At 45.7% G+C, this 93,496-nt stretch carries 90 protein-coding genes, 2 tRNA genes and 1 other RNA gene; 27 read left to right on the forward strand and 66 right to left on the reverse strand.

Annotation, left to right across the window (positions count from 1 at the left end; genetic code table 11):
• Nucleotides 1-1,019: 1,019 nt before the first annotated feature.
• The 3 genes from SGI98_05395 to SGI98_05405 all read right to left on the reverse strand — a co-directional run bounded on the left by SGI98_05395 (nucleotide 1,020) and on the right by SGI98_05405 (nucleotide 3,440).
• Nucleotides 1,020-1,094, reverse strand: a tRNA-Asn gene (locus SGI98_05395).
• A gap of 67 nt (nucleotides 1,095-1,161) precedes the next feature.
• On the reverse strand, nucleotides 1,162-1,611 hold the full coding sequence (locus tag SGI98_05400) for a metallophosphoesterase family protein (protein ID MDZ4742838.1): 450 nt from the start codon (nucleotides 1,609-1,611) through the stop codon (nucleotides 1,162-1,164).
• A complete protein-coding gene (locus SGI98_05405) occupies nucleotides 1,608-3,440 on the reverse strand; it encodes a serine/threonine-protein kinase (protein ID MDZ4742839.1) in 1,833 nt (610 codons plus the stop codon). The genes SGI98_05400 and SGI98_05405 overlap by 4 nt, the downstream gene beginning before the upstream one ends.
• Before the next feature lie 328 nt (nucleotides 3,441-3,768).
• On the opposite strand from SGI98_05405, the gene SGI98_05410 reads away from it, so the two are divergent.
• Entirely contained in the window at nucleotides 3,769-4,236 is a 468-nt protein-coding gene (locus tag SGI98_05410) for an NYN domain-containing protein (GenBank protein ID MDZ4742840.1), read from the forward strand.
• Nucleotides 4,233-4,739 (forward strand): NUDIX domain-containing protein, encoded by a 507-nt coding sequence (locus SGI98_05415; GenBank protein MDZ4742841.1) that lies wholly within the window; start codon nucleotides 4,233-4,235, stop codon nucleotides 4,737-4,739. Before SGI98_05410 ends, SGI98_05415 begins: the two co-directional genes overlap by 4 nt.
• Nucleotides 4,740-4,766: 27 nt before the next feature.
• On the opposite strand, the gene SGI98_05420 is transcribed toward SGI98_05415, so the two are convergent.
• Nucleotides 4,767-5,852 (reverse strand): uroporphyrinogen decarboxylase family protein, encoded by a 1,086-nt coding sequence (locus tag SGI98_05420; protein ID MDZ4742842.1) that lies wholly within the window; start codon nucleotides 5,850-5,852, stop codon nucleotides 4,767-4,769.
• A 65-nt stretch (nucleotides 5,853-5,917) separates the two neighbouring features.
• Entirely contained in the window at nucleotides 5,918-6,727 is an 810-nt protein-coding gene (locus SGI98_05425) for a phytanoyl-CoA dioxygenase family protein (GenBank protein ID MDZ4742843.1), read from the reverse strand.
• 72 nt (nucleotides 6,728-6,799) lie between these two features.
• On the opposite strand from SGI98_05425, the gene SGI98_05430 reads away from it, so the two are divergent.
• Complete coding sequence (locus SGI98_05430; protein ID MDZ4742844.1) at nucleotides 6,800-7,654, forward strand: AraC family transcriptional regulator; 855 nt, start codon at nucleotides 6,800-6,802, stop codon at nucleotides 7,652-7,654.
• Between the two features lie 7 nt (nucleotides 7,655-7,661).
• Here SGI98_05430 and gpmI read toward each other — a convergent pair whose 3' ends face one another.
• Nucleotides 7,662-9,215 (reverse strand): 2,3-bisphosphoglycerate-independent phosphoglycerate mutase, encoded by a 1,554-nt coding sequence (gene gpmI / locus SGI98_05435; GenBank protein ID MDZ4742845.1) that lies wholly within the window; start codon nucleotides 9,213-9,215, stop codon nucleotides 7,662-7,664.
• 119 nt (nucleotides 9,216-9,334) lie between these two features.
• Between gpmI and bamD the strand changes: the two genes are divergently transcribed.
• Together bamD and SGI98_05445 are read left to right on the forward strand one after the other, a co-directional pair.
• Entirely contained in the window at nucleotides 9,335-10,603 is a 1,269-nt protein-coding gene (gene bamD / locus SGI98_05440; GenBank protein ID MDZ4742846.1) for an outer membrane protein assembly factor BamD, read from the forward strand.
• Between the two features lie 7 nt (nucleotides 10,604-10,610).
• Entirely contained in the window at nucleotides 10,611-11,108 is a 498-nt protein-coding gene (locus SGI98_05445; protein ID MDZ4742847.1) for an LptE family protein, read from the forward strand.
• Between the two features lie 8 nt (nucleotides 11,109-11,116).
• Here the strand turns inward: SGI98_05445 and SGI98_05450 are convergent, their stop codons facing one another.
• Together SGI98_05450 and thrS are read right to left on the reverse strand one after the other, a co-directional pair.
• Nucleotides 11,117-11,572: a hypothetical protein gene (locus tag SGI98_05450; GenBank protein MDZ4742848.1), complete on the reverse strand. Its 456-nt coding sequence runs from the start codon at nucleotides 11,570-11,572 to the stop codon at nucleotides 11,117-11,119.
• A 69-nt stretch (nucleotides 11,573-11,641) separates the two neighbouring features.
• Nucleotides 11,642-13,435 carry a threonine--tRNA ligase gene (thrS, locus tag SGI98_05455; GenBank protein MDZ4742849.1) on the reverse strand — a complete coding sequence of 598 codons (1,794 nt, stop codon included), beginning with the start codon at nucleotides 13,433-13,435 and terminating at the stop codon, nucleotides 11,642-11,644.
• A gap of 201 nt (nucleotides 13,436-13,636) precedes the next feature.
• On the opposite strand from thrS, the gene SGI98_05460 reads away from it, so the two are divergent.
• Nucleotides 13,637-15,010 carry a TolC family protein gene (locus SGI98_05460; GenBank protein MDZ4742850.1) on the forward strand — a complete coding sequence of 458 codons (1,374 nt, stop codon included), beginning with the start codon at nucleotides 13,637-13,639 and terminating at the stop codon, nucleotides 15,008-15,010.
• Entirely contained in the window at nucleotides 15,007-18,093 is a 3,087-nt protein-coding gene (locus SGI98_05465; GenBank protein MDZ4742851.1) for an efflux RND transporter permease subunit, read from the forward strand. Before SGI98_05460 ends, SGI98_05465 begins: the two co-directional genes overlap by 4 nt.
• A 9-nt stretch (nucleotides 18,094-18,102) precedes the next feature.
• On the opposite strand, the gene SGI98_05470 is transcribed toward SGI98_05465, so the two are convergent.
• From SGI98_05470 to SGI98_05620, 31 genes are all read right to left on the reverse strand, one after another.
• A complete protein-coding gene (locus SGI98_05470) occupies nucleotides 18,103-18,936 on the reverse strand; it encodes a hypothetical protein (protein MDZ4742852.1) in 834 nt (277 codons plus the stop codon).
• 9 nt (nucleotides 18,937-18,945) lie between these two features.
• Nucleotides 18,946-20,013, reverse strand: coding sequence for a hypothetical protein (locus tag SGI98_05475; protein ID MDZ4742853.1), 1,068 nt, complete (start codon nucleotides 20,011-20,013; stop codon nucleotides 18,946-18,948).
• On the reverse strand, nucleotides 20,010-21,128 hold the full coding sequence (locus tag SGI98_05480; protein MDZ4742854.1) for a glycosyltransferase family 4 protein: 1,119 nt from the start codon (nucleotides 21,126-21,128) through the stop codon (nucleotides 20,010-20,012). The genes SGI98_05475 and SGI98_05480 overlap by 4 nt, the downstream gene beginning before the upstream one ends.
• 23 nt (nucleotides 21,129-21,151) lie before the next feature.
• On the reverse strand, nucleotides 21,152-22,183 hold the full coding sequence (locus SGI98_05485) for an exosortase/archaeosortase family protein (GenBank protein ID MDZ4742855.1): 1,032 nt from the start codon (nucleotides 22,181-22,183) through the stop codon (nucleotides 21,152-21,154).
• Nucleotides 22,183-24,390: a polysaccharide biosynthesis tyrosine autokinase gene (locus SGI98_05490; GenBank protein MDZ4742856.1), complete on the reverse strand. Its 2,208-nt coding sequence runs from the start codon at nucleotides 24,388-24,390 to the stop codon at nucleotides 22,183-22,185. Before SGI98_05490 ends, SGI98_05485 begins: the two co-directional genes overlap by 1 nt.
• 41 nt (nucleotides 24,391-24,431) lie before the next feature.
• A complete protein-coding gene (locus SGI98_05495; GenBank protein ID MDZ4742857.1) occupies nucleotides 24,432-25,181 on the reverse strand; it encodes a polysaccharide biosynthesis/export family protein in 750 nt (249 codons plus the stop codon).
• Nucleotides 25,182-25,212: 31 nt separating this feature from the next.
• Entirely contained in the window at nucleotides 25,213-26,577 is a 1,365-nt protein-coding gene (locus tag SGI98_05500) for an outer membrane beta-barrel protein (GenBank protein ID MDZ4742858.1), read from the reverse strand.
• Between the two features lie 170 nt (nucleotides 26,578-26,747).
• A complete protein-coding gene (locus tag SGI98_05505; GenBank protein MDZ4742859.1) occupies nucleotides 26,748-27,404 on the reverse strand; it encodes a hypothetical protein in 657 nt (218 codons plus the stop codon).
• Nucleotides 27,405-27,449: 45 nt separating this feature from the next.
• A complete protein-coding gene (pheS, locus tag SGI98_05510) occupies nucleotides 27,450-28,475 on the reverse strand; it encodes a phenylalanine--tRNA ligase subunit alpha (GenBank protein ID MDZ4742860.1) in 1,026 nt (341 codons plus the stop codon).
• A 122-nt stretch (nucleotides 28,476-28,597) separates the two neighbouring features.
• Complete coding sequence (rplT, locus tag SGI98_05515) at nucleotides 28,598-28,969, reverse strand: 50S ribosomal protein L20 (GenBank protein MDZ4742861.1); 372 nt, start codon at nucleotides 28,967-28,969, stop codon at nucleotides 28,598-28,600.
• Between the two features lie 54 nt (nucleotides 28,970-29,023).
• Nucleotides 29,024-29,221: a 50S ribosomal protein L35 gene (gene rpmI / locus SGI98_05520; protein ID MDZ4742862.1), complete on the reverse strand. Its 198-nt coding sequence runs from the start codon at nucleotides 29,219-29,221 to the stop codon at nucleotides 29,024-29,026.
• A 44-nt stretch (nucleotides 29,222-29,265) separates the two neighbouring features.
• Nucleotides 29,266-30,039: a translation initiation factor IF-3 gene (infC, locus tag SGI98_05525; GenBank protein MDZ4742863.1), complete on the reverse strand. Its 774-nt coding sequence runs from the start codon at nucleotides 30,037-30,039 to the stop codon at nucleotides 29,266-29,268.
• A 99-nt stretch (nucleotides 30,040-30,138) separates the two neighbouring features.
• A complete protein-coding gene (locus SGI98_05530) occupies nucleotides 30,139-30,936 on the reverse strand; it encodes a zinc-dependent peptidase (GenBank protein ID MDZ4742864.1) in 798 nt (265 codons plus the stop codon).
• The gene (locus SGI98_05535; GenBank protein MDZ4742865.1) at nucleotides 30,933-31,958 is read right to left on the reverse strand and encodes a quinone-dependent dihydroorotate dehydrogenase; all 1,026 of its coding nucleotides are present in this window, start codon (nucleotides 31,956-31,958) and stop codon (nucleotides 30,933-30,935) included. The genes SGI98_05530 and SGI98_05535 overlap by 4 nt, the downstream gene beginning before the upstream one ends.
• 41 nt (nucleotides 31,959-31,999) lie before the next feature.
• Entirely contained in the window at nucleotides 32,000-32,767 is a 768-nt protein-coding gene (locus SGI98_05540; protein ID MDZ4742866.1) for a class I SAM-dependent methyltransferase, read from the reverse strand.
• 45 nt (nucleotides 32,768-32,812) lie between these two features.
• Nucleotides 32,813-34,099 (reverse strand): hypothetical protein, encoded by a 1,287-nt coding sequence (locus SGI98_05545; protein ID MDZ4742867.1) that lies wholly within the window; start codon nucleotides 34,097-34,099, stop codon nucleotides 32,813-32,815.
• Nucleotides 34,100-34,115: 16 nt separating this feature from the next.
• The gene (locus SGI98_05550; GenBank protein MDZ4742868.1) at nucleotides 34,116-34,559 is read right to left on the reverse strand and encodes a hypothetical protein; all 444 of its coding nucleotides are present in this window, start codon (nucleotides 34,557-34,559) and stop codon (nucleotides 34,116-34,118) included.
• A gap of 26 nt (nucleotides 34,560-34,585) precedes the next feature.
• Nucleotides 34,586-35,518, reverse strand: a complete 933-nt coding sequence (locus SGI98_05555) for a lactate/malate dehydrogenase family protein (GenBank protein MDZ4742869.1) — start codon at nucleotides 35,516-35,518, stop codon at nucleotides 34,586-34,588.
• Between the two features lie 78 nt (nucleotides 35,519-35,596).
• A complete protein-coding gene (locus tag SGI98_05560; GenBank protein ID MDZ4742870.1) occupies nucleotides 35,597-36,643 on the reverse strand; it encodes a class II aldolase/adducin family protein in 1,047 nt (348 codons plus the stop codon).
• 6 nt (nucleotides 36,644-36,649) lie between these two features.
• On the reverse strand, nucleotides 36,650-36,946 hold the full coding sequence (locus SGI98_05565) for a EutN/CcmL family microcompartment protein (GenBank protein MDZ4742871.1): 297 nt from the start codon (nucleotides 36,944-36,946) through the stop codon (nucleotides 36,650-36,652).
• Nucleotides 36,943-37,218 carry a EutN/CcmL family microcompartment protein gene (locus SGI98_05570; protein ID MDZ4742872.1) on the reverse strand — a complete coding sequence of 92 codons (276 nt, stop codon included), beginning with the start codon at nucleotides 37,216-37,218 and terminating at the stop codon, nucleotides 36,943-36,945. Before SGI98_05570 ends, SGI98_05565 begins: the two co-directional genes overlap by 4 nt.
• A 7-nt stretch (nucleotides 37,219-37,225) precedes the next feature.
• Nucleotides 37,226-38,686 (reverse strand): aldehyde dehydrogenase family protein, encoded by a 1,461-nt coding sequence (locus SGI98_05575; protein MDZ4742873.1) that lies wholly within the window; start codon nucleotides 38,684-38,686, stop codon nucleotides 37,226-37,228.
• Nucleotides 38,687-38,722: 36 nt separating this feature from the next.
• Entirely contained in the window at nucleotides 38,723-39,031 is a 309-nt protein-coding gene (locus SGI98_05580; GenBank protein MDZ4742874.1) for a EutN/CcmL family microcompartment protein, read from the reverse strand.
• Between the two features lie 101 nt (nucleotides 39,032-39,132).
• Nucleotides 39,133-39,414 carry a BMC domain-containing protein gene (locus SGI98_05585; GenBank protein ID MDZ4742875.1) on the reverse strand — a complete coding sequence of 94 codons (282 nt, stop codon included), beginning with the start codon at nucleotides 39,412-39,414 and terminating at the stop codon, nucleotides 39,133-39,135.
• Nucleotides 39,415-39,465: 51 nt separating this feature from the next.
• Complete coding sequence (locus tag SGI98_05590; protein MDZ4742876.1) at nucleotides 39,466-40,677, reverse strand: acetate/propionate family kinase; 1,212 nt, start codon at nucleotides 40,675-40,677, stop codon at nucleotides 39,466-39,468.
• 78 nt (nucleotides 40,678-40,755) lie between these two features.
• Nucleotides 40,756-41,049 (reverse strand): BMC domain-containing protein, encoded by a 294-nt coding sequence (locus SGI98_05595; GenBank protein ID MDZ4742877.1) that lies wholly within the window; start codon nucleotides 41,047-41,049, stop codon nucleotides 40,756-40,758.
• Between the two features lie 26 nt (nucleotides 41,050-41,075).
• On the reverse strand, nucleotides 41,076-41,345 hold the full coding sequence (locus SGI98_05600) for a BMC domain-containing protein (GenBank protein ID MDZ4742878.1): 270 nt from the start codon (nucleotides 41,343-41,345) through the stop codon (nucleotides 41,076-41,078).
• Between the two features lie 61 nt (nucleotides 41,346-41,406).
• On the reverse strand, nucleotides 41,407-42,084 hold the full coding sequence (gene pduL, locus SGI98_05605; GenBank protein MDZ4742879.1) for a phosphate propanoyltransferase: 678 nt from the start codon (nucleotides 42,082-42,084) through the stop codon (nucleotides 41,407-41,409).
• Entirely contained in the window at nucleotides 42,081-42,884 is an 804-nt protein-coding gene (locus tag SGI98_05610; GenBank protein MDZ4742880.1) for a DeoR/GlpR family DNA-binding transcription regulator, read from the reverse strand. Before SGI98_05610 ends, pduL begins: the two co-directional genes overlap by 4 nt.
• Before the next feature lie 94 nt (nucleotides 42,885-42,978).
• Nucleotides 42,979-46,461, reverse strand: a complete 3,483-nt coding sequence (locus tag SGI98_05615; protein MDZ4742881.1) for a PAS domain S-box protein — start codon at nucleotides 46,459-46,461, stop codon at nucleotides 42,979-42,981.
• Nucleotides 46,462-46,523: 62 nt separating this feature from the next.
• Entirely contained in the window at nucleotides 46,524-47,510 is a 987-nt protein-coding gene (locus SGI98_05620; GenBank protein ID MDZ4742882.1) for an AEC family transporter, read from the reverse strand.
• 164 nt (nucleotides 47,511-47,674) lie between these two features.
• Here SGI98_05620 and SGI98_05625 point away from each other — a divergent pair, with 164 nt between their 5' ends.
• The gene (locus SGI98_05625; GenBank protein MDZ4742883.1) at nucleotides 47,675-48,631 is read left to right on the forward strand and encodes a DUF6786 family protein; all 957 of its coding nucleotides are present in this window, start codon (nucleotides 47,675-47,677) and stop codon (nucleotides 48,629-48,631) included.
• A gap of 107 nt (nucleotides 48,632-48,738) precedes the next feature.
• Here SGI98_05625 and SGI98_05630 read toward each other — a convergent pair whose 3' ends face one another.
• Complete coding sequence (locus SGI98_05630; protein ID MDZ4742884.1) at nucleotides 48,739-49,323, reverse strand: dihydrofolate reductase family protein; 585 nt, start codon at nucleotides 49,321-49,323, stop codon at nucleotides 48,739-48,741.
• Between the two features lie 184 nt (nucleotides 49,324-49,507).
• Nucleotides 49,508-51,442 carry a lipase maturation factor family protein gene (locus SGI98_05635; GenBank protein ID MDZ4742885.1) on the reverse strand — a complete coding sequence of 645 codons (1,935 nt, stop codon included), beginning with the start codon at nucleotides 51,440-51,442 and terminating at the stop codon, nucleotides 49,508-49,510.
• 128 nt (nucleotides 51,443-51,570) lie between these two features.
• Here SGI98_05635 and SGI98_05640 point away from each other — a divergent pair, with 128 nt between their 5' ends.
• Nucleotides 51,571-51,876: a hypothetical protein gene (locus SGI98_05640; GenBank protein ID MDZ4742886.1), complete on the forward strand. Its 306-nt coding sequence runs from the start codon at nucleotides 51,571-51,573 to the stop codon at nucleotides 51,874-51,876.
• Nucleotides 51,877-51,949: 73 nt separating this feature from the next.
• Here SGI98_05640 and SGI98_05645 read toward each other — a convergent pair whose 3' ends face one another.
• The 4 genes from SGI98_05645 to msrB all read right to left on the reverse strand — a co-directional run bounded on the left by SGI98_05645 (nucleotide 51,950) and on the right by msrB (nucleotide 57,224).
• A complete protein-coding gene (locus SGI98_05645) occupies nucleotides 51,950-53,371 on the reverse strand; it encodes an NAD-dependent malic enzyme (protein MDZ4742887.1) in 1,422 nt (473 codons plus the stop codon).
• Between the two features lie 161 nt (nucleotides 53,372-53,532).
• Nucleotides 53,533-54,969 carry a leucyl aminopeptidase gene (locus SGI98_05650; protein MDZ4742888.1) on the reverse strand — a complete coding sequence of 479 codons (1,437 nt, stop codon included), beginning with the start codon at nucleotides 54,967-54,969 and terminating at the stop codon, nucleotides 53,533-53,535.
• A gap of 144 nt (nucleotides 54,970-55,113) precedes the next feature.
• Complete coding sequence (locus SGI98_05655; GenBank protein MDZ4742889.1) at nucleotides 55,114-56,541, reverse strand: hypothetical protein; 1,428 nt, start codon at nucleotides 56,539-56,541, stop codon at nucleotides 55,114-55,116.
• Between the two features lie 200 nt (nucleotides 56,542-56,741).
• The gene (gene msrB, locus SGI98_05660; GenBank protein MDZ4742890.1) at nucleotides 56,742-57,224 is read right to left on the reverse strand and encodes a peptide-methionine (R)-S-oxide reductase MsrB; all 483 of its coding nucleotides are present in this window, start codon (nucleotides 57,222-57,224) and stop codon (nucleotides 56,742-56,744) included.
• Nucleotides 57,225-57,551: 327 nt separating this feature from the next.
• On the opposite strand from msrB, the gene SGI98_05665 reads away from it, so the two are divergent.
• From SGI98_05665 to SGI98_05685, 5 genes are all read left to right on the forward strand, one after another.
• Entirely contained in the window at nucleotides 57,552-57,821 is a 270-nt protein-coding gene (locus SGI98_05665; protein ID MDZ4742891.1) for a hypothetical protein, read from the forward strand.
• Nucleotides 57,822-57,943: 122 nt separating this feature from the next.
• Nucleotides 57,944-58,234 carry a hypothetical protein gene (locus tag SGI98_05670; GenBank protein MDZ4742892.1) on the forward strand — a complete coding sequence of 97 codons (291 nt, stop codon included), beginning with the start codon at nucleotides 57,944-57,946 and terminating at the stop codon, nucleotides 58,232-58,234.
• A gap of 24 nt (nucleotides 58,235-58,258) precedes the next feature.
• A complete protein-coding gene (locus SGI98_05675) occupies nucleotides 58,259-58,930 on the forward strand; it encodes a DUF2490 domain-containing protein (protein ID MDZ4742893.1) in 672 nt (223 codons plus the stop codon).
• Nucleotides 58,931-58,972: 42 nt separating this feature from the next.
• Entirely contained in the window at nucleotides 58,973-60,268 is a 1,296-nt protein-coding gene (locus SGI98_05680) for an efflux RND transporter periplasmic adaptor subunit (GenBank protein MDZ4742894.1), read from the forward strand.
• 5 nt (nucleotides 60,269-60,273) lie between these two features.
• A complete protein-coding gene (locus tag SGI98_05685) occupies nucleotides 60,274-63,447 on the forward strand; it encodes a CusA/CzcA family heavy metal efflux RND transporter (GenBank protein MDZ4742895.1) in 3,174 nt (1,057 codons plus the stop codon).
• 9 nt (nucleotides 63,448-63,456) lie between these two features.
• On the opposite strand, the gene SGI98_05690 is transcribed toward SGI98_05685, so the two are convergent.
• Nucleotides 63,457-64,575 carry an ATP-binding protein gene (locus tag SGI98_05690; protein MDZ4742896.1) on the reverse strand — a complete coding sequence of 373 codons (1,119 nt, stop codon included), beginning with the start codon at nucleotides 64,573-64,575 and terminating at the stop codon, nucleotides 63,457-63,459.
• Between the two features lie 386 nt (nucleotides 64,576-64,961).
• Between SGI98_05690 and SGI98_05695 the strand changes: the two genes are divergently transcribed.
• Both SGI98_05695 and SGI98_05700 read left to right on the forward strand, forming a co-directional pair.
• Nucleotides 64,962-65,126, forward strand: coding sequence for a hypothetical protein (locus tag SGI98_05695; GenBank protein ID MDZ4742897.1), 165 nt, complete (start codon nucleotides 64,962-64,964; stop codon nucleotides 65,124-65,126).
• A 278-nt stretch (nucleotides 65,127-65,404) separates the two neighbouring features.
• The gene (locus SGI98_05700) at nucleotides 65,405-66,790 is read left to right on the forward strand and encodes a carbohydrate porin (protein MDZ4742898.1); all 1,386 of its coding nucleotides are present in this window, start codon (nucleotides 65,405-65,407) and stop codon (nucleotides 66,788-66,790) included.
• Between the two features lie 73 nt (nucleotides 66,791-66,863).
• Here the strand turns inward: SGI98_05700 and bluB are convergent, their stop codons facing one another.
• Both bluB and SGI98_05710 read right to left on the reverse strand, forming a co-directional pair.
• Complete coding sequence (gene bluB / locus SGI98_05705; protein MDZ4742899.1) at nucleotides 66,864-67,517, reverse strand: 5,6-dimethylbenzimidazole synthase; 654 nt, start codon at nucleotides 67,515-67,517, stop codon at nucleotides 66,864-66,866.
• Between the two features lie 56 nt (nucleotides 67,518-67,573).
• Nucleotides 67,574-68,698, reverse strand: coding sequence for a hypothetical protein (locus SGI98_05710; protein MDZ4742900.1), 1,125 nt, complete (start codon nucleotides 68,696-68,698; stop codon nucleotides 67,574-67,576).
• A 178-nt stretch (nucleotides 68,699-68,876) separates the two neighbouring features.
• Between SGI98_05710 and SGI98_05715 the strand changes: the two genes are divergently transcribed.
• Both SGI98_05715 and SGI98_05720 read left to right on the forward strand, forming a co-directional pair.
• Nucleotides 68,877-71,279 carry a glycoside hydrolase family 31 protein gene (locus SGI98_05715; protein MDZ4742901.1) on the forward strand — a complete coding sequence of 801 codons (2,403 nt, stop codon included), beginning with the start codon at nucleotides 68,877-68,879 and terminating at the stop codon, nucleotides 71,277-71,279.
• 85 nt (nucleotides 71,280-71,364) lie between these two features.
• Nucleotides 71,365-71,601 (forward strand): ferredoxin, encoded by a 237-nt coding sequence (locus tag SGI98_05720; protein MDZ4742902.1) that lies wholly within the window; start codon nucleotides 71,365-71,367, stop codon nucleotides 71,599-71,601.
• Nucleotides 71,602-71,646: 45 nt separating this feature from the next.
• On the opposite strand, the gene SGI98_05725 is transcribed toward SGI98_05720, so the two are convergent.
• From SGI98_05725 to SGI98_05750, 6 genes are all read right to left on the reverse strand, one after another.
• A complete protein-coding gene (locus SGI98_05725) occupies nucleotides 71,647-71,883 on the reverse strand; it encodes a CDGSH iron-sulfur domain-containing protein (protein MDZ4742903.1) in 237 nt (78 codons plus the stop codon).
• 14 nt (nucleotides 71,884-71,897) lie between these two features.
• A complete protein-coding gene (locus SGI98_05730; GenBank protein ID MDZ4742904.1) occupies nucleotides 71,898-73,136 on the reverse strand; it encodes an argininosuccinate synthase in 1,239 nt (412 codons plus the stop codon).
• Nucleotides 73,137-73,485: 349 nt separating this feature from the next.
• Nucleotides 73,486-73,935, reverse strand: a complete 450-nt coding sequence (locus SGI98_05735) for a protease inhibitor I42 family protein (GenBank protein MDZ4742905.1) — start codon at nucleotides 73,933-73,935, stop codon at nucleotides 73,486-73,488.
• A 50-nt stretch (nucleotides 73,936-73,985) separates the two neighbouring features.
• Nucleotides 73,986-74,438: a hypothetical protein gene (locus SGI98_05740; GenBank protein ID MDZ4742906.1), complete on the reverse strand. Its 453-nt coding sequence runs from the start codon at nucleotides 74,436-74,438 to the stop codon at nucleotides 73,986-73,988.
• A gap of 244 nt (nucleotides 74,439-74,682) precedes the next feature.
• A complete protein-coding gene (locus tag SGI98_05745) occupies nucleotides 74,683-75,267 on the reverse strand; it encodes an HdeD family acid-resistance protein (GenBank protein MDZ4742907.1) in 585 nt (194 codons plus the stop codon).
• 69 nt (nucleotides 75,268-75,336) lie between these two features.
• Complete coding sequence (locus SGI98_05750) at nucleotides 75,337-76,089, reverse strand: class I SAM-dependent methyltransferase (GenBank protein MDZ4742908.1); 753 nt, start codon at nucleotides 76,087-76,089, stop codon at nucleotides 75,337-75,339.
• A gap of 79 nt (nucleotides 76,090-76,168) precedes the next feature.
• Between SGI98_05750 and SGI98_05755 the strand changes: the two genes are divergently transcribed.
• Nucleotides 76,169-76,242: transfer RNA gene (locus SGI98_05755), tRNA-Gly, on the forward strand.
• Nucleotides 76,243-76,275: 33 nt separating this feature from the next.
• Nucleotides 76,276-76,800 carry a CYTH domain-containing protein gene (locus SGI98_05760; protein ID MDZ4742909.1) on the forward strand — a complete coding sequence of 175 codons (525 nt, stop codon included), beginning with the start codon at nucleotides 76,276-76,278 and terminating at the stop codon, nucleotides 76,798-76,800.
• Here SGI98_05760 and SGI98_05765 read toward each other — a convergent pair.
• The 7 genes from SGI98_05765 to thrB form a co-directional block, all read right to left on the reverse strand.
• Entirely contained in the window at nucleotides 76,765-77,778 is a 1,014-nt protein-coding gene (locus tag SGI98_05765; GenBank protein MDZ4742910.1) for a LacI family DNA-binding transcriptional regulator, read from the reverse strand. The genes SGI98_05760 and SGI98_05765 overlap by 36 nt on opposite strands.
• A gap of 23 nt (nucleotides 77,779-77,801) precedes the next feature.
• Nucleotides 77,802-78,263, reverse strand: a complete 462-nt coding sequence (locus SGI98_05770; protein MDZ4742911.1) for a PTS sugar transporter subunit IIA — start codon at nucleotides 78,261-78,263, stop codon at nucleotides 77,802-77,804.
• Entirely contained in the window at nucleotides 78,260-79,141 is an 882-nt protein-coding gene (locus SGI98_05775; GenBank protein MDZ4742912.1) for an NAD(+)/NADH kinase, read from the reverse strand. The genes SGI98_05770 and SGI98_05775 overlap by 4 nt, the downstream gene beginning before the upstream one ends.
• Nucleotides 79,138-79,875, reverse strand: a complete 738-nt coding sequence (locus SGI98_05780; protein ID MDZ4742913.1) for a TlyA family RNA methyltransferase — start codon at nucleotides 79,873-79,875, stop codon at nucleotides 79,138-79,140. The genes SGI98_05775 and SGI98_05780 overlap by 4 nt, the downstream gene beginning before the upstream one ends.
• A gap of 12 nt (nucleotides 79,876-79,887) precedes the next feature.
• Nucleotides 79,888-81,825: a 1-deoxy-D-xylulose-5-phosphate synthase gene (gene dxs / locus SGI98_05785; protein MDZ4742914.1), complete on the reverse strand. Its 1,938-nt coding sequence runs from the start codon at nucleotides 81,823-81,825 to the stop codon at nucleotides 79,888-79,890.
• Nucleotides 81,826-81,881: 56 nt separating this feature from the next.
• Entirely contained in the window at nucleotides 81,882-82,187 is a 306-nt protein-coding gene (gene xseB / locus SGI98_05790) for an exodeoxyribonuclease VII small subunit (protein MDZ4742915.1), read from the reverse strand.
• Between the two features lie 191 nt (nucleotides 82,188-82,378).
• Nucleotides 82,379-83,287, reverse strand: a complete 909-nt coding sequence (gene thrB, locus SGI98_05795) for a homoserine kinase (GenBank protein ID MDZ4742916.1) — start codon at nucleotides 83,285-83,287, stop codon at nucleotides 82,379-82,381.
• A gap of 190 nt (nucleotides 83,288-83,477) precedes the next feature.
• On the opposite strand from thrB, the gene SGI98_05800 reads away from it, so the two are divergent.
• Nucleotides 83,478-84,278, forward strand: a complete 801-nt coding sequence (locus SGI98_05800; GenBank protein MDZ4742917.1) for a hypothetical protein — start codon at nucleotides 83,478-83,480, stop codon at nucleotides 84,276-84,278.
• Nucleotides 84,279-84,391: 113 nt separating this feature from the next.
• The gene (locus SGI98_05805) at nucleotides 84,392-85,219 is read left to right on the forward strand and encodes a hypothetical protein (protein MDZ4742918.1); all 828 of its coding nucleotides are present in this window, start codon (nucleotides 84,392-84,394) and stop codon (nucleotides 85,217-85,219) included.
• A 6-nt stretch (nucleotides 85,220-85,225) separates the two neighbouring features.
• On the opposite strand, the gene ubiE is transcribed toward SGI98_05805, so the two are convergent.
• Nucleotides 85,226-85,906, reverse strand: coding sequence for a bifunctional demethylmenaquinone methyltransferase/2-methoxy-6-polyprenyl-1,4-benzoquinol methylase UbiE (ubiE, locus tag SGI98_05810; protein MDZ4742919.1), 681 nt, complete (start codon nucleotides 85,904-85,906; stop codon nucleotides 85,226-85,228).
• A gap of 111 nt (nucleotides 85,907-86,017) precedes the next feature.
• Between ubiE and SGI98_05815 the strand changes: the two genes are divergently transcribed.
• Together SGI98_05815 and rnpB are read left to right on the forward strand one after the other, a co-directional pair.
• On the forward strand, nucleotides 86,018-86,725 hold the full coding sequence (locus tag SGI98_05815) for a C4-type zinc ribbon domain-containing protein (GenBank protein MDZ4742920.1): 708 nt from the start codon (nucleotides 86,018-86,020) through the stop codon (nucleotides 86,723-86,725).
• A gap of 116 nt (nucleotides 86,726-86,841) precedes the next feature.
• An RNA gene (rnpB, locus tag SGI98_05820) (RNase P RNA component class A) lies at nucleotides 86,842-87,222 on the forward strand.
• A gap of 129 nt (nucleotides 87,223-87,351) precedes the next feature.
• Here the strand turns inward: rnpB and SGI98_05825 are convergent.
• A complete protein-coding gene (locus SGI98_05825) occupies nucleotides 87,352-87,747 on the reverse strand; it encodes a secondary thiamine-phosphate synthase enzyme YjbQ (protein ID MDZ4742921.1) in 396 nt (131 codons plus the stop codon).
• Between the two features lie 97 nt (nucleotides 87,748-87,844).
• Between SGI98_05825 and cobT the strand changes: the two genes are divergently transcribed.
• From cobT to cobC, 3 genes are read left to right on the forward strand one after another with little or no spacing between them, the layout of a single operon-like run.
• Entirely contained in the window at nucleotides 87,845-88,966 is a 1,122-nt protein-coding gene (cobT, locus tag SGI98_05830) for a nicotinate-nucleotide--dimethylbenzimidazole phosphoribosyltransferase (protein MDZ4742922.1), read from the forward strand.
• Nucleotides 88,963-89,712, forward strand: coding sequence for an adenosylcobinamide-GDP ribazoletransferase (locus SGI98_05835; protein MDZ4742923.1), 750 nt, complete (start codon nucleotides 88,963-88,965; stop codon nucleotides 89,710-89,712). Before cobT ends, SGI98_05835 begins: the two co-directional genes overlap by 4 nt.
• The gene (gene cobC / locus SGI98_05840; protein MDZ4742924.1) at nucleotides 89,709-90,275 is read left to right on the forward strand and encodes an alpha-ribazole phosphatase family protein; all 567 of its coding nucleotides are present in this window, start codon (nucleotides 89,709-89,711) and stop codon (nucleotides 90,273-90,275) included. Before SGI98_05835 ends, cobC begins: the two co-directional genes overlap by 4 nt.
• Nucleotides 90,276-90,311: 36 nt before the next feature.
• On the opposite strand, the gene SGI98_05845 is transcribed toward cobC, so the two are convergent.
• From SGI98_05845 to SGI98_05855, 3 genes are all read right to left on the reverse strand, one after another.
• A complete protein-coding gene (locus SGI98_05845; protein ID MDZ4742925.1) occupies nucleotides 90,312-91,244 on the reverse strand; it encodes a hypothetical protein in 933 nt (310 codons plus the stop codon).
• 5 nt (nucleotides 91,245-91,249) lie between these two features.
• Nucleotides 91,250-92,818 (reverse strand): DEAD/DEAH box helicase, encoded by a 1,569-nt coding sequence (locus tag SGI98_05850; GenBank protein MDZ4742926.1) that lies wholly within the window; start codon nucleotides 92,816-92,818, stop codon nucleotides 91,250-91,252.
• 146 nt (nucleotides 92,819-92,964) lie between these two features.
• A complete protein-coding gene (locus SGI98_05855; GenBank protein ID MDZ4742927.1) occupies nucleotides 92,965-93,399 on the reverse strand; it encodes a hypothetical protein in 435 nt (144 codons plus the stop codon).
• Nucleotides 93,400-93,496 lie beyond the last annotated feature (97 nt).

The raw sequence follows: 93,496 nt of genomic DNA on the forward strand, positions 1-93,496 counted from the left end.
ACTACTAAATGTAACATTGGCTCCTGAGGAAGGAACCGCATTGCCCGACCAGTTTGTCCCCGTATTCCACAGGGATGTACCTGCATCATTATCCCATGTCTGTGAATAAGCAAGACCTCCAGCACACAGCAATATTGCTGTCACTGAAGAAATCAGAAACTTTTTAGAGGGTAATATGTTCATTTATGATTGTGACCGTATTGTGACGATCTGATATCTGAATTTGAGGGTATTTTCACCTCAATAATTCCTATATATATATTCGATTAATTAATAGCAATTTATGACGTATTACCGATATGGTCAATCCTTTTTTATATGATACAATAAAAATTATTGACCCCCGTGGTGTAAATAATAATTTATGGTTGACGTTTTGTGCACTGATTAGTTTACTGATAATTAACATCTTAATCTTCTGCCCTTTTACCTTGATGGCCTAAAAAGCCGGTGAGAGTGTCGATTTAATCTGAAAAGCATGGAAAATTACTCATTTTCTCGTCAGGCGGGGGTCGTCAGTATATTTAGCCACATGAGATGACGCTTTTCAGGGGGCGAATAAATGCAAAGTGCAAATAAGGATGGTCGTCTTCATGGCCCCTTCCACTGCCACTAGGATGGTATTCGATAGGCATTAAAAGGGGTTTGCCAAGTCCATCAGGATGGTGGAGAGCTTTTCTTGCGAGTGTCCCTTCCCCCCCCCTACCACACTAAACCTAAAAAGGAAAATGGTATGTATCATCCGTTGACAGCAGGTCCAGAGAGCATATCCTGACTCAAAAACATTCCTAAACGGGGTGATTTCAATGGTTTTATTGTCTAATAAGCAGCCGACTGACTGTATAGTAATCTGTATAGTAAATTCAGTCCGCGAGGGTTAAATTGGGGCTTTTCGAGTTAATGAGTGTCCACTTGGGATATTCGTCAACGAAGAACAAAAACATGCGTAATAGGCTTGATTTCATTGATTATTATTAATGTCTGACCGTGTGAGTAACGGTCTGTCCACTTAAAGAAAATGGCTGCCCAAGTAGGGCTCGAACCTACAACAAGCGCATTAACAGTGCGCTGCTCTACCATTGAGCTATTGGGCAGTTAAAAAGAGTTTGTAATAATAAATGAATTTCATGAAAAGATGCAACGAGAAAAACAAAAAAATATTTAAAGGGTAAAAAACTCCAGATTTTGGATTGTTTTGCCCAGCTCAAGAACGGCGACACTTCTCAATGCCCCTTGCCGGCCCCGAAAGACACTCCCGGGGTTTATAAACCTGATCCCGTTAACTTTTTCGTCTCTGGGAACATGTGTATGACCATAGATAACAATATCCGGTTTTGACTCAGCAATCTGGATTTTAGCTAAATGAGAATCAAGAATGTGGATCACCAAAAAGCGAATCCCGCAAAAAACCGGTACAGAATATTGTGGTGCCTTCAAATAATCATCATTATTTCCTAAAACAACCGTCGTAGGAGCAATAACTCCTAGTTCCTCAATAATGTCCGAGTCACAAACATCCCCTGCATGGATAATATGATCTACTCTCTGGAAAATCTCATGAATCCGCTGATCCATCCGGTCATGGGTATCTGAAATTAACCCGATCTTCATAACGTTGGTGCGACTGCAGGACTATCCGTGGGTAAACTCTCTGGTGGTGGTGTAGTGGGTTCGACTGGAGCCGGTGGAGGAACATCTTGAGGTGGTTGTTGATCGGGAGATTGATTAACGGGAGGTTGTGGCTGTGGTTGTGGAGCGGGTTCACTCGGTGGGGGAGATGGCAGAGGGGATGTTTGATTTTGGGGAGTAACGGGATTTGTAATCACTGGCTGAACGGGCGCGGCGGGGGTCGGGGTCGGAGAGACTGGTTTAGGAGCAGGAGGATTTTGTGATGAGTGCTGCGAGTCAGATTGGATTTTATGTAATGGCTCCAATCCAAGATTTACAGTTCTTTCCGACCCTTGGCTCAAGGCAGATAGATCAATCCTCATATCTTTGGTTTCATACCCATCCCGCATGACGATGATCCTCAAAAAATCAGCATTGAAGGGGCCAAGGCGGGTATTCGAATCACCTATCTTCTTTGTTTCGACGATGCCAATCTGGGCATCAGTAGGAGTGGCCATAACCCTGATAAAACGTTTTTTCACATCTCCATCCTCTTTTTTAAAAGGATTAGGAATCAGGGGTTGTTCGACTTCGATAGCCTGTTGCAGTAAAAGGGTCGTCACCTTGCGGGTGAGCTCATTTGCCCGGGCAGGATCCTGCTTTTGGGATTTCGCTATCTCGACACGGAGATTATCGACTTTGTCCTTAACCGCTTGAGCAGTTTTTTCCGGCCGCACTTTAACCCAGTAATAGCCAGCGTACCCCAAAGCCGCTATTCCTCCGAGCACAGCCAGTAAAATGACTATTTTTGTCAACATCCCCAATACCGAACCTGTGGCTTCTGAAACCTCATTTTTGACCTTCCGGGCGCGCGCTTCTTTTTTAATTTTACGCACGGATCTTTCAAACTCTGTATGATAGGTTCCTAAAATCAATGCTTGATTGGATTCAATACCCTCTTTCATTTCTTTAGCAGACTGGAAACGCAACTTCGGATTTTTCGAGAGTGCCTTTAATATAACCGTTTCAAACTCACGGCCAATCTGGGCATTATTCACTTTCCGAGGGGGATTAGGCTCCTGATTGACCTGTTTTTCTGCCACATCATCACCTGAAAAGATCGCAGAACCCGTCACTGCCTCATACATCATACAACCCACTGAATAGATATCACTGCGTACATCCGTTTTTTCCCCCATGCAATGTTCCGGACTCATGTATTGTAGTGTCCCGCTAAAACAACGGTTTTGATTCAGGCGGTCGAGAACGGATGCTCCCCTTGAAATACCGAAATCCACAAGCTTTATTGAATATTGGTCCGGCCTGACATAATTTGGGTGGTGTTTAAGATTCTGCAGAGCCGTCATATTATTAGGATCCGAGGCCAAAAGGACATTAGCAGGCTTGATATCGCGGTGAATAACCCCTTCCGCATGGGCATAATCAAGGGCATCACAGAGCTGAACGATAATATGTTTAACCTCACGTTCACCCAGTTTGCCCACCGAATAAATGCGTTCGTGCATTGAAATGCCTTCAATAAACTCCATTTCAATCACCGCTCCCGATTCAGAAATATCAAAGTGATTTAGGCGGACAATATTCCTGTGACTGAGCTTTTTGGCGCTCAGGAACTCCGTCTGCATGTCCAAAATAGCATTCTCATCCCAGAGATTGTCGAAAGGGAGAAGCTTTAATGCCACCGGACTATTATGGAGCTTAGTATCATAACAAAGGTACACCTCACCCCTTCCTCCTTGTCCTAACATGCGAACAATCTGGTACCGGTCGAAAAGTATTACGCCTGGTTGTCTGGGTGCCGGATTATCCATAGTTCTATGTCCACATTTAATAGCCCATAAAATCCTTAGGCAACAAATAAAAATACTTAAATTTCAATATTTGAGATTTTAAGCTTGTGAGTCATCTAAAATTCCGCTCTATTCTTTTCTCTAAATATATGGGACAGCAATTAAATAAAAAAATCAAGCAGGCACGTCGTAAGGCGTATTTAAAACGTAAAAATAAAATCGCTAAGCAGCCCGGTAAAGTAGCCGCTAAAGCATAACCTCCTTTTCACAGGACTACTTCCTGTCGGGTAAATAGTGGTGAGTTTAAGGCGTTAAACAAGGGCTCGCTACAGGCAACAGCCTCAAATCAGTGAGCCATCATCTTTATCACCTGATAATAGACGCCTATAGCGTAATCTACGCTTGGGAAGACCTACGCAAATTGCACTTGGGCAATTTGCGTAAAGCACAGGATGAATTAATCAGGAGGCTCATCCCCCTTCATGACTTTAGCGAATACCGGGTCACCATCGTCTTTGACGGACAGAGTCCATCAAAACCAGAGATAAACAAATTGCCCGGTGATCTGCACATTATTTATTCAAGGCAGAACCAGTCTGCTGATGCGGTCATTGAGCAGCTTGTCGCTTCATTTGCCCATCCTGAAAAAATTTTCGTCGTGACAGACGACAATCAGGAACGCTCCACCATTGAGAGCTTTGGGGCATCCTCCTTCTCTACAGAATCCCTGAAGGGCATGCTCGAATATGCCAACAATGAATTCCGCGAAACCCTTTCGAAGGTAAAATCAACCGTCAAAAAAAACCTCCGGCAATGATCCCCTCCCCTGACCTTCCCCATAAAATCACGACCTTGCTTTACGTTTTTAATCAGCAAGATGAGGTTCTCTTACTCGAAAGAACCCGCCCGCCAAATCAAGGGCTCTGGAGTCCTCCGGGTGGAAAAGTCAAAATCTCAGAGGGTGAATCTCCCTATCAATGTGCCGTCCGCGAGGCACATGAGGAAATCGGGATAAACCTCAATGTCACAGATTTGAGGTTGGCCGGAATCGTAGCCGAAAAAGCTTATGAGGCAAAAAGCCACTGGCTTATGTTTATGTTTGAAGTCAAACCGCGCCTAGACAGGTTACCACCTCCCCATGATGAGGGTCGATTTGCATTTATTCCTCGAGAGCAAATTGCACAGATGGACATACCCAAGACCGACAGAGAGAAACTCTGGGATTATTTCTGGAAATACCGTACTGGTTTTTTCAGCCTAAGCTGTGAATGCCTGCCTAGTGGGGGAAATTCATGGGTTGATGAAGAGATAAAAGAGTGACTTTTATCCCTCTATCAAATCTCGGATTTAATAGACGCATTCCTTAGCTGCATCAGAATAAGCCTGCAAGTTTTCCGTGGACATATGAAAGAAATGGTCACTCGGACTCATCATATAACCACCATTAGGACCATAAGCCGCAAAAGTCTCTTTGACGTGATCAAAGATTTCTTTTCTTCCTGAGCGCTCTAAAACAGAATTCTGGTCCAGTCCCCCGATCAAACAAACCTTATCCCCTATTTTCGCCTTTAACTCCCGGGGACGGGCATCTCCACCCATGGATGGAGGGGTCAATGTCTCGGAGGCATCACAATGATTTTCAACCACCATATCCAGAATCGGCATCATCCCCCCACAAGTATGGTACACCACCTTGTGCCCCACCTCATGGAGTGCATCATGGAGCTCGGTATCATAAGGGATGCAAAACTCTTTGAAGAACTTTGGGGAAATAACGGTAGAGCTCGCCGCACCACCCCCGGTCTCAATCAAATCGAACTTGGCCCCTTTGAGTTCATTATGGATGAATTCTAATTTCTTATCACAAAGAATCCTGAGGAACTCGTGAACCCATTCAGGGTTGTCAGCACATTCGTAAATCATCTCTTGGGTGCCCATCATACAAGTTGCCTGTTGCCAACACCCGCCTTGATCCCCAAAGATGAACCCCCTCACGATCCCATCATCTCCCACTTGATCGTAAGCTTCAGATATATTCTGGTGGTCGAGTATTGGAGGTTTCAGATACTTCCTGAGGAGTTCGATATCCTCATGTTTTTTAATGAAATGGGTGATATTCCAGCATGTATAATCATTTGACCCCATCAGCTTCTCAAGCTTACCCTCAGGGGTTATGACGGTGTGTCTATAACGCCGCTCATCCTCTGGAGAATCCATCTCTTCAATCGTCTCGATCCATTCAGAATCTTCACTAAAATGAGGAAAAAACACAGAAATGGCCGCGTCCAAACTGAATTTCTTGAACGCCTCTAAGTCAGTCATTCCATTCAGGTATTTCTTCAGGTGAAAACCCTGCCACTGGTGTGCCGTGGCCGGTACGCGATCAGGTTTCTCACGGTTCAGTGCCCGGAGCATTCTTTCTTTGGATGTCATATCATTATTCCTCTTGGATTTCGAGGGTCGTCAGGGGAATAGGTAAATTTTAAAAATGTCTAGTGTTAATGGCCACCCCGTGAATTCGTCTGCCGCCAATGAGCGATGTCTGAATAGGATTTTGTGGGATCACCTAACAGGTTATTGGCAAGGTTACGGCCACGAGCTAGATAAATCTTATGGTTTGAATATTTATCACTATCGAACTTACAAGCGGCACTCATATAACGCATGGTATATCCGCAACGACGTTTCTGGCTTTTATTGGCAGGGCCACCGTGAATAATCTTGGCATGGTGCAAACTGGCTTGATTAGGTTTAAGGATACAAGGAATGGCCTTTTCTTCAAATCGTTGTGGTTTGACAATTTCATTTGGGAATACTGATGTTTCCTTGTCAGGAACATCCTCATAAGTCGAAAACCCGTTATTATGGGAACCGGGCACAAGGTACATACACCCATTTTCTGGACTGGACTCGTCTATCGCGAGCCAAACAGTAACCACCTCCATCGGTGAAATAATCTTACCCCAATAAGAACTATCTTCATGAAAAGGAACCCTCTTCCCATCACCTTGCGGTTTGCAGATAAAATGACTCGACCAAAGGCAAATGTCGGGCCCGATCAATTGCTCAACGAGATCGAGGACCTCATCGGCAAAAAGCCACTCGAAAAGTTTAGTGTCCAGGAAGTGAGGAACGTCCATGGCCTCAGGGCGGAAACCTTCAGGCAGATTTTTTAATTCTGTTTCAAAATGTTCTTTGAGGGCATTGAATTTTGACTCAGGAAAGATAGGCTCATGATAAATGATATATCCTTCTTTTTTATATTGGGCAATTTGCTCTGTCGAGAGTCGGTTTAGGGATGTTTGCATGTTTCAAATAAAGCACACTTATTTGATATAATCTTGCATTATAAGAGCTTTTTATTACGTTTTATTGATATTATGGCAAAATCAATCCCAAAACTCCTCCTCCAGGATTACACGACTGCTGAAAAACAGGGGCATTTTGCACGGACAATCATGAATTACGAGAATAACCATGACCTACATACCCATGATTTCTATGAGGTCTTATGGATTGAAAAGGGGGAAGGCTGGCATCATATCAATCATCAGAAGATTGAACTGCAATCCGGCTCACTCTGCTTTATCCGTCCTTCCGATGTCCACGGGTTCAATAGTAAAACCGGCTCCCGTCTAATCGTTGCCAATATAGCCTTTCCGGAAGAGACCAAAAAATACTTTATTGGTCGCTACAAGGAATCCCTCCCCTATTTTGATCACAAGGGATCCCTTCCTTATTCTTTTGACTTGGATCAAAGCAAATTGCTTGAACTATCACGAAACTCCCAATTCCTTGGGGAAGGCCCCCAGCAGTTATTCAGAACAGAAGGTTTTTTATTGGGGTTATTGTCTTTATTAATCCCCCAAGACACATCATCAGAGTATAATGACTTACCGGAATGGCTAAAATATGCCTGCCAGAGGATCGAACATAACAAGGCCTTCCAAGAAGGCACTCATGCATTAGTTAAATTGGCGGGAAGGAGCCCAGAACATGTCGCTCGAACCCTGCGTAAATTGCGGGGGGCGACTCCGACTGATATCATCAATCAAGTGCGTATGAGATTCTGCTCCAATGCACTTGCATCGACCGATGACAAAATCGCGCAAATTGCTCTGGATGCAGGGTTCCAGAACCTCGGCCATTTTTATCAGGTTTTCCGCAAAACTTACCATCTAAGCCCCCGGCAATACCGCCTTCAACAACGCTCGATATTCCGGGGAAAACCCTAACAGACCATTATTTATGGTGAACTAGATTATGACCAGTCATTTCTGGGGGTTGAGGAACTTCCAGCATGGCCAAGAGTGTGGGTGCGACATCAGCGAGGATACCATTTGCCACCGTATAATTCTGCGCATCCTTAGATATATAAACAACATGAACAAGATTAGTCGTATGTGCAGTATGGGGTGATTTATCAGGATTCATCATCTTCTCACAATTACCATGATCAGCCAAAATCAGGAGTTGTCCCCTTAGACTCAAGACCCGATCCACTATTTTACCCACGCATTCATCCACCGTTTCGACAGCTTTGATTGCCGCTTTGAGCAAACCCGTGTGGCCAACCATGTCAGGATTAGCAAAATTCAGTATCACAACATCAGGGGCTGTCGCCTTGAAGCGCAATTTGCTCAACAGCTGGTCAGTGACTTCATAAGCGCTCATTTCAGGTTGCAGGTCATAAGTCGCGACTTTCGGCGATGAAACCAAAATGCGTTCCTCCTTCTCAAAAGGTTTCTCCAATCCTCCATTAAAAAAGAATGTAACATGGGGATATTTTTCGGTTTCCGCAACGCGGACTTGGCTCAATCCTGCATCACTAACGACTTGGCCAAAGATATTATTCATGGAACTCGGGGCATAGAGGTTTGGGAAAGGATATGTCTCATCGTATTGGGTCATCGTAAAATAATTAACCTTAGGACGATAGGACCGGTCAAACCCTTTAAAATCATCAAACATCAACGCCTGTGTCATCTGGCGGCCACGGTCAGAGCGGAAATTAAAGAACAGGACTGTATCCCCATCTTCAATGAGGGGTTTCCGGTCTTGAATCACTACGATCGGCAAAATAAATTCATCACTGATTTCTTTGGCATATGAATCCTTGAGGGCCTGAACGGGATCGTTGGTCGGCTCACCTTTGCCTTCTACAATACATTCATAAGCTTTTTGGACACGTTCCCAACGTTTATCACGATCCATGGCGTAATATCGACCCACGACGGTAGCGATCTGCCCCACACCGATTTCTTTAATTTTTGCCTGTAAATTTGAAATATAAGATACGCCTCCTCTCGGAGATGTATCACGTCCATCCGTAAAGACGTGAAGTAACACTGAAGTTAATCCTGCATTCTTCGCTGCTTTTAAAAGTGCGTAAATATGAGTGATCTGGCTATGAACCCCCCCATCAGAGACTAGGCCCATTAAATGGAGTGTTTTCTCTGATGATTTAACCAATTCAAGCATTTCCTGGAGTTTTGGATTATTTTCAAATGATTCCTCCCTAATATCCTTATCAATACGGGTAAGATCCTGATAAACAATGCGTCCTGCTCCTAAATTCAGGTGTCCGACCTCGCTATTACCCATTTGTCCGGCGGGTAATCCGACATCCTCCCCGCTGGCACTCAACATCGATCCTGGATAATTCTGGTAAATCCGGTCATGAACAGGGGTTCTTGCCAAAAGAGGGGCATTTCCCTCATCATTAGCGCCTTTGAGTCCGGTGGGGCTAATCCCCCAACCATCACGAATAATAAGTACAACTGGCTTTCTAGACATGGCTGTGGACAATAAACAGCGCAACAGGGCGAATCAAGCGAACTCCACGAAAAAACTCAAAATTCAGCTTATGAACAGGACAACTTGACTCCAAAAGAATTGTTACATAGTCTTGTCCGATGTTTTCACGGTTAAAGACATACCTTTTATTTTGCCTAATAGCATTTGTCCTCGCAGACAAATGCCCTGCTGCTATTACATGGACCCCCGACGGAGGATTTGAATCCGAAGGGGCATTAGATGCTGGGAGTGCTCGTGATACATTGGAATTAGCAAAAAAACTGGAGTTACAGAAAAAATATGGGGAAGCCCTCAAAGCCTACCGGACCGGAGCCCGCAAATACCCAAACTCTTTTTCTGCAGCTGAACTCTATTACGGGTGGGGCCGAATGGTTGAGATCGAAAATGATTTTACCCGCGCCTTCAAAACTTATCAGGTGATTGTCGAAAGATATCCGAATAGTGAATATTATGACAAAGCCTTAGAGCGCCAGTTTCAAATAGGCAACCTTTATCTTGCTGGTGAAAGGGAGCGCCTCTGGAAAATACCCACGCTACCTTCAATGCAAAAGACGGTCCAGTATTTCGAGCAAATCGTCAAATCAGCGCCCTATAGCCGCTGGGCTCCGGAAGCACAGTTCAAAATCGGAGTCGCCTTGGAAAAACAGAAAAAATATGCCGAGGCTGTAAAAGCATACCAAAAAGTTATTAATAAATATCCTAATCTTGACATAGCTGCATTAGCACAATACCAGATTGGTTATGCTTGGATGGGTGCGAGTTCCACTCCTGAATATGATCAAAGCGCCGCAACAAAAGCCATTGAAGCATTTGAAGATTTCATGACCCGCTATCCTAATAATGAAAAAGTCGCCCAAGCCGAACAAAACATTACCAAACTTAAAGGCAATCAAAACCAGGGTTCAATGAATATTGCGAAATTTTATGATAAAGCAGGCGATATGCGTGCAGCCATCATTTATTATAACGAAGTCATTCAAGAAAACCCCGATTCCGAAAATGCACGTTTAGCATCCAAAAGGATAGACGAATTAAATAAGAAGCTCGGGAAGAACAAAGTAAACCTCGAGGAAATCAATAACCCCCTAGCATTACCTGTCGGCGACCTCCCCACGGATACTGAGACACAAGCACAGAAAAATGCAGTTCAAGACGCACTCGGCCTGTCAGAACATCATGGTTCACAGGCGGATTCACAATCTGCCCTCCCCCAGCCAGACAATCAATCCTTACCTAGTCCGGATAATTCACCCCTTCCTGACCAATCAACACCGAATACCTCCCCCTCCCAAGCACCAGCACCGATCAATCCTCTGCCATCAAACGCCAACGGCCCCCCCACACCTGCCAATCTCCCTGAACAATAGAACTGCTATGCGATTACTTTTTCTGACACTCTGCCTTTTGGTTGTCTCTGGTTGTGGATACAGGGTAGGCCCGACTGTCAGGTCCGCCTATGCCGATGTGAAAAAGATTGATGTCCCGACAGTCATCAATAAAACCTTTGAGCCAAATGTTCAGTCATTGATTACGGATACGATCATTAATCGGTTTAATAATGATGGTACCTTTGAAATTACCGGGCAAGCCCAGGCAGATGCCACATTATCTATTACGATCAATGAAATAGACCGGACTCCGTTGCGTTTTGCCACGAGTAATTCCTTGGTAACACAAGAATACCAGCTAACTATCAGGGCTACGTATGAGCTCAAAAGCAAAAGCGGCAAAATGTTAAACTCATTCTCTGCCCAAGGGATAACAACATTCTTTGTCAGTAATGATTTGATCGCTTCCCAACGTCAGGCAATACCTTTGGCCGCGGAAAGTCTTGCCAATGATATCGTATCTCAAATATCTGAGGCTTGGTAATCAATATTTTACTGGGAAGGCATATCAGAGGTTCCCTCTGCAACAACCTCTATTTGCTCCATTAATTCCACTTCAATTTCCGGCTGTCCCTTATATTCTTTTATTGTTCCTGATACCCTGACTTTCTGTCCGGATAAACTCTTCAAGAACCCACTCCAAGTCACCGGATCCTGTTGGATCGTTTTTTCAAAGACAACAACATGAAAATTCTTAATAGACGGATTATAAGGGAAAAAATTTATAAAAGTAGCTTTACCGGATTTACCCTCAGACACTTCAAGGACCGTCCCTTCAACCATAGCAGACACTCCGGGCTGTTTAATCATATCCCCACCTTGAGATGCGTCAAAATGGACAGCATCGGGTCCCGAAACATCTCCATGACCATCCTCCGCCTCAGCGGCCATTCCATTACCAAAACTAAAATGGAAAACCGCTAATGAAATGATGAAAAAAGTTTTCATAAACAATACTTAACCGATAAGCTGCCTCTTTTCCAGCCTCTTAAAAGTGTTTTTTTTCAGATTTCCCGGTCAAGATGTCTTGGGAATTAATGGAGCACGCGAGGAAATCTCATGGTGAATCCGGGAAATAAAATCCTCGACCCCCACCAATCCTTCATCGCCCTTTGCACGGGAACGCACGGCCACGCTATTTGCTTCAACCTCTTTGGCACCAACTACCAACATATACGTCACCTTTTCAGTTTGCGCACGGCGGATTTTACCCCCGATCTTATCGGATTTTAAATCAATTGTGACCCTGACGCCTTTTGCACGTAATTTGCCTTGGAGGACTTCAGCGAAACTCCTCTGTTCATCTGAAATCGTGAGGACACGCACTTGCTCTGGGGCTAACCAAGCGGGGAAAGATCCACCGTAATGTTCAATCAGGAACCCAATGAAGCGTTCGTGTGTCCCCAAGGGAGCACGATGGATGCACAGAGGTGTCGCCTTCACATTATCCTGAGTCGTGTATTCCAAGTTAAAACGGCGAGGAACAGCAAAATCAACCTGATTTGTGGAAAGGGTAAATTCCTTACCAATGGCACTCCAGACCTGCACATCAATTTTGGGACCATAAAATGCAGCCTCATTGGGCACTTCGATATACTTGATCCCTGAATCGATCAGGACTTGGCGGACCATGTCCTCTGTTTTTTTCCATAACTCCGGTTCATTCACAAACTTTTCACCCAACCGTTTGGGGTCGTGGGTTGAAAAGCGCATAACATAATCCTCAACTCCAAATATCTTAAAATATTTAAGATACATTTCATTGACCGCCCGGAACTCCGATGCAAATTGTTCTTCCGTACAATAAATATGTGCATCATTCATCTGCATGGAACGCACCCTCATTAAACCCATGAGCTCACCCGATTGCTCATAACGGTAACAAGTGCCGTATTCCGCCAGCCTCAAAGGCAAATCACGGTAACTCCGGGGTATAGCCGCAAAAATTTTGTGGTGATGAGGGCAATTCATCGCCTTGAGATAATATTTAACCTTCCTTCCCTCATCCTCCTCAAATTCCATGGGAGGAAACATTGACTCTTGATAATAAGGGAGGTGACCACTCTTAAGGTAGAGGTTTTCACGCGCGATATGCGGTGTACGAACTCGATCGTATCCGGCTTCAAACTCGGTTTCTTTTGCTAGTCTTTCAAGCTCCTCGATCAAAACAGTACCCTTGGGCAACCATAGGGGCAGTCCTTGCCCCACATCATCTGTATCAAAAGTAAAAAGCTCCATCTCCTTGCCTAGCTTACGATGATCGCGCTGTTTGGCTAATTCCAGGTTTTTAAGGTATGTATCAAGCTCCTCTTGGCTGAAAAATGCCGTGCCATAAATCCGTTGGAGTTGTTTGTTTTTTTCATCACCTCGGTGGTAGGCACCAGCTATGGACAATAACTTAAAAGCTTTTATCTGAGCTGTTGATTGCACATGAGTCCCCGCACAAAGGTCTGTAAACTCACCATTTTGATAAAAAGACACGGCTTCATCCACAGGAATATCTCCCAAGCGGGAAATTTTATATGGTTGATTCCTCTCTTTGAAAAATAACTCTGCCTCGGCACGGGAAACTTCCTTACGGGTAAACACTTGGTTTTCTTTGATTACCCTCTTCATTTCTTTTTCGATTTTTTCAATGTCTTCTGGAGTAAAACGTGGTTCCACATCAAAATCATAATAGAATCCATCACTTGTGGGGGGGCCAATATCCAGGAGGGCTTGGGGAAAAAGGCGAAGAACGGCTGTAGCCATCACGTGTGAACACGAATGGCGGACTTCTTCTAGGGGGGGCATCTGTCTACTGTTATCCATAAGATTTCAACCATAAAAAACGTGCCCAATCGGTCAAGACTGAAGAAATTAATTCCATTCTATTGGGATAGGCTCATTATCCTCATTATTCCAGACTGCCTCCCTATAACTGAAGATAAATTCCCATTATCAGTTCTTTGACAATCAAGAAAAAGGGGTTATTCTCATTCTGACTGACTAGTCAGTCATTTATTATAAAATATGATTATTCACCGTCATCTCATTTTTTTACTCAGTCTGGTATTCATCAGTTGCCCAGTGAATTTGACGGCCCAAGAAAAAAATAATAAAGAATCCAAAAAATCGCCTATACTTCAAAAAGTTACCCCGAAAGCCCTTGATCTACCCAGTTGTTATCAAATATCTGTTCAACGAAGTGAAAGCCTCGGAATCCGGTTTCAAGAATATAAAGCCGCTGAAGCCCGGTATTGGCAGGCGGTGAGTACTATCATGCCCAATCTAAAATTCATTGCGGAGGAGCGCCTTCAAAATAACACTTTTACCTCCGGCAGTTCGACGGCAGGTAGTCCATTAAATGCTGGAGTGGCGGTCGGTGGCGGGGCAACATCCAATAATCCCCGCAATAATGCCTTTACAGGCCGTTTTAATGTCACCCAGCCGATCTTCCATGGTTTCAGAGACTTCTCACTGATTGCCGCCCAAAAAGCACAAACAAAGGCAGTGGATCTTGATTATCGCAGGGCCCTTCAAACATTCTATTATGATGTCGCCGATGTTTTTTATCAAATTATTAGTTATGAGCAGGACTTGGACTTGCAATACCTACTTGAAAAAGCCCTTCAAGAGAGAGTTAAAGAATTATCTCAACGCGTCGAGATAGGGCGTTCCCGAAAGAGTGAATTACTCCAAGCAGAAAGTCAGCTTGCCGATTCAGCCGTTCTCATTGAACAAACCAAGGGCCTTGTCGTAGCGGCAAAAGAGTTAATGGCCTTTCTCACAGGTATTCCTGCCGGCCAATTCTCCCTGATCGACCGCCAACCCATTCCCTCAGTTGAAAAACTCGAGGACTATCTCTGGAAGAGCGGTACTCGCCCAGATATTGAAGCTGCTGTTCAACGTCAAACTGCTGCCACGAAAGATCTCAGTGCCCGTAAGGGGGAATTTTTGCCTACCGTAAACCTTGAAGCAAATTATTATGCAGTCCAAGACCCCACCACAGACAGGGAGTGGAATGTCGTTATTACTGGTGAGGTTCCTCTTTTCGATGGAGGTTTAAGAATCAACCGTGTCAAGGAAGGGAAAGCTGCCCTAAAAGAAAGCCAGCTCAGCCTTTCACAAGTCCTGCGATCCTCACAAACGGAAGTGAGGACTTCCTATCACAATTTTATTTCCTCCGTGAATCAATATATCAAGCTGGATAAGGCATTCAAGATTGCAAAAGAAAATTACGAGGTTCAAAAAAGGGATTATGAATTAGGGCGATCCAGTAATCTTGATGTTCTGGTCTCATTAAGTAATCTCTATGAAACGAGACGCCGCTACCTCAATACCGAGCTCCAGACAAAAGTTAATGCCATATCCCTCCAAGTGGCTGCGGGAGATATCAAAGAATGACACTTTCGGACCTCGCCATTAAACGACCTGTTTTTGCCTGGACACTTTTTATCGGGGTCATCCTTTTCGGCGTCATAAGTTATTTCAGAATTGGTGTGAGCATGTTACCGGATGTTGATTTTCCCGTGCTGGATGTGAATGTCGTATGGGGAGGTGCAGCTCCGGAGGTTTTAGAGACCGAGCTGGTCGACAAGATTGAAGAAAGCGTCATCGGACTAGAAGGTCTCAAAGAAGTCAAATCGACTATCCAGCAGGGCCAGGCGACAATCAAGCTGGAATTCGACTTAAAAAGGAATGTGGATGCGGCCTTACAAGATGCCCAAGCCGCCATCGCAAGAATTCGCCTTCCCCTCAATGTAGATCCCCCCACTATCCGGAAAAATAATCCTGAAGAACAACCAATTGTCTGGATTGCCTTCGGCGGTGAGAGGTCATTGAGGGATATCATTCGTTATGCAGATTTAAATATTATCGACCAGCTTCAAACAGTCCCTGGAGTGGGTGAAATCCAATTAAGCGGTTTTGTAGGGCGCAATTTGCGCCTTTGGGTGGACAATAAAAAACTCAAAAAATACCAACTCACCATTCTTGATATTGTTACAGCAGTCGAACAAGAGCACAGCGAGCTAGCCGGTGGTTATATGGAAAACGACCGCAATGAAATCAATGTCCGGACCATGGGGGAAGAGTTTTCTGCCGAAAAAGTCGCTGATATTCTTATTAGCACCAGGGGTGGGCAGCCTATTTACGACACCAATATCCGACTTGGTGATATTGCTAGGGTCGAAGATGGTCTCGACGATATCAGGGGTAGCGCAATCATTAGCGGGATGAAAGGTAATGGCATTGCGCTCGGAATCAAAAAACAGCGTAAAACAAATGAGATTGAAGTCGCTGATGCTGTACAAAAGAAAGTAAATGAACTCAAGAAGACCCTACCTCCAGACCTCTCAATCCGGGTTAATGTCGATTTCACAGGACCAACACGTGTATCAATAGACAAAACCCAGCATGAACTGCTTATGTCTGTTATCCTGACTACCATTGTCTGTTATGTTTTCCTGGGGACTTTCAAATCTGCAGTGAATGTGATTCTCTCAATCCCCTTTTCGGTCATGGGGTCATTTATCATTATGTATTTTCTCGGTTTTACATTTAACATGTTTACTCTTTTGGCACTCGCTCTATCCATCGGTATTGTTGTTGATGATGCGATCATGATGCTTGAGAATATTGTCCGACACTTTCAATCAGGCAAAAAAAGAAGACAAGCGGCATTTGACGGGGCCAATGAAATCACGTTTGCGGCAATTGCAGTTACCGCCGCAGTTATTGCCATTTTTATTCCCGTTGTATTTATGAAGGGTGTCATAGGGACGTTCTTCTACCAGTTCGGAGTAGTCATAAGTGTCACCATACTTCTTTCATTGATTGAGGCCATTACGCTCACCCCCATGAGATGCTCCCGATTTATGACTGACTCCGATCATGAATCCCGGATGGCAAAGGCCGGAATCAGGATATTTCAAAAATTCGCTAACATATATCAAACAAGCCTTGAGTGGACCCTCGGCCATAGATGGAAAGTCCTTCTTCTCGGTGTTGCCATTTTTTTATCATCCCTTATCCTCCTCCATTTTGTGAAAAAAGAAATTGTCCCAATGCAAGATATGGGCATTGTCCGCATGCAATTCCAAACTCCTGTGGGGAGCTCTTTTGCTTTCACACAAGATATCGCTAAAAAAGTCGCCGATTACCTCGAAAAAGACCCTAATGTCGATCGATTTTTCATGAGGGTCGGAGGACAAACAGGTACTCCTAATCAAGTTTTTGCAGGCATCGTTTTGAAAAATAGATCAAAAAGGTCTTTGGGACATATTGCGTGGATGGATAAAGTAAGGTTAGACCTTGTGAAAAATGAACATACTAAAATTCGCGACCTCGTCAGGCTCCAATTAAGTGACTTATCGCAAAGGGGATTAACCGCAGGCAGTTCTTTCCCTATCAGTTTTAATATCAGAGGCCCCGATTACACTGTCTTAAAAGAAAAACTCAAGGTCATTGAAGAACGCCTAAATGCAACAGGCTTGGTTACCGACTTAAATGACGATTATCGTGAAGGACAGACCGAACTCCGCATTATTCCCAACCGTGAAGCTGCTTCGCTCCGAGGGGTTTCTATGGACAATTTAGGAAGGACAATCAATGCTGCCATCGGGGGAATCCGACAAGGGAAATTCACAAGTGATGGCAGGCGATATGACGTGAGAATACGGCTCACTCCGGAAGAAAGATTAAAGCCTGAGGATGTAGAAAACATCATGATTCGTACGTCATACGGGGAATTAGTACGATTAACAGATGTAGCAAAGATCGAAACGGTAAAAACCATTCAAACAGTTTCTCGGATTAATCGGTTACGCTCAATTTCGGTCTTTGGGAATGTAGCGACAGGAAAATCACAATCCGAGGCGTTGGATGCTGCAGAAAGAATTTCCCAAGAAGTTCTACCTGAAGGATATTCATTCCATCTGGAGGGTGGATCACAAGCCTTTCTCGATTCATTTAAAAGTCTGACGGGCGTATTTCTATTGGGTCTTGCTGTCGCATATCTTGTTTTGGCTGTCCAATTCAATAGTTTTGTACATCCTTGGAGCGTCATGCTTGCTATTCCTTTCAGTTTAACAGGAGCCTTTCTCACCCTCTGGATGACAGGACAATCATTAAATCTTTTTAGCATGATCGGTTTGTTACTCCTCGCTGGTATCGTGAAGAAAAACTCGATTCTGCTGATTGAATTTACCAATCACATGAGAAAAGAGGGAGTAAACCTACATGACTCCCTACTCAAGGCTTGCCCCATACGCCTACGCCCCATTATCATGACGTCTATCGCGACAGTGGGAGCAGCCATCCCTCCAGCCCTTGGTCTTGGTGATGGTGCTGAAGCCCGCAGGCCCATGGCACTCGCTGTAATTGGCGGAGTCATTGTTTCCACCTTGCTTACCCTTTATATCGTACCTTGTGCCTACAGTATATTTTCAAGATTTGAGAGGGGCCACCTGAATGACTTGGAGGATTAGCATTTTTTCTTACTTGCCTATCCATCCATCCGGCCATTTTTGCGCGGTAATTTCTATTGGTAATTCATCAAATGGAATTGTCTCCAAACTTTCATACAAATACCCCGTGCCGGGGTAATAATGAAAATTCTGAATGTCCGGGGTAAAATTCTTCCATACACGGTCAAACCAGGTTGGATCGATCAGGTCGGCATGACTGTAATTCTTCAGCTTTGTCAAAATCCTTTCATCTCCTCCGACGCAAGAACCATGATGCATGCGCCATTCTTTCGGAAAATAAACGGTTTTAGGTTTTCTCCCTGTTCTTAGATACTCTTTTAACCTAGGTATTCCCTTCCACGATACTTGTCGGTCCTCATGAAATAGAAAGCCGTTTCTCAGGAATACAAAAGGACGATAACCTTCCCCAGGTTCCACTACCCTGAAATTCCATGTTTTAAAATAAGTATGACTATAAACCCTATATCCGGCATGGTGTGTCCTTTGAACCTCCTCCCATGATTTCTCCAATATATCTTTTGTCCAGATTTCATCGCTATCAATAATTAAATAATAATCGGCATCTGGAGCAAGTTGCATTGCTGCATTACGGAGTTTCGCTGCAGCATCAATCCCAGGCAAGTCAGAGACATCCCGCTGGAGGACTAATCTTAGTTTATTGAGCGGATCAGCAACAGACAGGAGCACATTCAAACTGTCATCAGGCTCTACCCCGCTACCCTTCAGGTTCCTATCATACATGGTTGCACAGCAAATAGCATCTACATGCCCATAAACAGCCTCAATACTAGCCCTTAAAAAGTGCTCTTCCTTGAATACAAGCATGATGGCCGCTAATTTCATCCGGATACCCTATAAGAATTCAATTATTTTGGAAGGAGATTCCCCTTTGTTTGCAATTTGTGCAACTAGTCCAATGAGAGATTGATATCCCGTGGCGCTTTTCGCAAACAACATTCTCTCTTCGTTATTCATCTCCCGCGATGTTTTTAATGCTGTTCCCATAGACGAGATAAGATCATCAAAATCCTTAAATATTGTGAAGCACTTTTCATGGAAATAGGGCAAAATTCTAATCTCAGGATTTTCTTGGGTCAGAACATGTACTCCTGAAGCGATTAACTCAGGAATACGCATGGTAACACCATTTTCGGTCCAGTCCCTCTTTGAAGGAATATCAAGTCCTACAAATGAATCCTGATAATAACGAAGTGATTCAGCCCCCCCCAAATATCCGTCAATAATTTTCCCCTTACATGTTTTTGATTTCCTTAATGCATGTTTCCATCTTGGTCCCAAGATAAAGCCATTAGGAAATACTGACATTACCTCTAAAAGACACTTCTCACGCCAGGGGGAATGACTTCCTAAAAATACCCAGTCATATTTCCGTGTTCGATCCCCATTTGTCAGATTCAACGTGGAAAAGGGGGAAAAATGAGGCAGATAGTGGGCAGAGACCCCACGCTTTTCAATTATTTTAAGATAATTTTGGGCATAAACAATCAGATGTTTATAATATCCTTTCACGCAATAATCCATGGGAGTTGAAAGACGGTCTTTAGCCTCAATCATCCAGCAGATGTGGGGGGCGATTTTACAAGCTTCAATCATCACGGGCTCTGAGATACGGTGACCCCAAACATGTAAAACCACATCCGGTTGAATTTCTTTTATCGCCTGTAACCAACGGTTACTTCGCCAGTTTATGTTTGAGATGCTCCATGTTTCAAAAGTACTTGGAGATCTTTGTATCCTAAGTGCATTAATCACCTTTCTTATCGGTTTGATAAATGTTTTGTAATAGGGGGACTCAGGCGAGGTATCGATGTGGAATACTTCCCAACCTGATTCCTTGAAAGCACCGTAAATCCCTCGGCCAAGTTGCTCAGGTGTACCTGACCCAAGGAGTATTTTCATAACGGGCCCTTTTTCTTCAAGAGAATCTCCAAGCGGTCGCTGATTGTCCGTGCCATATTGCACAACGAATAGTTTTTTTCTGCTAATAATCTCGCTGACAAGGCGATTTTATTTTTTTCGTCCAATGATATCTGCTCGAAAGACATAAATCGGTGAACCATTTCTTTTACATTACTCGACTCAAAAACAAAACCTGAGTGGTGGGCTAAAATATCTTTGGCCAATCCTACCTTGTCAGAGAGGATGATGGGGACTCCTGAAGAAAGGGCCTGCAAAACAGAAGTCGGACACGCATCAAAATCAATGCTGGGCTGCACCATAATATCCGCAGAGGCAAAGTGCTCTCTGAGTTGTATTGTATCTAATGCACCCCGAAAACTGATCCTGTGTTGAATATTATTTTTTTTGGCAAAATCAAATAGCTTTTCTTTTTCGGGACCTTCACCTGCAATTGTCCATTTCCACCCGGGTAATTGCAATAATGCTTCCGCCATGGAGTGTAAACCTTTCCAACCCACTAAACGCCCTACACTCACTACATGTTTATCGAATACTTTGTCTTTACGAAGGGAAAAGAAATTTGTATCAACTCCGTTTGTCAAAACATCCGGACGATTCCCATAGCGATTAACTACTAATGCCGCATTATCATCACTGCAAGCATACTCCCAATCTATTGATTTCTTCCAGAAATTATCCGTCGGAAAGAAATCCTTTCCCTGATAATTCATGACTACACACAAATGAGGATTTCCCATTTTCCAAAATCTTGCACTAATAAAATCATATGGTTTGAATACAAACATGATATCACAATGTTCTTGTTTGATTGAATGCCTACTCTGATAGGCGAAATGCAACCTTTGAACCAACTTCCTGAATCTTGTCCCCAACTTCGGAATATCTTTTGTTTCCCAATAAGGCGCTAAGCGAAGGCGCATCATCACTTTTCGGTGGACTTTTCCTTCCTTGGGTTCCCCCCCAAAAAGAGTCACATCGTGCCCTAATGCTAATAGGGCCTCGCCCAAGTCCATGGCATATACCTCAATCCCACCTACCTCAGGTGTGCCTGGAAAATCAAATGTCGCATTAGGTAGAAATATTCCAATTTTCACCCCGTTATAAATGACGAATTATATTAAGAATGGGAAGTCGAAATCTTTTTAAATAAAAACAACCGTTTCAAACGTAAAATTTGCTCCGGTGTCAAATTCATTAAATAACTGATTAAAAACATACATCCTAATGCTGAAATATAGACCATATACCCGGCAAACATATGAAAAAATGATATCTCATTACCTATTCCTACGGCAAACTCTGTCCCAAAAAAATAGGAACCGATTGTTAGCATCATGATACGCATTGTATTTCCTAGGATTGCCAATGGAAAAACACATGCAAATAATAACCATTTCTTCAGTTGTGTTGGTTGTGTCAGGTTAGAAAATAGAGCTGTAATCATCGCCAAGGCAAAGAGTGATCTCAACCCACTGCATGGATTATCCACATCTAATCCGAATAATTTCCCTGCAGGGATACCTAATACAGGGTCTGGCGCTGACAGGATAGCTGTTCCTACTTTTACTACATGAATCCCAATTAAATTCAGTAGTGGTATCACGATATTGACCATTAAATGTCTTAATGGAACAGTAATTGTGTCCCCACCGATTAAAGACCACGGAACCATGAAAAGAAGAAATCCAACAGGGAAAAGTAATTTTAAAAAAAGAGTATTCCCACCGATAAACCCGATAACTCCAAGTATCCAAATGATCAGGGCCACTGGGCCAAACAATGAGACACCACCCCCATTACCCAATATATAAAAAAAGCTCCCCAAAAGAATTAATCCAACATAGTGGAATCCCCGTTTGAGATACAGTGGATATAAGTCATCTTTCTTCCACCAAATTAATCCCAAAGATATAAGGGGGACAATCATTCCATGTTCGGAATCAGGATCCGTCCCCCAAGCATGCCATAACCAGCCAGTGACAGAAACGGTTTGTCCATTAGAAAGGATATAATAATTTTTAATCAAAAACAGATAGAGGACAACAGAACATAGTATAATAAGGAGTAATAAATCTAGCTTGCCAATACTTCTATAAAGAATTGACTCTTTAAAGCCCGTCTTTTTAATTTCTTCAAGCGTATTTTTCATTACTTTTCTGAGCCAATATAGGATGTATAATACTTTTGCGTATAATAATAATCTTGTGCCTCCAGTTTATTTACCTGATTGAGGACGACGCCTAAAACCGGAGCTGAAACTGATGTTAATCGCTGAACACAGCTCATAGCCATTCCTCTCTTGATTGTCGCACACTTGAGAACATATATAATTCCCTGTACCCAAGGCACCAAAGAAAGTGCATCACTAACTGCCGTAAGAGGAGTAGAATCAATAATTACACGGTCATAATAATTCATTAAATCGACAATAAACTCACCCATTTTTGGTGACCCTAAAAGTTCTGCAGGATCCACACGGTTAGTACCTGCCGTCATGAGATGAAGATTTGGTTGCGGAGTATCTACAATTGCATCCTTCCACTCACATTCCCCATTTAAATAGTTACCTAATCCTATATTATTAGGTATTTTAAATCCAGCATGTAAACTCGGACGCCTGAGATCCCCGTCTATTACTAATGTCGCCATATTATTCTGGGCAAATGCAATCGCTAAATTCGAGCTAATAAATGATTTCCCTTCAGAGGGAATAGTACTTGTCGTCATAATACAACGAAGATTGTCAAAATCAGAGCGTAAACGCAAAGATGCTCTTAATCCCCTAATGGCTTCAGATGCAATCGAATTCTTATCCTCAATAGCAATCATATCCATCGAATATTTACGACTCCTTTTAACCTTGGGAATAACACCCAACAGGGGCAGTTGGAGATATGTCTCAATATCAAATTGACCCTTGATTTTATCGTCGAGAAAATGAAGACCAAAAGCCAAACCTAACCCCAATAATGCCCCCCCAAGCATTCCCATAATAATTACTTTCACCGTTTCGGGCTTAATTGGCTTATTAGGCTTACCTGCCCAGTCATGGATTGTAACATTACTCGGATTTAAGCCTCCTGTGAGTTCGGTTTCTTTTAATCTCTGAGTCAATGAATCGAGAAGTGTACGATTAATATTCGATTCTCTTTGGAGGGTACTATATTGCACTTTTAATCGATCTAAATTTCTTTGATCCTCTTCGAATTTTTTGTACTCATCAGTCAGTACCTTTACATTTATTTCTGATTGATCGAGTCGAATTTTGGCTGTATTTAATGCCTCTTTCATGGCTCGGTTTAAACCATCTTTTTTTTGCTTTAATTGGAATTCCGCATCAATCATTCTTGGATGTTTTTCTTTGTATCTTCTGGATAAACTTAAAATGTAAAGCTCCAGATCATTAATCTCTTTTTCGGCCCGAACTACTTCAGGATAATTTGAAATAAAAGGTGATTCTAATAATTTTTGTGAATCGTCCTGAATAGGGGCGAGTTGTTCCCAAACATTCTGTGATGATAATCTTTCAGATTTTGCAGAATTCAAACGAGTATTCGCATTTTTAAGATTATCTAAAACAATATTTTGTCTCTCATCCAACGCATCTGCATCAAATTTCTCCCGGTATTCTAATAACTTCTTTTCAGATGCCTCAGCTTTTGTTTTCAAATCATCAACTTGATCCTTTAACCATTTTGCAGCAGCAAAACTGACAGAAAGGACACTTTCCGAGCTGTATCGTTGATACTCCTTAGCGACAGTATTCGCAATCTCCATAGCGATTTGTGGATTTGGGTGATCCACCATGATATTGATTAAATTTGTTTCTCTCTCAGGCGCCACTCTGAGACAACTTAATACTAAATCAACTCGGCTAATTGGCTTATTTTGATATTTTTTCGGCACAATCCCTACTGGAAAATCCTTATCTGCATCCAGATTTAAAACCCTGACTACCCTTTGAATAAGTTCCCTGCTACCGATAACTCTCACCTGCGTATTGATGTATTGCGGTGTGAGAGACGAAGAAACCACTTGTTTAATATCAACTACTTGATACTGCCCCGGTTCAATCCGGATAACAGATGTTGCACGATATATTTTTATTTCGCGTCTTACATACTCTGCACATGAAATACTGACCACTAAAAAAACAAACAAGATAAGCCATTTGCGCCGCCAGAATATCCCGAAATATTCTTTGATTGTTTGTGTACTTGACTCATTAGCCTTATTATAACCGTAAGCCCCTGTATATCCGTATCCATAACCTCCATAACCTGAGTTCGTATGATAAGCCGGATTTGTCTCACGACTGGAAGTATTCTTTTTTGGATCATTGGGTATATCAGGCATGAGACAGGAAAGGTTTAGTTAATAGAAATAAACCCTAATAATTAAAAAAAGTTCTCGGGAACTTCTATTATATCACCGGGTAATATTTCAGGATCAGTGCTTTCACCCTTTTGGATTTTTATTAAATTATATTCAGTCATTTTACCACTTCTGGTAATCCGAATCCTTTTGATATTTGCTACTTTAGTAGGACCACCTCTGCTATATATCGCTTTGAGTAATGTAATTTTGCCGTCAGTTGGAATTTGATTCACCCCTACTCCACCAATTTGGCCTCTCATGATATATTCATTTTGTGAGGTTCCCTCTAAAGCCACTACCACTTGTGGGTTAACGAGATAATCCTTCTTTAGCTGCGAAGTTATTGATTCCCTCGATCTCTGTAATGTTAATCCTAATACTCTTACCTCATTTAGTAAGGGTAATAGAATCATGCCTTCGGAAGTTACGCGAATACCTCGGACACTCAACTCAGGTTCATTAATCACCGTCACCGAAATAATATCTCCACCGCGAATGACATAATTGTCATTAACAGCTATTCCAGATTGCACTATACTCTGCTCACCACCTGAATTTGCTGAAATAATATCCGTTGTTTCAGATGCATTAATGAGTGGGTTACCGGAATTATTTTGTTGTTGTTGTTTTGGAGGGGGAGGAGCATTACCAGCTGAATTTATACCGGGAGGAGCTTGACTAAAATTCCCTTGCTGAGCAAATAACAGATAATTGGAATTTAAGGTACAAGCTAAGATGTATACTACAGATAAAAATATTTTTTTGTGCATTATAATGGAATGCCATCAATAGTTACTGGTATTAGAATGATGCTCCAATACCAATGGTAACCTGATTTTGTGTAAAACTGAAATTTGAAACATTAGATTCATTGACATTGTACTGATAACCACCATAAATCCTCAACCACTCTTGAAGGAGATATGTTAAATTTACTCCTGCCGTGTAGTTATTGTCATTACGTGCTACATTTCCTATACCCACATAATTTACAGGATTTTGAAAATCAACATTATTCCAGTTAAAGAATGCACTCGCCGTTAACTTTTGTGTGATTTTTTGGGAGAGTGTTAAATTTGTGCCTGTATTATAATACATATTATTAACTTCAGTAATTGATTGGTTAATTGATCTGTAAACATTTAAACTAGCTGTTGTTTTTGTTGTAATCGCATAAGAAAAATTTGCACCACATGTAAATGAAAACGACTGACTCCCCCCCCCAATTGAATCCTTTGAATCGCCTATAAAAGCTGTTCCACTAGCTGTGCTCGTCAATTTTCCTGTATTAGCAGATATACCTGCGCCGATGGTGCCACCTCGACTATCATTACTAGGAGCAACACGACTTAAAGTACCACCTTGTTGTCCGGTTGTTACGTTAGCCGTCTCGAAAGTTTGATTCCCTTGGAATACATTATTAATTGCATTTACAGCATAACCAACATTAAAAAATCCTGAATAAGTGGTATTAAAGACCCTATTTATTCCTACACCCACATTGTATCCATTGATATCTTGGCCTTGGCTAACAGTATTATTAGACCAGTTTCCAAAAAGGTTGAATGTTGTTAATTCGTCGAACGAATATCCAAGACTCGCTCCAATAACATTCTGGGCATTATCCACCAAACCGAAACTAGTAAAGTTATTGAACTGATGATTGAAATATGTGCTTAATGTAAATTTTTCTGAAAGTCTCCAAATACTTGTAATTCCTGAATTAAGATTCCCACTGGGTATATACTCACCAACTAATGTATTTGCACCCGTTGAAAAATTATAATTCAGAAATGATGAAATAGTAAAACGGTTAAAAACCGATGCTTGTGTAAATGTCAGGTTATTTCCCCAGTTATCCTGGCTTTGTTGATCTACAAAATTTACTATTGAAGCCGTATAATCCATACTGAGTTTTAAGGCCTCAGTTTGTCCTACGCTGATTTGAACCCCTGGCTGTGTATTAAAACTCCAAGCACTCACACGATTTGTATTAGAAATGAAAATATTATCATTGTAGTTGGCCGTCTGGTCTATGTGGGGCCTAATACTTAATACGCCTACCTGTAATGGTTTTGCTTGTATAACTACTGAAGAGCAAATAAAACAAGTAATTATTCCTAAAATAGAAATATATAACTTAGACAGTAATTTGGTCGGTTTCATCGTTTTGTATAGTTTTTGTGTTTGTGACATTAGCAATCAAACCATATTTGAAATTTGAGACATTAATATTTAAACCATATCTGAAATTTGAGTCAATAACAATATCAGCATAAATTTCCATCAGTTTTTACGTAAATTCATTACGATTAAATTAGCTGTTAAATAATCCATCACCACTGTGTTGTATTAAATGTCACAGTCTCTCCCAAAATGAATTTTGTAGATGGGTCTCCTTCAGCTTTTATCTGGATTCTTTTCCCTCCAACCAGCAAGGAGAACTGGTTATATATAGCATAGTGGTCTACAAAAAAGGCAATTTCAATATCAGATTGTTTTTTTGCTGGCGCAAGGAGACGTCCCACTTGTCTTTTATCCTCTGGTTTATCAGCTTCTTTAAAATACGTGTACCCCCTGCCATCAATTAATTCCACAGAATTAGGATTTATACGAAAGTCTTCGTCGCTTAAATTATCGACCGAAAAACTCGCGGTAACATTAAATCTGGCCCCATTCTTGGTTACATTTACTTTTTCTAAGGTTGCATGTATTCCATTGTCCAAGTCAATTTTCTCCCCGTAGGCGGCGGTAGGTAATTTAAATGGTTCCGACGGGGAGGTTCTAGAGGGTTCTACCCCCGGCGCCGTCATAGGATAATCATCGTACTGGTTAAATGATTTATAGTATTGGAAGGCCCGGTATCCAAATACCACGAGGCATGCGGCAATAAACAAGAAAGCCAAACTTTTCGCAAATATTTTAATACGATAGCGACGTCTCCACTTTCGATGAACTTTTTTTCGGGGATCCATGTAGTCGTAATCGCTCATAATTACCTTTAAATATGACTGAAATAGGCTTATAATCAAACTTGTTTATATTGATAACTGAGAAAGAAATTGGCTATTATTTTCACTAAACCAGCGGATATCTTCAATTCCATAAAGCATCATTGCAATTCTTTCGACTCCCATTCCAAAGGCAAACCCCGTGTATATTTCAGGATCATAACCCACAGATTCAAATACGTGAGGATGAACCAATCCACATCCGGCAATTTCCAACCATTCTTTACCCCTGATTTTTTTACCAGGAATACTGAAGTCAATTTCAAAGCTCGGCTCTGTAAAAGGAAAAAAATGGGGGCGGAAACGAACCTTTGTGTTTTTCCCTAGTAATTCCCTAAAAAAATATTCCATTGTCCCTTTTAAATCCGCAAGACTGACATTTTCATCAACGTAAAGGCCTTCAATTTGGTGAAACATGAGCGCATGGGTGGCATCAGGGTTATCCCTGCGGAAACATGATCCGGGAGCAATAATCCTCACTGGAGGCTTGGTGTTCTGCATCGTCCTGATTTGCACGGGAGATGTCTGTGTTCTTAATAAATGCCTTCCTAACTTTTCATCACTAATTTGACCATCAATATAGAAAGTATCTTGTTCATTTCGTGCAGGATGATCAGCCGGGGTATTTAATGCATCAAAATTATAGAATTCAGTCTCAATATCAGGCCCTTCTGCAAGACTAAAGCCTATCGCCCCAAAAATACGCGAAATCTCCTGAATTGTCCCGTTAATCGGATGGACTGTTCCTGAGGGTAGTCTTTGTACTGACAGAGAAACGTCGAACCCAGAATAGTCGACATGGGGACGTGTTAAAAACTCTTTTTTGCCTTCAAAGGCTTCTGTCACCGCAGTTTTTACTTCATTTGCCAATTTGCCCACTAAAGGTTTATCCTCCTTAGAAACATCCTTTAATCCTTCAAGCAAACGGGGCAAAGATCCACTCCTGCTCAGATATTTTATTCTGACCTCTTCCAATGATGCTTGGTCATTCACATTATTCAAAGCTGTGATTATTTCGCTGCGTAATTGATTCAAATCTTCAACCATACTCATTCATAAAACAATTTACCGACAAAAAGGTCACGCCTTTTCTGATGGGAGTTTACCTGATATTATAAAAAAACAAAAAAAGGCCCGTATAAACGGGCCTTTAATAAAATATTTCTTTGAGACAATTATGCTTTTGCCGTTTTTGCCGGCACGGATTTAGCCTGTTCAATAATTGTAGCGAAAGCCTTAGGGTCATTCACAGCCAAATCAGCCAAAACCTTGCGATCGAGTTCAATCTTCAGTACTTTTAATGCTTCAATAAAACGGCTGTAGGTGATCCCTGCGGCACGGGTAGCCGCATTGATACGGACGACCCATAAATTACGAAAATCCCGTTTTTTTACTTTACGATCACGATAAGACCATGACTGGCCTTTCATGATGGCGTCTTTAGCATAACGGAAAAGTTTACTGCGACGTCCGCGGAAACCTTTGGCTTTTTCTATCACACGTTTACGACGGGCCCGGCTGGCGGGTGCGTTAGTGGCTCTTGACATACTTTATATCCTCTTTTTTTATATCTCTTAAAATTTAAATATCAGAATTTATCTTTAAGCGAAAGGTAAATTTGATTTGATGCGGTAAACATCAGTTTTGTGCACTAGTGCTGCTTTGGACAAGCGGCTTTTCCTTTTTGCATTTTTACCTGCAAGAAGGTGGCGTTTGCCGCTTTTACGGCGTAATACTTTTCCGGTTCCTGTCACTTTAAAGCGTTTAGCAACAGATTTCTTTGTCTTTCGTCTGGCGATTGGACGGGGCATACTTTTATTCCTTTTCTTACTTTTCCTTAACTTTATGTTTTAACCCTGTCAAATGGGCTATTCTTAAATTCTTTTTCAGTTCCAGTCTGGGGTTTATCCAGTTTACGAACTAAGACTTTTTCAATTATGCTTTTCACTAACTCCCCATCATTATGATGGATCTCGTGATGTTCTTTTTTTAATTTCTCACGTTGATTCGCAGGAAGCGGATTATAAAACATCAGAATATTACGTCCGATTGCCTTTGGCTCCGCCTCCAAATTTCCAAATTCTGTTAAATCAGTCTTGATTTGCTGCATCAGCCCCATTCCGAGCTCCCGGTGGGACATCTCGCGGCGCCTCAATTCAACAATCAACTTCACCTTGTCACCATCTTCTAAAAATTCAATGGCATGGTTGATTTTTGTCGTATAATCATGCGAGGCGATATTGATGTGAAACTTAAGTTCTTTCACCTTAGAAGCAGTCTGATGCTTTTTAGCATCCTTAAGCTTCTTCTCCTCCTCATATTTATACTTACCAAAATCAACGATCTTACATACCGGAGGCACTGCATTTGGTGAAATCTCCACCAGATCCACCCCTCTTTGTTGTGCCAGCGTCAAGGCATCACGGGTATTCATAATACCCATCATATTTCCCTGATCATCAATGACGCGTACTTCCGGAACACGAATCCTACCATTCACACGTGTTGAAAACTGGTTACTGTTCCCACGGTAGAAACCCCGATTATAATTATCTTTTATAACACTTCTCCTTTTTGATTTCGTCAAATCGCCATGTCTTTTTATAAAAACTGACACATGGACGAACCGCGCTTTATAATCAATCGTTTAGATCACTGCAACTAAAAATTCTCATTTCTATCAATATAGTTAAAAATAACATAAAAATAATTGACTTTACAGCTTCTCTTTTTGTCTTTTATGGCTCATTCGCATGGCTGTATCTTGTCTGTAATACCCCTTGAGTACATCGTAAAGCTTATGATGTTTATGCGCCATTTGTAAGGGGTTCTCAAAAAAACATTCGGAAGCAACCGCAAAAAATTCTGCGGGGTTTGTCGCAGCATAATCATCAAGGAGAGTTACACGCCCATGAATACTGTCCTCCACCAATCTTTCGTACTCATCCTTCATAACAGCATGCCATTCAATGTATTGTGCTTTAGATTTAAGCAATGGAGTGCCATCCGCAAAACCATTCATGAAATCAAGTTGATGGGCGAATTCATGGACCACTACATTCCTTCCGGGATAAGGATCCCTACTTTGCTCCAAGACACAATCCCATGCTAAGACGACAGGCCCATGCTCCCATGCCTCCCCCAAACGCGCACTATTACCTTCCATAATCACGCCATTTCTTGCTTTTCGTTCAGCCGGATTTTGATACCCGGAGGGATAGACTAAAACGGATGCCATATGGCTAAAGTAATCATGTTTCATTGCCAAAAGCATTACTGACACATTCCCTGCTATCGTAACTTTTATCTCATCATTGATTTCTTGTCCATTACACCCCTCCCAATTTTTTTCAGAGATAAAAATCCTCATGATACTCTGCAAATGGGATTGTTCTGCCTTACTGACCAATGAATATAACGCGACATTATTTTCCAGAATCTGCAGCCAATTCTGGGGAAATGGTTCTTTTAGGAGGGCAATTCTTTTCCGTTTCTTGAACCATTTTAAAATCATAATTTGCCAATAATTTTACGGGCGATAAAAGGACCTTCGTAAATAAACCCTGTGTACACTTGGATCAATTGAGCGCCCGCATCCAGTTTTTCCTTCGCATCATCCGCAGTAAAAACACCTCCCGCCCCAATCACTGGAAGTTTCCCTAGTGTCTTTTCCACAATATAACGGATAACCGCCGTCGACCTATTTTTTAACGGTTTGCCACTTAGGCCCCCTGTTTCACGTGCCCTTGCCGTATCCGGCTGCACGAGCAAATTGCGTGAAATGGTCGTATTTGTAGCGATCACCCCCGATATGGCCTGTTCCTCCACTACCTCTAATACCTCGTCAAGCTGTGACCATTCCAGATCAGGGGCGATCTTGACAAGGATGGGTTTTCCTCCGAGTTCCTTATTTTTTTTCTGAAGAACCGAAAATATCGCGCTCAAGTGTTCCTTGTCCTGAAGCTGCCTCAATCCCGGTGTATTAGGGGAACTCACATTGACCACAAAATAATCCCCTTCACCGTAAAGTTCAGTAAAAGAAAAAAGATAATCGCTCGCAGCCTCTTCTAGCGGTGTTACCTTACTTTTCCCAAGGTTAATCCCGAGTGGAATCCGAAGGTTAAAACTCTCATGCAGTTTATGCAGCCGCTGCGCAATTTGCTCAGCACCCTCATTATTAAATCCCATCCGGTTAATCACAGCACCCTCTGAAGGAATCCTAAAAAGCCTCGGACGCTCATTGCCCGGCTGTCCCTTGGCAGTCACTGTACCGATCTCCACAAACCCAAACCCCAATGCCTGCCATGCGGGAATCGCAACTGCGTTTTTATCAAAACCAGCAGCGAGCCCGACGGGATTAGGAAAATTCAGGCCGAATACCTCTACCGGTTTCCCCGCCCCCCGGGCAAATGGTGCCACCATAGACTGCATTAAAAATGTAGGGCCAAACAATTCTAAAAGCCGCATCACTCGGTGATGAATATCCTCCGGATCTTGTCTAAAAAAAATCGGTCTGAGTATTTTCTCGTAAATCACGTGATGACTTTAAATGAAGCACTACTTGAATCAATGATGTTTTATTTTTTTTGAGCAACAAAATAATGGTTTTGACAGTACCTCGGGAAAAGATATTTAAATATCGTGTCAAAGTACCTGACTGTAGCAGATACCGTATTAGACTGACTCATCCGTACAGGCAGACGATTCCAACAGTTCCTAGGTATAAACCCATAACGCCCAGTCTCAAGAATTTCAAACCCCGTATCATTACAGAACTCCTCTATATCAGCCCTTATATACTTATAAACATGATGATGTTGCGCGGGTATCTTGGAGTTGATTTTTTCGATATAACTATACTTATTGGGAAAGTGGCCGCAAATAAAAAGCCCCCCTGGAATCAGCACACGATTAATCTCTTTCATACTGGCTCTTTCATCTCCGCCTGTTTCTCTCACATGCTCTAACACCCCTACACTTGTCACGACATTATATGATTCGGCAGTAAATGGCAGATTAACAGGATCAGCATCGCGAGCCGTACTATATTCAAAACTGGATGAAAAATTCTCCTCTAGAAATCTAATGAGAGCTTCATTTGCGAAAGAATATGCATGTGTCTGGAATCCGCACTTCACGGCAAAATAACTAAAATGTCCATTCCCACATCCCCAATCCAAAACTCGGCTATTTTCCGCCACATACTTGTGTATTAAATTATATAAAGGCTCGTATTGTGCACCTGTTACCCTGCTTTTAAACTGAACCGGAAGGAGCTCTACATTATCCTTTGCTAGGGATTGGAAAGCATCAAAGATATCATCACTATTGATCTGTTTTGACATATTAGAATTTTAACAAATAAAAATAAATCTCACGAGAGATATTATCTACTCACCGAGTAATTTTTTCAGGCGTGCAAGTTGCACATTCACCTTGGCTACATTCTCCTCGCGTTCTTGCGAGTTTTTGATGGTGTTTTGTTTTGGTGTAATCACTATGTTACGACCGAGATTTCCAGCTATTTTCGATTGCTGTACCGGGGCTTGGATTGTCACGGTCTGGGCAATGGATTTGGCTGGATTAGATTGAGAAGCAACAGATGGTTTTGCGACCGTCACAGTAGATCCCCCCCCACCATAACTCATGACACCCGTTTGTAACTGTAGATCATCTTGAAGGCTGCGATGTGGCTGGATCCCCATTCCTTGCAGGACTCCATGATAGGCTTTAACAGCCTCTTCAGGCGTAATCTTCCCTTCCACTATCAAGCGGAGGAACTGGATAAAGGCGAGTTGATGTTCGGCCATATTGATCTTACGCCCAAAGAGCGCCACACGTGCCCCGTACTTTTGTGCTTCAGAGATCAGTTTAAAGGCATCATAAGTCGTTCCTGCTCCTCCACCGAGAATACCGGCTACAAGCTGCGGGTCATAAGAAACAAGTTCCTCCATGGCCTTCGGCCCATGATAGACGATCTTGAGGAACTGGGGACGTCCAGCGGAGGTTACTCCGGCTAGGGAACGGATGATATGGTCATTGATAAAGCTGCCGAGTTTTTCATCCGAGACTCCGGCATCAATATTCGGGTCGAAAACCTCAAGAAAATATTTAAAACCTTTTCTCTCGGCTTCCTCGCGAAATGTTTTGAAGGCACACAATGAATACTTGTCTCGGTCGACATCATTGGTAAATGTCACTGAATACAACCCGAGATTTGCCCCCGTCACATCCTCACCTTCGCCACACTCTACTTTCCCGCATTGGATATGGTCTATCGAAGCCGTACGGAAGGGTTGTGAAGCTTGTTTGATGTATTGGCTCCCCCTCACCACCCAGATATCTGTTGTATCATTTGCACGAGCAGCAGGAGTAATGTGAGAATTCTGGAATAACCCCTCTTTCATGGCTAACTGCTCGATATTTGAGGCAGAAGCCAACATGATATCAACAAACCCCTGTTTGATCACCTCCCTGATCTGCTGGCGGTATTCTTCCAATGATTTGAAATGGGCCTCACCCTTCGCATAAGCTTCAGGTGATTGCCCCGCTTTGGGTCCAGGCGCCGCAGCCCCAAAAGCCATATCGGCGTCCTTCGCATCGGCAATAATAAAGGCCTTGCTGGAATGAGGATTCTGCCTGATTTCAGCGAGTTTTTGATCAAGTGATTTATTCATAAAAAATTCCTGATAATTAATTTCCAAGTCCTAATTGCTGATTTTTTATCCTTTTACGTATTAGAAAACCTATTACTGCACTCAGCAAAGCAATCAACAGGCTTGAAAAGAGAAATATTGAATTGCTCCAGTGATAATGGTTTTCAGCAAGAACCAGCATGAATATAGAAAATATCGATACACAGACAATGATCCTAGTCTGTTTTAAATCTAAGTGATATTTTTGTGCCCGTTTTGCATCATTACATATCAAGGTCTTGGCTTTTTTGCCATATTTTCGAGATAATATTGCGAACGGAAGGAATAATAAAAATGGTGAGATTAGGGCGGAAATATTCATTTTTCCATTATCCCCTCTATGTCCTATCAAAAGAGGAGTAACAACCAAAAAGATAATCGAAAGAACAGAAGCCAAGAGTGCTATGTTCTGATGCTTTTTGATTTGTTTTTCTTCATCCATAAATATGATTCAATCCAAAGAAAAAACTATGCTTTAACCTTAGCCAATGTGTCTTTCAGAGCCTTGGCTGATGCTTGGAGTCCATTGAGCTCTTTAGGCCAGAGTTCAACCTCGATCCGCTTTTCAGCCCCGCCTCGACCGACGATGGTGGGTACACTCAGACAAATATCCCGAATCCCGTATTCCCCGCGCATGTAGCTCGACACCGGCAGGATTGCTTTCCGGTCAAGGGCAATCGCTTCCACCACGACCTTGATGGCGACTCCCACGGCCCAACCTGCTCCACCTTTACGACTGATCACCTCGGCTCCACTGCCTTTAGTGCGTTCAAAAAGCTTTGTCTGGAGCTGAGGCGTCATCCCTGGGAAATTTGCGAGTGAAATCCCGTCTACAGTCGCTGAGGACCACACGGGAATCATGGAGTCACCATGTTCACCCAAGATCAGGGCGCGAACCTGGGTTGCCGGCAGATTGAGTTCAGCAGCGATTAACGAGCAAAACCTTGAGGTATCGAGCATGGTCCCCAGACCAATAACGCGTGACTCTGGAAGCCCGAGTTTTTGTAGGGCAAGTTGCGTCAGGATATCGACAGGATTACTGACCACAAAAATATAAGCATCATCACGGAGACGGGCTGCCTTTAAACTTTCAAGAATTTGGAGAAAAAGAGAAACATTCCGGTTAATCAGGTCGAGGCGTGATTCGTCCGGTTTACGGCGCAGTCCTGCCGTAATGACAATCATATTACACTGCGCCATTTGCTCGTATCCACAGGAGTATATTTTCTGGTCACCACAAAATGCCGCCCCATGCAACAAATCCAAGGCCTCACCCTCAGCAGTCGCCACATTCGCATCCAAGAGAGCAATTTCTTTAACAATCCCGCCGCACTGCAAGGCAAAAGCCGCACAACTGCCGACACGTCCCCCTGCACCGATGATTCCGACTTTTAAACTCATAATCTTTTTCTCCCGTTTATTGATAAATATAAAATTTTCCCGAGTCCGTATTCACACGCACCATTTCTCAAAGCATCCTTATTTTCCGCCAAAAGCTTTCATGATCTCATTAGTGATTTTTTGAACCGCTTCTTCTGGCACTTCCACTTCTGCTGCTTTGGCCGATTCGTTCCCGGTCTTGCACCCGCAAGAGCCTGTCGCCGTTTTACCACGCAAGACTTCCCACGGATCAACTTCACAGAGTTGCACCGGCTTTAATCCCTCCCGGGGATCTGGCATCCCGAGTTTACTCCGGAGTTCAAGCAATTTACCCACTTCATCACTCGGAATCGTGCTGTCACCCTTTAACGGCATGGCATTCAAAAGGGTACGGCAATAAGCATCCGTGATTTCCATTTTCCAATAAGCATCTTCCACCCCAAATCCCCAACAAATAACCCCGTGGTTGCCCATCAGGATTGATTGGTGTTCGGCCGCCAATGGCTGGATGATCTCGGCCATTTCTTTCCCGCCGGGTGTCTTATAAGGGGCCAAGGGAGCGCGCCCCACAAAAACCTCATATTCGGGAATCAAACAAGCGGGAGGCTCGATTCCGGCTATGGCGAAAGCTGTGGCATGAACCGGGTGGGCATGGACGACGGCTTTAGCATTTGAGTTCCCCTTATAAAGGGCTAGATGGGTCGTGATTTCACTCGTGCGTTTACTGGAACCGGCAATTTGATTCCCTTCCAGATCCACCATACAAATCATATCCGGAGTCATAAATCCCTTACTCACCAATGTCGGGGTACAAAGGACTTGATTCTGTCCGATACGGTAAGAAATATTCCCCCCGTTCCCGTCAACATATTCACGAGTCCAGAGCCGGCGACCCATTTCACAAATCTCTTTTTTGACGCGTTCGGCTTCTTCCGAAAAAAACATTGCCTGAACAGGATCAGAAGACGAAGATGCCGAAACACTTACGCCACTCTGGGCAATTTGCGCGGAGACAATAATTTTAATCTGATTTTCAGAAAAAACATCTTTGGCCCCGGGAGTAACGATAACCCCCGCTAGAACAGTAAATTCTTTTTTGCCGGTGGAGGCAAATTGCATCGCATCTTTTTCTGTGAAGAGTTTCATAATTTATTATTCCTGGTATGTTTTTCCTTGATAAAAATATTCATCGATGAGACCCGCACAATAGGCATCCACAGGCCGAGCCGGGTCGAAAGGGCAGGCAGCCTCACGGCCTTCACTGATGGCGATCGTCTGCCCCTGACTGGCTCCTAACTCGTCATAAACAACAATGGCAAAGTCGGTCGCTTTCTTCTCACCAGCAAAACGCTCCTGTTTCCAAGGCGCTACCAGCAAAAGCCTCTCACCGACATAACTTTCATGCCGTCTCGACAAGACCACGCGGCCTATGACTGTTCCAAATCTCATGCGTTTAAATTCACTCCGTCGTCAATTACCCCCAGCACCGCCCAACGGGCAGGACTGAGTTCACTACCGACAATTTTCCGGGCTTCCGAGCCGTCACTGGAAATAATGACTTTTGATCCGATCCCAGCTCCAAAAGTATCAATCACCAGTTGCGGAGCCCCGTCATTAAAATCGTCATAGGAAAGAGGTTGTGCAATCATCAGACGCCACCCCTCGAGTGAAACATGTTTCACCTCGGCTGTTGCATAACCTTCTATCCGTGCGATTTTCATTCGTTAATCAATAAATCTTGAGTTGATCGACCATGACACAGCGACGGCTGCGGGTGAATGTCATCGGTGTGGTGACTCCTTCTCCCGTCGGGGTCGCGATACTAAAGCTCAGAAAACCTTCACCTCCCAAACCCAAACCTGTCATGCTCGGACCGTTCTTGATGTAAAGTGTCGTATCTACGGCTTGAGCCATTTTCGTCATATTGACGACATTCTGGGAATGAATGATGGCTGTGTGTTTATAACCATGCTCGGCACGAACCGCTGCGGCCACCGCATCGTCAAAATTCTTTACCCGTACAATCGGGATAAAGGGCATCATCTGCTCTTCTTCCACAAAGATATGATCTTCAGGGGTCACCCCAAAAAGTAACTGTGTCGATGCTGGCACATCTAGCCCTGCAATTTTAGCCAATACTGAAGCATCGGCTCCCACGAGCTTGCGATTCACACTCGGATGAGCGCAACCCGCGCCTTGGCCTTCGGGGAATACAAAAGCTTCTTGGGTGAGTTTTTCGATTTGGGCTGCATTTAATTGGACTGCCCCGTGTTTCTTGAGGGCGGCAATCAAGGCGTCGGCTACTTTCTCCACCACAAAAACTTCCTTTTCGCCGATGCAGAGCAAATTGTTATCATAAGAAGCTCCTTGGATGATTGCCGAGGCCGCCTGATCGAGGTTTGCGGTTTCATCCACGACGACAGGGGGATTTCCCGGACCGGCACAAACGGCACGTTTTCCTGATGCCATGGCTGCTTTGACTACCGCAGGGCCGCCTGTAACGCAGAGCAAACGGACAAACGGGCTCTTGCACATGGTATTAAAGGATTCAAGAGTTGGTTTCTCCACCATAGACAACATATCGCTGATCCCTGTGACCTTTTCGATTTCACGGTTGTAAACACGCAAGGCAATGGCCGCACATTTTGCCGCACTCGGATGACAGTTAAAAACAATCGTGTTCCCCGCAGCAATCATATTAATCGCATTGCCCGTAATGGTAGGAACACTGTGGGTCGACGGGGTAATCGCCCCGATCACGCCCCATGGCGTATATTCGATCACTGTTAACCCGTGATCACCACTGAAAGCGTCGTGTTTGAGGAATTCCACACCTGGAACCAAATCACCACAAATGCCCAGCTTCTCGATTTTATGATCCAAGCGCCCTATTTTGGTTTCTTCGAACTCAATCCGGCCCCACTCTTGGGCATTTTGCACACAGAGTTTACGGATGACATTAATCGCTTTTTTACGGGCTTCGACCCCGGCGGCCTGGAGCTTTTGAAAAGAAACATCAGCAGCGGCAATGGCTTCTTCCATCGTGGGGTACACACCGTATCCACCGGCACTCACCGGTATACTGGAGACCGGCGTAGCGGGAGTCGCCTGTGGAGCACCAGCTCCCAAACTTGCCAACACCTGTTGAACCACCCTTGCGATTGTATCATCATTAATTTGTGTGTTCATAATCGATTTTCATCCTGATCAAACGGCATTATCGTTCTACTTATTCTTGTATATTTCACGTCCATGGAGATCGACCGCGTCGACGATGCCGATAATGACAGCATCGACGGGTGTATCCTTATCCTTGGCGGCCAGACGGGCGGAGCTTCCTTGCACAACAAGCACGAGCTCACCCACGCCGGCCCCGAGGCTATCCGTCACCACGATTGTCGATGATGAAGCTTTGAATTCCTTAGCGTCCGGCCCTTCAGCAGTGACAGGACGCACGACGAGCAGTTTCTGCCCGGTCATTTTTTCATTCTTCTTGGTCGCGACCAGCGCGCCCTCGACTTTGGCTAGGATCATAATACTTTTCCTTCTATGCAGATGAAGGCGTAATGAATCATCCGTTAACACCGGACCACCCACTCCATCCCGCAAACTGCCTCAGGTTATACTGGCTTAAATTATTTTGTCTTGGGGAGTATACCCAGGATTTCGTCATGAGGACGGGGAATCACGCTGGTGGTAATAATTTCTCCACCAATAGCGGCGGCGGCTGTACGACCAGCCTCTGTTGCGGCTTTAACAGCGGCGACATCACCGGTGACAACGCTCGTGACCATGGCGTTACCGACTTGTTGGTAACCCACGAGTTTAACATTCGCGCTTTTGAGCATCGCGTCGGTAGCCTCGACCAATGCGACGAGCCCACGTGTTTCAATGAATCCTAATGCTTGTTGTGACATATTTTTGTTTTCCTATTTTTGTTTTTTAAGTTGGTTAAAAATTTAGTTCTATTATTGATGCAGAAGCTTCCAAGCATTCCGCGCGATAATCGTTTCTTCCGATGTCGGGATCAACATGATGCGCGTTTTACTCGAAGGCTTCGAGAGCGTTACTTCCGTTTTGGGTGCTGTTTTATTAGTTTCTAAGTCGAGCTCAATCCCGAGCCCGTCGAGACCCGCGCAAATTGCTTCACGCAGCCAAGGGTTATTTTCGGCAATACCGGCTGTGAAGATCAATACATCACAACCACCAAGCTCGACAAGGAATTGACCGATATAATTCCGAATATTCTTCACCAGGACTTTCAGTGCCATTTGCGCATCCACGCTTCCTTCATCAGCAGCCTTCAAGACATCGCGCAAATCCCCTGTGGGTGTGCCCGCCATTCCTTTGAGTCCGGCTTCTTTCATGAGCATTTGCTCTACTTTTTCCACGCCCAAACCCAGGTCGCGGATCAGGTAGATCAGTGCAAAGCTATCAAAGTCACCGACACGGTTATTTTGGGGCAAACCACTCTGCGGTGTCATTCCCCAACTCGAATCCACAGCCACACCACCCTTGACCGCAGCAATCGATGAACTCCCCCCCAAATGGCAGGAAATCATCCGCAAATTGCCCGCACCTAAAATCTCGGCGGCACGCTCAGTCACAAACCGGTGGCTGGCTCCATGGAACCCGTTGCGGCGAATCCCGTATTTATCATGCCACTCTTGAGGAATGGCAAATCGGGTATTCTGCTCGGGAACATGGTCGTAGAAGGCTGTTTCGAATGTACCGACACAGGGAATCTCTGGATAGTCCTTCTGAAAAAGACGCACCGCATTTACATACGGCGGATTATGCGCGGGCAGGAGGGTATAGATTTCCTCCATGGCCTTGAGCACATCCTCGGTCATTTCCACAGTCCCACTGATTCCCTTGGCCATTACCGGTTTGAACCCAATCGCTTTGACTTCGTCCATGGAGGTAATCACACCTTCCTCGGTATCCATCATGGATTCAAAAGCCATATGAATGGCGGTCGGATAATCTGGAATCGGACAGGTTTTCTTCTGCGCTATCCCGCCCATCTTTTGATAAGAATAGATACCGTCCTGCGAACCAATCCGTTCCACCCCTCCTTTACAGAGGAAAGTCTCATCGGGCATCGAAAATACAACGAATTTGAACGAAGTACTTCCAATATTGGCTACGAGTATTTTATTTTTTTGCACGGACGACATAGGGATATCTATCGATCTAATATTTTATGTGTGTAAAAAGGTTCCCGCCTAGAAATAACGAATCCGGCGGAAAATCCCTTATTTGGCTGCGGTAGCTCCACCGATCCATTTACCCATTCCAGCGAGTTCATCATGCGGACGGGGGATGACATGGACAGCGACGACTTCACCGACAGCGGCAGCGGCGGTGGCCCCTGCTTCGATAGCGGCTTTAACAGCAGCGACATCACCCTTTACAAAAGCCGTGACATTTCCTGAGCCGATCTTTTCCCAACCAACGATCTGGACATTGGCGGATTTGAGCATTTCATCGGTCGCTTCGAGTAATGCGACCAATCCTTTTGTTTCAACCATACCTAGAGCTTGTGACATAAATTTCTTTTCTCCGTATTTTAAAATTAAGCGATATAAACCTTGAGCAGATCCGGATGGGGATTTGCGATGACATGACTGGCGACCAGTGTTCCAATGCGTTGAACCACTTCGCGCCCGGAATCAACTGCAGCTTTAACACTGCCTACATCTCCGCGGACAACGACAGTGACCATAGCACCACCGATTTGGATCATTTTGACGAATTCGACATTCGCCGCCTTACACATGGCGTCTGTCGCCTCGGCGAGGCCGACGTAACCTTTAGTTTCGAGTAGTCCGATTGCTTGACTCATATTTTCCTTCTTTTCTTTGGGTTTGGGTTAGATTGTTTATTTTGTGTGTTAAAATCTTCGATTAGACGAGCTCTACCTGTTCCGCCCTGTCGAGATCACAGGCATTTGCCTCATCGGTATCGATGTGGACCTCGAGTTTAAATGAGGGATCTACACGCACGAGCATGTCTTCAAAAACGGTCGTACATTTAGGGGCTGTGATCCGCAGTTTCATATTATCCAAGTGTTTGACACCGTAAAACTCCGCATCAGATGGGCTCATATGAACATGGCGTGAGGCACGGATAATCCCATCGGGCATTTCCCACGAGCCTTTCGGCCCGATCAATATCCCGCTGGTAGTCCCTGAAATATCCGCGGACATCCGGACGGGAATATCTAACCCGAGCTGGATCGAATCGCTGTAAGCAAGCTCGACTTGGTTAAGATTCCGGCATGGCCCGAGAATGCGGAGATTCGGGATGATCCTTTTCTTCGGCCCGATCAAAGTAACGGTTTCATTCGCCGCAAATTGCCCTTCTTGGTAAAGCCATTTGAAAACGGTGAGCTTGTGCCCGGCACCAAAAAGTTTTTCGACGGCTTCCTGAGTAAGATGGCAGTGGCGCGCGGAAGAATTTACGACTAATAATGGAACAGTTTTACCCGTCCTCGATGCAGCACCTGCTAATTGATTTTTCAGCGCCTGGCGGACGAGTTGCTCGACAGTGCCACGATCATAACTTGGATTCCCCTTAATCATGCGATCGACTCCTTCTGGGTTAAATTTCTCTTAGATCCCTGTACTGCGACAACCACCTGGACGCCGGTCCGCTTGACCATTTTAAGGTGTTCGTCAGGAATGCCCTCAGAGGTGATCCAGTAATCAAAATCTTCAAATTGGGCAAATGCCACAGGGCGATTCTGCCCCCATTTTGAGGCGTCCACCACCAAAATCGTCTTTTCGGCCCGTTTCATGAAAAGCTTTTTCATCTGTGCCTCGGTAAGCTCTGTGGTTGTGGCACCCCGTTCAAGCGAAAGCCCCGATGAACTCAAAATGGCGAAATCCGCAGATAATTGCTCCATCCATTGCGTGGAAAGCTCCCCAACCAAAGCTTGGTTCACCACGCGCAATTGTCCCCCGATACAAATCACTTGGGCTTGGGTGCTATGCGCCGCGGTTAAAAGGGGAATGGAATTGGTAATAATCGTTAAATCCTTCCGCCGTAAAAGGCGGCGACCAATCTCCATACATGTCGAACCGGAATCCACAAATACAGAGGAATTTGATGGAATAAGATCAATAACCGTATCGGCAATGGCCTGTTTGTCCAGACGGTTCTCCTGGGCTTTCTGTTCGTAACTGGGTTCCCCATTGAAATAGGATGGATGCATGACCCCACCATGAATCCTGATTAATTTACCCGATTCCTCCAGCTCTGTGAGGTCACGGCGCAGGGTTGCAGGGGAAACCCCCAAGGCTTTCTCAAGGGTCTGCACACTCAGACGGCCCTTCCGGTCGAGAAGCGAAGTTATTTTTTGAAAGCGCTCGTGAGCGAACATGAGCGAATTCAAGCAATTCGCTCACGCCCCGTCAAGAGCAATTTTATATTTTTTTCTGAACAAAATCGATTGTTGTCCTCAATATACCAAAAAATCAGTCTACCTTCAGGATGACTTCCGAGAGGATAATCGAGAGTTCCGCTAGACGATAAGGCTTTGGTAAAGCCGCTTTAAAGCCCATTTGGGAAAAACTCATCATTGTTTCTTCTTCCGAATACCCGCTGGAAGCAATCGCCCTCACCTCCGGATCAATCTGCTTCAATCGCCTGAGGGTTTCGACGCCACCAATGCCTCCTTGGATCGTCAAGTCCAGAATTAAGGCATCAACCCGGGTTCCATTTGCTTTAAGCTTTAAAAACGCCTCTACACAATCTTCTCCGTGAGATGTTTTGACCGCCTGATACCCGAGCACCTCGATAGTTTCCGCCAAAGTATTCAGGATCATCTCATTATCATCCATAATCACAATCAATCCCTGTCCCTCGATCACATTCTCGGACATCCTGCGGGGGGATGTATCCTGACTATCCGTAGCTGGTAAGGTCACAGAAAAAACAGTTCCCTTTGTGGATGAAGAGGAGAACTGGATGCTTCCCCCGTGTTTACCGATAATCGAATGGCTAATGGCCAACCCCAATCCTGTGCCATTTTTCTTGGTGGTGAAATAAGGGTTAAAGATATTCCTTTGAACTTCCCTCGGGATACCCGGCCCATTATCGGCCACTGAAAATGAAACAAATTTAGTCACCTGATTGCCCGTGGAGGGTAACTCGATATTCTCCGCATAGACCTTGATTTTTCCACCTTCACCGAGCACCTGCCGTGCATTCAGTGCGAGATTGTATATAACCTGTTTGATCTGGCCTTCATCGGCATTCACACGGAATAAATCATCAGGAATATTGTATTCGCAAGCAATTTGCGAACCCCGGAGCGCAAACCGGGAGGCTTCCGTGAGTAATTCTGCTAAGCTGGTTACCTGTTTGATTGGTGCCCCCCCTCGCGCAAAAGTCAGGAGCTGCTTGGTTAATTGCTGGGCTTCATCACAAACTTTGAGGATATCATCGAGATACTCCCGTGTTTTAGACTGGATAACCTCTTGATTTTTCACTAAGGAGGCATTCATCACGATCGTCGACAAGAAGTTATTGAAATCATGGGCTATACCCCCTGCCAAAATCCCGACTGACTCGAGCCTTTGATTCCGTTCATTCCTTTCATCCTCACGTTTTTTATCGGAGATGGCATGAATAAAAAGGATAATTCTGAAAACCTCGCCTTGGGAATTATAAATAGGGCTAAACCGTGTATGCCACCAGAAAAGATCGTCCTCCCCCGTGATCGACAGCTCCGCCTCGCATGTCTCCTGTTTCAGCAAACACTCTTCCAGAAGTGCAAACAACCCGTCTCCCGCTTCCTGCGGGAGGAGCCGCCTACATTCATAAACGTCGTTTTCCAGCAAGATGTGACAATTCTCCGTGTCGACAACCTTCCTGAACGCGTTATTCAGTGCGACACAATGTAAACTCCCATCATCATTCTTCTCAATGACTGCCAACATGGTATCTACCCCGTCAAAGATCGATTTAAAGAAAGCTTCACTCTGGATAAGCTGTTCCTCGGCAGACTTTTTATCTGTGATATCATGGGCGATTCCTGCCACTCGCCGCACGTTTCCGTCATCATCACGGATGGGGTAACCCCTATCCCTAATCCACCGGACGGATCCGTCAGCCATGACTATCCGGTACTCCTTGTCGTAAAGGACATCCTTCCCCTGCTGGATCGACATTTTTACTACCCAAGGGCGGTCATCGGGATGGATGGCCTCCAACCAATCGAGCGGGTCTTTAAGTAGTTTGTCTACCGATCTCCCCCAGACCTTCTCATACGATGGGTTCACATAGACCATCAGGTCGGTCTTCGCATCCCATATCCAGAAAACATCATAGATATTTTCCGTAATCTGAAGGAACCGCTCTTCATTTTCTTTAAGCTTTTCCTCTATGATTTTTCTCTCTGTGATGTCTAGGGCAAACCACACCGTATAAATATTCTCAGGATTACTCTCGACTAAATCACTCCCGATCAGTGCCATGGCCAAGGCCCCGTCTTTACGGATGAACTCCTGTTCGATCAACGTCGGCCCCCCTTCATTATTCCTCTCCCTGACAAACTCATGGGTCTGACCAGGCCGTTTCATCATGAGGGAATCAATTTTGAGTCTGCCCGCTTGGATATCCTCATGGCTGTAACCCGTCATTTTTAGGAAATATTCATTACAATCCCGGATCACCCCTTTTGCCCCCGTGAAAAAGACACCGACAAGATCAGACTCAAAAACCTTTCTGAACCGGGATTCATTTTCCTTGAGGGCATTTTGTGTCTTGACCCTATTAGACACATCACGACTGCTGCAAACAAGATGCATTTCATCATCACCCTGGGCAGAAAGCGATTTTATAGTGGACTCTAGCCACTTATAGTCACCCCCTTTACAGGCAAACCGATAGGTAACACTACAAGCACTTAACTCATCCTTGAGCATGGAGAAATGCTGTCCAACAAGTATTTGCTCATCCGGATGAACAAACTCCATGATCTTCTGACCAATTAACTCTTCTGGATCATGACCGATTATCACACTACACGAAGGCGAAACATATTGAAGGGTCAAATCCTCATCTAAAAGACAAATCATGTCCGAGGAATGCTCGGCAAGCAAACGGTAACGGGCTTCACTTGCAAGGGAGGCTTCCTCCGCCGTTTTCCTTTCGGTGATATCCCTGCACAAACCGATCACTTGACACACAGCACCTCCACTATCCCTCTTAAAAACCGCCTCACTACTGCGGAACCAGCGGAATCCGCCCCCTTTAAGGATCATACGGTACTCCATATCGATCACATCACCGTCATTGAGTCCGAGATACAGACCCTGGTGCTCGATAAATGCCGGATAATCATCGGGATAAATCACTGTTTCTATTACTTTAGTTCCCATTTCGATAATCTCTTCCGGTGTGTAGCCCGCCCGGTCAAAAATGCTCCGGTTACAAAAAATATTCTTCCTTTCGATGCTATCAAAAATATACAGGATATCCGGGACTGTATGATTAATCCTTTCCGCAAATTCCTTACTACTGAAAAGTTCATTCTCGGTATTCTTGCGGGCTGTAATATCCTTGGCGAATACCAATCGTGCTTTTACACCATTAAAAACAAACTCATGGGACTCCACCTCGACCCAGATAACCGTCCCATCTTTCTTGAGATGTTTCCATTCAGCTTCATGGGTAAATTTTTGTAAGGCCTCGGTGAGGAATTCCTTGAGGACAAGCACATCTTCCGCATGCCTGATATCAAAAATAGTCATCGATGAAAATTCTTCTTTGGAATAACCGTATTGGCGGACAGCGGCAGGGTTCACGTCCTGGAATCGAAATGTCCCGACGTCATAAATATACATCGGCAAAGGGTTACACTCAAAAATCAAACGGAATGAGTCAGGACCAAAATTTTGCAGGGTTTGGTCCTGATCTTGATTACCCGGCAGAGGCTTTTTATCTTCTGGCATAGTCTGTCAAAGGCTCCATGTTACCTCTTCATAGGAAAAAATCATCCCAAAAGAAATCTATTTTAGTGGATTAACCATAACCCGAAACGTAACCACAGGGGAATCGTGACCAAACTCAAGATCGACGTCGTAAAAATCACGCGAAATGCTGTCGGCACATCCCCTTTATAATGGCGGGTCATCACTAAGGGAAAAACCCCGGAGCCCATTGCCGCCTGTACCGCGATCACTTGCCTCAGCTCCTCCGACATAGGTAAAAACTTTGCCACTATCAGGAAAATCGCCGGCAAAAAAATCAAACGCAGAAACGCCGCACCTAACGAGGTAGAAACCCCCTCTTTCAGGATACCCGGCTGGAAATAGTCATACATCACCGCCCCGATTAAAAGCAGGATCACCGGGATCGCCGCACCTCCCAGCATTTGCATCAGGGTAATACAAGTGACGGGAATGTGACTCCTCTCTACTAATAAATTCAGTATCAACCCCAAAAAAATTGCGATCAGCGGTCCGCTGAAAAGACGGCGCCATTCTTTAAAAGGATTTGCCCCGGTTAACAGACTGATCCCGACCGTCCAAATCGCAACATCCACCCCGAGATTAAATACAAAAAGTACCCCCAAGGTTTTTACCCCGAAAAAATCCATGATCAAGGGTATCGGGATGTAACCAAAATTAAACACCCCGACAGTCATCGCAAAAGTGCGCCTTTTAAACTCTTTATCGAGCCCTAGCCACCGACTCGACACATAGGCTACAAGGAACCCGATTGCCGCCGCAAAAAAACCCAAGACTGGCGGCAAGAAAAGATTCTCCGCTGAGTCCAAAGCTTTATTTCCGATGATTTTCTCTAGGATCAAGCAGGGGAAAAGCAGGTTAATCGCCAGTTTCATCAGCGTGTCATCAGCCTGCTTATTTAGCCATCCACGGGCGCGCACACCGGCACCCAGGATCATAATCAGGAAAATCGGCATCACCGATTCGAGTATGCGCAAATAGTCCGCCATAATAACCACCCCATTAATCCCCTGATTTATCCACCCTGACAAGCTGATTCACTTCCCACTTTGGAAAAACAGGACAGAATCTTTCCTGAATCCCCCCCGGCGGCTGCCACTTTTTTTTTTGCATGCTTGCCATCCCCTTTCGAACAGGGCTATTCTTCGCCCGATCAATCATGTCCTATTAACCCTTTGAACCAAAGGTGAATCTTATGAATACCGATCTGCACACATGGAAAACCAAACATGGCCAAATCATCATCTCTCCCGAACGCGCCCGCGTCATCCAAGCACAGGTGGGTAGCAATGACCTTTTATGGATGAATGCCTTTTGGCGGCAGGGATGGAATGTCGGTGGTGACCGCCTCTGGGTGGGACCGGAGACTGACTGGTTCTGGAAAGTCAAAGATGATCCCGATTTTTCAAAGTATGAGGTTCAGAAACCCCTCGACAGTGACAACTGGAATATCACCCAATTAGATAAAGATGTCTGTCATCTCTCCAAAATGATTACGCTCAAGCACCAGCATGATAAAAGCTCCATCAAACTCGCCTTCACCCGCAGTTTTCTACTCAATGACATGGAAGCCCCCTATTTCGAGAAATTCGTCTCTTACACGAGTAATAATACCCTCGAAATCCGTAAGGGCAAAGTCGGCCAACAAGTCGATCTCTGGGCCATCCTCCAGGTCCCAGCTGGGGGCATCGTTTATATCCCCGTCCGCGGCGATGGCGAGATCCGTAATTATTTTGATCCGATCACCGACGACCTCTGGGAGAAACGTAAACGCGTCATTGCTTTTGAGATTACCGGTAAACAACAATATAAAGTCGGTATCTCCCCTTCCAGCAGCCGAGGCCGATACGCCTACGTACGCGAGTTTGGCGATGATTACCTAGTCGTTTACCGCGAATACTTTAACCAACCATGGCGCGAATACTGTGACTCGCCCTTGAGTGAGCCCGACACACAAGGCGACTCTCTCCAGGTTTATAATGACAATGGTGATTTCGGCGGTTTCGGCGAGATCCAGCACCACACTCCCGGACTCCGTGTTGATGGTTATTTCGACCACCTGAGCAATAGCTACCTCACCATTGCTGGTATCGTCAAAGAAAAACAATGGTCCAAGTGGTATAATTACTGGCTCCTCGGTGAGGATGATTAACCCTTGCCGGGTTAATCACTCAAGGCGGGAGCATCTTTTTTTTTCGTGAAGGACCTGAAGGGGATAATACACCATTCATTCCGAATAGCACCTATCTCCGCTCAGGGTCACTGCGTGTGATCCGTCGTTTCCCATCCTTCTTCGCTTTTTCCAACGATCCGGTACATGCTTTGCACAAAACCGAATTCGTAAACGTGTGTGGTGATGTGTTCAAGGGGGATGTCCCGCTCGACCGGACCAAAAAGGGTTTTCCCCTGCCCGATCAGGATGGGGATACGGGTAATGGTCATTTCATCAATGAGTCCCGCATCCAGAAAACCTTGAATCGTAAGACCCCCATCAATATACAAATGTTTACTCCCCCCCGCCGATAAACGCGCGACGAGCACCTCTGGAGACTCCTTGGAAAGACTCACCGAAGGCAGGACCCCCTGTGGCAGTTCCTTCAAGCCCCGGCTGAGCACCACTACCGGGGTCTGCCCGTATGGCCACTCGGGGAATGACAAGACCTGTTCAAATGTCCTACGCCCCATCACCATTGTATCGACCGTGGAGATAAATTCCCAATAACCACAGTCCTCCCCCGGAGGAATGCTGGCATTCGCCTGATCTAACCAATCAATCCGTCCATCCTCCCGGGCGATGTAACCATCCAAGCTGGTAGCAATAAAAACAGAGCATTTTGCGCGCATATCCCTCTATCCTACCCGATCTCCTCAGCAATCAACAACACCCATCTCTCTCATATATTGAAACATTCACTACAGAAATATTTCCCCTTGTGAACTCCGAACAGGGACTATGATCACTCACAAAACAATTTGCCCTTTATACCCTCGGCGTGCATGAAGATTTCACGATTAATTTCTGATCTTTTTAGGGGCTACGGCGTTCGAGGGTGGGATTATAGGGTCCGAGCAATTTGCGCGACCACCAGGCCCCGGTTTGTTTGTGTTCCTCCGGGGTGGTGAATTTGTAATCGTAAAGGATGGCGCGGATGTAGCGGGGTGGGTGGCCAGCGAAGGGGTCCCTGCCGAGCAATTTGCATACGGGTTGAGATCCTTCCAAAATCCGGCCCTGTAAATTCAAGAGCCATGGGTTCGCCTGATAATCACCGAGGGAGGCGAACCACATTTGCCAGTCGAGGCGGGGTTGGAACGGGGCAATTTGTGGTGGTAGGCGGTTGACATCGCCGGGCTTATATTTGAATTCATAGGGCAACCAGTTGACCCCGTCATGGCTCCCCTCGATGACGATCTCCCGGCGTTCAGTCGTCATCACAGCAAAGAGGCCGTAACCATTCACTATCCGGAATTGCCCAAGGTAGCGGTTCCACAGCGACACCCATTGAGGAGAGTTTATCCGGAAAGCACCCACCAGCGGGGCGATACTCATCCAAGTCACCAACACAGCGAGGGCAGGAATAATAATCCATCTTTTTAAAAAAATCTCCGGTTTGCAGGGCCGCCGACTTCCTGCCTCATCCACAATCTGCACTTTAGATCGCCTGTTTCTGAAAAGGCTGGAGAACCATTCCAATGCCTGATCGTCCCAACAGGTCAAAACTAACAAAAGGGTAAGCCAATTAAAAAAGGTATAATTCCCTGTCAGTATTATCAGGACTTGGAGAAAGGCCAGTAGTCCCCCTGCCCCAAAACGCAAACGACGCGGGGCAAAAATAAAAAATGGCACGACTAGCTCGATAAAAAACATGCTACCCACGGAAAATTCCTGGAACCATCGGGGTAACTGGTGGGCATACCATGACACAGGATTGGGAATGGGTTGCGTAAAATAATGAAAATCCAGTGCCCTCCAGTCAGCCCAGACTTTATCCCCACTGGAGAGCTTCACCACAGCGGAGGCGAACATGAGCCGGAAAAGGAGCCAACGATAGAGCCAGACAATCACCCGCGAGGGAGCAGGAGCAAATTGCCCACGGCCCGGGAAGAGCTTCCACGGGGCAAAAAAGATCGCCAAAAACCCCATCTCTAGCAAGAGGGCATCCCATTGGAAACCCATGAATGGTTCACCCACAGCACAAATCGATAGATAGAGGACAAAACAAATTGCTGCAGCAATTGCCGGGGCAATGTTAATAACGAGGAACAAAGCGGCGACTACTCCCAACCACAATACAACCATGAGAACGGTGTCAGATTGGGAATACCAGAAGACGGATGGAATATACCAGAATCGAATCATATTCCCACCTTGTTGAGCTAAAGCCTCCTCCACGATTCGAGCATACTCGGCAACAGGCATGACGCCTTGGCTCCCAAATAATCCCAGCATCTGGGGAATCAGGGACAAAAAGGCAATGAGATAAACAATTCCCAGTCCCCTCAAGAAAAGAGATCGAATCATCAATACACGTGAAACATTCAGTTCCTCCCCCCAAAATAATAAAGTCAGCTTCGAAAAAAGCATACGGTTGGAGGCGACCACTCGATACACAGCCTCTGAGCAGCGGGCGAATGGCTGAAACCCCTGGTAAAACCAAACCAAGAAGCAAAAGACTGGATTTAATGACAAAGCCCTGAAACAGGCCTCAGCTCCATGGTAAATCGCCCCACCTGTATCGATAAATTTCACTGATTGAGCAAATTGCTCTTGGGTAATCTGAGGGAACAGAGGGCCTGCCTCTTGACTGGATCCTATTTGAAAACGTCCGAGGGCAATTTGTTGAAAGTAAAGGGCCCAGCGCTTGCAAAAACCACATTCCCCATCTATAATCAGCAAGTTCTGGGGTGCTGGATTTACGTGTGCATCATTAGTCACTAGAGGACAATTTGGCTCATTTTCAGGCATAAAATCGAATCTAATCGTCTCGAATATGGCACTTTATAGATAAAATCATAGTCTTGAATCAAATTAATTGAATTTTCATATAACACTGATATAATGGGATTTCAATCTCAGTACGTTTTTTCAAATCTATGAAATCAAAAAATCGCATTAAAAAAGCATCGGTTAAAACTACTTCTTCATCAATCTTAACATCAACCCCTGTGGTCGACATCTTACAGAAACCGAAATTTGTTTTCTGTACCTCTTGTGGCGTGAGACTGACGGAACTCAATCATATAGCCCCTTTTGACGGGGTTTGTTCCGCTTGTAAAACTGCCCAAGGTCAAAAAGAAGCGGAGGCCGCCCGCCGTAAACAATCCCAGACAGTTGCCGGACTCAAGCACTCTACCTATGTGCGTAAAGCCCTCAAGGCTATAGAGCCTTGGCTAAATTAATCAGCCGGTTTATCTTTAAATAACAAACCCCCCACTTTTTCGATAAAGTGGGGGGTTTTGTTTTAGATCGATATCATGAATCTATATTGGCGAAGTATTCGTCGCGAACAGCACGGGCGACTTCCTTGCCGACATTATAATCGAACACACTGGGAATGATATTGTCCGGAGCCAGATCAGAAGGAGCCACACACCTTGCAATAGCGCGCGCTGCAGCTACTTTCATTCCTTCTGTAATCTTACGGGCCCTGACATCGAGAGCACCCCGGAAAATCCCGGGGAAGGCTAGAACGTTATTGATCTGGTTAGGATAATCACTCCGGCCGGTCGCTACAATCGCCGCATATTTCATGGCTTCTTCAGGCGGGACTTCCGGTACTGGATTTGCCAGAGCAAAGACAAAACCATTTGGATTCATCGCCTTGAGCCATTGTGGCTCCACGATTCCTGGTCCCGAGACACCGACAAAAACATCCGATTTTTTTAGGCTTTCTTGAACGCCACCTTTTTCATTTTTAGGATTCGTATGATCGGCGAGCCACTTTTTCATGGGGTTAAGATCGGTACGTCCTTTATGGATCGCCCCCATCCTGTCACACATAATTATATTCGAGCAACCCGCGGACATCAAGATTTTGGCAATGGCCACCCCAGCAGCACCAGCACCGACAATGACAACTTTCAGTGACTTGATTTTTTTATTGGTTAATTTGCAGGCATTAATCATGGCGGCAAGGACCACAACAGCCGTCCCGTGCTGGTCATCATGGAAAACCGGTATATCGAGGCGTTCTTTAAGTTTCTCCTCTATTTCAAAACAACGTGGGGCAGAGATATCCTCGAGGTTGATTCCACCGAATCCGGGGGAAATCCGGCAAATCGTTTCCACAATCTCATCGACATCCTTTGTACGTAAACAAATCGGATAAGCGTCCACAGCCCCGTATTCCTTAAAGAGCATGGCTTTACCTTCCATCACAGGCATTGCCGCTTCCGGGCCGATGTCACCGAGGCCAAGGACAGCGGTTCCATCTGTCACCACCGCGACGGAATTTTTCTTAATGGTGTAATCAAAAGCTTTGAGGGGATCTGCTGCAATGATCTGGCAAACACGTGCGACACCCGGGGTATAGGCCATTGAAAGGGTGTCACGGTTATCGAGGCGGAGCTTGCTACGGATCGCTATCTTACCACCCTCATGGATTTTCAGGACTTCATCCGTGACATCTTCGACGACAAGGGTCTTGATTTTCCGCAATGCCTTAACGATCAGGTCTGCATGCTTTTCATCAGCGGCGTGGAAAGTCACACGGCGATTCATCCGGTTATGAATGACCCCGAGTATCTCCACATTGCCCAAGTCACCCCCTTCGTCACCAATGACTTTTGTCACCCTTGCCAACATCCCCGGCAAATTTGGGTAATTCATTTTAATAATAAAGCTGTGACTAATACTCGGTTTCGATGGTTTTTGAGAGCCTTGTTTTTTCTTCATAACCGCACTCTTTCATTTTCCCTGATGGTTAAAAAAAGTTTTTGGCGGATTTACAATTTTCCGCACGACCTACATCATGGCAAGACACGCTCCCAAAATGAAGAAGCCAGATCGCGCCATCTCTTTTTTGCCAGACTATTTTTGTCCTACTTCATTTAGGATTAAGCAAATTGTTTTGCTAAATCCACGAGTAATCGCACCCCGTAACCGGTGGCACCCTTGCCTTGGAAAACATGTTCCCTCGTCGTCCAAGCCACCCCGGCAATATCCAGATGGACCCAAGGTGTCTTTTCCGCCCAGAGCTCTAGGAATGCTGCCGCTGTAATGGCCCCCCCATAACGTCCCCCGACATTTTTAACGTGGGCCACATCACTTTTTATCTGGTCATGGTATTCCGGTCCGATCGGCAGATGCCATGAGGGCTCTCCGCTACTCAGCGAAGCTTGTTTGACCTGTGCAATAAATTCTTCATTATTCCCGAAAAGTCCGGCTTTGTATTCCCCTAGGGCCACAATACAGGCTCCTGTCAATGTCGCTAGGTCGATCATCGCTGCGGGTTCATATTTCTGGCGCGCGTAAGCCATGGCATCGGCTAGGACAATCCGTCCTTCCGCATCGGTGGTGAGCACTTCGATTGTCTTTCCGTCATAGCTGGTAATAATGTCACCAGGACGGTAAGCATGGGCATCCAGGAGATTCTCCGCTGAAGAAATCAGGGCGACCACATTAATCGGGAGCTTTAGGGCGGCAATTGCACAAATGGCCCCGAGGACGGCGACCCCACCCATTTTATCAAATTTCATCTCCTCCATCTTTTCCCATGGTTTGATGGATATTCCCCCGCTGTCGAAAGTAACAGCCTTCCCTACAAAAGCCAACGGCTTGGCTGATTTGTTTTTTGCCCCTTTATATTCCAATGCTATCAGGCGTGGCTCGCTCTTACTGCCACCGCCCACCGCCAATATCCCGCGAAAACCGCCCGCCTCGAGTTTCTTTTTATCAAAGACAGTGGCTTTGAGCTTGTATTTCTTCGCCAGCTTCAAGGCTTCATCCGCCAAGGTGGGAGGATTAATGTAGTTGCCCGGCAGGTTACCGATTTGCCTGACTATATTCACGCATTCTCCGACAATCTGTCCGTCATGGACAGCTTTGGTGACACTCGCGACCTGATCTTTTGAAATTAAAAAACTAATCTCATCAACCTTCGCTTTCTTGGCATTTTTAGAATCCTTGAAACTGGTGAACTCATAAACACCTTGAAGAATACCCTCGACACAGGCTTGAGCAAATTGCTCCACACCGTCTAGGACAAATTGCGCGCGATAAACACCGATTTTATTCAATTGCCGGATGGCGACCCCGGATGCTTTGCGGAATGTATCATCATCAACCTTTTTCCCGTCACCGAGCCCGATTAAAAGGATTCTTTTTTTACCTTCCCTCAGAATGATGTGTGTAAATTTTTTACCGGAAAATTCTTCCGGGGAAATTGCTTCGAGCTCCTTCAAGGGTGGCTTCGACGAGAATTCAGGGATAAATCCAACGACCGGTTGGGACTGGTCGGGTTGAGCGGAAGGTCTGATAGTAAAATTCATCATGTCCTGCACTATAAGCAATTTGCGCGCCCGCGCAAGCTCCCAAGAAGACCCATCATGCCTCTTTTGATATTTTGATGCAAGTACCCATTGCCCTTATAATGGACTCCTGTGGTTCATGAGGAAAACACCCGAGGACTATAAAATTCATTTTTTTCCTTTTTCTAGGGGAAGCCGTCCCATCCAGACTCCAGTTGCCACGTATTTCCACTCAAGCAAGGTGATAGGAGGAGGGGAATTTTCCGGTCCAAATTTAAGCATACGGTCTTCCTTCTTCATTTTTATCACCCAAGGCAATAAAGCCCTTACATCACGGTCATTCCACTTATAACACCTGAAAACTTCCAAATTATCAGGAGTCATCAATCCGGGTTCAAACCCCAAGACATATTTCCAGTTACCCTGTGGAAAATGATAAAACATCTCGTAGAAGAGCCCCATACTTTCATTATAAACGATCCCGTTTTTGCCGGGCAACCAATCACCCAGTTGTTCCGCCTTCTCCTCAGTAAAATATTCTTTATCCAGACTCGATGTCCATCGCTGCCCGTAATCATTTGTCGTCACAAAATAAAAAGCGGTACAGACATATAAAGTCATGAGGATTCTAGGGACAGGTCGTATTTTTAAATGAGAATCCCAGATTTTCTCAAACATGAAATACAAACAGACCAACAATGCCGGGATACCCCAATCCGCCCAAAACCGGATATTGATAAAACCTAACAACCAACCAAGCGCAAAGAGGATAAATGCGGGTTCGCGGAATTGCCCCTTAGAAAATGTCTTTGTATAAACACTAGCAAAAAACACGGCAAAAAAGGCCATCAACACATTCAAAGAACCATCTGAAGGTCTAAATTCCCCCGCTAATTGTTTCTCAATCACATCGTCTCCCACGGCGGAAATAAGGGTTTGTACAGGTTCGATAAGATAGGGCAAGGGCCTTCCGGCAAACCATGTGCCTAATAGACTGCCTAATAACCAACACCCCGTAAAAACCAGTCCCAATCTGATCCGTCCTGACAAGAGAAAGGCCAGTGAAGGCAATGCAAATAAATACCAACTCCCGTGAGTATGGGTCACCAGCGCATAAAGGACGACCAACAAAACTACTTTTAACGGCTGGATCAATTTCCCCCCCCAGTATGACCACATAAACAATAAAGAAATAGTAAATGCCATCGAGATGATAAATGGTCTGCCCAATGCCCAACGGAAGATCAGTCCCATTGTGAGGGAAATAATGAGGAGCGATAAAATCCAAAGTTCGGGATATTTTGTCCAAGGAAAAGCGGACCCCATAAACAATAGGAGGAGGAGGACAACCGAGAAAATCAATAACCCCGTAGTCCCCCATCCCAGGTAGTCATGAAAAAAGCCGAGAAAAACATGCCAACCATGATGATGGTCAGTCGTGACGCCGATTTTCAATACCAGAATGTCCTGCCAATCCTTCCCAGAAACCACTTTAGCAACATGACGCAAAGCATCATCTGGAGGTTGGTATCCCCTACCAATAATCTTGAGCGGAACCAGGATAATCGTAGTCAGACAAACAAACAAAACGATCACGTTGATTCTCTGACCAATCAACTCGACTATGCTGGACTGAAACTTTTTCAGAGAAGAAAACATATCGTCAAGTTGGGGCATTGAGTTTTTGTAAAACATTCACCCCCATAATCAAAGTAAAAAGAGGTAAAATACTTTCCTTCAAGCCGGCGAGTATATCCCCAATCATTTATTCTTATCAAACCTGAAACAAACGCCTGTTATTGCCCTTGATTCTTCTCTTCTTGGGAAAATTGGCCTTCTGGAATAAACTTCAAAGATTCCCCGTTGATACAATAACGCAGTTTTGTCGGGGCAGGTCCATCAGGAAAAACATGTCCCAGATGCCCATCACAGCGGACACAGTGAACCTCCACACGTTCTATCCCGTGACTTTTATCATGTTCTTCGCCAATATTTTCAGCGGCAAAAGGCTGGAAAAAACTGGGCCAACCAGTACCAGAATCAAACTTTGTGTCTGACATAAAAAGGGGCAGGCTGCACGCGGCACAGACATAAATTCCTTTCCCCTTGTTATTAAGCAAACCCTCACAAAAGGGGCGTTCAGTACCCTTTGAGCGCATGATGTGGAATTGTTCAGACGTGAGCAACTTGCTCCATTCTTCATCTGTCTTGAGAATTGCGGGGACTTGTTTGGGTTCACTCGCATTTCCGGCGGACGTATAGAATCGGACTGTAACCATGGTATTTTTAGGGGGGTTGATTTTCTTTTCAGGGGTTTGATTACTTTGAGCTCTTTGCCCGTTCATAAACCAGGCAAATATGCAAATGGCGATTCCCAAAAATACGATATCCTTGATGATACGATTTCGTGAGGTTATTTGCATTGTATATGATAACATTAAAACCTGTTTTGTCTCATAAAATATCAGTATTCATTTGAGCCGGATCAGGTGTGATATCTGAAGCAAGCGAGTCATGATTTAAAGTAACTTAAGTGTTTGCCCTCCCGCAGGTGTAGTACTCATTAAAGAAAGAATGAATCAAAGAATCCCAACAAAAAGGTATATATGAATACAGTCAAATACTTGGTAGCAGCGACCCTCATCTCAGGTTCTTTAACCTTTGGTGTCATGGCGAACCAAAACAGCAAAGATAGCCTAGTCTATCAAAATGCCGGTGGCAATGTCTCAGCGAAACAACCAACCACTTTTAACGGTGCATCCCTTAGCTCTAAGACGTCATCAAAAAACACCTCAAGTGTTTCCCAGGTAAAAGTCGAAAAAAACTGCAGTAAACATAGTGCCAACAAAATGAACTGCACTATGCATTGCCAATAATACCACAATGTCATTATCCAACGGGAGAGCCGGAGAACAACTACTCCGGCTTTATCATTTTGGACATTGGATCAGAAAAAAATGAATTTGAGTGTTTTATGTGGGAGTGGGGTATAACCCGTATGAATAAAATCAAAAGATCCGTCCGTTTAGCTGTCTTGGCCATGTTTTCGACCCTTTTACCTGTCTACGGTAGCGATTCAATTGAAACTCAAAAGAAAAATTATCCCACAGACAAATGTGTAGTCTCCGATGAGAAACTCGGTGCAATGGGAGATCCTATCGAAAAAACCGTAAAAACCAGCAAGGGTGACCGTCTACTTTTACTCTGCTGCAAAGGTTGTATCAAAAAAGTGGATAAAGACCCCGAAACGTATGTTAAAAAGCTCGATGATCTACAAAATAAGAAATAGACTCCTGTTCCAACCTCTTTTGTCATGCGGAAAATCCCCCTTCACACTCATACCCTGTTATTATTGATATTCCTCGGTATGAATGTACAAGCGGGAAGCGGGTTTGAATCTTGGTTAAATATCTCACTGGGGCAACGATTGGATTATGGACTTGAGGCCAAAGTCGAAACTGAACAATGGTTCGCCAGTGAGTCTCCCACTTATAAACATATTGAAATCATGCCCCAACTCATCTGGCATTATTCACCCCGTTATGATTTCACTGTTGGTTATGCGTATGATTGGACACAACAATCAAATCGCATGATCACCGTCGGCAACAGCGGCTTCTTCGACACAACTGTCAAAATTCCATTCCAAAGATTCAACCTCAGTTCACGGCAAAGATTACAGTTCGGGACGGAAGCCACCGAGGAGGACCAAAACGGATTTGTCGCCCTTTACCGACCCAAAACTGTTCTCGAATATGAAATGCCTTGGTTACCCCTACGCCTGATGCCGTTTGTGGCTGATGAGGTTTTTTTCGATATGAATACAGGGGTACTTCTTGAAAATAGGGCTCAAATCGGGGTCGCCTACCGTATCAATAAATCGTGGCGAATAGAAGTTTATGGTATGCGAGTGGACCAGTGGGATATGACGGGGGAAAATAGCAACTTCCCGGTCGCAGGACTGAACTTCGCAATGCAATTTTAAATGGCAAAACACGTGAGATAAAACAGCTCGAAAATAATTTATATGCAAAATATTCTGATCACTATTCTTTTATCAATCATCCTGCTGGCGGGCTGTTCACGATCTGATGAAAAACATGAAAACGATCAGGAATCGAACGGTTCAGGTAAAAAGCCAGAAACGCCGGTCGTACCCAAAAAAGAGATATGGACCTGCTCCATGCATCCCCAGATCAGACAGGATAAACCCGGTGACTGTCCGATTTGCGGTATGACACTTGTCCCTGCAAAAGAAAACGTAAATCAGGTATCCCAAAATCAAGATCCTGCTTCTACAGCAAAGGCGACAGTTAGCCTAATGCCTTCCCAGGAAAGTGTTGCCAGCATAAAAACAATCCCGGTAAAATCCGGGCCTTACACTAGGGAGATCCAATTTTTCGGGGATATCAAATATGTTCAAGATAACCATCTTGATCTTACCTCATTTTATCCAGGCCGTGTAGAAAAAGTTCTCATAAGCTATAATACAACCTCCGTATCAAAAGGCCAACCCCTCTTGGAAATCTATTCCGAAGATGTGATCAATGAACAGGAGAAATACCTCGAAGCCCTCCGGCAAAGATACCTGACCACATTTTACGAACGTAAAATCGTCACCGCCAAAATCCAAACCATTAAAGAAAAACTCCTCAAGGGTGGCCTGACGGAAGAAGACCTTGAATCCCTCGTGAAGGAAAATAAGGTCAAAAAAACAATCATCATCAAAGCGGCACAATCCGGTTCAATCGTCGGTCAAATCCCCCACGTGGGAGAACGGATCACTCAGGAGTCTGTCATCTTCCATATTGCCCCCTTGGGAAAAGTATGGTTTGCTGCACGCGTTTTCGAAGCCGACATGACGTCCCTTAAGCCTGGCCAGAAAGCATCAATTGAAACAAAAGCACGTCCGGGGAAAACCTATGAGGGAAAACTGGTTTTCATCGACCGTATCCTCGATCCTACAAACCGAACTGTCCTCGCGCGCTTCGAAATCGACAACCCCAAACAAGAACTCCTCCCTGAAATGTCGGCGACTGGAAAAATCCAATCGGGAGACTCAAAGACTTATATACTCATCCCCTCCAGCGCTGTTATCGATACCGGCCTGCGGAAACTCGTTTACGTAAAAACGGGCGACTCGTCATATGATCAAAGGGAGGTCAAAGTAAGTGAAACTACCTCGGGACAAAGCGAAACAATGGCCATCTCAAGCGGCCTGAGCAACGGGGAGGAAGTCGTCACCTCCGGAGCCTTCCTCCTCGATGCAGAAGCTGAGCTACGCGGTCTTAATTCTGCCTCCCAACCTGAACACCAACACTAGCCATGATCCTGCGCAAACTTGTCGAATGGTGTTTAAACAACCGGTTTCTGGTTCTCGCTTTTTATCTAGGCATCACCGGGACCGGCATCTGGTCCATGTACAATACACCCATTGATGCGATTCCTGATCTGAGTGAGAATCAAGTGATTGTTTTTACGGAATGGCCGGGGCGCTCAGCCAGCGAGATCGAGGATCAAATCACTTATCCTCTCTCCACAGCCATGCAGGGACTCGCTGGGGTAAAAACCGTCAGGGCCTCCTCGGCTTTCGGTTTTTCCATGCTCACGATTATCTTTAATGACAATGTAAATGTTTATTTTGCCCGAGCACGGATTCTTGAGAGGCTCAATTCCCTCCCCATGAAACTCCCGGAAGGAGTCACCCCCAGCCTCGGGCCAGACGCCACCGGGCTCGGATGGGTGTATCAATATTATCTCGATGACTCGGAAGCCCGGCGCACGGGCAAGAATATCGACTTGGGACAATTACGAGCTATTCAAGACTGGCTGGTCAGGTACCAGCTTAACTCTGTCCCCGGCGTGGCGGAAGTAGCCAGTATCGGGGGATTTGTCCGCCAATACCAAGTAGATATCGACCCAAACCGTTTGCGCGCCTATAACCTCAATCTCCCTCAAGTCATCCAAGCCATCTCGGGATCAAACCGGAATGTCGGTGGGGGAATCATTGAAAAGGGCGGACGCGAATTCACCGTCCGCGGCTTGGCACTCATAGAAAGTATCGATGATTTGAATAACATCCTTGTTGGATATTCAAACAACCAACCCATCCGGCTCAATGATGTCGCCATTATCGGGATGGGACCTGAACCCCGCCGCGGGGTACTGGATAAAAACGGGAAGGAAGTCGTCGGGGGCACTGTGGTGATGCGTTATGGCGAAAGCACCCGTGATGTGATTGCCCGAGTGAAAACCAAGATTGCAGAAATCCAACCAGCCTTGCCGGAAGGGGTTGTGATCAAATCATTTTATGATCGTAGCGAGCTCATCGAACGGGCCATTGACACATTACGGGTCACTTTGATCGAAGAAGTCATACTGGTGATCCTTGCTCATATCATTTTCCTCTGGCATTTCAGGAGTATCCTGATCGTAACAATCCCCCTGCCCCTCTCCATCCTGATTTCATTTATCCTGATGCAGTGTTTCGGGATCACATCGAATATCATGAGCTTGGCTGGAATCGCGATCGCCATCGGTGTCCTCGTTGATGCCGGAATCGTCATGACAGAAGCCGTGCTGCGTGAGGCACATAATGTGCAGGAAGGTAAAGTACCCGGATTAAAGTATCCTGAAGACCTCAAAGAAATCGTCTTGCGTGCCACGTCCACGGTCGGCCGCCCCATATTCTTTTCAATGGCGATCATCATCCTGGCATTTGTTCCTGTATTCGCGATGGGTGGGCAGGAAGGGAAACTTTTCCACCCCTTGGCATTTACAAAAACTTTTGCCATGGTCGGGGCTACACTTTTATCGATTACTTTTGTCCCTGTCCTGTGTTCCCTCTTCGTCAGAGGCCATCTTCATGACGAGAATGACAACCTCCTGATGAGGTTATTAATGAAAATTTATCTGCCCGTTTTAAAGTGGGCCTTGAACCACAGGGCTTTGGTTATTTTATCAGCTGCGGGCATTCTGGCCTTTTCACTTTTATTTCTTGCCCCCCGGATGGGAAAGGAATTTATGCCCCCCCTCAACGAACGGGCCTTTATTTTTATGCCGACAACCCTGCCTAGCGCCTCGGTCAGTGAAATCAAACGGACCATGTCCGCCCAGAACATCATCCTCTCTCAAATCCCAGAGGTCGAAAGTGTGGTGGGTAAACTCGGCCGCGCAGAGACGGCCACTGACCCGGCGCCGATATCCATGATTGAAACCACGATCATGCTCAAGCCCCCTGAAAAGTGGCGCAAAGGCATGACCATGGAAAAACTCCGAGCAGAGATGCTTGAAAAGATGCAAGCCTTCCCGGGATTCACACCGGCCTTCCTCCAGCCGATTCAAAACCGGGTCCTCATGCTCTCGACAGGGATCCGTACCCAAATCGGCGTCAAAATCTTCGGGGACAACATCGAAACCCTGCAACATCTTGCTCTTGAGGTGGAAAAGGCTCTGGGAACGGTGAATGGCGTTACAGACCTTTATGCGGAAAGGGTCACAGGGGCCCCCTATCTGGAGATCGACCTGCGCCCGGCGGATGCTGCCCGTTATGGGGTGCCTGTTGCAGATGCCCTCGAGGTGATTGAAACTGCTCTGGGAGGCCGGACGATTACGACAACGATTGAAGGGCGTAAACGTTTTCCCGTCCGCTTGAGGTATGCGCGTGAGTTACGTGATTCCCCTGATCAAATCCGGCGCATTCTGGTTAACTCCATGGACGGGACATCACTTCCCCTAGAGAAAATCGCGGATATCCGGATCGTTCCCGGCCCGTCCATGATCTCCAGTGAAAACGGGTTATTACGCATCTATGTCCAATGTAATGTCAGGAATCGTGATCTGGGATCTTTTGTTGATGAAGGGAAAAGAGTGGTGACTCAACAAGTAAAACTCCCTCCCGGCTATTATGTTTCATGGAGTGGGGAATACGAAAACCAGATCCGGGCTAAAAAAACGCTTCAACTGGTTTTTCCGATTGTTATCGCTGTTATTTTTATCCTTCTTTATATCACTTACCATTCCGCCATTGAAGCCGCCCATGTCCTTTTGGCTGTCCCATTCGCATTATCTGGTGGGATTATCCTCCAATACCTGATGGGATATAATTTCAGTGTTGCCGTGTGGGTCGGTTATATCGCCCTATTCGGTACCGCCGTGCAGACCGGGGTCGTCATGGTTTTATACCTGGAAGAATCCCTTAAAAGAAAGCAACTGGAAAGAGGATCGGCGTTCAATCTTGAAGATTTGAAAGCCTCAGTCATTGAGGGTGCTGCCCTGCGCCTGCGCCCGAAGGTCATGACGGTGGCCACCATTCTAGCCTCTTTAAGCTTTATCATGATTCCGGCACTGAGCGGGAATAGGACCGGGATAGAAATCATGCGTCCGATCGCAGTCCCTGTCATTGGCGGAATGGTGAGCAGTCTGCTCCATATCCTGATCGTGACACCCGTCATCTTTCTTTGGCTCAGGGAAATAGCTTTTAGGAGAGGACAGAAAAAATAGGCATCTTCCTTACCTCGAAGCTGGAGGATTACAAAGGGGCAGATGGATGCAAAAAGTCGATCCCCTGCCGGGAAAACTCTCGAGTCGGATAGATCCATGATATTTCTGGATGATATTATAAACGTAATATAACCCCAGCCCCGTCCCTCGTCCGACTTCTTTAGTTGTAAAAAACGGATCGAATATTTTCTGGTGTAAATCTAAGGGAATTCCCGCGCCGTTATCATTAATACACACGGAGACATTATTATCCGACCTCTCCACACTCACATTAATCTGGCCGGTTCCGGTAATGGCTTCCTCAGCATTGAGGAGAAGATTGATAAAAAGCTGGAGAAGCTCAGAACGTGAAGCCTCTATCCAATACCTATCAGCCTTCATGGTGACATCCATTTTAATGCGGGAGGAAAGGCCCGGACGGATCAGATTCTCCACTTGGCAAAGGACCTCCCCCATTTCCAAGATTTCAAGCTCCGTTTCTTTTTGGTGGGCATAATTCACCATATTGCGGGTGATTTCCGAAGCGTGACGGATGGATTTCTCTATTTGATTGAGATAAATCACAGCATTGGGGACACTCTGAATTTCCTCTTGTAGTTTATTTGTGAGGGCCAAAATCGTCATCATGAGGTTGTTAAAATTATGGGCGACACCTGCAGCAAGTGTCCCGACAGCCTCCATTTTTTGGGAATGATAAAGTTGATCATCAAGTTTTTCATTTTTTTGAAGTGATTCTTTGAGGACAGTCATGTCTCGGTGGATCACAAGCAACCTGTCGAAACCTACTTGACCTTTCAACGGGATCTTTACGGTATCAAACCAAATCTTCTTCCCTTGCAAATCATGCCTGACATATAAATCAAAGTGAACGGGCTTTCCCCCTTTGATGATTTCATTATCTTGTTCCAACCACTCCAGAAACTGTTTTCTACCTACATAGGGCTCAACTGTTTTCCCAATCATGTCTTGAGGCCTTTGATTATAGAGTGCAGCATCATTTTGATTGATATAGATGAAGCGGCCTTCCAGATCCTTCACGCAAATATAGGCCAAATCAGAATCCAATACCTCGCGCATGATCTCATTGTCTTTATAAATCTGGAGATAGTTATCAGTATCAAAGGTCATAAAAATATATTAAGGAATAGTTTGATATGATCTTAAGCCTCTATGGATCTTAAGCGGGGGCATATTTTCAATAAATTCACTAATTATCAAGTCATTTTAATTTATAAGCTAAATTACTATATATTTATTATAATCAATATTACGACTCAACAGAAAAATGTCCTTAACTAATGAAATCCCCCTCAATTCACCCACTCGAAATCCCGAAGAGCCAATAAAATACTATTTAAATCGAAAAATCTTTTCAGAAAACTGTATAACGGGAGGTTCGCCCTGCCTATCACAAAACCGATGACCGGATCCGCAAGTCACGCGTTCCTTTGCACCTTGGCCTATTACCTTTAATGGCTTCGCCAATAAGCGGCTGAAAGGCTTCTTCACCCCCGATGGAACCAACAAACACCGCCAGTGGACCATGCGCAATGTCATCGAACGCCTCGGGGGCCATCCGCCGTGAACGCATTGTCATGGCCGACGTCGAGTTTGAGAAAGTCACCACCCATCAATATGACCAGCAAAGAATCCTCGACGCTCTCAAGATAAGACTGTAGCCATCTTTGTGAAATAAGAATTCATCCCATCTTCCTCGATTATAATAACTTGCACTAAAACTTTAAAAAAAATGTGCGTGAGGGCAAAATTTGTTAGTTGACGCTAACATTTCTTTATACTAAATACCCTTCGCTATGTTTTACATAAAAAAACGGTTAAGACATTCACTCCACCTAAAACTCACTATTGATAGGTACAAATATTAATCGCAATTTACTTGCGTTTAATAAAAGGAATCATTTTAGTGACGAAACTTATGTTGAAAACTATTATCTATATGAAACAATTATTACTCATAACAATCCTCTCTCTTGCGTGGCCTTTTTTGACCAGTGCTGCTGACACATCCAAATCAATCGAGGGTTCCCCTGTGATGAGTCAACAATCACAATCCATCTGGGAAAGGGATTATCTCCTCGGGGACTGGTGCGGGGCACGTCCGGATTTAAATAATAAAGGGGTCACGATCAGCCTGGATTATACGGCTGAGGTCTGGGGATTTGTTGATGGAGGGCTGGACCGCGGTTCTTTATATCAAGGCCTTTTTGAAGGTGGCCTTGACTTTGATTTTGAAAAGATGATGGGCTGGAAAGGCGGAAGCATGAGGGTTAATGCCCTGATCCCCCAAAATTCCAATAACAATGGCCCGACATTTTTTACGGGTAGTGGATTTGACTCCAGCAATATCTCGGCCAATGACACAGCACGACTTTTTGAACTGTGGCTCCAGCAAGATTTTCTGGATGATAAACTATCCCTGCGGGCCGGACAACTTGCTGCGGATGACGAATTTTTCCTCAGTGAAACAGCCGGTCTATTCCTTGGCGCAAACTACGGCTGGGGTAATAATCTTGCATCCAATATTCCCAATGGCGGGCCAGCATACCCAGTAGCAGGGCTGGGAGTACGCGTCAAAGTCCAGCCGGTGGAACAATTTTATGTCATGAGCGCCCTATTCCAAGGTGATGTCGGTGACCAAGCTACAAACAATCAACATGGTACATACTGGGATCTCGGCGGGGACCAAGGGATTTTCTCCATCAATGAAATGGGTTACCTCCTGAACCAAGAAGAAAATGCGAAAGGATTACCGGGCTCCTATAAATTTGGAGGATGGGCACATACCGGTGACTTCTCTAGTTTTCTATATGATGACACAGGCCTCTCGTTGGCAGACCCGGCTTCCAGTGGTATCCCGGCTCTCAATCACGGCACCTGGGGACTTTACTTTATCGCAAACCAAATGGTTTACCGGAAGAAAGAAGGGACCGACCAAGGCCTCTCAGTCTTCTGGCGCATCGCGGGAGGACCTGATAACACCAGCACGATTCCCTTCTACACCGACTTTGGAGCTTCCTACAAAGGCTTGATCCCCTGCCGGAGTGATGACACCATCGGAGTCTCTTTTGGAGTGGAAGGATATTCGGATGATTTAGCCACCACGGGCGACCAGAGGAATTCATTGAATGGTACGAATGAACCTGTTGTGGGTAATGAAGCCATCATTGAAGCTACCTACCAGATCCAACTCGCCCCATGGTGGTATCTCCAGCCCGACATCCAATACATCATTAATCCTGCCGGTGGTGCATTAAATCCGAATACCGGTGGAAAAATCCAGAATGCCGTCGTAATCGGACTGCGCACGGGTTTGACCTTCTAAGCTGAAACGAAAGTTCCATTTTAAAACGTATTTGAGACAGAAAAAGGTGTCATCATGAATGAAGTTTACGCTTTTAACCTATCCATTTCTCCGTCATTACGAGATCTTTTAACGGAAGCCTTTTGCCCCAACCTATTGTTTCGAGCATGGGTTTGTCCTCGAACTCTTCTGGGTATCCCACGCACAAGTAAGCGATAAGCTGGACGGAGGGTGGCAGTTCCAAAATCGATTCGATCTGGCCTTGGGGCAAAATGCTCACCCACCCGACCCCGACTCCTTCCGCACGGGCGGCGAGCCAGAGATTCTGGATCGCCAGACAGACACTGTCCCTGATCGTCTGGGGAATGGTTCCTGCCCCGAGGGTGAATCGGCCCTCAGGCGGGGGTTCACACACGACAGCGAGGTTAAAATCACTTTCCATGATCCCTTCGAGCTTGAGGGAATCATAAAGTTCTTGGCGTTTTAGATCTGTTATCCGGATTTTTTGGTCGGTATTAACCCCCGAAAAAAGTTCTTTGACACGGTTCCTCGTTTCCAGGGAGCGAATCATGATAAAACGCCATGGCTGGGATAAACCGACCGAAGGTGCGGCATGAGCAGCATTTAAAATTTTCTCAACAGTCGCATCGGGGACTTTGCCCGAACGGAACTTGCGGATATCCCTGCGCGAATAGAGGACTTTATAAAAGCCTTCACGTTCTGTATCGGAAATATTGCCTTGAGCCATAAACAGGATTCAACGCCCAGTCCGATGGACTGTGAAGAGCAATTTGCGCAGGAAAATCATTTTCCCCTCACAAGCCAAGGCCATTTTCTCATCCCTTTGGACTGCCATTTTCTCGGATCAATGCTTTTTAGATAATCATAGGCGTCAGAGATATTCGAGGGAGGAACCTCGACCCCGGTGACATTACTGGTGAAAAGGAACATTCCTTTTCCACCATCCGTGCATTCCAGAAAATAGTCGACTTCGTCACGGACATCCTGACCTGTTCCGTAAGGTAAAGTCCGCGTGACAGACAAACCCGTCATGAATTTCGGTGTTTTTCCGGTTTTTGTCTTTTTCGAGTGGATCACCAAGGGATCAACGTTACATTCATATTGGAATCCCTGAAACCCACTGAACCCGATATCGAGAATATCATCAATCAAGGGCATGATGTTCCCGTCACAGTGATGGAAGAGCTGTATCCCCGCTTCAAGCAGTGGTTCAATAGAATAACGGGCATGTTTCCAATAACGTTGTTTTAAGAAACGTGGGGAAACCATGGGTGACTTATTATCGCAAATATCGTGTCCGCAAAATAGCATGGGGATAAAGTCCATTTCTTTGAATAATTCCACAAGTTCTTTATTCTTCTCCCGAGCAATAACAGCATCCGCCCAGAAAATTTTCTCCACTTCATCTGGATATAGTCCACAAGCCTCGAGGAATGCCTTGTATCCATATTGGAAATAGAGTGCGAAATTTGCAACCGCTTCCCAATGAGTAGGAATCAATTCGATTCCCTTCATCTTGGGCAGAAACGTCTGATACCCCTTTAAACAATCCTCTTTGTACTTGCCGTATGGGAAGTCTTTGAGGACACCCTCCTCAGTGTTGGGTATTTTCTCAGCCCTTTCAAGTAGGTCTTCTGGCATGAAATGTTCAAAATTATGCTCTTCGACACTACCCTGCCGCATTTCCTCTTCGGAATGAGGAATGATCGCTGTAAAGACGATAGCATCCACCCCGAGCCGCAAATTCGCCTCGACCACCCCCGCAAAGGCATCCTTCATAAATATATCGAGTGGCATTCCCGCAATTTGCGCAATATTGCTTGCCCCGAGATTCCATCCACCAAACATGGGAATCCGGTCAACAGGCTCTTCATTGAGTTGTGCTAAAATTCTTTCTTTTCGAGTCATAGGTTTTCCTTTCCCTACATCATGTTCTAATCTGCAAAGCTTTAAAGCCAGAAGAGAAGAAATCCTTTTTTAAACCAGACGAACTTCATCCTTTCAGGAAGGTTTCCGCGCAATAAAGTCTATTTGCAAATAGTGATTATTCCCGCTTATATACTGGCCATACACTCCTTCTCTATATATGCAACCACTCTATAAATACCGCCCGGTTACCCGAGACCTTGAAACCCGTGATGTCGTCCGCGCCTCAGTTATCCGTGTCGCCATTCGCAAACAAGGCAAATCCTCAATCACCTTTGATTCCTTCGCCGCATCAAAACTCTTTGGATTTATTTGCTCCGGCGACGCCGACATGGTGAATTACAAAAAGAAATTCGGGGATGGAGAAGAAATCCCGGGAACACTCAAATTAGATATCCTCTCAGACGATGTCATCCGTGTACGGTATGCAGAGGAAAATGAGGTTCCTGAAAATCAAACAGCCATGCTCGACTGCCATCTCTCGGGCCCGAAGAAATGCAAGATCAAGGTAGAGAAAACAAAATACCAAGCCTCTATTTTAGTCGAAGGCAGTAAAGAACAAAAAGTTTCCAGAGAAAATACCCAAGTCATCATCGAGACGGCCAAGGTCAGGGTTCTCATTGATTATGAACCGTACCGCCTCACGGTCACCGATCTCAAGGGTAAAAAAATCTGTGGTGTCAGCGGAGCTGAAAAAAACCATTTTGGCACCTGGGACACGATCGGCACATCCATTTGTAGAACTATGGACTCCCAATCACCGATCGCCGCGGAGAGCTTTGATCTCGAAACCGATGAATGCATTTACGGTCTCGGTGAAAAATTCCTCAAACTCAATAAAGTCGGCCAAACCCTCGACCTTTGCATGCAAGACGGCCTCGGTGTTTATTCTCCCCGTACCTATAAAAATGTGCCGTTCCACGTCTCCACCCATGGTTACGGGGTGTTTTTTAACCACCACAGTATGATGACTTATTGGGTCGGCAGCAGTGGAGCCGCTGATATCCAAGTCGCAGCGGCAGACGACTTCCTCGATTATTTCCTGATGTTTGGCCCCATTTCTAAGGTTCTTTCCCTTTACACTGATATTACGGGGAAAGGTCAAATGCCCCCAGCATGGACTTTTGGTTATTGGCAGGCAAAATTCTCCTACCGCTCAGCCATCGAAACCCTCGAGGTGGCGCGCAAATTGCGCGAGAATAAAGTACCCTGTGACGTTATCCACGTGGATACTGATTGGTTCAAGAAAGACTGGCACTGTGACATGGAATTCGATCCGGTTGACTTCCCCGATCCGGAGGGTTGGCTCAAGGAGCTGAAAGAAAATGGTTTTAATGTTTCTCTCTGGCAAATGCCTTATATCAAGGAGCCCAGCCCCCTCTTTAGCGAACTGGCTGCGGTGGATGGGTTCATTAAGACAAAAGATGGAGAAATCTATAATCTGCGCCCTGAATTCAATGAGGTGGCCGCGCCAATTGATTTCACTAATCCTAAAGCCGTAGAAATCTTTAAAAGGTATTGCGCCAGAATCTTGAGAATGGGTGTGCGTTGTATCAAAACTGATTTTGGTGAGGAAGCCCCCACCGATGGAGTGTATCATAATGGCTTGGACGGTACCCATAACCATAATCTCTACCCGCTCATTTATAATAAAGCTGCTTTCGAAGTGACAGAGGAAGTCCATGGCCCCGGAAACGGCGTCGTCTGGGCGCGTTCAGCCTGGGCGGGAAACCAACGTTATCCCCTACACTGGGGTGGCGATGTCTCTCCCCTCTGGGAAGCCCTCGGACCGCAACTCGCAGGGGGACTGTCTTTTGGATTGTCCGGATTCCAATTCTGGAGCCATGACATCGGTGGATTCCTTGGGGAAACCGCTGACCATAAGCTCATGACCCGTTGGCACCAGTTTGGTTGTTTGAATTCCCATGCGCGTAATCATGGTTGTGGCGAACGCGAAATCTACCGTTTACCTAAGAAATACTTTAAACTTTGCCGGGACGCTATCCGTCTCCGTTATAAATTACTCCCCTATATCATGGGCCAATCCTACCAGTGTGTGGAGTCGTCCCTGCCCGTGCTTAGGGCTATGGCCGTGGATTTCCAAAATGATCCGAATACTTGGAATCTCGCCGATCAATACATGTTTGGCGTTCACCTGCTTGTCGCTCCCGTCTTTAGCAAGGATGACTCCCGTCGTTTCTACCTGCCCGCAGGCGAGTGGACAGACTGGTGGACCGGAAGAATAGTCACGGGAAATCAATGGATCACACAGACAAATATTCCACTGAGCCGTTTTCCCCTCTACATCAAAGAAGGCGGCATCATCGGTTTACAACCCGTAATGAATTATGTGGATGAGAAAAAGGTCGATACCTTGATCCTTCGGATCGCTCCATTGAGCAGCAAGGGAGTCACCACGACCACTTTGATTGTTAACGGCAAAAAAGTCCCCGTTACTTATCAGTCTGTGAAAGGCAAACACTTGGTCACTGTCGGGAAAGGCGAATTCTCAGTCAAGATCGAAGGTTCCCTCTCCAAAAAAGCTAAAATAACGCGCCGTTAGATTGATTGGCTTTTTTAGAAGACTGTAAAAAATATCTTATCGCAAAAGGACACGCAATTTGCTTTTTTAATGGATCATACCCCCTATGGCTAATTATCAAGACAGATTCGAGCAGAATGTGACCGGCGGCTATTACGTCGACCGGACCTGTGTCCATTGCAAGCTTTGCATGTCGATTGCCCCGGATCATTTCACCCAGCAAGGTTTTGCCGGATTCGTCATACAGCAACCCTCCACAGACAGGGAAGAAGCCCTTTGTGAAGTAGCCATGGATAGTTGCCCCGTCAACGCCATCGGCGACGACGGCAATAAAAAAGGCTAACCATTATCCCGGTTAGCCTATTGGTTTTCCCTATAGCCTATTCCACTAAATCTTATTGTGTGTCCCGTCACAGAACGCGCCATTATGAGAGTGTTTGCATCCGCACCACCAGACTTTTTTGGCTTCGGTAATCTCTACTTTAAGAGGAAGGATATCAGTCCCTTTATGGGATCCGTCACAAAAAACCTTGTTTTTAGCTAAGCCACAAGCACAAAAGAAATATGTACCCGGCTCCATATCCATTTCAATCGGCGCCTTTTGCGCAATATGCGGTTCTGACATGATATTATCTCACCCTATTTCGTTTTCTTGGATTTTGAGGCATGAACCTTTGCCGCTACTTTCAGGCGCAGGCCATTCAATCGGATAAATCCGGTGGCATCATCTTGGTTATAGGCTTTTGTCGGATCCGCATCCATCGTGGCAATTTGCGGGTTGTAGAGGCTCACGGGACTCTTACGCCCCGCTACCATGATATTTCCCTTATAAAGTTTCACCTTCACTGTTCCGGTCACATTCTTTTGCGACTCGGTAATGGCGGCTTGGAGGAATTCACGTTCAGGGGCAAACCAGAATCCGTAATAAATCAGTTCAGCATATTTCGGAATCAACCCATCACGGATGTGCATGACTTCGCGGTCCATCGTGAGTGTTTCCATCTGGCGGTGGGCAAACATCAGGATTGATCCGCCGGGGGTTTCATACACACCACGGCTTTTCATCCCGACAAAACGGTTCTCGACCAAGTCAACACGGCCTACACCATGTTTACCCCCGAGTTTATTGAGTGTTTTCATGACTTGAAGAGGGTTCATGGCCTTACCATTGACGGCCACACAATCTCCCTTCACAAAATCCAAGGTCACATACTCGGCCTTGTCTGGCGCATCTTCAGGGGAAACAGAGAGTTTATACATGTCCTTGTATTTCGGATCGAACGCATCAAGCCAAGGATCTTCCATAATCCCGGCCTCATAACTAATGTGGAGCAAATTACGATCCATCGAGTAGGGCTTCTTTGCACTAGCCTCGACAGGAATTTTTTTGCGTGCGGCATACTCGATCATTTCAGCACGTCCGGGAAAATCATGGCGGAAATGGGCATCACGCCATGGGGCGATAATCTCGATATCGGGTGCCAAGGCTGCGGCAGCCAGCTCAAAACGGACTTGGTCATTACCTTTTCCAGTCGCTCCGTGGGCAATGGCATCAGCACCTTCTTTCACCGCGATTTCCACCATGCGTTTGGCGATGAGAGGCCGGGCGATACTCGTCCCGAGGTAGTATTGCCCCTCATAAACTGCATTAGCCTGGATCATCGGATAAATAAAGTCCTTGGCGAATTCCTCCTGGAGATTGTCGATATAACATTTGCTTGCACCCGTTTTGAGCGCTTTTTTATTAAGTCCTCTAAGCTCCTCCTCCTGCCCTACATCCGCACAAAATGCGATAATTTCTGCGTCGTGGCGGTCTTTCAACCATGTCAATAGGACGGAAGTATCCAGTCCACCGGAATAAGCGAGTACGATTTTCATAAGCAACCACAGTCATAAACAACTCCGCCAGCGAATCAATGACAAAAACGGCCCGATCCCGGATTGTAACGGAAACGGGCCGAAAGTGTATAATGGCAATCAAACGTTACTTCTGGGTTGTCCTCAAAACCTCATACTTGGCATGATCATCTTTGTGAGTGCGGGTAACGCTATAGGGGTCATATTTAACTGGGCATCCCGGTGAGTTTTATTCACCTCAAAAATCGGAATCAGCCCCGAGCACATCACCTGCACGATCAAACCCCCTTGAACTACCGCAAACAAAATCCGATGGCCTCAAAATAGGTCAACGCTTAATCGCGAGGATTGTTTTGACGATTGGAAAATCTTAATTCTCCCCGTCAACGGTAACCGTCAACTCTACACTTTTGGCAGGTGGAATATCTTTCTCCCAAGGACGGCCATAGAAGAAATGGATTGTTTTTTTGCCAAATGATACCGTTTCGAAAGGAAACTCGAAATACCCAGGGGCTCCGACGACATCGGAATTATTTTTAGAATGGAAGAACTGGTATTTACCTCCAGAAATAACAACTTTAGAGCCCTTGAGAGCAGTATAATTCCACAAGTAACCTGTTGTAGGATTACCTTTGAGCCTCACCCAGAAAACTTTCCCTTTAGGTAATGTGACCTTCTTTTTGCTTTCACCTTCCCGGAGATTAACAATAATCCTTTTATTATCTATTTGCGAATCTGTGGACTGGGCAACTAGCCTGAAAAATGAGGAATTTAATCCCAGCAAGACCAATAAAAGGGAGAAACGGATGGAAGAAGTCATTATAGAATCCTAACAAAAAGACTTCTTACAAACAACGTTATTTTCCGGGGTTACCCCCCGATAATCACAATCAACGTCGCTGTGCGGGCTGGTGCTCTGGCACCTGCCCCTTGATTCACCAGATCAAAAACAAGGGTCTGTTGCCCTGCGCCTGTCGCCAAGAATGGAAAGTCATAATACGCTGGGATATTCAAATCAGTGGAGGGCTCAACAAAGGCACGTTGCCCCGTTACTTTCACGACCTGTGGCCCCTGCACATCACGCATCACCCAATCATACCCGCCATATCCTTCTGCTTCCCCACCGGGAAGGGTCACTGAAAAGGCCTGTCCTTTGGGAACTTTTGCATGGAAAATACCCGTGGCACCGCTGAGTTGAATCGCTTGGATTCCGGTTACGGTCGGAGCCATGGCCGTTTTTTGTGAACCTTCTGGCAATTGAACTGATTGACATCCGGCCAAGGCAACCACGGCAAAAATCATCAGGGGAACAAATTGTTTCATCGCTCCTGTCTAACCCATGTTCATAAAAACACAAGTACCGAGAAATATTTCATGGCAATAAAAAAGAGTTTTTTCATACTTGCCACTAACAATATCCGGCCGCTAGTCATCACCCTGAGTGTCTTTGTGCCTTTTGCTGTGTTCTACCTATCGGGCCTGATTCCATCTGGGCCGGGCTGTGCCTCACGGGTTCAGTTTATTTTATTTTCCGCTCGTTATAACGATCCCCCGTCGTCTATGAGGACTACTTCCCCTTGGACGGACATTTTAAATGGGAAATAAGGGAAAGGATCGTGGCCCCCGCAAAAATCGCATCAATACCGAAGAATAGCCCTAGAATCCAAGCTACCGTTGAATCAAACTTAATAATAATATAATAACCCAGGATGACTGTAATAATCCCGTTGAATAACATCCATATCCATTGAGGCGCGGGTTTAAGCTGGAATGCCGCGATGAATTTATAAGTGCCGCTAATGATGAACCAAGCCGCCATCAATGAAGTCATCGTGACAATTCCCACGACGGGCACAGCAGCCATGATAATTCCAAGTACAGTCGAAACAATACCAAAGACCAAAGTCAGCCAGAAATGTGCTGTCCCTCTATGGGTGAGAGCGTAAGCTATCTGGGCAACACCTGAGAAAAGAATCAGCCAAGAAACAAATAACTCCACCGCGAGGGAACCCATTATGGGAAAAGTCACTGCGGCAAAGCCTAATACAATAAGTATCCAACCCGCTAGCTTCACTTGGCAGGCATTTTTGATTATGGACTCTTGGAATTTCCCTTTAATCATTTCTACTTCTTGCACGATAGGCTCGTTCATATATTTCCCCTTGTTGAGTTAATTAGTCTGCGGAGCAAAAAGATAACCAGACACCCGGATTTGCACAGCCTATTTTTCCCGGCAAAAAACGATTTGCCTCGGGGAAGTTCCGCGAAAGGGCCGCCCTTGATAATCCCCATATCGCTTCAAGAGTTTGAACCCATTGGATTCGATAAGCAATTTCAGTTCCTCAGGGTAGAAAACCCTCAGTTTGAGTTCATGACTCTCCCCACATTTTCCATTCGAAAACCTCTGGTGCCAGACCAAATGATTGATTTGCCGGACCGGATCATAATAACCAGTTTCCTCCACAATCACCTCGCATTTTGCTTTTTTATCCTGATAACGGCTGATCAGGAACCGATCATCTTTGACCCTTGTGAGAAAATTAAGGTTTGGATTTGGCACATCAATGGCAAAGATCCCCCCTGGACGAAGCGATTTTTTTACCGAAGTAAAAAAACGCTTTAATTCAGCAACCCTCACTAAATGCGCCATCGAGCCCATAGGCGCATAGACAAATTCAAACTCCCATCCTTTAAAATCCAAGCTTAAAACATCTTGAACCTCATAACCTATATTGAGTTTCGCCCGTTTCGCTTTCTTGCGGGCAAATTGCACGAGGCCACTCGAAAGATCGACACCCGTCACTGATTTTCCGGAGGCGGCAAGAGCCTGCGCAATTTGCCCGGTCCCGCAAAAAAGCTCTAGGATAGCGCCTTTGAATGGTTTGGATTGTCCCACCCAAAACGGGATATCGTTGCGTTTTAGAGGATCAACCATCAAGTCATAAATATCGGGATCATAATAAAAAGGTGTCATCACGTCCTATGATACAAATGCTTCCTGTAAAGAAAACTGGATTTTTCCGGCGAGTTTGCTTAAATCAGGAAAATTATACGCGGGTGTAGTTCAATGGTAGAACGCGAGCTTCCCAAGCTCGATACGGGAGTTCGATTCTCCTCACCCGCTCCAGTTAACGTTTTTTCACTTTATTCCCTGCTCCCTATGCCAAAAGAAATCGAACGTAAATTCCTCATTACTGGCGACTTCAAGCCCCAAGTAAGCACGAGTCATAGGATTACCCAAGGATACTTGTCTACGATTCCTGGGCGAACTGTCCGTATCCGGATCAAAGACCAAAAAGGATACCTAACCATCAAAGGGGCAATCAATGAAACAGGGATGAGCCGGTATGAATGGGAAAAGGAAATCGAACTGGCAGATGCCCATGAATTGCTCAAACTTTGTGAACCGGGTATGATCGATAAAACCCGTCATCTTATCCCCTGGGGAAAACATACTTTCGAGGTGGATGAATTCCACAGTGAAAACCGGGGGTTGGTGATGGCCGAAATTGAACTGGCTGATGAAAATGATTTTTTTGAGAAACCAGCTTGGCTCGGCGAGGAAGTCACCGGCGACCGTCGTTATTATAACTCCATGCTGATGAAAAACCCGTTTACGGAGTGGTCACCGTCCATGAAAACAAATAACTCACGCTACCGGACCAGCGCTGGCCCTGGTAATTAACTCAACCGGTAATCGGCGGACCTCAACAGGTTGTTTCTCTAGGCGATCCCAGAGGAGATTAACCGCAATCTGGGCAATGTCAGCCCGAGGTTGATGAATCGTGGTCAGGGGAACCTTATAGAATTCACCCATCTTAAGATTCCCATATCCAATGACCGATACTTCTTCTGGTAATTTAATATTCTGTGCAAGTAAAACCTCGCAAGCACCAATGGCCACATGGTCATTGACAGCAAAAATCCCTGAGAATTTCACACCCTCATCTAATGCCTGGAGCATGGCCGTCTTTCCCGAGTTCACATCGAACCCTGCGGAAAAGATAAATTTATCCACATCCTCGCAACCCGACTCAATCATGGCTTTACGGTAACCCTCTTTTCTTTCTTCACTGGATGAAACTCCGGCTGGACCGGTGAGAAAAAGGATATTCCTGTGTCCCAATGAAATCAGGTGCTGTGTCGCCATAAAGCCTCCAGCACGATCATCGGTCACCACAAAGGGAATATTCATGCCAGGGGCATTCGGAGGATAACGGTCAATCAATACCATGGGCACACCGTTTTTCGATGATAAATCGAAGATATCGTAGAACCGGCTGAGCCGTGGGGATGAACAAAGGATGATTCCGTCGACACGTGAGTCAATGAGGCGTCCAACCGCTTTTGTTTCTTCCTCCGCGCTGGAAAATGATTGTTCGATCAAGACCTTGAAATTTTTCGAGCCCACAATTTTACAAATTCCGGAAACAACCTCGGCCATATGCTCTTCAGTCAAAGACGGAATCACAACCCCTATAGTAGATAATGATTTGACTCTCAACCCGCGAGCAATCGGATTAGTCCGATACCCCATCGTCACAGCCAAAGCCTTGACCCGCTCCTTTGTTTTGACTGAAATGTCCGAGGCATCATTCATGACTTTCGATACAGTCATGATGGAGACACCGGCTTGTTCAGCGACCTGTCGAATAGTGACCATGGGAGGGGAGAATCAATGAGGGGTTAAATCTTGCCTTCGGCTTCTTCGATAATGGAGATGAATTCTGCAGTAGTGGAGGCCTTCAACAATTGGCTCCTGACATCGGAGTGCTTGAGGATGCGGGCCAATCCACCGACGAGCCTGAGGTAATCAGTCACCATTTTTTTCGGTGTCCCGATAATGAAGATCAATTTCACCGTAGAGAGCCCGTTATCCTCAAAATCGACACCGGCAACACTGCGTCCTACCGCCACGACCATGTCAGTCAATTGGTCGATCCGGGCATGGGGAAAAGCCAGTTCATTTCCAACGCTGGTTGTATAAATCCTCTCCCGCTCAAGTAACTCCCCGTAAAATTTCTTAAAATCTAAGATACGCGGGTCATTTTGGAGTAAATCAGCCACCTCCCTGATGGCGGGACATTTTTTCACCGCTACGAGATTCAGGTTGATTAATTCAGGTTTGATCAGTTCGACTATTTTCATTTCTTAACCTCAATATTTGATCCGCGCCATTTGAGTTTTTCTCTCAACACCTGATAGTATGAATACCCCTCAAGTTTGGCTAGCTGTACTTTTTCCTTGGCTTTCCGGAGCACCACCCGGTCAGTAGGTTCTAAAGCAAATTGCTCCTGCCCGTCCACAGTCAAATTAATTAAATAATCTTGCTCATGAATACGCGCTGAAATACATGACCGGTCACTGAGCACAATCGAACGGTTAGCCAAGGCATGTGGACATATCGGTGTAAGCACAAAAACATCCGCCTCCGGATGCACCACCGGGCCTCCGCCTGAAAGATTATAAGCCGTCGAACCTGTGGGGGTCGAAACAATAAGCCCATCCCCCGCATAAGTGGTGAATTCCTCGTGATCAACCTGGATATCTATACGGATGGTCCTGAGCACTTCCGCACGACAGATCACAACCTCATTAAGACTCAATGATCGAAAGACCGGTTCATCATCCCGATAAACCTCCACGTGGATTTGAGCGCGCGAACTTGTTATAAATTTTCCAGCCAAAATAGCGGCCATGGCCCCTTTAGCCTCATCAATTCCTACCGCCGTCAGGAATCCCAACCCCCCCAGGTTAATTCCCAAAACCGGTGTTTGTGAGCCCTTTAACCCGTGGGCGACCTGCAATAAAGTCCCGTCCCCTCCCAAGATAATAATCAAATCCGATTTTCTCCCGAGATCCTTGACCTCATGGGTCTCTTCCTTCCCCATCAAACAGGCGGTATTTGTATCCAAGAAAGCCTTGATCCCCCTCCTTTTTGCTGCATCCAATATAAAACGGGTAATCCCAGCCGATTCCTGCTTTTGGCTGTTTGCGATGATCCCTATGGCTTTGACGTTATTCATTTTTTCCTGAGCCCTATTAAAAACTCACGGTTTCCTTCCGCTCCAAAAATGGGTGAGTCCATTAATCCTATGACATTGAATCCGGTGTCTTGTGCAAACCCTCTGATATCCTGCGCGATTTGATCTTGGATATCCCGGTCTTTTAATACTCCACGGCACCGATCCATCACCTCTCTACCCGCTTCAAACTGCGGCTTGATCAATACCACAGTATCGGCACCGGCAACAATCTTATTGAATAAGGGACGCAGGATTTTCTTCAATGAAATAAATGAAACATCCACACAGGAAAACTCCAAGGGTAGATCAAATTGCTCACTTTCGAGATTCCGAGCATTAATATTCTCCCGGGAGACCACGCGTGCGTCCTGTTGGAGTTTCCACGAGAGTTGGCCATGGCCCACATCAATGGCAAAAACTTTTTTTGCTCCGTGCTGTAAAAGGCAATCGGTAAATCCACCCGTCGATGCCCCGACATCCAGACAGATTTTCCCGGAGACATCGAGATGAAATTCCGCCAAGGCCGCCTCGAGCTTGAGCCCACCGCGGCTGACATATTTCTCATGGGTTTTAAGGGTAACCACAGATTCGGGTTTTGTCTTGTGATCGGCTTTCGCGACCATTTGACCATCGACAAATACTTCGCCGGCCATAATCATCCGCTTAGCTTTTTCACGGCTTTCAATAATCCCGCGCTCAACAATCAAAATGTCTAAGCGCGTGGTCCGTGCCATAAGAGCAATCTGTTAGACCGCAGCAGGTGTTTTTACTGTAACGGCTGATGGTTCCACAGAATCCACAAAAAAACCGAGAACCTTCTGAACCCCGTTTTTCGCAGTTAACCCGTATTTTTCACGCAAAATCTCAGGTTTCCCATGCTCGACAAATTCATCCGGCCAACCGACACGGGCCACTGGTTTTTCGATTTTCATTTCTTGGAGCTGCTCGATGACAATACTGCCGAAACCACCCATAAGAGCATGATCCTCAAAGGTCAGGAGGGCGTCGGCCTCCCGCGCAAATTGCTCCAGAATCTGGTTATCAAAAGGTTTAGCGAAACGGGCATTAATCACGGCCACTGAATATCCCTGTTTTTCAAGGAGGGTAGCAGCTTCCTGCGCCATGCCCAAAATCATGCCATAACTGATAATCGCCACCTTATGGTCTTTTTCGCCCGCCTTGAAAGGATGAATCACCTCGGCTTTACCGATCTCCAGGACTTTTGGTTTATCCTTCGGGGTCACACCAGTGCCGATACCCCTCGGGTAACGCATCGCGATCGGACCGTCATTATATTGGAGTCCCGTATAAAGCATGTCGACGAACTCGTCCTCATCCTTCGGAGCCATGATCGTCATATTTGGCAGACAACGCATATAGGCAATATCGAAAAGGCCATGATGGGTCGGACCATCGTCCCCGGAAAGACCAGCCCGGTCCATACAGAAAAAGACATTAAGATTCTGCAAGGCCACATCGTGATGGATCATGTCATAAGCGCGTTGCAAGAATGTCGAGTAAATGGCGCAAACCGGCTTTAATCCCATCGTCGCCATGCCCGCCCCAAAAAGGACAGCATGCTCCTCGGCAATACCGACATCATAAAATTGTGCAGGCACTTTCTTTTGAAAATGGATCAAACCTGTCCCAGTGGACATCGCCCCGGTAATACCGATCACGCGTTTATCCTTTAATGCAAATTTGGCCAGTTGGTGCCCTAAAAGCTCGGAGAATGTAGGGGTCGGCATGCCTGTGGTCTCGCCTGTCTCCAGAGTATACGCCCCTAAACCGTGGAATTTATCTGGCTTGGCCAAGGCGGGTTCATACCCCTTACCTTTGATCGTCTGGATGTGGAGGATGACCGGTTCGTCCTGATCTTTGAGGAATTTAAAAGTCTTTACCAAGAGATCAACATCATGGCCGTCAATCGGCCCGTAATACCGGAGGCCCAGATCCTCGAAAAACACGCTGCGTGCCTCGGGTAAAATCATCCCTTTCACGGCTTCTTCAGCACGTTTTGCAAAACCGAGGACACCCTTGCCTCCGATCCGTTCGATAAATTTCTCCGCTTCCTTGTGAATGTGGGAATACTGTTCGCTGGTGACGATTTTATTCAGGTAATGAGCGATCGCCCCGACATTTTTAGAGATGGACCATTCATTATCATTGAGGACAACGATCATTTTCTTTGTGCATTGGGAGATATTATTCAGGCCCTCGAAAGTCACACCACACGTGAAAGCGGCATCCCCGGCCACAGCAATAACATGTTCATCAGTCCCCTTGATATCTCGGGCGGTCGCCATACCTAAGGCTGCCGAAACAGCCGTTCCAGCATGTCCTGCGCCAAAGCTGTCGTGCGCGCTTTCTGTACGGAGCATGAACCCATTTAATCCTTGATACTGGCGAATGGTATCAATGCGGTTGCGGCGACCAGTCAGGATTTTATGCACATAAGCCTGATGACTCACATCCATCAGGATTTTATCCTTGGGGGAATCGAATACATGATGGAGAGCAATCGTCAACTCCACGACCCCGAGATTAGGGCCGAGATGTCCCCCGGTCTTTGAAAGTGCCTGAATGAGCTCTTGACGGATTTCTTCCGCAAGAGTCTTCATTTCATCCAGATGAAGTTTTTTAACATCATCGGGCGAATTAATTTTGTCCAAAATCTTAGCCATAATATAAAATGATTGCCCGTTTTAGTTACAAACCGCCTTTGCTACAAACAGTTTTTTCAGAAAAGAGAATCCTTCTCATTAATGTCTGAATTTGTATCGACTGTTTCATCCCCCCCTGAGGCCGCCTGAAATGGGATGGTAGGGATATCCCCTGCCGCATTTTTTTTGGCGAGGAATTCGATTTTACCCTCAGCTTCTGTGAGCTTTTTTGTACAAAAATGGGAGAGTTCTATCCCCTTTTCATATTTTTGAAGCACTTCATCCAGAGGTAGTTCTGCCGATTCCATCTCATTAACGATTTTCTCCAAGGAAGCTAATGCGTCCTCGAATCTTATTTCGTCAATTTTTTTCTTTACAGCCATCACTTCTTATCTACCACAAAATTGATTCCGCCGTCCAGCCCTCAAATATCCTTTATTAAAAATAATCCTCCAAAAGGGTTCCACACCACACTCCTAATACCTAACCCGACTTCCTCGTGTGGGGCAACCAAGACTATTCAATGTGCATTTGGGAGACCCAGAAGAGGGTGTCTTTGCTCTCACCGGAGTGCCTAGACAAACACCACACCCTCATTGTCGGCGGCGAGGATTTTCACATTTCCGCCTTCTCGGCTTTTATTAAAAGCCCGTTTCATGGCTTGAGCGACAGAGGCCGCACGGTCGAGAGTGATACAGCAAATGGTCGAACCTGATCCGCTCAGCCAGCCCCCGAGGGCGCCGGCCTTTTTCCCGGCATTAATCACATCAAAGAGTTCCGGCAGGAGTTGGGAACGGTAGGGTTGATGAATCCGGTCTTCGAGGAATTGTCCGATCATCGAGTACTCCCCTTCGAGAAAAGCAGCTGTAAGGAGGGAGGAATTACTAATATTACTGACCGCATCCTCACGGGAATAAAGGTCAGGTAGGATCTGGCGTGCTTTTTTTGTTTCCATCTCAAATGATGGCACTAACAGGATGAATTTTAATTTACTGGGCAATTTCTTGCGAATAAATGTGACTTTACCGTCCTTGAATTGAGAGGCGACAAATCCCCCGACAAGGGCGGGTGTCGTATTGTCCGGATGCCCCTCGATTTCGGCGGCTAAATGGGCAAGGTCTTTTTTCTTCAACGGTTTCCCATGCATCCGGTTGAGCCCAGCCAATACAGCGACAATCAATGTCGAGCTACTCCCCAAACCTCGGGCAATGGGAATATCACTGACAATATTCAGGCTAAAGCCCGCACCATTTTTTGTAATCCTTGTCGCCTTATAAAACTTGGTGAAGCTAGCCCGGATAAGGGGCATGGCCCCTTGGACTTTATCCTGTCCTTTTTCCGATGTAATCCGGATCTCGGATTCCTCGGTAAAGGAAAAGGTGAATGTGTTATAAAGTTGCAGGGCAATCCCAAGCGTGTCGAACCCCGGGCCTAGATTGGCCGTGGTTGCCGGGACTTTAATATTCAGGGTGCGGGAAGGCATAATTCAAGCGAGTGCAAAGACATACTTTAGCGGATGCGACAGGGCAAGCACATTTTCTCCATTCTGCCTCTTTCTGGAGAAAACTGTGGTCAAATACGTAAAAAGTTACTTTTTACAATCTTTGCAGAAGTTTCACAATGGATAGGCATGGCATCTGCTTACTATTGATCAATAACAAAGCAGTCATCCTATGTATCACACCCGTTCACAAATCATCCACGAAATTAATACGCGCAAGGAAAACAACATTCCTCTCTACGCCCATTATATTAAGAAAAACACTCCAAAGCTCATCACTTCATCGGTTAAGGAATTTGGTGGTTGGAAGGAGGCAGTAATGGCTGCTGGTATCGAGTACGACCATGTGAGAAAATATAAAAATTGGACAAAAGAATCCATTATTGAAGAGATACATACTTTAAGGAATCAAGGTATTGACCTATCATTCCGGTCCATGATGCTTAGTAAACACGCCTCACTGGTCTATGCAGCCATACGCCCTCGGCGATTTGGCTCATGGCGCAAAGCCTTGTTATCAGCGGGTTTGCCCGCTACGGATATCTACCGTTACCGCTCTTGGAACAATGAAGACATCATTTCCGAAATTAAGCGGTTGGCTGTACTAAGTACGGATATGAGCTCGAAAAAAATGGATGAATCTTATAATGCACTGATATCCACTGCCCGCCGCCGTTTTGGCAGTTGGGCATCCGCCTTGGCCAGGGCCGGGGTCGAGTATGAGGCCATCCGTAAAAGGCGACGCTGGTCGAAAGACAAAATCCTCATGGAAATCAAAAGGCTGCATCAATCCGGCCAGAGTTTGTCCAGTCGCTCCATCCGAGAAAATTACCCGTCCCTCTATTCAGCGGCATGTAAAAATAATTTCTTTGGTAGCTGGACCCTCGCGATGGAAGGGTCAAAAATACTCCCTGAAAAGTCCTCTTACTCCCTTTCTTCGCCTCTTACATCGATCGCCCTGGATGCAGCCTAAGAAAGACTGATTCCTCATTTTTAGTTGAATATTTCTTTCATGCTGACCGTCAGGTGTTATGATCCGACCGCTTGATGAGATCATTTATTGCCACTATTATAGTCGTCTTAAGCATGAATCTATCTTCATGGGCCCAAGTCCGTGTGGATATGAGTTTGAACCGGCTCGACTTCCTCCAATACGAAAATGTCACTGCCAAGGTCAAAATCACGAATATGTCTTCCCGCCCCTTGATTTTTGGAGAGGTCGAGGATGACTGGCTGACTTTTCGACTCGAAGACAGTTATGGAAATATCATGCCCGTTAGAAAGAACTATCGGCAGGCTCCCTATATCAAAATAGATCCCAGCGTCGAAGCCGAGCAATCGATTAATCTCACTCCTCTCTACTCATTCCATAACCCCGGCCGCTACAAGGTCCGGGCGATTGTCTCCATCAATGGTAAAACCTTTTCGTCCCTCCCCAAACCCTTGGAAATCAGGGAAGGCAAACTCATCTGGGAAGAGCAGGTCGGCCTGACGACAAAAGATAATCAGGAAGAATTCCGGATTTTCTCCCTGATCCAGTTCCCCCGTGTCGGAGATCCTTTTTTATACCTCCAAGTCCGCGATGAAAATAGCGGCCTTGTTTATACTACCACTAGGCTCGGACCTGTGATTAACCCCTCGAATGCCGTTGCCGAATTCGACAAGCAGTTTAATATCCACATACTTTTCCAGACACATCCAAAGGCCTACGGGTATTATGAAGCCGATAAAGACGGCAGGCAAATCGATACAGCTATCTATACTTCTTATAACTCGAACCCAAAACTCAAAATCGACGCGCAACGTTTGATCGGGGTATTTGGTGGACAACGCCAAGCTGATGAGAACTCGGCCACTCCTCCCGCGCCTCGTTTTATCCCTCCACCACTACCGCCCGGGCCATCTAAAAACTAACGGGGTTTATTTGACCGCCTCGTGGACCGCCACGATCCCGAAGGTTAAATTCCGGTACGTCACCCGGCTGAATCCGCTATTGTTCAGGATTTTAGAAAATTTTTCTTGATCAGGAAATTTCTGGATGGTCGCCCCGAGGTATTCGTAAGCGCTTTTATCCTTACAAAAAAGAGCCGCCAAGACTGGTAAAATTCCCTTCAAATAAATCCAGTAGAATGGACGGAACCACCCATACGGCTGGGAAAACTCCAAGACGAGCAATTTGCCCCCCGGCTTCAATACCCGTGCAATTTGTCTTAGCCCCGTGTCTAGGCACTCAAAATTCCTCACGCCGAAAGCCACCGTTACACAATCAAATGCACCATCCTCGAAGGGCAAAGAAAGTGCATCGGCCTGAATGAACTCCACCCCCGGCAATTTTTCCCGGGCAATTTGAAGCATCGGCTCACAAAAATCAGCCCCGGTGATCCGGCCTTTGAACCCGGGCCTGTCATACACCGCCTTCGCCACATCCCCAGTTCCGGTCGCTAAATCCAAGACCCGACCCTGAGGTGCAAATTGCTCCACTGCCCGGGAAATAACACTGCGCCAGTAGTAATCAAATCCAAAACTCAGGAAATGATTCAGGAAATCGTATGAACGGTGGATTCCGGCGAACATGGCCGAGACTTTTTTTCCTTCTGGCATATCCTGATGAAACTAGCGCAAATTGCTCTCGCGCGCCACGGTGAATTTTCAAGTTGATTTCGAGGCTGATGGTGCTTGTCGACTCCCGCGCAAATTGCTAAGGCTAAAAATATGCACCCAGCCGTTACCCAGCTCCTCATCATCCAGGATAAAGATCGTAAAATCACCCATCTTAAACTCGAACAAACACAAATCCCACTGGAGGAAGGGCAAATTGCCGCCGAACTCAAAGCGAATATGACCTCTTTCGAGGAGCTCAAGACTAAAACCAAGCAAGTCGAGGCTGTCCGCAAAAAGCTCGAGCTCGATGCCCAAAGCAAACGGGATACCGTCGCGAAATTTAAAAGCCAGATGGCACAGACGAAAAAGAACGACGAATACCAAGCTTTTATGCGTGAGATCGATCATAACGAAAAAGATATCGTGGTGATCGAAGACGAGGAACTCACCCTCATGCAGGATTATGAATCCTTGAATGCCCAAATCGTCGAGGAACAAAAACGCGTCAAGGAATACGAGAAACTTGCCGCCACTCAAAAAGAAGACCTCAAGAATAAAGCCACGGTCGTAGATGAAAAACTCAAGGCCTTGCTCGCCGAACGGGCAGAAGACGCGGCTCAAGTCGAAGTTTCCTCCCTCTCCAAATACGAGCGCATCCTCTCCAGTAAAAAAGATGCCGCTGTCGTCCCTATCGTCCATGGCACCACCTGCGGTGGCTGCCACATGAAAATCACCACCACCACCGTTCATGCCTCCAAATCCGAGACGGTCTTGGCCCAGTGCGAGAATTGCGGCCGGATCGTTTACTTTGACGAGTAACCAAACCCGGTAAAAGTAAATGCCCCCCACTCAGAGGGCAAAACGAGCATCCCTGATATTTTGCATGGACCCCATCAAACCATTTGCAACATCCGGATTCTCCCCCTATATTCATCAGTGAAGCACGCACTATCGCGTTCACGGGCCTGAAAGGGCTCGGGGATGAGGAAAGTCCGAACACCGTAGGGCGCCATGCCATGGAGAACACACGGGAACAGGTAGCGAAAGCCGCCTGTGACAGACAGTGCCACAGAAAATAAACCGCCCCGGTGAAAGCTGGGGTAAGGGTGAAAAGGCGGGGTAAGAGCCCACCGCTCCGTTAGTAATAACGGAGGCACGGAAAACCTCATGGGGTGCAAGACCAAATAGGGAGTCAGCCTTGGCGGCCCGCCAAGCAAAAAAGATTCCGGGTACTGGTCGCATTAGATAAATGATAGTGGCCGTTCCAAGGGAAACTGAGGGCGGAACAAAATTCGGCTTACAGGGCTTCACTTGACGCCCGCCCGTCTGAGGGAAATACCTCCGGGCGGGCTCACCTTTTCTTATTCAAAATGCTTCTCATAAATCTTGGAAGTTTTGGGAGCTTCTTACTTTGTATAAATCCACGGCACGGATGAGAGCAATTATCATTTACTGAATTTCACCCAGACTTGACGTGAACGGGGGCCGTCGAACTCACAGAAGTAGATGCCTTGCCATGTCCCGAGCTGGAGCTGGCCTGATTCGACAATAACGTGGGCACTACTTCCGACACAGGCTGCTTTCATGTGGGCGGCGGTATTGCCTTCGGCATGATCATAAGCCTCATCCTTCCAGGGCATCATTTTCTCAAAAAGATACTTCAAGTCATGCTGCACATCTGGGTCGGCATTCTCTTGGATCATGACCCCTGCTGTCGTGTGGGGGATAAAAATGGTGACGATCCCGTCTTCGAGCCCTGCCTTCGAGACCTCCTGTTGCACTAGCCGGGTCATATCGACAAATTGCGTGTGATCAGACGTATTCAGGGAGAGTCGTTTCATAGAAAATGATTTTAAAGGTAAACCCTGTCCATTTTCAAGGTATTCAAGGTCAAAGCTTCATTGCAAGTTGACCCGCCCACGATTATGCTTCCCGTCTATGAAATTACCGGAGATCGCTGTCCCGGGGGAGTCTATCCGTGTATCCCTCCAGCAAAAAATCGATTCAAAGACCAAACCTCCGGGTTCACTCGGAGAGCTCGAACAAATCGCCCTCCGCTTGGGAATGATCCAAGGGACACTTTCACCGCAAATTGCACAACCCTCCATTCTTGTTTTTGCGGGGGACCATGGTGTGAGCGCCAGCGGGGTGAGCCCCTACCCTGTCGAGGTGACACGGCAAATGGTCTTGAATTTCCTCGCCGGTGGTGCGGCGATTAATGCCTTCTGCAATTTGCACAAACTCGCATTCTCTGTCATAGATTGTGGTGTTAAAGGCGGGGAATTCCCCCCTCACCCAAATCTCATCTCTTCCCGCATGGGGGAAGGTACTCGGAATTTCCAGAATGAACCCGCCATGACTTATCCCGAGGCTGAAAAAGCGATTACCCAAGGCATCGAAATCGCCCGGGCGACTGCCGCAAAAGGGGCTAATACCATCGGATTTGGGGAAATGGGCATCGGAAATACATCCAGTAGCTCTGCCATTATGGCCACATTCACCGGTCTGCCACCGGCGGATTGTGTCGGCCGAGGAACGGGTCTCGATTCAGCCGGCATTTCACGTAAAGCCGGGATCATCTCCCTCACCCTCGAACGTATGGCGGCTACTGCCGACCCGGTGGAAATCCTCGCACAAGTCGGCGGTTTCGAGATCGCCCACATGGCCGGAGCCATGATCGGGGCTGCCAGCGCAAATTGCGCGGTGGTCGTGGACGGATTCGTCTCCACGGCGGCCTACCTCGTCGCCTATCATCTGAAACCCGAAATAAAGAACTTCGCTTTTTTCGCCCACTGCTCGGATGAGCGCGGACACCGCAAAATGCTGGAATTCCTCGATGTAACCCCTCTTCTCCAGCTCTCCATGAGACTCGGGGAAGGAACCGGTGCAGCACTGGCGATCCCCCTCCTCCAAGCAGCCTGCGCCTTTACGGAAAAAATGGCTTCATTCGACTCCGCCCATGTGAGCAAAAGCGAAGTAGAAACAACCTCTTGCCACTTAACGGATGAAGAAAACGGGAAGATGCCGATTTTATCTCAGGAGGCGCATCAGACATCATGAAAGACGAACTTAAAATATTCCTTTCGGCGGTCATGTTCTATACCCGGATTCCTGTTCCGTCCTGGGTGGGACACTCGGATGCCCAGCTCAATCAGGCAAGCCGGTATTTCCCCCTGATCGGGTGGATTGTGGGCGTTTGGTGCGCGCTCGTATTCTGGATCGCCGTCCAATTTGTCCCCCAGCAAATCGCTCTTGTCCTGAGTATAGTGGGCGGAATCCTATTGACCGGAGCCTTCCATGAAGACGGATTTACTGACATGTGCGACGGGTTCGGCGGCGGGTGGGAGAAAAGCCAAGTTCTCGGGATCATGAAAGATTCCCGTATCGGTGCCTACGGCGTCATCGCTATTATCCTGATGCTCGGACTGAAGTTTCTTTGTCTGAATGAACTACCCGCCCTATTAATCCCGCTTGTATTAATAGCAGGCCACGCCAGTAGCCGCTTGGTCACAGTCTCACTTTTGATTTCCTTGGATTACGTTCGAGACGATGCCTCGGGTAAGTCAAAGCCCTTAGGGACACACCTGAGCACCGGCAATTTCCTCATCGCCTGTATAGGGGGTCTCCTCCCTTTCCTGCTACTTCCCCATTTTTTTCTTTGGTTATTGATTCCCCTGATCATCTTCCAGCTTTTATTCTCCCGCTACCTTAAACACCGGATAGGAGGCTACACGGGCGACTGCTTGGGGGCATCGCAGCAAATTTCCGAGGTCATCTTTTATCTCGGTGCCGTTATCCTTTTATGACCATCATTCTTATCCGTCATACGCGGGTGAAAGTCGTCCCGGGACTTTGTTACGGCCAGAGCGATATTCCCATCGCTGACACTTTCGAGGAGGAATCCTGCACAATCTTGCGCAAATTGCACGGGTTCGACATTTTAAAGGCGGAAATCATCTCCAGCCCCTTATCCCGCTGCACAAGGCTGGCGGATAAAATATCAGCCCGTTACCGCACAGACTCTCGCCTGATGGAACTCGATTTCGGCGAATGGGAACTCCAAAGCTGGGACTCGGTCGACCGCCAAAAAAGCGATTATTGGATGGAAGATTTCGTCAACCGTCGTTGTCCACAGGGGGAATCTTATTCTGACATGGAAAACAGGGTGCAGGAATTCTTTCATCAATCCTTATCAGGGAAATCCGACCCCGTGATTCTCGTGACCCACTCCGGAGTCATCCGCATCTTCCATGCTTGGGCGAGCGGATGTCCTCTCAAGGATACTTTTAATCTCAAGGTGGAATATGGCGATATTTTCACCATCGAGTCAATAGATGGGCGATTAGGAAAATTCGAGAAGATCAATTAATCCGCATTGAAAGATACATGCCCATTTGAAAAAAAATTAAATTTCTTCAAGTGAAAGAATCAATTCAAAACTCAGACTCGCTCCAGGCTCAATCTGTGAAAGTTCTCCGGGACGTCCGAAGGAGTTGGGCAAATTGCTCCAGGGTTCAATACAGAAATAAGGGCTTTTCGGATCAGGTGCCCAAAGTGCGACATATTGCCGGTTTGAACCAAAACGCCACTGGACTTTGGTTGCAAGGCCACTGGTCTTATCCAGTAAACGCATGAATGGATAAGCAAATTGCGTGAAATAGCGGGTTCCACTGAAATCAGAGGCTATCATCACTTTCCCTCCATTAAAGGGTTCGGACCGATAATCGATCCAATCTTCTGATTTTTGGATTATCTCTGTGCAGTAAGGCATTTCGAGAAGCACATCATTCCTCTGTGACTGACTGGCAAGAGGCACTGACAAGTAAGGATGATAACCAAATGCCATAGGCATTTTCCCTGAAGAAAGGTTCTTCACTTTCACGTTTGTACTAAAGGCCCCATTGGTGACAGAAAAAGTGATTTGTGCCAAAAATTCAAAAGGGTAATCTGCGAGGGTTTCCGCTGTAGATCCGGCTTCCAAGGTCACCGAATCATCCGTTTGAGATACAACTTTAAAAACTTGTTTTCTCAGGAATCCGTGTTGAGGAAGATGGAATAGTTGATTACCCACCTCGTAGGCGTCTTTCTGGCTCTGAGCCATGACCCAACTGGGAAATGGGAAAAGTAGCGGGCTACCCCCCCGGATTTTGGTGGGATAAAGGGCCATTTCCTTAAAATCACGATGTAATACACTGACATCCTTGTGATTCGGTGTGGAGGCTACATAACTCAACCCCCAAGCTCCCATCATCGGAGCAATTTGCGCAACCGCACCCTTTCCGTCGGTAATTTCTATGATATCCGAGCTGAGTTCAGGAATGTGCAATTTGCGCGCCATAAGGATTATTTCCTCTTCTTTTTCATCGCTTGCGGATCCAGCAAAACGGTATAAAGGTATTTAAAACCTTCTAATTTGGCCCGATTGATTTTCTGTCCGATTTTAGCCTCGATAGCCCCGACATAGGGCTGCTCCTCAGCTGTAAATAAAGTCAGGGCATCCCCTTCAGCCTCAGCGCGTCCAGTCCGTCCAATGCGGTGTACATAATCCTCGGGGTTTTCCGGAACACTATAATTGATCACATGGCTAACGCCCGCAACGTCTAGACCACGGGCGGCAATATCCGTGGCGACCAAGACTTCATATTGTCCGCTCTTAAACCCATCGAGGGCTTCCACCCTTTCACGTTGGGAACGATCGGAATGGATCACTGTCACGGTGTGTTCACTCGACCCGAGACGGGCGGCGATCATATCCGCCTCGACCTTGGTCCGCGTAAAGACGATCACACTCTTGTAATCTGTTTTTTCAAGGATTTCCATGAGTAGTTCAAATTTCTGATCCTTGGCCACGGGATAAAGTGCATGGCTGATCGTCTCAGCAGGCCTAAAGGTACGAACCACTTCGATTCGTTTTGGATTATTCAAAATCCATGAAGCCAGACTTTCGATCTCCGGGGGGATCGTGGCCGAGAAAAGTAGTGTTTGGCGTTCCTTAGGCATTTGAGAAACGATACGTTTGACATCAGGAATAAAGCCCATGTCGAGCATACGATCCGCCTCGTCAATGACCAGATGCTGGATTTTATCGAGGAAAAGCTCTTTCTGCTCAAGTAAGTCAAGAAGACGACCAGGGGTAGCCACAACAATGTCCGGTTGATTTTGTAAGGCTTCACGTTGGATCCCATAGCCCACACCGCCGTAAAGGATCGCAATCCTTAGGCCTGTATACAGACTGTATTCCCTGAAAGAGTCTGCCACTTGGAGTGCGAGCTCGCGTGTGGGAGCCAACACGAGGATGCGTGTATGCCCTTGATCGTGATCACCAAGCTTCGTCACCAGTGGTAAGGAAAACGCCCCTGTTTTCCCGGTTCCTGTCTGGGCAGACCCGATCAAGTCGCCCCCTTCTAAAATAAGGGGAATCGCCTGTTCCTGGATCGGAGTGGGTTTGGAGTAACCCTTTTTCTGGGCAGCCTGGAGAACTTTTTCGCTCAGTCCCAGCGCTGCAAATGGTGAATCCCAATCGGTGGCAGGAGGTGGCTCGATAGGTTCAGCAGGGGCTTTGGGAACGACATATTCCTCTGTTTTCGGACGTGGCTTACGTTCGTCCGAATATCTTCCTTCACCCGAACGCCCTGCACCCCCACTCTGGTGACGAGGTCCTGCACTTTTTGAGCCTGATCCACGGGAATGGGAAGACGAAGAGCGTGGTGGCCTGCTGGTCGAGTCAGAACGTTCCACTCCACGGTAGGTAGGCGACGATGTTTTGTCTGATTTTACCGGATGACGTGAATGTCCTTTTGGAGGAGGCTCTACTTTTGAGCGGGTGCCGATTATTACTTCGGCTTTTTGCTTTTCAGTCTTTTTTTTGTCTTTTAACTTACCGAAAATTTTACCAATGATCTTTCTTAACATATGAATACTTTTTCTCTCTTTAGAATCCACTCCACTTCTTGCCGATAATCTTTGCCCGAGTCAACCATTAGCAGAAAAATGAAAAAGCCTGTTTTTTTTGAGATTACGCATAAAACAGGCTTTAACCGATATAATAAATAATTTAGCTATTCAATAAACGAATAAATACCATGTTTTACCTTATAAATATGATTATCCCTTGGATTATTAAGAACTTTACTAATACTCACTCGGAGACTCGCATCATTCATTTTTCCATATTTTTCACAAAGCTCATCAATGATTATATTCACCTTAACATCACCTTTTCCTCTGATACATTCATAGACCAGAGCTCTCATTGAACCCTTACGAATAGAAGGTAAGTATGTGCCTTTAGGACGTCCACGCCCCTTTTTTGATGCCAATAATAATACTGCGCCAATTTGTCCCTCTTCCATACTAAAGAGGGCCTCAAGCTTTTGACGGGCCACTTTCAAGTTTTGTAATAGGGCAATTGCCGTATCTATTTCATCTATAGTGGCATCCTTAAACTCTTGAATGGCATTAGAAACTATTTCTGAGGGAGGGATCATATTCATTAGCCTATTATTCTATATTTTTAGAGTCAAATGAAAAACATGTATATAATTTTTCGTATCTATGGAATTTCTAAATTAATTCTTGCCACTATAATAG

This window comes from Verrucomicrobiota bacterium (assembly GCA_034440155.1).
Taxonomy (GTDB): Bacteria; Verrucomicrobiota; Verrucomicrobiia; order JAWXBN01; family JAWXBN01; genus JAWXBN01.

Coding starts and splice junctions, on each gene's coding strand:
- SGI98_05550 (MDZ4742868.1), bottom strand. CDS start 34,559: ATGGATGAAGAAAAACAAATCAAAAAGCATCAGAACATAGCACTCTTG.
- SGI98_05800 (MDZ4742917.1), top strand. CDS start 83,478: ATGTATCACACCCGTTCACAAATCATCCACGAAATTAATACGCGCAAG.
- SGI98_05505 (MDZ4742859.1), bottom strand. CDS start 27,404: ATGAGCGATTACGACTACATGGATCCCCGAAAAAAAGTTCATCGAAAG.
- SGI98_05815 (MDZ4742920.1), top strand. CDS start 86,018: ATGCACCCAGCCGTTACCCAGCTCCTCATCATCCAGGATAAAGATCGT.
- ubiE (MDZ4742919.1), bottom strand. CDS start 85,906: ATGCCAGAAGGAAAAAAAGTCTCGGCCATGTTCGCCGGAATCCACCGT.
- SGI98_05580 (MDZ4742874.1), bottom strand. CDS start 39,031: ATGATCCTAGCCAAAGTCGAGGGCGCGCTGGTCGCGACCAAGAAGAAT.
- SGI98_05450 (MDZ4742848.1), bottom strand. CDS start 11,572: ATGAAAACTTTTTTCATCATTTCATTAGCGGTTTTCCATTTTAGTTTT.
- SGI98_05530 (MDZ4742864.1), bottom strand. CDS start 30,936: ATGATTTTAAAATGGTTCAAGAAACGGAAAAGAATTGCCCTCCTAAAA.
- dxs (MDZ4742914.1), bottom strand. CDS start 81,825: ATGGCTAAGATTTTGGACAAAATTAATTCGCCCGATGATGTTAAAAAA.
- thrB (MDZ4742916.1), bottom strand. CDS start 83,287: ATGCCTTCCCGCACCCTGAATATTAAAGTCCCGGCAACCACGGCCAAT.
- SGI98_05495 (MDZ4742857.1), bottom strand. CDS start 25,181: ATGCACAAAAAAATATTTTTATCTGTAGTATACATCTTAGCTTGTACC.
- SGI98_05700 (MDZ4742898.1), top strand. CDS start 65,405: ATGAAACAATTATTACTCATAACAATCCTCTCTCTTGCGTGGCCTTTT.
- SGI98_05650 (MDZ4742888.1), bottom strand. CDS start 54,969: ATGATGAATTTTACTATCAGACCTTCCGCTCAACCCGACCAGTCCCAA.
- SGI98_05745 (MDZ4742907.1), bottom strand. CDS start 75,267: ATGAACGAGCCTATCGTGCAAGAAGTAGAAATGATTAAAGGGAAATTC.
- SGI98_05675 (MDZ4742893.1), top strand. CDS start 58,259: ATGCGGAAAATCCCCCTTCACACTCATACCCTGTTATTATTGATATTC.
- SGI98_05715 (MDZ4742901.1), top strand. CDS start 68,877: ATGCAACCACTCTATAAATACCGCCCGGTTACCCGAGACCTTGAAACC.
- SGI98_05825 (MDZ4742921.1), bottom strand. CDS start 87,747: ATGAAACGACTCTCCCTGAATACGTCTGATCACACGCAATTTGTCGAT.
- SGI98_05430 (MDZ4742844.1), top strand. CDS start 6,800: ATGGCAAAATCAATCCCAAAACTCCTCCTCCAGGATTACACGACTGCT.
- SGI98_05570 (MDZ4742872.1), bottom strand. CDS start 37,218: ATGAAAATCGCACGGATAGAAGGTTATGCAACAGCCGAGGTGAAACAT.
- SGI98_05590 (MDZ4742876.1), bottom strand. CDS start 40,677: ATGTCGTCCGTGCAAAAAAATAAAATACTCGTAGCCAATATTGGAAGT.
- rplT (MDZ4742861.1), bottom strand. CDS start 28,969: ATGTCAAGAGCCACTAACGCACCCGCCAGCCGGGCCCGTCGTAAACGT.
- bamD (MDZ4742846.1), top strand. CDS start 9,335: ATGTTTTCACGGTTAAAGACATACCTTTTATTTTGCCTAATAGCATTT.
- cobC (MDZ4742924.1), top strand. CDS start 89,709: ATGACCATCATTCTTATCCGTCATACGCGGGTGAAAGTCGTCCCGGGA.
- SGI98_05485 (MDZ4742855.1), bottom strand. CDS start 22,183: ATGAAAAATACGCTTGAAGAAATTAAAAAGACGGGCTTTAAAGAGTCA.
- SGI98_05730 (MDZ4742904.1), bottom strand. CDS start 73,136: ATGAAAATCGTACTCGCTTATTCCGGTGGACTGGATACTTCCGTCCTA.
- SGI98_05470 (MDZ4742852.1), bottom strand. CDS start 18,936: ATGAAATTAGCGGCCATCATGCTTGTATTCAAGGAAGAGCACTTTTTA.
- SGI98_05640 (MDZ4742886.1), top strand. CDS start 51,571: ATGAAATCAAAAAATCGCATTAAAAAAGCATCGGTTAAAACTACTTCT.
- pheS (MDZ4742860.1), bottom strand. CDS start 28,475: ATGAGTATGGTTGAAGATTTGAATCAATTACGCAGCGAAATAATCACA.
- SGI98_05405 (MDZ4742839.1), bottom strand. CDS start 3,440: ATGGATAATCCGGCACCCAGACAACCAGGCGTAATACTTTTCGACCGG.
- SGI98_05460 (MDZ4742850.1), top strand. CDS start 13,637: ATGATTATTCACCGTCATCTCATTTTTTTACTCAGTCTGGTATTCATC.
- SGI98_05760 (MDZ4742909.1), top strand. CDS start 76,276: ATGCCAAAAGAAATCGAACGTAAATTCCTCATTACTGGCGACTTCAAG.
- SGI98_05855 (MDZ4742927.1), bottom strand. CDS start 93,399: ATGAATATGATCCCTCCCTCAGAAATAGTTTCTAATGCCATTCAAGAG.
- SGI98_05565 (MDZ4742871.1), bottom strand. CDS start 36,946: ATGAGATTTGGAACAGTCATAGGCCGCGTGGTCTTGTCGAGACGGCAT.
- SGI98_05710 (MDZ4742900.1), bottom strand. CDS start 68,698: ATGACTCGAAAAGAAAGAATTTTAGCACAACTCAATGAAGAGCCTGTT.
- SGI98_05545 (MDZ4742867.1), bottom strand. CDS start 34,099: ATGAATAAATCACTTGATCAAAAACTCGCTGAAATCAGGCAGAATCCT.
- SGI98_05750 (MDZ4742908.1), bottom strand. CDS start 76,089: ATGACACCTTTTTATTATGATCCCGATATTTATGACTTGATGGTTGAT.
- SGI98_05465 (MDZ4742851.1), top strand. CDS start 15,007: ATGACACTTTCGGACCTCGCCATTAAACGACCTGTTTTTGCCTGGACA.
- SGI98_05560 (MDZ4742870.1), bottom strand. CDS start 36,643: ATGAAACTCTTCACAGAAAAAGATGCGATGCAATTTGCCTCCACCGGC.
- pduL (MDZ4742879.1), bottom strand. CDS start 42,084: ATGATTAAGGGGAATCCAAGTTATGATCGTGGCACTGTCGAGCAACTC.
- SGI98_05635 (MDZ4742885.1), bottom strand. CDS start 51,442: ATGCCTGAAAATGAGCCAAATTGTCCTCTAGTGACTAATGATGCACAC.
- SGI98_05805 (MDZ4742918.1), top strand. CDS start 84,392: ATGAATCTATCTTCATGGGCCCAAGTCCGTGTGGATATGAGTTTGAAC.
- gpmI (MDZ4742845.1), bottom strand. CDS start 9,215: ATGTCTAGAAAGCCAGTTGTACTTATTATTCGTGATGGTTGGGGGATT.
- SGI98_05420 (MDZ4742842.1), bottom strand. CDS start 5,852: ATGACATCCAAAGAAAGAATGCTCCGGGCACTGAACCGTGAGAAACCT.
- SGI98_05575 (MDZ4742873.1), bottom strand. CDS start 38,686: ATGAACACACAAATTAATGATGATACAATCGCAAGGGTGGTTCAACAG.
- SGI98_05630 (MDZ4742884.1), bottom strand. CDS start 49,323: ATGCGCGCAAAATGCTCTGTTTTTATTGCTACCAGCTTGGATGGTTAC.
- SGI98_05400 (MDZ4742838.1), bottom strand. CDS start 1,611: ATGAAGATCGGGTTAATTTCAGATACCCATGACCGGATGGATCAGCGG.
- SGI98_05775 (MDZ4742912.1), bottom strand. CDS start 79,141: ATGAATAACGTCAAAGCCATAGGGATCATCGCAAACAGCCAAAAGCAG.
- SGI98_05735 (MDZ4742905.1), bottom strand. CDS start 73,935: ATGACTTCTTCCATCCGTTTCTCCCTTTTATTGGTCTTGCTGGGATTA.
- SGI98_05845 (MDZ4742925.1), bottom strand. CDS start 91,244: ATGGCGCGCAAATTGCACATTCCTGAACTCAGCTCGGATATCATAGAA.
- SGI98_05740 (MDZ4742906.1), bottom strand. CDS start 74,438: ATGAAACAATTTGTTCCCCTGATGATTTTTGCCGTGGTTGCCTTGGCC.
- msrB (MDZ4742890.1), bottom strand. CDS start 57,224: ATGGTTACAGTCCGATTCTATACGTCCGCCGGAAATGCGAGTGAACCC.
- SGI98_05850 (MDZ4742926.1), bottom strand. CDS start 92,818: ATGTTAAGAAAGATCATTGGTAAAATTTTCGGTAAGTTAAAAGACAAA.
- SGI98_05490 (MDZ4742856.1), bottom strand. CDS start 24,390: ATGCCTGATATACCCAATGATCCAAAAAAGAATACTTCCAGTCGTGAG.
- SGI98_05615 (MDZ4742881.1), bottom strand. CDS start 46,461: ATGCCAGAAGATAAAAAGCCTCTGCCGGGTAATCAAGATCAGGACCAA.
- SGI98_05835 (MDZ4742923.1), top strand. CDS start 88,963: ATGAAAGACGAACTTAAAATATTCCTTTCGGCGGTCATGTTCTATACC.
- SGI98_05600 (MDZ4742878.1), bottom strand. CDS start 41,345: ATGAGTCAAGCAATCGGACTACTCGAAACTAAAGGTTACGTCGGCCTC.
- SGI98_05555 (MDZ4742869.1), bottom strand. CDS start 35,518: ATGAGTTTAAAAGTCGGAATCATCGGTGCAGGGGGACGTGTCGGCAGT.
- SGI98_05680 (MDZ4742894.1), top strand. CDS start 58,973: ATGCAAAATATTCTGATCACTATTCTTTTATCAATCATCCTGCTGGCG.
- SGI98_05625 (MDZ4742883.1), top strand. CDS start 47,675: ATGAATACCGATCTGCACACATGGAAAACCAAACATGGCCAAATCATC.
- SGI98_05765 (MDZ4742910.1), bottom strand. CDS start 77,778: ATGGTCACTATTCGACAGGTCGCTGAACAAGCCGGTGTCTCCATCATG.
- bluB (MDZ4742899.1), bottom strand. CDS start 67,517: ATGGCTCAAGGCAATATTTCCGATACAGAACGTGAAGGCTTTTATAAA.
- SGI98_05670 (MDZ4742892.1), top strand. CDS start 57,944: ATGAATAAAATCAAAAGATCCGTCCGTTTAGCTGTCTTGGCCATGTTT.
- SGI98_05595 (MDZ4742877.1), bottom strand. CDS start 41,049: ATGTCACAAGCTCTAGGTATGGTTGAAACAAAAGGATTGGTCGCATTA.
- SGI98_05770 (MDZ4742911.1), bottom strand. CDS start 78,263: ATGAAAATAGTCGAACTGATCAAACCTGAATTAATCAACCTGAATCTC.
- cobT (MDZ4742922.1), top strand. CDS start 87,845: ATGAAATTACCGGAGATCGCTGTCCCGGGGGAGTCTATCCGTGTATCC.
- SGI98_05585 (MDZ4742875.1), bottom strand. CDS start 39,414: ATGTCACAACAAGCATTAGGATTCATTGAAACACGTGGGCTCGTCGCA.
- SGI98_05500 (MDZ4742858.1), bottom strand. CDS start 26,577: ATGAAACCGACCAAATTACTGTCTAAGTTATATATTTCTATTTTAGGA.
- SGI98_05665 (MDZ4742891.1), top strand. CDS start 57,552: ATGAATACAGTCAAATACTTGGTAGCAGCGACCCTCATCTCAGGTTCT.
- SGI98_05720 (MDZ4742902.1), top strand. CDS start 71,365: ATGGCTAATTATCAAGACAGATTCGAGCAGAATGTGACCGGCGGCTAT.
- SGI98_05780 (MDZ4742913.1), bottom strand. CDS start 79,875: ATGGCACGGACCACGCGCTTAGACATTTTGATTGTTGAGCGCGGGATT.
- SGI98_05690 (MDZ4742896.1), bottom strand. CDS start 64,575: ATGACCTTTGATACTGATAACTATCTCCAGATTTATAAAGACAATGAG.
- SGI98_05540 (MDZ4742866.1), bottom strand. CDS start 32,767: ATGTCAAAACAGATCAATAGTGATGATATCTTTGATGCTTTCCAATCC.
- thrS (MDZ4742849.1), bottom strand. CDS start 13,435: ATGGATAACAGTAGACAGATGCCCCCCCTAGAAGAAGTCCGCCATTCG.
- SGI98_05475 (MDZ4742853.1), bottom strand. CDS start 20,013: ATGAAAATACTCCTTGGGTCAGGTACACCTGAGCAACTTGGCCGAGGG.
- xseB (MDZ4742915.1), bottom strand. CDS start 82,187: ATGGCTGTAAAGAAAAAAATTGACGAAATAAGATTCGAGGACGCATTA.
- SGI98_05445 (MDZ4742847.1), top strand. CDS start 10,611: ATGCGATTACTTTTTCTGACACTCTGCCTTTTGGTTGTCTCTGGTTGT.
- SGI98_05645 (MDZ4742887.1), bottom strand. CDS start 53,371: ATGAAGAAAAAACAAGGCTCTCAAAAACCATCGAAACCGAGTATTAGT.
- SGI98_05425 (MDZ4742843.1), bottom strand. CDS start 6,727: ATGCAAACATCCCTAAACCGACTCTCGACAGAGCAAATTGCCCAATAT.
- SGI98_05415 (MDZ4742841.1), top strand. CDS start 4,233: ATGATCCCCTCCCCTGACCTTCCCCATAAAATCACGACCTTGCTTTAC.
- SGI98_05610 (MDZ4742880.1), bottom strand. CDS start 42,884: ATGTTCGCTCACGAGCGCTTTCAAAAAATAACTTCGCTTCTCGACCGG.
- SGI98_05725 (MDZ4742903.1), bottom strand. CDS start 71,883: ATGTCAGAACCGCATATTGCGCAAAAGGCGCCGATTGAAATGGATATG.
- SGI98_05695 (MDZ4742897.1), top strand. CDS start 64,962: ATGGAACCAACAAACACCGCCAGTGGACCATGCGCAATGTCATCGAAC.